The 114,170-nt window shown below is 60.7% G+C and carries 99 protein-coding genes and 1 riboswitch (2 of these 100 only partly in view); of the genes, 43 read left to right on the forward strand and 56 right to left on the reverse strand.

Annotation, left to right across the window (positions count from 1 at the left end; genetic code table 11):
* The 4 genes from JFT85_RS17975 to ahcY form a co-directional block, all read right to left on the reverse strand.
* Positions 1 to 6, reverse strand: partial view of a DEAD/DEAH box helicase gene (locus tag JFT85_RS17975; protein WP_053258437.1) — the 5' portion only. The gene continues 1,881 nt to the left of window position 1, outside the view; only the first 6 of its 1,887 coding nucleotides appear in the window; its start codon is at positions 4 to 6; its stop codon lies beyond the left edge, outside the window.
* 221 nt (positions 7 to 227) lie between these two features.
* On the reverse strand, positions 228 to 1,019 hold the full coding sequence (locus JFT85_RS17980; RefSeq protein ID WP_053258436.1) for a substrate-binding periplasmic protein: 792 nt from the start codon (positions 1,017 to 1,019) through the stop codon (positions 228 to 230).
* A 143-nt stretch (positions 1,020 to 1,162) separates the two neighbouring features.
* Complete coding sequence (metF, locus tag JFT85_RS17985; RefSeq protein WP_053258435.1) at positions 1,163 to 2,008, reverse strand: methylenetetrahydrofolate reductase [NAD(P)H]; 846 nt, start codon at positions 2,006 to 2,008, stop codon at positions 1,163 to 1,165.
* A 175-nt stretch (positions 2,009 to 2,183) separates the two neighbouring features.
* Positions 2,184 to 3,593: an adenosylhomocysteinase gene (gene ahcY / locus JFT85_RS17990; protein ID WP_053258434.1), complete on the reverse strand. Its 1,410-nt coding sequence runs from the start codon at positions 3,591 to 3,593 to the stop codon at positions 2,184 to 2,186.
* Positions 3,594 to 3,614: 21 nt separating this feature from the next.
* Positions 3,615 to 3,721: riboswitch (S-adenosyl-L-homocysteine riboswitch) on the reverse strand.
* A 197-nt stretch (positions 3,722 to 3,918) separates the two neighbouring features.
* On the opposite strand from ahcY, the gene JFT85_RS17995 reads away from it, so the two are divergent.
* From JFT85_RS17995 to JFT85_RS18005, 3 genes are all read left to right on the forward strand, one after another.
* Positions 3,919 to 4,323 (forward strand): acyl-CoA thioesterase, encoded by a 405-nt coding sequence (locus JFT85_RS17995; RefSeq protein ID WP_010167614.1) that lies wholly within the window; start codon positions 3,919 to 3,921, stop codon positions 4,321 to 4,323.
* A gap of 96 nt (positions 4,324 to 4,419) precedes the next feature.
* Positions 4,420 to 6,354, forward strand: a complete 1,935-nt coding sequence (locus tag JFT85_RS18000; RefSeq protein WP_201230234.1) for a patatin-like phospholipase family protein — start codon at positions 4,420 to 4,422, stop codon at positions 6,352 to 6,354.
* A 55-nt stretch (positions 6,355 to 6,409) separates the two neighbouring features.
* Positions 6,410 to 7,297, forward strand: coding sequence for a formate/nitrite transporter family protein (locus JFT85_RS18005; RefSeq protein ID WP_069552003.1), 888 nt, complete (start codon positions 6,410 to 6,412; stop codon positions 7,295 to 7,297).
* Here JFT85_RS18005 and JFT85_RS18010 read toward each other — a convergent pair.
* Positions 7,291 to 8,550 carry a cation:proton antiporter gene (locus JFT85_RS18010; protein ID WP_053258431.1) on the reverse strand — a complete coding sequence of 420 codons (1,260 nt, stop codon included), beginning with the start codon at positions 8,548 to 8,550 and terminating at the stop codon, positions 7,291 to 7,293. The genes JFT85_RS18005 and JFT85_RS18010 overlap by 7 nt on opposite strands.
* Before the next feature lie 192 nt (positions 8,551 to 8,742).
* Here JFT85_RS18010 and JFT85_RS18015 point away from each other — a divergent pair, with 192 nt between their 5' ends.
* Positions 8,743 to 9,129 (forward strand): MAPEG family protein, encoded by a 387-nt coding sequence (locus JFT85_RS18015; protein ID WP_053258430.1) that lies wholly within the window; start codon positions 8,743 to 8,745, stop codon positions 9,127 to 9,129.
* Positions 9,130 to 9,193: 64 nt separating this feature from the next.
* Here the strand turns inward: JFT85_RS18015 and mltA are convergent, their stop codons facing one another.
* Positions 9,194 to 10,381 carry a murein transglycosylase A gene (gene mltA / locus JFT85_RS18020; protein WP_053258429.1) on the reverse strand — a complete coding sequence of 396 codons (1,188 nt, stop codon included), beginning with the start codon at positions 10,379 to 10,381 and terminating at the stop codon, positions 9,194 to 9,196.
* 129 nt (positions 10,382 to 10,510) lie between these two features.
* Between mltA and JFT85_RS18025 the strand changes: the two genes are divergently transcribed.
* A complete protein-coding gene (locus tag JFT85_RS18025) occupies positions 10,511 to 10,960 on the forward strand; it encodes a c-type cytochrome (RefSeq protein ID WP_053258428.1) in 450 nt (149 codons plus the stop codon).
* A 6-nt stretch (positions 10,961 to 10,966) separates the two neighbouring features.
* Here JFT85_RS18025 and JFT85_RS18030 read toward each other — a convergent pair whose 3' ends face one another.
* The 4 genes from JFT85_RS18030 to JFT85_RS18045 all read right to left on the reverse strand — a co-directional run bounded on the left by JFT85_RS18030 (position 10,967) and on the right by JFT85_RS18045 (position 15,597).
* A complete protein-coding gene (locus JFT85_RS18030) occupies positions 10,967 to 11,362 on the reverse strand; it encodes a DUF1090 domain-containing protein (protein WP_053258427.1) in 396 nt (131 codons plus the stop codon).
* 69 nt (positions 11,363 to 11,431) lie between these two features.
* Positions 11,432 to 13,096 (reverse strand): NAD-dependent DNA ligase LigB, encoded by a 1,665-nt coding sequence (gene ligB / locus JFT85_RS18035; protein ID WP_187601233.1) that lies wholly within the window; start codon positions 13,094 to 13,096, stop codon positions 11,432 to 11,434.
* Between the two features lie 295 nt (positions 13,097 to 13,391).
* Positions 13,392 to 14,582 (reverse strand): methionine adenosyltransferase, encoded by a 1,191-nt coding sequence (metK, locus tag JFT85_RS18040; RefSeq protein ID WP_069552005.1) that lies wholly within the window; start codon positions 14,580 to 14,582, stop codon positions 13,392 to 13,394.
* A 19-nt stretch (positions 14,583 to 14,601) separates the two neighbouring features.
* The gene (locus tag JFT85_RS18045; protein ID WP_053258424.1) at positions 14,602 to 15,597 is read right to left on the reverse strand and encodes an ArsR/SmtB family transcription factor; all 996 of its coding nucleotides are present in this window, start codon (positions 15,595 to 15,597) and stop codon (positions 14,602 to 14,604) included.
* 258 nt (positions 15,598 to 15,855) lie between these two features.
* On the opposite strand from JFT85_RS18045, the gene tkt reads away from it, so the two are divergent.
* The 6 genes from tkt to fba all read left to right on the forward strand — a co-directional run bounded on the left by tkt (position 15,856) and on the right by fba (position 22,194).
* Positions 15,856 to 17,853, forward strand: a complete 1,998-nt coding sequence (tkt, locus tag JFT85_RS18050; protein ID WP_201230236.1) for a transketolase — start codon at positions 15,856 to 15,858, stop codon at positions 17,851 to 17,853.
* Positions 17,854 to 18,019: 166 nt separating this feature from the next.
* On the forward strand, positions 18,020 to 19,075 hold the full coding sequence (epd, locus tag JFT85_RS18055; RefSeq protein WP_053258422.1) for an erythrose-4-phosphate dehydrogenase: 1,056 nt from the start codon (positions 18,020 to 18,022) through the stop codon (positions 19,073 to 19,075).
* 17 nt (positions 19,076 to 19,092) lie between these two features.
* Positions 19,093 to 20,256 (forward strand): phosphoglycerate kinase, encoded by a 1,164-nt coding sequence (locus tag JFT85_RS18060; protein ID WP_053258421.1) that lies wholly within the window; start codon positions 19,093 to 19,095, stop codon positions 20,254 to 20,256.
* A 29-nt stretch (positions 20,257 to 20,285) separates the two neighbouring features.
* Positions 20,286 to 20,513 carry a hypothetical protein gene (locus JFT85_RS18065; RefSeq protein ID WP_053258420.1) on the forward strand — a complete coding sequence of 76 codons (228 nt, stop codon included), beginning with the start codon at positions 20,286 to 20,288 and terminating at the stop codon, positions 20,511 to 20,513.
* 61 nt (positions 20,514 to 20,574) lie between these two features.
* A complete protein-coding gene (locus JFT85_RS18070; RefSeq protein WP_053258419.1) occupies positions 20,575 to 20,907 on the forward strand; it encodes an MliC family protein in 333 nt (110 codons plus the stop codon).
* A 222-nt stretch (positions 20,908 to 21,129) separates the two neighbouring features.
* Positions 21,130 to 22,194, forward strand: a complete 1,065-nt coding sequence (gene fba, locus JFT85_RS18075; protein ID WP_003177554.1) for a class II fructose-bisphosphate aldolase — start codon at positions 21,130 to 21,132, stop codon at positions 22,192 to 22,194.
* 60 nt (positions 22,195 to 22,254) lie between these two features.
* Here fba and JFT85_RS18080 read toward each other — a convergent pair whose 3' ends face one another.
* Complete coding sequence (locus JFT85_RS18080; protein WP_017139393.1) at positions 22,255 to 22,542, reverse strand: hypothetical protein; 288 nt, start codon at positions 22,540 to 22,542, stop codon at positions 22,255 to 22,257.
* A gap of 626 nt (positions 22,543 to 23,168) precedes the next feature.
* On the opposite strand from JFT85_RS18080, the gene JFT85_RS18090 reads away from it, so the two are divergent.
* Positions 23,169 to 23,591, forward strand: coding sequence for a hypothetical protein (locus tag JFT85_RS18090; protein ID WP_232005433.1), 423 nt, complete (start codon positions 23,169 to 23,171; stop codon positions 23,589 to 23,591).
* Positions 23,592 to 23,634: 43 nt separating this feature from the next.
* Here the strand turns inward: JFT85_RS18090 and JFT85_RS18095 are convergent, their stop codons facing one another.
* Complete coding sequence (locus JFT85_RS18095) at positions 23,635 to 24,300, reverse strand: polysaccharide lyase family 7 protein (protein WP_053258417.1); 666 nt, start codon at positions 24,298 to 24,300, stop codon at positions 23,635 to 23,637.
* A gap of 310 nt (positions 24,301 to 24,610) precedes the next feature.
* Between JFT85_RS18095 and JFT85_RS18100 the strand changes: the two genes are divergently transcribed.
* From JFT85_RS18100 to JFT85_RS18110, 3 genes are read left to right on the forward strand one after another with little or no spacing between them, the layout of a single operon-like run.
* Complete coding sequence (locus JFT85_RS18100) at positions 24,611 to 26,716, forward strand: putative bifunctional diguanylate cyclase/phosphodiesterase (RefSeq protein ID WP_201230238.1); 2,106 nt, start codon at positions 24,611 to 24,613, stop codon at positions 26,714 to 26,716.
* A gap of 42 nt (positions 26,717 to 26,758) precedes the next feature.
* A complete protein-coding gene (locus tag JFT85_RS18105) occupies positions 26,759 to 27,259 on the forward strand; it encodes a M48 metallopeptidase family protein (protein ID WP_053258415.1) in 501 nt (166 codons plus the stop codon).
* Between the two features lie 19 nt (positions 27,260 to 27,278).
* Positions 27,279 to 27,575 (forward strand): winged helix-turn-helix domain-containing protein, encoded by a 297-nt coding sequence (locus JFT85_RS18110; RefSeq protein WP_053258414.1) that lies wholly within the window; start codon positions 27,279 to 27,281, stop codon positions 27,573 to 27,575.
* Positions 27,576 to 27,689: 114 nt separating this feature from the next.
* Here JFT85_RS18110 and JFT85_RS18115 read toward each other — a convergent pair whose 3' ends face one another.
* A complete protein-coding gene (locus JFT85_RS18115; RefSeq protein ID WP_053258413.1) occupies positions 27,690 to 28,142 on the reverse strand; it encodes a GNAT family N-acetyltransferase in 453 nt (150 codons plus the stop codon).
* A gap of 198 nt (positions 28,143 to 28,340) precedes the next feature.
* Between JFT85_RS18115 and JFT85_RS18120 the strand changes: the two genes are divergently transcribed.
* Positions 28,341 to 29,078: a substrate-binding periplasmic protein gene (locus tag JFT85_RS18120; protein ID WP_201230239.1), complete on the forward strand. Its 738-nt coding sequence runs from the start codon at positions 28,341 to 28,343 to the stop codon at positions 29,076 to 29,078.
* A 44-nt stretch (positions 29,079 to 29,122) separates the two neighbouring features.
* On the opposite strand, the gene yccS is transcribed toward JFT85_RS18120, so the two are convergent.
* The 10 genes from yccS to betI form a co-directional block, all read right to left on the reverse strand.
* The gene (gene yccS / locus JFT85_RS18125; RefSeq protein WP_078827459.1) at positions 29,123 to 31,306 is read right to left on the reverse strand and encodes a YccS family putative transporter; all 2,184 of its coding nucleotides are present in this window, start codon (positions 31,304 to 31,306) and stop codon (positions 29,123 to 29,125) included.
* Positions 31,307 to 31,540: 234 nt separating this feature from the next.
* Positions 31,541 to 32,719 carry an NAD(P)/FAD-dependent oxidoreductase gene (locus tag JFT85_RS18130; protein ID WP_053258807.1) on the reverse strand — a complete coding sequence of 393 codons (1,179 nt, stop codon included), beginning with the start codon at positions 32,717 to 32,719 and terminating at the stop codon, positions 31,541 to 31,543.
* A gap of 157 nt (positions 32,720 to 32,876) precedes the next feature.
* Positions 32,877 to 34,214 (reverse strand): ATP-dependent RNA helicase DbpA, encoded by a 1,338-nt coding sequence (dbpA, locus tag JFT85_RS18135; protein WP_232005461.1) that lies wholly within the window; start codon positions 34,212 to 34,214, stop codon positions 32,877 to 32,879.
* Between the two features lie 130 nt (positions 34,215 to 34,344).
* Entirely contained in the window at positions 34,345 to 35,772 is a 1,428-nt protein-coding gene (gene mdtD, locus JFT85_RS18140; protein WP_053258409.1) for a multidrug transporter subunit MdtD, read from the reverse strand.
* 36 nt (positions 35,773 to 35,808) lie between these two features.
* Positions 35,809 to 36,699: an alpha/beta fold hydrolase gene (locus tag JFT85_RS18145; RefSeq protein WP_053258408.1), complete on the reverse strand. Its 891-nt coding sequence runs from the start codon at positions 36,697 to 36,699 to the stop codon at positions 35,809 to 35,811.
* 311 nt (positions 36,700 to 37,010) lie between these two features.
* Positions 37,011 to 38,327, reverse strand: a complete 1,317-nt coding sequence (locus JFT85_RS18150; protein ID WP_201230240.1) for a TldD/PmbA family protein — start codon at positions 38,325 to 38,327, stop codon at positions 37,011 to 37,013.
* Positions 38,327 to 39,769, reverse strand: coding sequence for a TldD/PmbA family protein (locus JFT85_RS18155; protein WP_073638405.1), 1,443 nt, complete (start codon positions 39,767 to 39,769; stop codon positions 38,327 to 38,329). The genes JFT85_RS18150 and JFT85_RS18155 overlap by 1 nt, the downstream gene beginning before the upstream one ends.
* 204 nt (positions 39,770 to 39,973) lie before the next feature.
* Positions 39,974 to 41,677 carry a choline dehydrogenase gene (betA, locus tag JFT85_RS18160; protein WP_053258405.1) on the reverse strand — a complete coding sequence of 568 codons (1,704 nt, stop codon included), beginning with the start codon at positions 41,675 to 41,677 and terminating at the stop codon, positions 39,974 to 39,976.
* 137 nt (positions 41,678 to 41,814) lie between these two features.
* Positions 41,815 to 43,287 carry a betaine-aldehyde dehydrogenase gene (betB, locus tag JFT85_RS18165; protein WP_053258404.1) on the reverse strand — a complete coding sequence of 491 codons (1,473 nt, stop codon included), beginning with the start codon at positions 43,285 to 43,287 and terminating at the stop codon, positions 41,815 to 41,817.
* Positions 43,288 to 43,396: 109 nt separating this feature from the next.
* Positions 43,397 to 43,990, reverse strand: coding sequence for a transcriptional regulator BetI (gene betI, locus JFT85_RS18170; protein ID WP_010207128.1), 594 nt, complete (start codon positions 43,988 to 43,990; stop codon positions 43,397 to 43,399).
* A 390-nt stretch (positions 43,991 to 44,380) separates the two neighbouring features.
* Between betI and JFT85_RS18175 the strand changes: the two genes are divergently transcribed.
* Entirely contained in the window at positions 44,381 to 46,315 is a 1,935-nt protein-coding gene (locus JFT85_RS18175; protein ID WP_232005460.1) for a BCCT family transporter, read from the forward strand.
* Positions 46,316 to 46,498: 183 nt separating this feature from the next.
* Here JFT85_RS18175 and choV read toward each other — a convergent pair whose 3' ends face one another.
* The 3 genes from choV to JFT85_RS18190 form a co-directional block, all read right to left on the reverse strand.
* Positions 46,499 to 47,677: a choline ABC transporter ATP-binding protein gene (gene choV / locus JFT85_RS18180; protein ID WP_073638404.1), complete on the reverse strand. Its 1,179-nt coding sequence runs from the start codon at positions 47,675 to 47,677 to the stop codon at positions 46,499 to 46,501.
* Complete coding sequence (gene choW, locus JFT85_RS18185) at positions 47,674 to 48,519, reverse strand: choline ABC transporter permease subunit (RefSeq protein WP_053258401.1); 846 nt, start codon at positions 48,517 to 48,519, stop codon at positions 47,674 to 47,676. Before choW ends, choV begins: the two co-directional genes overlap by 4 nt.
* Positions 48,520 to 48,586: 67 nt before the next feature.
* Positions 48,587 to 49,534 (reverse strand): choline ABC transporter substrate-binding protein, encoded by a 948-nt coding sequence (locus JFT85_RS18190; protein WP_201230241.1) that lies wholly within the window; start codon positions 49,532 to 49,534, stop codon positions 48,587 to 48,589.
* A 416-nt stretch (positions 49,535 to 49,950) separates the two neighbouring features.
* On the opposite strand from JFT85_RS18190, the gene JFT85_RS18195 reads away from it, so the two are divergent.
* Both JFT85_RS18195 and gbdR read left to right on the forward strand, forming a co-directional pair.
* The gene (locus JFT85_RS18195) at positions 49,951 to 51,327 is read left to right on the forward strand and encodes an L-serine ammonia-lyase (protein ID WP_053258399.1); all 1,377 of its coding nucleotides are present in this window, start codon (positions 49,951 to 49,953) and stop codon (positions 51,325 to 51,327) included.
* A gap of 508 nt (positions 51,328 to 51,835) precedes the next feature.
* Positions 51,836 to 52,939 (forward strand): choline metabolism transcriptional regulator GbdR, encoded by a 1,104-nt coding sequence (gbdR, locus tag JFT85_RS18200; RefSeq protein WP_053258397.1) that lies wholly within the window; start codon positions 51,836 to 51,838, stop codon positions 52,937 to 52,939.
* Between the two features lie 113 nt (positions 52,940 to 53,052).
* Here the strand turns inward: gbdR and JFT85_RS18205 are convergent, their stop codons facing one another.
* The 6 genes from JFT85_RS18205 to JFT85_RS18230 all read right to left on the reverse strand — a co-directional run bounded on the left by JFT85_RS18205 (position 53,053) and on the right by JFT85_RS18230 (position 58,526).
* Complete coding sequence (locus JFT85_RS18205; protein ID WP_053258396.1) at positions 53,053 to 53,316, reverse strand: hypothetical protein; 264 nt, start codon at positions 53,314 to 53,316, stop codon at positions 53,053 to 53,055.
* 380 nt (positions 53,317 to 53,696) lie between these two features.
* Positions 53,697 to 54,857 carry a gamma-butyrobetaine dioxygenase gene (locus JFT85_RS18210; protein WP_169875566.1) on the reverse strand — a complete coding sequence of 387 codons (1,161 nt, stop codon included), beginning with the start codon at positions 54,855 to 54,857 and terminating at the stop codon, positions 53,697 to 53,699.
* A gap of 9 nt (positions 54,858 to 54,866) precedes the next feature.
* Entirely contained in the window at positions 54,867 to 55,346 is a 480-nt protein-coding gene (locus tag JFT85_RS18215) for a thioesterase family protein (RefSeq protein WP_187601237.1), read from the reverse strand.
* Positions 55,347 to 55,472: 126 nt separating this feature from the next.
* Positions 55,473 to 56,438, reverse strand: coding sequence for an L-carnitine dehydrogenase (locus JFT85_RS18220; RefSeq protein ID WP_069552014.1), 966 nt, complete (start codon positions 56,436 to 56,438; stop codon positions 55,473 to 55,475).
* A gap of 177 nt (positions 56,439 to 56,615) precedes the next feature.
* On the reverse strand, positions 56,616 to 57,503 hold the full coding sequence (locus tag JFT85_RS18225) for a 3-keto-5-aminohexanoate cleavage protein (protein WP_053258392.1): 888 nt from the start codon (positions 57,501 to 57,503) through the stop codon (positions 56,616 to 56,618).
* Between the two features lie 78 nt (positions 57,504 to 57,581).
* Complete coding sequence (locus tag JFT85_RS18230; protein ID WP_069552016.1) at positions 57,582 to 58,526, reverse strand: choline ABC transporter substrate-binding protein; 945 nt, start codon at positions 58,524 to 58,526, stop codon at positions 57,582 to 57,584.
* A 193-nt stretch (positions 58,527 to 58,719) separates the two neighbouring features.
* Here JFT85_RS18230 and JFT85_RS18235 point away from each other — a divergent pair, with 193 nt between their 5' ends.
* Both JFT85_RS18235 and JFT85_RS18240 read left to right on the forward strand, forming a co-directional pair.
* Positions 58,720 to 59,664 (forward strand): GlxA family transcriptional regulator, encoded by a 945-nt coding sequence (locus JFT85_RS18235; RefSeq protein ID WP_053258390.1) that lies wholly within the window; start codon positions 58,720 to 58,722, stop codon positions 59,662 to 59,664.
* Between the two features lie 68 nt (positions 59,665 to 59,732).
* Positions 59,733 to 60,911 (forward strand): AAA family ATPase, encoded by a 1,179-nt coding sequence (locus tag JFT85_RS18240; RefSeq protein ID WP_053258389.1) that lies wholly within the window; start codon positions 59,733 to 59,735, stop codon positions 60,909 to 60,911.
* A 123-nt stretch (positions 60,912 to 61,034) separates the two neighbouring features.
* Here JFT85_RS18240 and JFT85_RS18245 read toward each other — a convergent pair whose 3' ends face one another.
* From JFT85_RS18245 to JFT85_RS18255, 3 genes are read right to left on the reverse strand one after another with little or no spacing between them, the layout of a single operon-like run.
* Entirely contained in the window at positions 61,035 to 61,451 is a 417-nt protein-coding gene (locus JFT85_RS18245; RefSeq protein ID WP_053258388.1) for a DUF3010 family protein, read from the reverse strand.
* Between the two features lie 41 nt (positions 61,452 to 61,492).
* A complete protein-coding gene (locus JFT85_RS18250; protein WP_078827452.1) occupies positions 61,493 to 61,975 on the reverse strand; it encodes a hypothetical protein in 483 nt (160 codons plus the stop codon).
* A 41-nt stretch (positions 61,976 to 62,016) separates the two neighbouring features.
* Positions 62,017 to 62,418: a lysozyme inhibitor LprI family protein gene (locus JFT85_RS18255; RefSeq protein ID WP_053258386.1), complete on the reverse strand. Its 402-nt coding sequence runs from the start codon at positions 62,416 to 62,418 to the stop codon at positions 62,017 to 62,019.
* A 218-nt stretch (positions 62,419 to 62,636) separates the two neighbouring features.
* Here JFT85_RS18255 and JFT85_RS18260 point away from each other — a divergent pair, with 218 nt between their 5' ends.
* The 6 genes from JFT85_RS18260 (at position 62,637) to etfB (ending at position 70,412) form a co-directional block, all read left to right on the forward strand.
* Positions 62,637 to 63,614, forward strand: a complete 978-nt coding sequence (locus JFT85_RS18260; protein WP_053258385.1) for a dipeptidase — start codon at positions 62,637 to 62,639, stop codon at positions 63,612 to 63,614.
* 77 nt (positions 63,615 to 63,691) lie between these two features.
* Positions 63,692 to 64,222: a DUF5943 domain-containing protein gene (locus tag JFT85_RS18265; RefSeq protein ID WP_016972865.1), complete on the forward strand. Its 531-nt coding sequence runs from the start codon at positions 63,692 to 63,694 to the stop codon at positions 64,220 to 64,222.
* 15 nt (positions 64,223 to 64,237) lie between these two features.
* Positions 64,238 to 66,298 carry a dimethylglycine demethylation protein DgcA gene (dgcA, locus tag JFT85_RS18270; protein WP_069552019.1) on the forward strand — a complete coding sequence of 687 codons (2,061 nt, stop codon included), beginning with the start codon at positions 64,238 to 64,240 and terminating at the stop codon, positions 66,296 to 66,298.
* Between the two features lie 169 nt (positions 66,299 to 66,467).
* A complete protein-coding gene (dgcB, locus tag JFT85_RS18275) occupies positions 66,468 to 68,411 on the forward strand; it encodes a dimethylglycine demethylation protein DgcB (protein WP_053258383.1) in 1,944 nt (647 codons plus the stop codon).
* Positions 68,411 to 69,631: an electron transfer flavoprotein subunit alpha gene (gene etfA / locus JFT85_RS18280; protein ID WP_053258382.1), complete on the forward strand. Its 1,221-nt coding sequence runs from the start codon at positions 68,411 to 68,413 to the stop codon at positions 69,629 to 69,631. The genes dgcB and etfA overlap by 1 nt, the downstream gene beginning before the upstream one ends.
* Positions 69,632 to 69,641: 10 nt before the next feature.
* Positions 69,642 to 70,412 (forward strand): electron transfer flavoprotein subunit beta, encoded by a 771-nt coding sequence (gene etfB, locus JFT85_RS18285; protein ID WP_069552028.1) that lies wholly within the window; start codon positions 69,642 to 69,644, stop codon positions 70,410 to 70,412.
* 803 nt (positions 70,413 to 71,215) lie between these two features.
* Here etfB and gbcA read toward each other — a convergent pair.
* Positions 71,216 to 72,511: a glycine-betaine demethylase subunit GbcA gene (gene gbcA, locus JFT85_RS18290; protein WP_053258380.1), complete on the reverse strand. Its 1,296-nt coding sequence runs from the start codon at positions 72,509 to 72,511 to the stop codon at positions 71,216 to 71,218.
* A 283-nt stretch (positions 72,512 to 72,794) separates the two neighbouring features.
* Here gbcA and gbcB point away from each other — a divergent pair, with 283 nt between their 5' ends.
* Entirely contained in the window at positions 72,795 to 73,895 is a 1,101-nt protein-coding gene (gene gbcB, locus JFT85_RS18295; protein WP_053258379.1) for a glycine-betaine demethylase subunit GbcB, read from the forward strand.
* Positions 73,896 to 74,877: 982 nt separating this feature from the next.
* On the opposite strand, the gene JFT85_RS18300 is transcribed toward gbcB, so the two are convergent.
* From JFT85_RS18300 to JFT85_RS18310, 3 genes are all read right to left on the reverse strand, one after another.
* Positions 74,878 to 75,411, reverse strand: a complete 534-nt coding sequence (locus JFT85_RS18300; protein ID WP_201230242.1) for an REP-associated tyrosine transposase — start codon at positions 75,409 to 75,411, stop codon at positions 74,878 to 74,880.
* A 121-nt stretch (positions 75,412 to 75,532) separates the two neighbouring features.
* A complete protein-coding gene (locus JFT85_RS18305; RefSeq protein ID WP_053258377.1) occupies positions 75,533 to 75,733 on the reverse strand; it encodes a hypothetical protein in 201 nt (66 codons plus the stop codon).
* A 194-nt stretch (positions 75,734 to 75,927) separates the two neighbouring features.
* Positions 75,928 to 76,968 carry a threonine aldolase family protein gene (locus JFT85_RS18310; protein WP_053258376.1) on the reverse strand — a complete coding sequence of 347 codons (1,041 nt, stop codon included), beginning with the start codon at positions 76,966 to 76,968 and terminating at the stop codon, positions 75,928 to 75,930.
* Between the two features lie 90 nt (positions 76,969 to 77,058).
* Between JFT85_RS18310 and JFT85_RS18315 the strand changes: the two genes are divergently transcribed.
* From JFT85_RS18315 to fdhA, 8 genes are all read left to right on the forward strand, one after another.
* The gene (locus JFT85_RS18315; RefSeq protein ID WP_201230243.1) at positions 77,059 to 77,787 is read left to right on the forward strand and encodes a TraX family protein; all 729 of its coding nucleotides are present in this window, start codon (positions 77,059 to 77,061) and stop codon (positions 77,785 to 77,787) included.
* A gap of 236 nt (positions 77,788 to 78,023) precedes the next feature.
* The gene (glyA, locus tag JFT85_RS18320) at positions 78,024 to 79,277 is read left to right on the forward strand and encodes a serine hydroxymethyltransferase (protein WP_053258374.1); all 1,254 of its coding nucleotides are present in this window, start codon (positions 78,024 to 78,026) and stop codon (positions 79,275 to 79,277) included.
* 22 nt (positions 79,278 to 79,299) lie between these two features.
* Positions 79,300 to 80,550, forward strand: a complete 1,251-nt coding sequence (locus JFT85_RS18325; RefSeq protein ID WP_010207084.1) for a sarcosine oxidase subunit beta — start codon at positions 79,300 to 79,302, stop codon at positions 80,548 to 80,550.
* Positions 80,551 to 80,565: 15 nt separating this feature from the next.
* Positions 80,566 to 80,868 (forward strand): sarcosine oxidase subunit delta, encoded by a 303-nt coding sequence (locus tag JFT85_RS18330; protein ID WP_027605979.1) that lies wholly within the window; start codon positions 80,566 to 80,568, stop codon positions 80,866 to 80,868.
* Positions 80,865 to 83,882: a sarcosine oxidase subunit alpha gene (locus JFT85_RS18335; protein WP_069552025.1), complete on the forward strand. Its 3,018-nt coding sequence runs from the start codon at positions 80,865 to 80,867 to the stop codon at positions 83,880 to 83,882. Before JFT85_RS18330 ends, JFT85_RS18335 begins: the two co-directional genes overlap by 4 nt.
* Positions 83,883 to 84,004: 122 nt before the next feature.
* The gene (locus JFT85_RS18340; RefSeq protein ID WP_053258372.1) at positions 84,005 to 84,637 is read left to right on the forward strand and encodes a sarcosine oxidase subunit gamma; all 633 of its coding nucleotides are present in this window, start codon (positions 84,005 to 84,007) and stop codon (positions 84,635 to 84,637) included.
* A gap of 123 nt (positions 84,638 to 84,760) precedes the next feature.
* Entirely contained in the window at positions 84,761 to 85,618 is an 858-nt protein-coding gene (gene purU / locus JFT85_RS18345) for a formyltetrahydrofolate deformylase (protein WP_032883972.1), read from the forward strand.
* Between the two features lie 195 nt (positions 85,619 to 85,813).
* Positions 85,814 to 87,013 (forward strand): formaldehyde dehydrogenase, glutathione-independent, encoded by a 1,200-nt coding sequence (gene fdhA, locus JFT85_RS18350; RefSeq protein ID WP_048722231.1) that lies wholly within the window; start codon positions 85,814 to 85,816, stop codon positions 87,011 to 87,013.
* Between the two features lie 53 nt (positions 87,014 to 87,066).
* Here the strand turns inward: fdhA and JFT85_RS18355 are convergent, their stop codons facing one another.
* The 3 genes from JFT85_RS18355 to JFT85_RS18365 form a co-directional block, all read right to left on the reverse strand.
* A complete protein-coding gene (locus JFT85_RS18355) occupies positions 87,067 to 87,327 on the reverse strand; it encodes a hypothetical protein (RefSeq protein WP_242486543.1) in 261 nt (86 codons plus the stop codon).
* Positions 87,328 to 88,653: 1,326 nt separating this feature from the next.
* Positions 88,654 to 89,331 carry an anti-sigma factor gene (locus JFT85_RS18360; protein WP_053258370.1) on the reverse strand — a complete coding sequence of 226 codons (678 nt, stop codon included), beginning with the start codon at positions 89,329 to 89,331 and terminating at the stop codon, positions 88,654 to 88,656.
* Positions 89,328 to 89,954 (reverse strand): sigma-70 family RNA polymerase sigma factor, encoded by a 627-nt coding sequence (locus JFT85_RS18365; RefSeq protein ID WP_053258369.1) that lies wholly within the window; start codon positions 89,952 to 89,954, stop codon positions 89,328 to 89,330. The genes JFT85_RS18360 and JFT85_RS18365 overlap by 4 nt, the downstream gene beginning before the upstream one ends.
* Before the next feature lie 151 nt (positions 89,955 to 90,105).
* On the opposite strand from JFT85_RS18365, the gene JFT85_RS18370 reads away from it, so the two are divergent.
* Positions 90,106 to 90,675, forward strand: coding sequence for a DUF2780 domain-containing protein (locus JFT85_RS18370; protein ID WP_053258368.1), 570 nt, complete (start codon positions 90,106 to 90,108; stop codon positions 90,673 to 90,675).
* Positions 90,676 to 91,130: 455 nt separating this feature from the next.
* On the opposite strand, the gene JFT85_RS18375 is transcribed toward JFT85_RS18370, so the two are convergent.
* A complete protein-coding gene (locus JFT85_RS18375) occupies positions 91,131 to 92,009 on the reverse strand; it encodes an acyltransferase (RefSeq protein ID WP_053258367.1) in 879 nt (292 codons plus the stop codon).
* Between the two features lie 171 nt (positions 92,010 to 92,180).
* Here JFT85_RS18375 and rloA2 point away from each other — a divergent pair, with 171 nt between their 5' ends.
* Genes rloA2 through creD form a run of 4 tightly spaced genes read left to right on the forward strand, consistent with a single transcriptional unit; the run spans position 92,181 to position 96,237 of the window.
* Positions 92,181 to 92,696, forward strand: a complete 516-nt coding sequence (gene rloA2 / locus JFT85_RS18380; protein WP_053258366.1) for a retropepsin-like aspartic peptidase RloA2 — start codon at positions 92,181 to 92,183, stop codon at positions 92,694 to 92,696.
* Positions 92,697 to 92,704: 8 nt separating this feature from the next.
* Complete coding sequence (creB, locus tag JFT85_RS18385) at positions 92,705 to 93,373, forward strand: two-component system response regulator CreB (protein WP_201230245.1); 669 nt, start codon at positions 92,705 to 92,707, stop codon at positions 93,371 to 93,373.
* The gene (creC, locus tag JFT85_RS18390; RefSeq protein WP_069551991.1) at positions 93,373 to 94,812 is read left to right on the forward strand and encodes a two-component system sensor histidine kinase CreC; all 1,440 of its coding nucleotides are present in this window, start codon (positions 93,373 to 93,375) and stop codon (positions 94,810 to 94,812) included. Before creB ends, creC begins: the two co-directional genes overlap by 1 nt.
* 51 nt (positions 94,813 to 94,863) lie before the next feature.
* Positions 94,864 to 96,237: a cell envelope integrity protein CreD gene (gene creD, locus JFT85_RS18395; protein ID WP_053258363.1), complete on the forward strand. Its 1,374-nt coding sequence runs from the start codon at positions 94,864 to 94,866 to the stop codon at positions 96,235 to 96,237.
* A 186-nt stretch (positions 96,238 to 96,423) separates the two neighbouring features.
* Here creD and JFT85_RS18400 read toward each other — a convergent pair whose 3' ends face one another.
* The 8 genes from JFT85_RS18400 to JFT85_RS18435 form a co-directional block, all read right to left on the reverse strand.
* Positions 96,424 to 97,053, reverse strand: coding sequence for a glutathione S-transferase (locus JFT85_RS18400; protein WP_201230247.1), 630 nt, complete (start codon positions 97,051 to 97,053; stop codon positions 96,424 to 96,426).
* Between the two features lie 164 nt (positions 97,054 to 97,217).
* The gene (locus tag JFT85_RS18405) at positions 97,218 to 97,400 is read right to left on the reverse strand and encodes a hypothetical protein (RefSeq protein ID WP_053258361.1); all 183 of its coding nucleotides are present in this window, start codon (positions 97,398 to 97,400) and stop codon (positions 97,218 to 97,220) included.
* The gene (locus tag JFT85_RS18410; protein WP_053258360.1) at positions 97,397 to 98,500 is read right to left on the reverse strand and encodes a PepSY-associated TM helix domain-containing protein; all 1,104 of its coding nucleotides are present in this window, start codon (positions 98,498 to 98,500) and stop codon (positions 97,397 to 97,399) included. Before JFT85_RS18410 ends, JFT85_RS18405 begins: the two co-directional genes overlap by 4 nt.
* Before the next feature lie 62 nt (positions 98,501 to 98,562).
* Positions 98,563 to 100,992: a TonB-dependent siderophore receptor gene (locus tag JFT85_RS18415; RefSeq protein WP_201230249.1), complete on the reverse strand. Its 2,430-nt coding sequence runs from the start codon at positions 100,990 to 100,992 to the stop codon at positions 98,563 to 98,565.
* Positions 100,993 to 101,141: 149 nt separating this feature from the next.
* Positions 101,142 to 102,110, reverse strand: coding sequence for a FecR domain-containing protein (locus JFT85_RS18420; RefSeq protein WP_201230251.1), 969 nt, complete (start codon positions 102,108 to 102,110; stop codon positions 101,142 to 101,144).
* Positions 102,101 to 102,625 carry an RNA polymerase sigma factor gene (locus JFT85_RS18425; protein ID WP_069551986.1) on the reverse strand — a complete coding sequence of 175 codons (525 nt, stop codon included), beginning with the start codon at positions 102,623 to 102,625 and terminating at the stop codon, positions 102,101 to 102,103. Before JFT85_RS18425 ends, JFT85_RS18420 begins: the two co-directional genes overlap by 10 nt.
* A 100-nt stretch (positions 102,626 to 102,725) precedes the next feature.
* Positions 102,726 to 103,433, reverse strand: a complete 708-nt coding sequence (locus tag JFT85_RS18430; RefSeq protein WP_187601250.1) for a 3'-5' exonuclease — start codon at positions 103,431 to 103,433, stop codon at positions 102,726 to 102,728.
* The gene (locus JFT85_RS18435; RefSeq protein WP_053258355.1) at positions 103,430 to 105,364 is read right to left on the reverse strand and encodes a putative nucleotidyltransferase substrate binding domain-containing protein; all 1,935 of its coding nucleotides are present in this window, start codon (positions 105,362 to 105,364) and stop codon (positions 103,430 to 103,432) included. The genes JFT85_RS18430 and JFT85_RS18435 overlap by 4 nt, the downstream gene beginning before the upstream one ends.
* A 246-nt stretch (positions 105,365 to 105,610) precedes the next feature.
* Between JFT85_RS18435 and JFT85_RS18440 the strand changes: the two genes are divergently transcribed.
* On the forward strand, positions 105,611 to 106,057 hold the full coding sequence (locus JFT85_RS18440; protein ID WP_053258354.1) for a response regulator: 447 nt from the start codon (positions 105,611 to 105,613) through the stop codon (positions 106,055 to 106,057).
* A 170-nt stretch (positions 106,058 to 106,227) separates the two neighbouring features.
* On the opposite strand, the gene JFT85_RS18445 is transcribed toward JFT85_RS18440, so the two are convergent.
* Positions 106,228 to 108,405, reverse strand: coding sequence for a malate synthase G (locus JFT85_RS18445; protein ID WP_053258353.1), 2,178 nt, complete (start codon positions 108,403 to 108,405; stop codon positions 106,228 to 106,230).
* Positions 108,406 to 108,791: 386 nt separating this feature from the next.
* On the opposite strand from JFT85_RS18445, the gene JFT85_RS18450 reads away from it, so the two are divergent.
* Positions 108,792 to 109,304 carry a glycine cleavage system protein R gene (locus JFT85_RS18450; protein ID WP_201230252.1) on the forward strand — a complete coding sequence of 171 codons (513 nt, stop codon included), beginning with the start codon at positions 108,792 to 108,794 and terminating at the stop codon, positions 109,302 to 109,304.
* A 222-nt stretch (positions 109,305 to 109,526) separates the two neighbouring features.
* Here JFT85_RS18450 and rarD read toward each other — a convergent pair whose 3' ends face one another.
* From rarD to JFT85_RS18470, 4 genes are all read right to left on the reverse strand, one after another.
* A complete protein-coding gene (gene rarD / locus JFT85_RS18455) occupies positions 109,527 to 110,411 on the reverse strand; it encodes an EamA family transporter RarD (RefSeq protein WP_053258351.1) in 885 nt (294 codons plus the stop codon).
* Positions 110,412 to 110,588: 177 nt separating this feature from the next.
* On the reverse strand, positions 110,589 to 111,563 hold the full coding sequence (locus JFT85_RS18460; protein WP_015886213.1) for a serine/threonine protein kinase: 975 nt from the start codon (positions 111,561 to 111,563) through the stop codon (positions 110,589 to 110,591).
* Between the two features lie 178 nt (positions 111,564 to 111,741).
* Positions 111,742 to 113,640 (reverse strand): PhoX family protein, encoded by a 1,899-nt coding sequence (locus JFT85_RS18465; protein WP_053258350.1) that lies wholly within the window; start codon positions 113,638 to 113,640, stop codon positions 111,742 to 111,744.
* Positions 113,641 to 113,730: 90 nt separating this feature from the next.
* Positions 113,731 to 114,170: the 3' portion of a TOBE domain-containing protein gene (locus JFT85_RS18470; RefSeq protein WP_187601251.1), read on the reverse strand. It continues 325 nt past the right edge of the window; the window shows 440 of its 765 coding nt (coding positions 326–765); its start codon lies off the right edge, out of view; it ends in the stop codon at positions 113,731 to 113,733.

Genomic DNA, 114,170 nt, shown 5'->3' on the forward strand with positions numbered 1-114,170 from the left:
GGACATGAGTAATCCTGTTTTAGTTAGGGCTTGGCCCAAAGGGATAATCTTGCCGGGCGTGAATGGCGCTTAGGGGAGCGCAACCCCGTCCGGTCCTGCTGCGTCTGGCGGGCACTCCACCGGCTCGCGCGGGCTGAAAGCTGCGCAGTAGCGGGGTTAGGTGCCTTTTTCAAGACCTCAGCGGCCGGGCGTGAGCCTGGCGGAAAGGCCGGAGTATAACAGAGCAATCACGGCGCGCTGCTTTCCTGCTGCTCAACGGTGTGTTCAGAGGCCGTATTGGCTTGGATTTCGCCATATTTGGCGCTCAAGGCCGCGTAGGCGGGTTCTTGCTTGAACCGCTTGAGCTCGGCGGCAAAGCGTTGCACCAGCAGGTCCATGCCCGCGCCACGGCGTACGGCGAGAAATTGTTGCTGGCGGCTGACCACGAAGGGCGCCTGGCTGACGTTGCCTTCCAGGCCCATGGCCTTGATCACATGCTGGCCCACGCGGCGATCGGTGATCACCAGGTCGATACGGCCCAATGACAGCTTGCCGAAGTTGGCCTCGTGGCTGGGGGCCGGCTCACGGTTGAACAGGGTGGATTCGCTGAATGCGTTGCCATAGAGGTAGCCCGGCGAAATACCAACGGTCAGCCCCTGCAGGTCATCGACGCGTTCGGCGGGGTGGGGGCGCGCATTGGCGTAGAACAGCACGAACTCGACTTCCGACAGCGGCTCACTGGGATAAAGCAGCTGGGCGTCGCGGTCATGGCTGTGGAAAATATCCAGCGCACCGTCGGCGTGGCCCTGGTCGAGCATGGCCAGGCAGCGTTTCCACGGCAGGAATTGCCACTCCACATCGACGCCCAGGCGCTGGAACACAATCACCGTGGTTTCATAGTCCAGGCCGCGCATGCTGCCGTTTTCTTCGTAGACATAAGGCGCCCAGGGCTCAGTGACAATGCGTAGTTTCTCGCCGTAGGCGGTGAGGCTCAGGCAAGTCAAAAACGCAGCGGTCAACAACTTGAGAATGACGGGCATGCCCTGAGGTTACGATGCTCCTTGGTTAAAGAGAAGCTCTGGCACAAGCATTCGCGGGCAAGTTGATGTAGCGCAGTTAAAACAAAAAGGCCCTCGTCAATGCGAGGGCCTTTCGTTTTACCTGCACCGCAAGCGGGCACGCCTCAGCGTGGCAGCTTGAGGTTGTTCCAGATGGCCAGGCTAGGCTCAGCCTGGTTCAGGGTGTAGAAGTGCAGCCCTGGTGCGCCACCTTGCAGCAATTGTTCACACATCTCGCTGATCACCTGCTCGCCGAATGCCTGAATGCTTTTGACGTCGTCGCCATAGGCTTCCAGTTGCTTGCGCACCCAGCGTGGGATCTCCGCGCCGCAAGCGTCAGAGAAGCGCGCCAGCTTGCTGTAGTTGGTGATCGGCATGATGCCCGGCACGATCGGGATGTTGACACCCATGGCCCGTACACGCTCGACAAAGTAGAAGTAGCTGTCGGCGTTGAAGAAGTACTGGGTGATCGCACTGTCGGCGCCGGCGTTGGCCTTGCGCACGAAGTTCTGCAGATCGTCTTCGAAATTGCGCGCCTGGGGGTGCATCTCCGGGTAAGCCGCCACTTCGATGTGGAAGTGATCGCCGCTTTCTTCACGGATGAAGCTCACCAGGTCATTGGCGTAGCGCAGCTCGCCGCTGGCCATGCCCATGCCGGACGGCAGGTCGCCACGCAGGGCGACGATGCGCTGGATGCCGGCTTGTTGGTACTTCGTCAGCAGGCCGCGCAGGTCGGCCTTGCTGTCGCCCACGCACGACAAGTGCGGAGCGGCGGGAACTTTGACTTCGCTTTCGAGCTGCAACACGGTGTTGATCGTGCGGTCACGGGTCGAACCGCCCGCGCCGTAGGTGCAGGAGAAGAAGTCGGGGTTGTAGCTGGCCAACTGTTTGGCAGTCGCCATCAGTTTTTCATGCCCAGCATCGGTCTTGGTCGGAAAGAACTCGAAGCTGTAGCGACGGTCTTGGGACATGGTCGTACCTATGGAAACTCATCAAGCCAGAAGATGTACACCGTCAATGTGGGAGCGGGCTTGCTCGCGAATGCGCTGGGTCAGTCAATCTATTTTGTGACTGGCCCACCGCTTTCGCGAGCAAGCCCGCTCCTACAAAAGCCCGCTCTCGCAGAGAGAGCAGGCAGCAGGCATATCAGTAGCGGTAAGCGTGCGGCTTGAACGGGCCTTCGACCGTCACGCCGATGTAGTCGGCCTGGGTCTTGGTCAGTTGAGTCACAACGCCGCCGAAGCCACGGACCATTTCCAGGGCCACTTCTTCGTCGAGTTTCTTCGGCAGCACTTCCACAGTCAGGCGCTCGGCTTTCTGGGCTGGCGACAGGTCGGCGTACTTCTGGCCGAACAGGAAGATCTGCGCCAGTACCTGGTTGGCGAACGAGCCGTCCATGATGCGGCTTGGGTGGCCGGTGGCGTTGCCCAGGTTAACCAAGCGGCCTTCGGCCAGCAGGATCAGGTAGTCGTCGTTCTGTGGGTCGAAATCGCCAGCACCGGTGCGGTGAACCTTGTGCACCTGTGGCTTCACTTCTTCCCATGCCCAGTTCTTGCGCATGAAAGCGGTGTCGATTTCGTTGTCGAAGTGACCGATGTTGCAGACAACGGCACGCTTTTTCAGGGCTTTGAGCATGTTCGCGTCGCAAACATTCACGTTACCGGTGGTGGTCACGATCAGGTCGATCTTGCCCAACAGTGCCTTGTCGATGCTCGCTTCGGTGCCGTCATTGACGCCATCGATGAACGGCGAAACCACTTCAAAGCCGTCCATGCAGGCTTGCATGGCGCAGATCGGGTCAACTTCGGAGACTTTAACGATCATGCCTTCCTGACGCAGGGACTGGGACGAACCCTTGCCCACGTCACCGTAGCCGATCACCAGGGCTTGCTTGCCCGACAGCAGGTGGTCGGTACCACGCTTGATGGCATCGTTCAGGCTGTGACGGCAGCCGTACTTGTTGTCGTTCTTGCTCTTGGTCACCGAGTCGTTGACGTTGATGGCCGGGATTTTCAGCTCGCCCTTGGCCAGCATGTCCAGCAGACGGTGCACGCCGGTGGTGGTTTCTTCGGTCACGCCGTGGACGCGGTCGAGGATCTGCGGGTATTTCTTGTGCAGCAGCTCGGTCAGGTCGCCGCCGTCGTCGAGGATCATGTTGGCGTCCCATGGCTTGCCATCCTTGAGGATGGTTTGCTCCAGGCACCACTCGTACTCTTCTTCGGTCTCGCCTTTCCAGGCATACACCGCGATGCCGGCAGCAGCGATAGCAGCAGCGGCCTGGTCTTGAGTCGAGAAAATGTTGCAGGACGACCAACGTACTTCGGCACCCAGGGCAACCAGGGTTTCGATCAGCACGGCAGTCTGGATGGTCATGTGGATGCAGCCGAGGATCTTCGCGCCTTTGAGCGGCTGCTCAGCGGCGTACTTGCGGCGCAGACCCATCAGGGCAGGCATTTCGGATTCGGCGATAAAGGTTTCGCGACGGCCCCAGGCAGCGAGGGACATATCGGCGACTTTGTAGTCGGTAAAACCTGCAGGCGAGATTACAGCGCTCATGAAGAGCCTCCATTCGTAGTGTGCGAATGGGCGCCGTTGTGCGTTTAGTATCAGGCCAGGTGAACCAGGCCCGACAACGCCCCATCCGAGCCTGACAGGTCTAGCCTGCTGCAGCGCCCCTCGGACAGGTGGCGGGAGAACGGTATCAATTGAAGATGACCGTTTTGAAGCGCTGCGATTATAGCTGTGTGCGCCAGACTTCCCAAGCCTTTCTGTCGGCCATATGAAGATCGCGCATGGGGTTGATAGGCAATGGCTCATAGAGGTTGGGCCTGGGCTCTGCCATGATGTTGCCCATCATTCGGCAAGACGCTTTGGAGTGACCATGAACTTCCACACCCGCAAATGGGTAAAACCCGAAGACCTCAACCCCAACGGCACCCTGTTCGGTGGCAGCCTGCTGCGCTGGATCGACGAAGAGGCGGCCATCTACGCCATTGTCCAGTTGGGCAACCAGCGCGTGGTAACCAAGTACATCTCCGAAATCAACTTCGTCAGCGCCTCACGCCAGGGCGACATCATCGAACTGGGCATCACCGCCACCGAGTTCGGCCGCACCTCCATCACCCTGACCTGTGAAGTGCGTAACAAGATCACCCGCAAAAGCATCCTGACCGTGGAAAAAATGGTCTTCGTCAACCTCGGTGAAGACGGTTTACCGGCGCCGCACGGGCGTACCGAGATCAAGTACGTGAAGGATCAGTTCCAGGAAGACGGCATTAGCGAATAACCCCGCGCCGGTTTGATTCTTTACGGGATTATTCCAGACGGATCTTTTTGGGGCTCTCTCGTCACTCAGGACTACAATCTGTAGAGATAGCCCTGTATGAAAGTTTCCGGTTCGGCTGCACCGATTCAACCCCCATTGCCTCAAAACATCGGTCAGGAGGTGAAAACGCCGCTGGTAAAAGGTGTGGGCGAGCGCAATCTGAGCGTGTATCGCCATAGCGATGGACGGGTGGAGGTGATGCTGTCGCCGCCTCCGCCCACCCATCTGGTGCTCAGCGGCGGTGGCGCCAAGGGCATCGCCTTTCCAGGGCTGGTGCAGGCGCTTGAAGAAGCCAAACAGCTGCAAGGCATTAAGGTAATTTCCGGCTCTTCGGCGGGTGCTATTTCCGCAACGTTGCTTGCCAGTGGTATGGACGCCAACGCATTCGGCGCGCTGTCGAACAGTATTGACTTGCCTGGCTTGCTCAATAGCAAAGACCCATTGATCGCCAAGCTGCAAACGCTCAGCTCAGAGCTTGGCACGCTCGCCGGACGACTGCCCGGCCCCGCCGGCAATATTTCCCAGCTGCTGCTGACTATGCTGCCGCGCCTGCAAACCAAGGCGCAGCCCTTGGAAGAGATGATGCGCAACGCGTCGCGCAAGTCGATTCTTGCCCATATCGCGGGCATGCCCCGGGCCACCCGACCCGCCGACGTCATGAAAATCGCCGACCGGCTCAGCGCGGGAGGGGCGCCGACGTTTCGCGACCTTGAGGTGCTCAGCCGTCACGTCCCGGCGATCAAGCAACTCAACATCACCGGTACGGGCATGTTCGATGGGCGACCGCAGTTGGTGGTGTTCAACGCCAGCCTGACCCCGGATATGGACATCGCCCACGCAGCCCATATCTCCGGTTCGCTGCCGGGGCTGTTCAAGAGCCCGGCCGAGCAAGGCCATGGGTTCCAGGCGGCGGCCGAAGTCACGGCCTTTCAGGACGGTGGTCTGCTCGTCAACACCCCGGCTCCCGGCGTCATTGAGCGATCGTTCCAAGAGAGCCCGTTGGGCAAGGACGAATCGCTGGTCGTCAAATTCGAGCCCGAAAAGGCGACAGCGGCGCAAACAAGCGGCGGCTTTTCCAGTCATCTTGGCGACGTCTTTACCGGTACGCCACACGCGGCGGCCGATGCCTTCCAAGAGGAGCGGCTTAAAGGGTATGCCGATCAGACCGTTACCTTGCCGCTGAACACGGACAAAGGCGACTTTCGCGGCCTGCTCAATGGCACCGTCAACTTCACCATGACCCCCGAGCAGAAACAGCGCCTTCAGGCCCTGGCTCGTCAAACGGTGGCGGGGCACCTGGAAAAACGTGCACTAGTGCGTGAGCCGCATTCGTTTGCCTCTTTGGAAGATGCCGTGTTGGCGATGGACGATAAAATGCTGGCCAGCGTGCAGGATCAACTGCAGAAGGACCCGGCCGGCGCTGCGGCAGTGTTGTTTCGAAAGAGCGCGCAGCAGGCGCTGCAAGCGTTGGACAGTGCGATCACGCAAGCCAATCAAGCCCGTACGTCTCTGGTGTTCACGCCAGCGGTGACTTCGGCGCTGCGTAATCTGGATGCGCTAGCGCGTCGGCCCGAGCATATCGAGTGGTTGGGGCGGCGCCTTAACGCTGCGGGCCAGCGCAATTTTCAGCAACTGCTGCAAGTGGCGGCTAAACAGAAATCGGGAAGTGCCTCACCGTTGTCCAAGGTCATGGCCAGTGGCGTAGCCCACATGCACCGGCGCGATATTGCGGTGAAGGCTGAAAACTTTACCCGAGAGGTCATTTACCCATCGCTGTACCGTCCCGGCCAGCCGGCCGCCAATGTCGAACTGTTGAACCGTGCGGTGCGTGACCTGGCTGACGCAACGACGTCGGCGCAGTTCAATAGTGTGCTCAACGGCATAATCAAGTACTACAAAGCCCGCAATAAGCCTTGGAGTACACCGCACAGTTCAACCACGGTAGAGATGGCCAAAGCCTGGCGCATACCGGTTTTGTTGCCTGGCCACTGAACAGCCACTGCCGCGGCGTGTCGTAGCTAAAAGCACTCCTCGGACTCGGTACATCATGGCCACTCAAGCAGACGGTAAAACCCCCAACCTGTCGCAAGAAGAACAGCACGACGTCGACAAGAACCAGCCGCCCCGCGCGGCGGTTCTGCATGAAATCATCCGTACCCAGGGCGATCAGGAGCTGGAGCGCACTGTCGCCGCGTTGTGGTGGTCGGCACTGGCTGCCGGGCTGACCATGGGCCTGTCGTTGATGGGCATGGGCCTGCTCAACTCACGGCTGCCGGACGGTGAAGGGTTCAAGGTCATTGCCAGCTTCGGTTACTGCGCGGGTTTCCTGGCGGTGATCCTGGCGCGCCAGCAACTGTTCACCGAAAACACCCTGACCGCCGTGCTACCCGTGATGAGCAAACCGACGCTGGCCAATACCGGGCGCCTGTTGCGGCTGTGGACCGTGGTGCTGGTGGGCAACCTGTGCGGCACCTTGCTGGTGGCGTATGTGATGCTGCACCTGCCGATTTTCGACACCAAGACCGACATGGCCTTCCTTGAGATAGGCCGCAAAGTCATGGAAAACGACCCTGGCCAGATGTTTGCCAAAGGCATTATTTCCGGCTGGATGATCGCCACCATGGTCTGGATGATCCCGTCCATGGAAAGCGCGAAGATGTTCATCATCATCCTGATCACCTACCTGATGGCGCTGGGGGATTTCACCCACATCGTCGTCGGCTCGGCAGAAGTGTCGTACCTGGTGTTTGCCGGTGAACTGCCGTGGAAAGACTTCTGGCTGGTGTTTGCCGGGCCGACGCTGGCGGGCAACATCATCGGCGGCAGTTTTATCTTTGCGCTGATCAGCCATGCGCAGATTCGCAGCGAAAGCAGTTTGCCGGGCAAAGCGGCTGCGGACCCGAGGCATCCGCAGCAGATCAACAAGGGTCAGTGAGGCTCAGGCGTGGCCTGGGGTTCGTCCCGGGTCACACGTTTGACCAGCTTGCCGATGCTCAACCCCTGCAACAGGATCGACGACAGCACCACGATGTAGGTGATGCTCAGCAACAGGTCGCGTTCCGGGCCCAGCGGCAGGGCCAGGGCCAGTGCCACCGAAACCCCGCCACGCAAGCCACCCCACGTCAGAATACGGATGGTGCCGCGTGGGACTGTGCGCCAGCGGCGCAGCAACAGAATCGCCGGGGCCACGGTCAGCAGGCGTGACAGCAGGATCGCTACGGCGAGCAAGCTGGCCGCGAACACGTGCAGCCAGTTGAACGGCAACAGCAGCAGCTCCATGCCGATCAGCGCAAACAGCAGGGCATTGAGCATGTCATCGAGCAGTTCCCAGAAACCATCCAGGTAGCGCCGGGTCATGTCGTTCATCGCCAGTTTGCGGCCCAGGTTGCCGATGATCAGCCCGGCCACCACCATCGCGATCGGCGCGGAAACGTGCAGCTCGCTCGCCATCGCCGAGCCGCCAATCACCAGGGCCAGCGTCAGCATCACTTCGATCTGGTGCTGCTCGATGCTCTTGATCATCAGGTACACCAGGTAACCGATGAGCCCGCCAAATACCACGCCGCCAATGGCTTCATGGGCAAACAGCATGGCGGTGGCGCCGACGGTTGGCGTTTCGCCCAACTGTGCGATGCCCAGCAGCACGGTAAAGACCACGACGGCCGTACCGTCGTTGAACAGCGACTCGCCGACGATGGTGGTTTTCAGGGGTTTCGATGCGTTCGCGGTTCGCAGCACACCCAACACTGCAATCGGGTCGGTAGGGGAGATCAATGCGCCGAACAACAGGCAGTAAAGGAAGCTCACGTGCCAGCCAAACAAGGCAAAGATGTAGTACGCCAGGCTGCCAATCACCCCGGTGGCGATGAGTACGCCGAAGGTTGCGAGTAAGCCGATGGGCCAGCGATAACTGCGCAGGTCATTCAGGTTGACGTGCAATGCGCCGGCGAACAGCAGGAATGACAGCATCCAGTTCATCAATAGATCGCCGAAGTCGATCTGGCCGATCAATTGCTGGATCCGCGTTTCCAGGCCGGGGTAGCCGATAACGCTCAGGCCTTGCAGGATCAGGGAAAACAACAGGGCCGTGACCATCACGCCGATGGTGGGCGGCAGGCCGATAAAACGGAAGTTCACATAGGTGAGCAGGGTGGTGAGGCAGATGAAGGCGGCGACAAGTTCAAGCATCCGGAGTCCTTGGAAGAGGGTGAGCGATTATTAATGGGGGGATGGACCGCAGTCGTGGCGGGATGTTGCAAATCACGCAGCAAAAGACGATAGAACCTTTCGGTGCGGCACGGCTCATAGCGGTTAAGTGCGGCTGCGCATTTTTAGTGCTAAAACTCTAACCGCTGACTAAAACGACAAAAGGAATCTGTGATGACAGTGGCATTCTGGTGTGTGTTGGTTGCAATTTTTCTGCCTTACCTGTGCACGGGTCTGGCCAAGTTCAGCGGTGGCAAGTTCGGGCCGCGCCAGAACCATGACCCGCGGGCTTTTCTGGACACGCTCGAAGGGTTCGCCAAACGCGCCCACAGCGCGCAGCTCAACAGCTTTGAAGTGACGCCTGCGTTTGCGGCGGCGGTGATCATTGCGCACCTGGCCGGTACGGCGTCGCTGGTGACCATTAATGTGCTGGCAGTGTTGTTTATCACCAGCCGCCTGCTGTACATCATTTGCTACCTGGCGGACTGGGCGATGCTGCGCTCGTTGGTGTGGTTCGTGGGCATGGCGCTGATTGCGAGTTTCTTTTTTGTCTCGATCTAAAGGCTGACGCGATTTCAATGTGGGAGCGGGCTTGCCCGCTCCCACATTCGATCTTCAGTGGTCTTCAGGTCCCGGCGGGTGCGTCCGGCACCTGCGGCAACGCTGCACCCTTGGGCCACAACATCCAGATCTGCCCCTGCTGCTTCATGTTGCCGGCCAATTCACCCGCTGCATCACCTGTGCCCCAGAACAAGTCCGCGCGCACTTCGCCGGTGATGGCGCCGCCCGTGTCCTGTGCGGCGACGGGGCGGGCGATGGGTGAACCATCGGGTTGGGTGGTCGACAGCCACAGCAGGCTGCCCAGCGGAATCACCTTGCGATCCACGGCCACGCTGTAGCCCGCCGTCAGCGGCACATTCAGCGAACCACGCGGGCCTTCATTGCTGTCCGGGCGGGCGCTGAAAAACACGTAGCTGGGGTTGCTCGCCAACAGTTCCGGGATTCGTTGCGGGTGCGCCTTGGCCCAGGCGCTGATGGCACCCATGGTCACGTCTTCTTTTTTCAGCTCGCCTTGCTCCACCAGCCAGCGGCCGATCGGTCGGTAAGGGTAGCCGTTCTGGTCGCCATAACCGACGCGCAGTTGACGCCCGCCCGCCAGTTGAATGCGCCCCGATCCCTGGATCTGTAGAAATTGCAGGTCCATCGGGTTCGTCAGCCAGGCAATCGGCTTGGCCGTGGAGCCCTGGCCGTTGATGGTACTGGCATCGTCATAGGGCTTGAGTACACGGCCTTCGAGACGGCCGCGCAGGCGCTTGCCTTTGAGTTCCGGGTAGATGCTTTCCAGGTTGACGATGATCAGGTCATCCGGCACGCCGTAAACCGGCACATGCGCCGTGGCGGTTTCGGTCAGGCTGCCGGGGTAGACCGGCTCGTAGTAGCCGGTGATCAGACCGTTCGGCGTGTTGTCGGCCGAGCGCAAGCCGAATACATCCAGGCGTTCCTTGAGAAAACTGCGAACCGCCACGGCGTCACCCGGCACGGTGGCTGCCGCTGCGCAGGTGGCGCCCCATACCGGGTCGGCCTTGAGGCGTTGGCAAGCGCTGCGCCAGGATTCAAACCCGGCGAGCAGATCGCTGTCGGAGACGGCTGGCAGGGCTTCCCACGGTGCGCTCACATAGGTGGCGACCGCATGGGGTTTGGCTGCTTCCTCTTTTTTGTGGGCTTCTTTACCGCCATCGCATCCGGCCAACAACGCCATCATCGGCAGAGCCAACGCCAGGCGGCGGCTCCAGGGTTTCAACGTGATAGTCATACAAGCAATTCCTGAAGCGGTTGCCCGCGCCGTGGCGCATTCAGGCAACCCTTATTATTAATAGGGCTATTGGTCTTTGCGGGCGGGGCGAGGATACTGGCCGCCGTTTCCCGTGACCTTGAAGCCAACATGACTTTTAAAAAACTGACCGTGGTATTGCTGGCCTGCCTGACCTTGTCCGCTTGCGGCGGTGTCGATCCGAATTCGCCCCTGGGCCAACGCAAGGCGATCTTCAAGCAGATGCTCAAAACCGGCGAAGACCTGGGCGGCATGTTGCGCGGGCGTATCCCGTTCGACGGCGCCAAGTTCGCCGAAGGCGCCGTCAAGCTCGATGCGTTGTCCCACGAACCGTGGAAGCATTTCCCGAGCGTGCGTGAAGAAGATCACACCAGCGCCAAGGACAACGTGTGGCAACAGCAGGCACGCTTCCAGGAGTTGGCCCGCAGCCTTGAAGCGGCCACCGGTGAATTGGTGATCGCAAGCCAACTGCAACCTTACAAAGCCAGTAACCTGGGGCCGGCGGTGCAGAAGGTCGAAGATGCCTGCACAGCCTGCCATAAACAGTTTCGGGACCACTGATCGGTTTTACTTGTCGAGTTCTTCGACGGCGTCCTGCAGTTCCTTGCGGGACTGGGCGAGCTTGTCTTTGCGTTTGTTGATCTTGTCCGCGTCACCCTTTTTCATTGCCTTGTCGAGGTCAGCCTGACGGCGGCTGACTTCGTGTTTGGCGTCGAGCACCTTGTTCTCGCGCTCTTTCCTCAAGGACGCGTCGGTGCAGTGGGCGGTGACTTCGCTCAAGGCTTTTTCCAGGCCGGCTTGCTGTTCACTGTTGCCATGGGCCTTGGCCTGTTCGATTTGGGCGCTGATGGCTTGGCGTTTGGCGGCGCAGCCGGTAAGTTCCGGGACTTCTTCGGCAGCCAGCAGCGGCGCGGTCATGAAGCTTGCGACGGTCAACAAGGCTAGTGGGGCTAGAAATTTCATGTAAGGCTCCAAGGTCGCAATCGGTTGGCAGGGTGAATTCTGCCGGGGTTAAAGGTGGCCGGGCTGGGCTTAAAACCCGTCAATCCCGGCCACACGTAATGTTTCAGCTAATGCTTGTACTTGCGGGTCGCGAAAAAAAGCGCTCAATTGCGCCGCGCGGCCCGGGCCAATACCGTCGGTGGCCAGCCAGGCCTGGACGTCTCTGGCGGCAAGGGTCTGCCAGCCGCCCTCCAGGTCGTTACGTGCCGAAGGCGGTACGCCCAGCGCTTTGAGCCATTGCGCAAAGGGCCGTTGCCGAGCGCTTTGAAGGCTGTCGAGCACCCGGGCACGGCTGCGCTCACCGAAGCCGTCAATGTTAGCAAGCTCTGCCGCATCCAGGGTCAGCCAATCGAGAAAGCCTGCGATTAGACCGGCCTGGATCAAAGCGTTCCAGGTTTCGCGCCCTATATGCGGCAAGGACAGGCCTTGATTGCTGCTCAGCCAGGTCAGACGGGCGAGCAACTGCTCCTCGCACCCCGGGTCCAGTTGCCAACAGCTCAACGCGTGGAAGTCCCGCGCATCCGGCACCTGCACCGCCACCCTTGTCTTGTTGCGCAGGATCACTTGGTCCAACCGCGGAATCACTTGGCCGGCAAGGCTGATGGAGACCTGATCGCCAGGACGGATATCCAGCGCATGCCACTGTTTCAGGGAGCCGACGTTGACGCGGCGAATTTGCCGATCGTCCAGCCGCACGGGGTCCAGTTCCAGAATGGGGGTGATGCGCCCGGTGCGGCCGATCTTGAAGTGCACCTTGCGCACCATGGCCAGCGCTTTGGTCACCGGGTACTTCCAGGCGACCGCCCAGTAAGGCGTTCCGGTCTGCCAGCGTTTGGCCGGCGGGTATGACGCTTGGTGCAACACCACGCCATCGCTGGCGAATGGCAGTGGATGGGTGTACCAGTAGCTGCGCCAGTGCGCGGCATCCGTCATGTTCTGGATGGGCTGGCTGTAGCGACGGCTGTCGGCAAACCCCCAGCGAGCCAAGGTGGCCAGGCGCGTGGTGAAGTCTGCCGGGCCGTCGGGCCAGGCCCACACGAACAAGCCGATTCCAGCGGCGTCAGCGTCACTCAGCTGGCGACGATTCATCAGCCCGGCCACCTTGCTGCGGGCACTTACCCCGCCGTGTTCTGACTGCACATGATCGTCAAGGCGCCAATAGAGTTCGCCTTGCAGCACCAGGTTGATGGGTTCCGGCAGTCGCTGGACGATGCCGGGGAGCTTGCGCGCGACGGCTGACCAATCCTGGCCGAGCCGGCCGTCACCTCGGCTGATGAGTTGGCTCAGCCGACCCTGGTGATACACCAGCGTCACTGCAACCCCGTCGACCTTGGGTTGAATCCATACGTCTTGTCGGGTTCCGAGCCACTCATCGACAGCCTTTTCATCGACCAGCTTTTCCAGGCCGGTGTGCGCGACCGGGTGAGCCCGCGTGCCCCGTGAACTGGCCAATGGGTTGTCGGTGGCTTTTGTTAACCGAGTAAAACACGATCGCCACTGAGCCAGGCGATGGCGAGCCTGGTCATAGAGTTCATCGTTGACCGGTGATTGGCCAAGCCGGTGGTAGCTGTCATCCCAAAGTTTGATTTGTTCGGCCAGGGTGTCGACCTGTGATCGGGCGTCCTCGGGGCAATTGTCTGCCCAGGCCCACAAAGGCAGGCCGCTGAAGAAAAGAGCAATCAGTAAACGCATCATGAGCATCCTTGCTCGGAAGGGGCGCCCAGCCTAAGTGATCCAGGCGGCCACAAAAAAGCCCCGACGCTGCGGGGCTTTTTACCGGGTGTTTCGAGTGACTTGAACAGGCCGCCCACGGCCTTCACCGCCTCGTTCTTATCCCGCTTGGCTTCCTGTGTTTGCTGCTTGGCGTCGACCTTGGCCTGGGAGCCAGCCAGTTTGTTACAGCCTTTGTTGACCTGCTCTCCCGTTAATCATCCGGCCAATAAAAAGCCCCGCAGGGTTTACCCTGCGGGGCTTGGTGTGCCGCGAGTGATTACAGGCCTGCAGCGGTGCGCAGGTCGTTGGCGCGGTCGGTTTTTTCCCAGGTGAACGTGGTGAAGGTGTCGTCGCCGACCGTCTTCTGCGCAGGGGTACGACCGAAGTGGCCGTAGGCTGCGGTTTCCTGGTACATCGGGTGCAGCAGGTCGAGCATGGTGGTGATCGCGTAAGGGCGCAGGTCGAAGATCTCACGCACCAGCTTGACGATCTTGTCGTCGCTGATCTTGCCGGTGCCGAAGGTATTCAGCGAGATCGACGTAGGCTGAGCCACACCGATAGCGTAGGAAACCTGAATTTCGCAACGCTCGGCCAGGCCGGCCGCCACGATGTTCTTGGCCACGTAACGACCGGCGTAGGCGGCGGAACGGTCAACCTTGGAGGGGTCTTTACCCGAGAACGCGCCACCGCCGTGACGGGCCATGCCGCCGTAGCTGTCGACGATGATCTTGCGGCCGGTCAGGCCGCAGTCGCCCACCGGGCCACCGATGATGAACTGGCCGGTCGGGTTGATGTGGAACTGGGTGTCCTTGGTCAGCAGCTCGGCAGGCAGCACGTGCTTGACGATCAGCTCCATCACGCCTTCGCGCAGGTCGGCGTAGGACACGTCCGGGTTGTGTTGGGTCGACAGTACAACGGCGTCGATGCCCACCACTTTGCCGCCTTCGTAACGGCAGGTCACCTGGGACTTGGCGTCCGGGCGCAGCCACGGCAGCACGCCGGATTTACGCGCTTCGGCCTGACGCTGCACCAGTTGGTGCGAGAAGGTGATCGGCGCTGGCATCAGCACGTCGGTTTCGTTGCTGGCGTAGCCGAACATCAGGCCCTGGTCGCCAGCGCCCTGATCTTCAGGCTTGGCGCGGTCCACACCCTGGTTGATGTCGGGGGACTGCTTGCCGATGATGTTCATCACGCCACAGGTCGCGCCGTCGAAGCCGACGTCGGAGCTGTTGTAGCCAATCTTGGTGATGACGTCACGGACGATCTGTTCCAGGTCGACCCAGGCCGTGGTGGTGACTTCACCGGCGATGATCGCCACGCCGGTTTTCACCAGAGTCTCGCACGCCACACGGGCGAACTTGTCTTCAGCAATGATGGCGTCCAGCACCGCGTCAGAAATCTGGTCGGCGATTTTGTCCGGATGCCCTTCAGACACGGACTCGGAGGTGAAAAGGGAGTATTCGCTCATCTCGATGATTTCCTGATATTTACCGATGGTGAGTGTCGCCAGCCGGCCGCTGAAAATGGCGGACCTGGATCTGGAAACCATTACGTAAACCTACATAGAGGCTTTCCCCGGGAACGAGTCCCGCAGCGGTGGCCCAACGGGCCAGATCGTCCTGTTCAAAACCCAACCAGAGATCACCGCAGGCCTCCTTGGCCCAACTCTGGTTGTGGCTGCATAAATCTGTAACCAGCAGGCTGCCGCCGGGTTGTAGCAAGTTTGCCATCTGCTTGAGGGCGTCGGCGGGGGCGGCGAAATGGTGCAGGACCATGTTCAGCACCACGCAATCGGCCCGCAGGCTGGTGTCATTCAACGCGTCTGCCAACTGCAGGCTGACATTGCCCAGGGCTTCGCGCTCACACAGCTGGCGCGCCAGTTCGAGCATCGCCGGGCTGTTGTCCAGCGCCGTCACCTGCTGAAAGCGGCGCGCCAGTTCCGGCAGGAAACCGCCGTCGCCAGGGCCGACTTCCAGCGCCGTCGCCTCATTACTGAAGCTCAGCTTGTCCAACAGCGCCAGTACGCTCTCGCGGTATTGCGGTAAACCGGCGATGAGGTCCTGCTGGGCGCGAAACTTCTCGGCAACCCGAGAGAAAAAGTCCTGGCTGGCGGCGGCCCGTTGCCCGTGGACCTGGGCGATGCGCGACTGCACATCCGCCGGCAGGCTCAAATTGTCGACTTCTTCGAGCAAAGCGCTGTGCAGCTTGCCGCCGAGCAGCTCGGTGTGGGGCAGGGCGCGGCGGTAAAAAATCGCATTGCCTTCACGGCGGGTGGCTACCAGCTCGGCCTGGGCCAGTACCTTGAGGTGGTGGCTCATGCCGGACTGGCCAATCGCAAAGATTTGCGCCAGTTCCAGTACCCCGAAGGAGTCGTTGGCCAGTGCGCGCAGTACGTTCAGGCGTAACGGATCACCAGCGGCCTTGCATAAGGCAGCCAGCTCATCGCCATCGTCAGGACGCAGGGAGGGCACGGGTAGGTTCATAAGGCCAGCAGTCTAGTGATGGGTGTAAATCCCTGCAAGGCCAATATCAAAAAGTTTTGATATTGGTCGATAAGTGGCGGTTATAAGCCACCGCTATAACCTTTAGACGAAGCCGTGGGGCGTTTCTGCAAGCGATTGCCGGGCAATGCGCAGGAAAAACACCGTCAAGTGACTATCTGTCATTGCCCGCAGGCGGTGGCTGAGGGAAAATGCCGGTCCTTTTTTCGGTTTCTATATTCAAACCCCAGGAGATCAGCGATGCCCAGCCGTCGTGAGCGTGCCAACGCCATTCGTGCCCTCAGCATGGATGCCGTGCAAAAAGCCAACAGCGGCCATCCCGGTGCCCCGATGGGCATGGCGGATATCGCCGAGGTACTTTGGCGTGACTACCTGAAACACAACCCGAGCAACCCGTCGTTCGCCGACCGTGACCGCTTCGTGCTGTCCAACGGCCACGGCTCGATGCTGATTTATTCGCTGCTGCACCTGACCGGCTACGACGTCACTATTGATGACCTCAAGAGCTTCCGCCAGCTGCACAGCCGCACCCCGGGCCACCCGGAATTCGGCTACACCCCAGGCGTCGAGACCACCACCGGTCCCCTGGGCCAAGGCCTGGCCAACGCGGTTGGTTTCGCGCTGGCTGAAAAAGTACTGGGCGCGCAGTTCAACCGCCCTGGCCACAACATCGTCGACCACCACACCTATGTGTTCCTCGGTGATGGCTGCATGATGGAAGGCATTTCCCACGAAGTCGCTTCCCTGGCCGGTACCCTGGGCCTGGGCAAGCTGATTGCCTTCTACGATGACAACGGCATCTCCATCGACGGCGAAGTCGAAGGCTGGTTCACCGATGACACCCCGAAGCGTTTCGAAGCCTACAACTGGCAAGTGATCCGCAACGTGGACGGCCACGATCCGGAAGAGATCAAGACCGCCATCGACACCGCGCGCAAAAGCGAGCAGCCGACCCTGATCTGCTGCAAGACCACCATCGGTTTCGGCTCGCCGAACAAGCAAGGTAAAGAAGACTGCCACGGCGCCCCGCTGGGTGACGCGGAAATCGCCCTGACCCGCGAAGCGCTGAAGTGGAACCACGGCCCGTTCGAAATCCCGGCCGACATCTACGCCGAGTGGAGCGCCAAGGAAAAAGGCCTGGCGACCGAAGCCGAGTGGGACCAGCGTTTCGCTGCCTACTCCGCCGAATTCCCGGCATTGGCCAACGAACTGGTGCGTCGCCTGGCCGGTGACCTGCCTGCCGACTTCTCGGAAAAAGCCTCGGCCTACATCGCCGAAGTCGCGGCCAAGGGCGAGACCATCGCCAGCCGTAAAGCCAGCCAGAACACCCTGAATGCCTTCGGCCCGCTGCTGCCTGAGATCCTCGGCGGTTCGGCTGACCTGGCCGGTTCCAACCTGACCCTGTGGAAAGGTTGCAAAGGTGTTTCGGCGGAAGACGCCAGCGGTAACTACATGTACTACGGCGTGCGCGAGTTCGGCATGAGCGCCATCATGAACGGCGTGTCCCTGCACGGCGGCCTGGTGCCTTACGGCGCGACCTTCCTGATGTTCATGGAATACGCGCGCAACGCCGTGCGTATGGCCGCGCTGATGAAGAAGCGGGTGATCCATGTGTACACCCACGACTCCATCGGCCTGGGCGAAGACGGCCCGACGCACCAGCCGGTCGAGCAATTGACCAGCCTGCGTACCACGCCGAACCTGGATTGCTGGCGCCCAGCCGACGCGGTCGAATCCGCCGTGTCCTGGAAGCACGCCATCGAGCGCAAGGACGGCCCTTCGGCGCTGATCTTCTCGCGTCAGAACCTGCAACACCAAGTGCGTACCGACGCGCAGATCGCCGACATCAGCCGTGGCGGCTACGTGCTCAAGGACTGCGCTGGCGAGCCGGAGCTGATCCTGATCTCCACCGGTTCCGAAGTGGGCCTGACCGTTCAGGCGTACGACAAGCTCACCGAACAAGGCCGCAAGGTGCGTGTTGTATCGATGCCGTGCACCAGCGTGTTCGAAGCCCAGGACGCCGGCTACAAGCAATCGGTATTGCCGCTGCAGGTCAGCGCGCGTATTGCCATCGAAGCGGCTCACGCCGACTACTGGTACAAGTACGTGGGCCTGGAAGGCCGCGTGATCGGCATGACCACCTACGGTGAGTCGGCGCCGGCGCCAGCGTTGTTCGAAGAGTTTGGTTTCACCCTGGAAAACATCCTGGGTCAGGCTGAAGAACTGCTGGAAGACTAAGGCTGTAGATTGAGGTGGCTGTACTGACGCCTTCGCGAGCAAGCCCGCTCCCACATTTGATCGGGTTCACACAGTTGCAATTGTGAACCCATTCAAGTGTGGGAGCGGGCTTGCTCGCGAAAGCGATCTAACAGCCACCCTATTACCCAAGGTAATCGAGAACCCCATGCCTCAACCGCGTCGCTACAAAGTTGCACTCAACGGCTACGGCCGCATTGGTCGTTGCGTCTTGCGTGCTCTGTTCGAACGAGGGGCGGCTGCCGGGTTTGAAATTGTCGCGATCAACGATTTGGCCGACATGGCCAGTATCGAATACCTGACACGCTTTGACTCCACCCACGGCCGGTTCCCCGGCGAAGTGCGGGTCGACGGCGATTGTCTGCATATCAATGGCGACTGCGTAAAAGTACTACGCAGTGCCACCCCCGAGGGCATCGACTGGGCGGCGCTGGGCGTCGACCTGGTGTTGGAATGCTCCGGTGCTTACAACACCCGTGCCGATGGCCAGCGTTTTCTCGACGCCGGTGCGCCGCGTGTGCTGTTTTCCCAGCCGATGGCCAGCGAGGCGGATGTCGACGCCACCATCGTCTACGGCATCAACCAGGACTGCCTGACCGGCAATGAACTGCTGGTGTCCAACGCCTCCTGCACCACCAACTGCAGCGTACCGCTGTTGCGCCTGCTGGATCAGGCGATTGGCCTGGATTACGTGTCTATCACCACCATCCACTCGGCCATGAATGACCAGCCGGTGATCGACGCTTATCACCACGAGGACCTGCGGCGTACACGTTCGGCCTTCCAGTCGGTGATTCCGGTGTCCACCGGCCTGGCGCGTGGTATCGAACGGTTATTGCCGGAACTTGCCGGGCGAATCCAGGCCAAAGCCGTACGGGTGCCGACGGTGAACGTGTCCTGCCTGGACATCACCATGCAAACCGTCAGCGATACCGATGCCACTGAGGTCAACCGGATTTTGCGCGACGCCGCCACCAGCGGCCCGCTCAAGGGCCTTTTGGCCTACACCGAGTTGCCGCACGCCAGTTGTGATTTCAACCATGACCCGCATTCGGCGATTGTCGATGCCAGCCAAACCCGTGTTTCCGGCCCCAGGCTGGTGAACATCCTGGCCTGGTTCGACAACGAATGGGGGTTTGCCAACCGAATGCTGGATGTTGCGGACCATTATCTGCACATCGCCTCTAAACAACCTCAACAGTAATTCAGGAACTGCGACCCATGACCGTGTTGAAGATGACCGACCTCGATCTGCAAGGTAAGCGCGTACTGATTCGCGAAGACCTCAACGTCCCCGTCAAGGACGGTGTTGTCACCAGCGATGCGCGAATCCTGGCCTCGCTGCCGACCATCAAGCTGGCCCTGGAAAAAGGCGCGGCCGTGATGGTCTGCTCCCACCTGGGTCGCCCGACCGAAGGTGAGTTCTCCGCCGAAAACAGCCTCAAGCCGGTGGCCGACTACCTGAGCAAGGCGCTGGGCCGTGACGTGCCGTTGGTGGCTGATTACCTGGGTGGCGTCGACGTCAAGCCAGGCGACATTGTGCTGTTCGAAAACGTGCGCTTTAACAAAGGCGAGAAAAAGAACAGCGACGAACTGGCCCAGCAATACGCAGCCCTGTGCGACGTGTTCGTAATGGACGCCTTCGGCACCGCTCACCGCGCTGAGGGTTCGACCCACGGCGTGGCCAAGTTCGCCAAAGTCGCCGCCGCCGGCCCGCTGCTGGCCGCTGAGCTGGATGCACTGGGCAAGGCCTTGGGCGCTCCGGCGCAACCGATGGCTGCCATCGTGGCCGGTTCCAAAGTTTCCACCAAACTCGACGTACTCAACAGCCTGAGCCAGATCTGCAACCAGTTGATCGTCGGCGGCGGCATTGCCAATACCTTCCTGGCGGCAGCCGGTCACCCGGTGGGCAAGTCCCTGTATGAGCCGGACCTGCTCGACACCGCCCGCGCCATCGCGGCAAAAGTGAGTGTGCCGTTGCCGGTGGATGTGGTGGTCGCCAAGGAGTTTGCCGAAAGCGCCGCAGCCACCGTCAAGCTCATCGCGGACGTGGCTGCCGACGACATGATCCTGGATATCGGCCCGCAAACAGCGGCCAACTTCGCTGAACTGCTGAAGTCGTCCAAGACCATTTTGTGGAACGGCCCGGTTGGCGTGTTCGAGTTCGATCAATTCGGCAACGGCACCAAAGTCCTGGCCCAGGCTATTGCTCAAAGCGCTGCCTTCTCCATCGCCGGCGGTGGCGACACCTTGGCAGCCATCGATAAATATGGCGTTGCTGACCAGATCTCCTACATTTCTACCGGTGGCGGCGCATTCCTGGAATTCGTCGAAGGCAAAGTCCTGCCGGCCGTTGAAGTGCTGGAAACCCGAGCCAAAGGCTAAGGCTCGTGATCCGGAAAAGGAGTCTTCCCATGATCAAGTCGTTGGCACTGGTAATCGCAGCAGGCCTGTTGGCCGGCTGCGGTAGCACGCAACGCGCAGCGCCGGACTCTGAAAAGCCGGCGCCGGGGCAGAAAAAGAGCTGCTACCAGGCTGACTGGCAAGCCGAGACCATGCCGGTGATCAACAAGCGCATCGGCAATGAACGGCTGGAGAAATACGACGCTGCGCCCAACGGTCAGGAACAGGGTTGCCCATGACCGGTCTGATCAATTAACCGACAGCAGTGGCGGCCTTCGGGTCGCCGTTCGAGGATTGGCAATGAAAGGCGTATTCGCCCTGGTTGCAGTGGCCTTATTGGCCGGTTGCAGCAGCATGAACATGTTCAACAAGGCAGAGCCGGCGGACAAGTGGACGACCTGGACTTGCGACAGCAAGGCCGAGATCAACTGGCGCTTTGCCAATCAGGCTCGTTCCGAGGTGGATGTTCGCCTCGGTGGTTCGGACCAGGTTTACCGTCTTAAGCAAGACGTTGCCGCCTCGGGCGTGCTGTACAGCAACGATCAATTGGCGTTTCACACAAAAGGTGAGGAAGGCCTGATTTACTGGGTCGCCACCGATGATTTGATCGGGCGTGGCTGCAAGGCCCAATAAGACAGAACATGATCTCGAATGTGATGAGACCAAAATGTGGGAGCGAGCAAGCCTGCTCCCGCAGTAGATCCGGTTCCAAAGTGACATGGATTTTGAACCGGACACTGCAATAACGATTCAGCAGGCCAGGCCTTAACCCCTTGATCTGCAATAACTTGAATAGCAGCCGCCGCTACGGCAGGCTTGCACGATTAACGACCCTCGATCGGGAGAGACAACACAATGGCACTTATCAGCATGCGTCAAATGCTGGACCACGCAGCCGAGTTCGGCTACGGCGTCCCAGCCTTTAACGTCAACAACCTTGAGCAGATGCGCGCCATCATGGAAGCCGCTGACAAGACCGACTCCCCAGTGATCGTCCAGGCTTCGGCCGGTGCCCGCAAATACGCCGGCGCCCCGTTCCTGCGTCACCTGATCCTCGCGGCGATCGAAGAATTCCCACACATCCCGGTGTGCATGCACCAGGACCACGGCACCAGCCCTGACGTGTGCCAGCGCTCCATCCAACTGGGCTTCAGCTCGGTGATGATGGACGGCTCCCTGGGCGAAGACGGCAAGACCCCAACCGACTACGAGTACAACGTGCGCGTCACCCAACAGACCGTGGCCATGGCTCACGCCTGCGGCGTATCGGTTGAAGGCGAGCTGGGTTGCCTGGGTTCCCTGGAAACCGGGATGGCCGGCGAAGAAGACGGCATCGGCGCCGAAGGCGTGTTGGACCACAGCCAAATGCTGACCGACCCGGAAGAAGCGGCCGACTTCGTGAAGAAGACCCAAGTGGACGCCCTGGCCATCGCCATCGGCACCAGCCACGGCGCTTACAAGTTCACCAAGCCACCTACCGGCGACGTGTTGGCCATCGACCGCATCAAGGAAATCCACAAACGCATCCCTAACACCCACCTGGTGATGCACGGTTCTTCCTCGGTACCGCAAGAGTGGCTGGCGATCATCAACCAGTACGGCGGCGACATCAAAGAAACCTACGGCGTGCCGGTTGAAGAAATCGTCGAAGGCATCAAGTACGGCGTGCGCAAAGTCAACATCGACACCGACCTGCGCCTGGCGTCCACCGGCGCGATGCGTCGCCTGATGGCCACCAACCCGAGCGAATTTGACCCACGTAAATTCTTCGGCGCCACCGTGACCGCGATGCGTGACGTGTGTATCGCTCGCTACGAAGCGTTTGGTACTGCCGGTAATGCTTCGAAGATCAAACCGATCTCGTTGGAAGCGATGTACCAGCGGTATTTGAAAGGTGAGTTGAACGCTAAGGTGAACTAAGCCTTAAGCGTTTAAAAAGAAGCCCGCAGCGATGCGGGCTTTTTTGTGGGTGGGATTTGATCAGGCGGCGGTATCGAAGCCTCGGTGCTCGATGACGCGGAACACATCACTCACGTCCTGCACCAGAATACGTGCGGTATTGGCCACGTTATTCAGGTCGCGCTCGGCGAAGTCCGGCAGGCTGGAGCAGGCCATCAGGTTGAGGTGTTCGAGGGCGGCGTTGAGGCGTTCGCGCAGGCAGGCGTGGAGGTCGGGCAATGGGGCGGCGCTGTCGATCAAGAGCACGGGTGAATCGGTGGCGGACTCGGTGCAGGGGTAGAAGCGGCGGGGTGGTAATGGGTCGGTCATGGCAAATATTCCTCGTATCTAGAAGGACTACCGCCGATCGCTGCGAAACGAATGGGTGGTAGCTGTGTGCGGGTTCGCAGACCGAGGATACGAGGAACCCGGCAGACCCGAAGGTCTCCCACACACAGCCACCATAAAGTAAACGTCGGGCGCAGAAGCGCTCCACGTTGCATTCATGATGCTCGGTTACACACGTATCGTTAGGGCTGCGAAACCCTATCGCTGTTCTCAGCGACCGGCGAACTATAAGCGGCGATCTGTCTGCCCGCAACGGTCGTGTAAGACCAACCTCGATCTCTAAATCGATGGAGATCCAATGTGGGAGTCGGGCTTGCCCGCGATGGCGGTGTGTCAGGCACGCAAATATTGGCTCATTCACTGCCATTGCGGGCAAGCCCGGCTTCCACACGGACAAGCGGTGTGTTTAAGCGGTTGGATTGCCCATGAAGTGTCCTTGGGTTTATCAGACATTGCCTACAAATCGAAACGCCCCGGTGTTTTTACAATCGGAAGTTTCCGGGAACGAGTGAATTGAGTTCGCTGTGTTTTCACAGTTTTTCTGTTTTGTTCGTGCGTCATTGAAAGCGCGCTTTTTTCGGCCTCGGATCATTTAAGGTTTGGCCTTGATGATATTCAATGATGGAGAATTGATGATGGGTTTTATTAAAACAGTTGGCGTCATTCTGGCGCTGGCAGCAACAGGCTCTTTTGCATACGCGGATAGCCGGATTTTTACCGCGTCTGTTGATGATAAAGGCCAGATTACTGCGCAATCACCCCAGTGGCTGAAAGAGATAAAGTTGACGGCGCAGCCTGATTATTTCTCGGAATACAAAGTCCGCTTCGTGCCCGGTGTCTTTAAGCAGCCGCCACGATTCTGTACAGTTTCCGTCACGGATGTCAGTTCCAATGAACATATCTTTTATGGCCATGCCAAGTTGGGCAGTGTCCCGGCCATCAACTACGTCAACGTATTAACACTCAAAGTAGGCAATAACAAACCCTCCGGCGATTCTTCGATGGGCTTTATGCTGATGTGCGTTGAATAAACCCTCCAAGCAGCCCCGCTGTTAACGGGGCTTCTTTCTCGCGCTACTCGTGGTCAATGTCCAACTTGGCAAACGTCACGCGTGCGCCTTCCTTACTGTTCCCACTGTTGTCCTGCACATACACCCCTGCCTTGAAGTACAGCGGTTTCGCAGCCCACGCGGCGCCAATGCGCTCGTTCCATTGGCCGTCTGCGGCAGATACGCTGAGCAAGCCGGCCTTATTGAGGTTGATCACATAGGTGAAGCTCTTATCCAATGGCACGTTACTGGCGACGGTGACCACGCGCCCCTCACCATCATCCGGGCGCATGCGCACCTTGGCGACGATGTTGCCGGTCTGGGTCTTTTCCTTGAATTGGTATTCCAGCTTGATCAGCGGTTTCTGGCTGTCGTACGCGTGAATCTGGCCGATGACCACTTTGCCGCTGGAAGGCACTTGGTTGACGGTCACGGTGGCGCGCAGGAAGTTGTTGGCCTCGTTGTAAGTCCAGTTGCGCAGGCGCCCGTCGGCGTAGGTTTCGCGCAGTTCGCTGCGCGGGTAGATGGCGTTTTCGGTGCGGGTGCCGGTCACGGGTGTCCAGAATTGCACGTTGCTGCCTTCGGCCTGGAAATATTGGTCCTTGAAGCCGCTCAACAGTTTTGGGGTGTCGATGGTCGCAGGCGGGGAGCCGACAGGAATGCTCAGGTTCCAGGTGGAAAGGTCGATCATGGTGTTGGCCTTTTACAGAGGGTGACGGCTTTGGCCCGGGGGCCTTACAGGTTCTTTATAAGCGCTGATCGTCCTGTTGTTAAACAATTGCTGGCAATTTATTGGCGTCAGAGGAATGCCAAAAAGCCATGTTTCCCATGGCCCGTGGGCTGTGGGTCCTTACCGTTAGTCGGCTTCCTAAGCTTTGGCGCAATGATGGCACCCACGTCACTTCTGATTTTTTAGAACCGGGGCTAGAGTGAGGCCTCAGTGTTTGTCCGGTTTTTGGATGAGAAGTGACCGGTGCAGCTCCTCAAGGAAGATACGTAGCATGGATTGCGCTCCATACCTCGGCGATGGCAGTTCGGTTCTTCTGGTGGTCGACGACTACCCGGAAAACCTCATCAGCATGCGTGCGCTTTTGCAGCGTGAAGATTGGCAAGTGATGACCGCGGCTTCAGGGCTGGAGGCGTTGGAATTATTGTTGGCGCACGAAGTGGACCTGGTGCTGCTGGACGTGCGCATGCCGGGCATGGATGGCTTTGAGGTGGCGCGGCTGATGCGTGGCAGCCAGCGTACGCGCATGACGCCGATTATTTTTCTGACGGCACATGCACAGTCTTCTGCGGCGGTACTCGAAGGCTACGCCAGTGGCGCCATCGACTACCTGTTCAAGCCCTTTGACCCCCATATTCTAAAACCCAAGGTGCAAGCCCTGCTCGAGCAGCAGCGCAACCGCCGAGCCTTGCAGCGCCTGAGCCGTGACCTGGAATCCGCGCGGGCCTTTAATGCCTCTGTGCTGGACAACGCCGCCGAGGGCATCCTGGTGGTGGGTGAGGCCAGTGTGATCCAGTATGCCAACCCGGCCATTTCGCGGTTGCTGAATGCCACGATGGCCGAGTTGCAGGGCGAGAGCTTTCTGAGTTTCCTGCAAAAACCCCATGTGCCCACGTGGTTGGGGTTCCCGATGTACGAGGCGTATCGCAAGGGCGAGACCTGGCGCCAGCACGACGCTATTTTGCGCACCGGCCGTGGCCAGCAGGTGCCGGTGGCGTTGTCCTGCGCGCCGTTGCCCGCCGAGCAGAAGGCTATGGTGGTGACGGTGCTGGACATGTCCGAGGTGCGCCACCTGCATCAGAAACTGGAGTTCCAGGCGGTGACCGACCCGTTGACCGGGCTGCTGAATCGACGTGGCTTCCACCAGGCGGTGGAGAACACCTTGCTGCGCAGCGAACGTAATGGGCTGTCGCTGGTGTTGTTGTACCTGGACCTCGACGGCTTCAAGCGTGTCAACGACTCGCTGGGCCACGACGCCGGGGATCGGGTGCTGCGCTGGGTCTCGGAACAAATGCAGGCGTGCCTGCGCTCCTACGACATTCTCGGGCGCATGGGCGGGGATGAGTTCACCGCCTTGCTGGAGTTGGAGTTTCCCGAGCAGGCGGCGAAGATTTCGGAAAAACTGATCGAGCGCGTGTCTGTCTGTCAGCAAGTCGATGGGTTGGATGTCATGCTCGGCGTCAGCATTGGTATTGCGACCTTTCCGGACTGCGGCGCTGACTTGAATGGCCTGCTGCGCGCGGCGGATATCGCCATGTACGAAGCCAAGCGTGCAGGGCGTCAGCAATATCGCTATTACGATCAGGAAATGAACGGCCGTGCCCGTTCGCGCCTGATGCTCGAAGACAGTGTCCGTACCGCGATTCAAAACAAGGATTTCGCCCTGGTCTACCAGCCTCAGGTGTCGCTGGAGGATGGGCGTTTGCGCGGCGTCGAGGCGCTATTGCGCTGGCAGCACCCGAGCGTCGGTGATGTGCCGCCGGGCTTGTTTTTGCCGTTGCTGGAAGAGGCGCGGCTGATCAGCCAGTTGAGCGCCTGGATCTACCAGCAAGTCGCTGCCCAGCGCCGCGCCTGGCAAGCCACCTTCGATGACGAGTTGGTGCTGAGCGTGAGCCTGAGCAGCAGCCAGTTCAACATGCCAAACCTGGCCAGCCAACTGCAGCAGGTCCTTGAGCGGTATGGGTTGCAGGGGCGCCAGTTGGAAGTGGAGATCAGCGAAGACAGCTTGATGAGCAACCTTGAGGAAACCCACAAGCAGCTCAAACTGTTGCGTCAGATCGGGGTGCGTATTGCCCTGGATGACTTCGGTCTGGGCCGCTGTTCGCTGGCCCATTTGCGTGATCTGGAGTTCGACACGCTCAAGCTGGACCCGCAACTGGTGGCACGCCTGCCAGGCTCGGTGCGCGATGCGGCGATGGCCCGCAGTATTATCCAGTTGTGCGGGCACTTTGATGTGTTGGTGATCGCCGAGGGTGTGGAAACCCTGGAGCAGTCCCAGTGGCTCAAGGCGAATGGTTGCTCGTGTATTCAAGGGCCGTGGGCGGCACAGCCGCTGGTGGCCGAGGAAATGGCGATCTGGCCCCACCCCCGCGCGCTGTGAATTCGCTACACTGGCGCCCATTCGAACCCTGTTGCAGACCCCATGACCGCGCTGAAATACCTCCAGGCCTACCCCGCAGCGCTCCAGGAGCAAGTGCGCCAATTGATCGCCAAGGACCAATTGGGCGCCTACCTGGAGCAGCGTTACCCCGAACGTCATGCGGTGCAGAGCGACAAGGCGCTGTACAGCTATGCCCTGGCCTTGAAGCAGGAACACCTGCGTAACGCGCCGGCCATCGACAAAGTGCTGTTCGACAACCGACTGGACCTGACCCACCGCGCCCTGGGCCTGCACACCACGATTTCACGGGTGCAGGGCGGGAATCTCAAATCCAAGAAAGAGATTCGCATCGCCGCGTTGTTCAAGGAAGCCGCGCCGGAGTTTCTGCGCATGATCGTGGTACACGAGCTGGCGCACTTCAAGGAGTCGGACCACAACAAAGCGTTCTACAAACTCTGCGAATACATGATGCCGGGCTACCATCAGGTGGAATTCGACCTGCGGGTTTACCTCACGTATCGCGACTTGCAGGGCAAGTCCTAACCACATAAGGCTTTTGACCATGGACGTGAGCAAGACCAAAAGCAGTTTTTACCGCCGCCTGTACGTGGCGTACCTGATCGACAGTGGGCAGGCCAGCAGTGTCCCGGCGTTGACCGATGCCACCGGCATGCCGCGTCGCACAGCGCAGGACACGATTGCGGCATTGGCCGACCTGGATATCGTGTGTGAGTTCGAGCAGGCAGACGGCGCGCGCAATCATGCCGGGCACTATCGGGTTCGTAACTGGGGGGCGATTGATCGGGTGTGGATCGAGGCCAATCTGGCGTCGATCAAGCAGGTGTTGGGGTATCCCTGAATGTGGCGGTGATTGGGCTGAGGCTTTCGCGAGCAAGCCCGCTCCCACATTCGACCGCGTTTCAACGCTCGGACGCGGTCAACTGTGGGAGCGGGCTTGCTCGCGAAAGGGCCATCAGGCGCGTCGCATGCCTATATGGGGAATATCGTCTTCCAGGTATTCCTCACCCGCCACCACAAAACCGTACCGCCCGTAATACCCCTGCAAATGCGCCTGGGCTGACAGAAAGATCGGCGTCTCAGGCCAGATGTCTTCAATGCGCTTGAGGGTCTCTTCCATCATTTGATGGCCAAGCCCGGTGCCGCGTGCCGCCGGCGCAACGATCACTCGGCCGATCACCACATCGCCACCCTGTGATTCCGGGTCGAGCAAGCGCAGGTACGCCAGCAACTCGTCATCCTTCCAGGCCATCAAGTGGTGGGTATCACCCGAAAGATCCTGCCCATCGAGGTCCGGGTAAGCGCATTTCTGTTCAACGACAAACACCTCGCTGCGTAGGCGCAAAACCGCGTAAAGCTGCTCCTTGCCCAAGTCATCGTGATGTTTGCAAACCCATTCAACGGTCATGGCGTGCTCTCTTATTAATGTCTGTGGTCGATAGTAAGCGCCACCGGCTCCCCTGTCTAAATCGAGCTTTTTTGTGAATGGCGTCAATTTGCCACCATTCAGTGCAATCGCTGCGGGCTTCTTTGTGTAATCTGCAATGCAGGCTCATTGATGAGCTACTGTTATCAGGCCACTGCCTGCCCGCCAAGGACTTTGAGCATGCCGCGATTTTCTCGTGCCGTTGCTTTGATAGGAGTGTTGTTGCTGGCCCAGCCTGCGGTCGCACAACGCCTGCGCCTGGTAGCGGATGCCTGGCCGCCTTTTACGGATTCGACCTTGGTCAACGGTGGCTTGGCCACTGACATCGTCAGCACCGCCCTTGCTCGCGCAGGCTACGCCAGTGACTTTGAACAAGTGCCTTGGGCCCGGGCGCTGATGGGCGTGGGCGACGGCCGCTATGACGTACTGATCAATGCCTGGTACGACGATGCTCGTACGAAACTGGGGCAGTTTTCCGCTGAGTATCTGCTTAACCGTGTGCGCTTTATCAAGCGCCGCGATGATCCCATCGATTATCAGAACCTGGAGCAACTGCACGACGAAGCCATCGCCGTGGTGCGCGGGTATGCCTATTCGGCGGCGTTCGATCAGGATGAACGCCTGCAGAAGGTGCCTGTGCATAGCTTCGCCATGGCCGTGCGCATGCTCGCGGCGCAGCGCGTGAGGCTGACGCTGGAAGATGAATATGTTGCCCGCTATTACCTGGCCCGCGAGTCGGCGCGGGTGCGTAATGCGGTGGAGTTTTTACCCAAGCCGCTGAGTGAAAACAGCCTGCATATTCTGGTGAGCCTGAAGAACCCCGAGCATGAGCAGATCGTCGCCAGCTTTGACCGGGAGATTGCGAAGATGAAGGTCGACGGCAGTTACGAGCGGTTGATGAAAGCGCATGGGATGTGACGCGGTCGCTGGAGCACTCGCCGCAACAGCCCGTTAGCCACAGATTAAGTCGCGCTGGTATCTTTGATCAGGTGCGCCGCCAGCGTTCGCAACGGCCCCAACTGCCGACAGATCAACGCTAATTGTGTTTGCACCAAGCGCTGTCCTTCATCGATCTCATCCGGCATCTGTTCCAGTTCCGCCGCCAGGGCCTCCTCGGCATCGCTCTGAATCGCGACCGGCTGCTTATTCGCCAGCCCGGTGGCGATCTCATCGATGCTCGCCGCCAGGCTGTTGCCAGCGCCCTCGATCAGGTGCTCACGCACTTCGGCCGGCAGTTGGGTCTCGCGGTGTGCGCCCAGCCCCGACAGGTAGCTGAGCAAGGTGTGCGACAGCACCAGGAAGCGGAAGCCGACGTCGGCTTCCTTACGGAAATGCCCCGGCTCCATCAACATATTGGCCAGTGTGGTGGACAGCGCCGCATCCGCGTTGTGGGCGTTGCGCCGCGCCAGCCGATAAGCCAGGTCGTCGCTCTTGCCCGCCGCGTATTGCTGCATGATCTGGCGCAGGTAGATGCTGTTGCAGGTCAGGGTGTTGGCCAGCACCTTGTTCAGGCGGCGACCTTGCCAGTCCGGCAGGAACAGGAAGACCGCCAGGCCGGCGATCAGGCTGCCGAGCAAGGTATCCAACAGCCGTGGCAGGAACAGCCCGTAGCCATCGCCGACCTGGTTGAAGCAGAACAACACCATCAGCGTGATTGCCGCCGTGGCCAGGGTGTAGCGGGTGGTGCGGTTGATAAAGAACACCAGGCCTGCGGCAATAGCGAACAGCGACTGCACCAACGGGCTTGGGAACAGATCGAACAGCGCCCACGCCACGGTCAAACCAATGGCAGTGCCGATGATCCGTTGGCCAAGCTTGCGCCGGGTTGCGCCGTAGTTGGGCTGGCAGACGAACAGGGTGGTGAGGATGATCCAGTAACCCTGAGAAGCGTGAATGGCATGCAAGGTGCCATAACCGATGGTCAGCGCCAGGGCGAGGCGCAAGGCATGGCGGAACAGCAGTGACGTCGGCGTCAGCTGCGTGCGCAGGCGCGTCCACATTTCTTTCAGGTTGCGCGGGGCGCGGTCCAGCAGGTTGCTGTCGGTCGCATCGGCGAGTGAGTCGGGGTTGCTGGCGTCGCCAAGCAGACGGTCGAGCGTGGACAAGTTGGCGGCCAAGGCCCGCAACGAGCGCAACAGGCCGCGCCACGCGGGGTTGCTCTGGATGCGCAGGTGTTCCAACGAGGCATTCAGGTCGCCCAGGGCTTCGGCGAAGCTGTCGTCATAAACGAAGGGCTGGCGCAGCTGGATCGACTCGCCCAGGCTCTGGCAGGCCTTGCCTTGCTGGCGTAGCAGGCGCTGGCAGCGGAACAGCACATCGCTGTGGAAGAAGGCGTCGGCCAGGGCGTTGTAAGGGTAGTGGGACGAACTGGCGCGCTCGTGGATGTCCTGGGCCAGGAAGTACAGCTTCAGGTAGCGGCTGACCTTCGAGCCCGGTCGACCATTGCCCACCCGGTGCAGGATGATTTCTTTCGCTGCATTCAACGCCGCAACAACGCGACCATTTTGCTGGGCCAGTTCCAGCCGCCGCGCTTCCACATCCAATTGGCGGATCGGTTCGAACAGCGACGATTTGAGTTTGAGGTAGCGCCCCAATTCGCGAAACAGCCGCGCCAGGCTCTGTTGCACCGGCTGGTTGGAAAACAGTGCCTGCCACAGCACCGACAACACGCCATACCAGGCGGCACCAGCCACCAGCAGCAGCGGCTCATGCCAGAAGTCGCTGACAGCCCCCCCGCGCTGGTCCACGCCGATCATGGTGTATACCGACAGGATCAAGGTGGCCGACGCAATCGCGCCATAGCGTTCGCCGAGGGCGCCGAGCATGGTCAGGCAGAAACTGGCCAGGGCCAGGGCGATGGCGAAAATCCAGGGATAAGGGAACAGCAGCTCCACCGACAGCGCAGCGATGCTGAAACACACCAGCGTTACCGCCAGGGCATTGAGGCGGCCTTGCCAGCTGTCATCGGTCTCGGCCAGGGCGCTGGCGATAATCCCCAGGAACAGCGGGATCAGCAGGGTCATTTCATCCTGATACCAGCACAGCGCCATGCTGCCGGTGAGGGCGATGAACACCCGTACGCTGTAACTGAATTTATCCAGCGCCCACAGGCGCCGCATGGACTGCTTGAACGAGGTCGATGACATGAAGTCTGGAGTCTTCCTGGACGATGCCGCTAAATTGAGCCAGTAATGACGCCACGGCAAGCGTGGCGATCACATCCAACAGCAAAATATATTCCCGCCATTGCATTCCAAATAGGGAATGCAATCAATGTGGGAGGGGGCTTGCTCCCGATAGCGGTGCAACAGTCACTCATGAATTGACTGCTACACCGCCATCGGGAGCAAGCCCCCTCCCACATTTTTTACCGCGTAGTGTCAGGCGTATTGCGCCGCGGCGTAGCCCGACGCCCACGCCCACTGGAAGTTGAACCCGCCCAGGTGGCCGGTCACATCCAGCACTTCGCCGATGAAGTACAACCCCGGGCTTTTCAGCGATTCCATGGTCTTGGACGACACTTCGCGCGTATCCACACCGCCCAGTGTCACCTCGGCGGTGCGGTAGCCCTCGGTGCCGGCCGGCACCAGTTGCCAGCTCGCCAGTTTTTGCGCGATGTCGGCCACTTCGGCGTGGGTGTACTGCTTCATCGGCTTGGACACGAACCAGGTTTCCGCCAGCAGGTTGGCCATTTTCTTGGTGAAGATCTCACCCAGCAGGGTTTTCAACTCGCTGTTGGGGCGTTCGACCTGTTGCTGTTGCAACCAGGCGTGGGCGTCGTGGTCGGGCAGCAGGTTGATTTCCACCGTGTCGCCGGATTCCCAGTACGAGGAAATCTGCAAAATCGCCGGGCCGCTCAGGCCACGGTGAGTGAACAGAATGTTCTCGCGAAAGCTCTGGTCATTGCAGCTGACCAGGCAATCCACGGAGGTGCCCGACAACTCGCCACACAAATCCTTGAGCTGGTCGGTGATGGTGAACGGCACCAGCCCGGCGCGGGTCGGCAGCAGTTCATGGCCGAACTGCTTGGCCACTTGGTAACCAAAGCCGGTCGCGCCCAAGGTCGGAATCGACAGGCCGCCCGTCGCGATCACCAGGGATTCGCAGCGCAGCTCACCCAAGGTGGTTTGCAGCTGGTAACCGCTCTCGAGCTTGGCGATTTCCTCGATCGAGGTGTCCAGGTGCAGGCTCACGCCGGTCTGGATGCATTCATCGAGCAGCATGCCGAGGATGTCGCTGGACTTGTTATCGCAGAACAACTGGCCGAGCTTTTTCTCGTGGTACGGCACGCCATGCTTGGCAACCAGAGCGATAAAATCCCACTGGGTGTAGCGGGCCAGGGCCGACTTGCAAAAGTGCGCGTTGTGCGAGAGGAAGTTGGCGGGCTCGGTGTACATATTGGTGAAATTGCAGCGGCCACCGCCGGACATCAGAATCTTCTTGCCGGCCTTGTTCGCGTGGTCGATCAACATCACTTTGCGCCCACGCCCGGCAGCGGTCAGCGCACACATCAAGCCTGCGGCGCCGGCGCCAATGATCACAACTTCGGTCGAGCGCACAGCCATGTCCTCATACAAATTCTGAATTGAAATACAGTCAAATGTGGGAGGGGGCTTGCTCCCGATAGCGGTGTGTCAGCCAGAATTCTATCAGCTGATACACCGCCATCGGGAGCAAGCCCCCTCCCACATTAGATCTCCATTGGAGGGGAGCTCTTTACAGGATGCGCACGCGCAACGAACGGCCTTTGATCTTGCCGTCGTTCAAACGCTGCAGCGCCTGCTTGGCGATCCCGCGCTCCACGGCCACGAAGGCCTGGAAGTCAAAGATCGCGATCTTGCCGACCTGTGCGCCCGGGATGCCGGCTTCACCGGTCAGTGCACCGAGGATGTCGCCCGGGCGGACTTTGTCTTTGCGGCCGGCGGCGATGCAAAGGGTGCTCATCTGTGGCAGCAGCGGGCCACCGCTTTGTGGCTTGAGGTTGTCCAGTTGGTCCCAGTTCAACGGCGATTTCTGCAATTGCTCGATGGCCTGGGCGCGGTGCGCTTCCGACGGCGCCACGAGGCTGATCGCAATCCCTGTCTCACCGGCACGCCCAGTACGACCTACGCGGTGGATGTGGATTTCCGAATCGCGGGCCAGCTCGACGTTGATCACCATGTCCAGCGAGTCAATGTCCAGACCACGGGCGGCTACGTCGGTCGCCACCAGCACCGAGGTGCTACGGTTGGCGAACATCGCCAGCACCTGGTCACGGTCACGCTGTTCCAGGTCGCCATGCAGGCCGACGGCGGAAATGCCCTTGGCCGTCAGGTGATCCACGGTTTCCTGCACTTGCTGCTTGGTGAAGCAGAACGCTACGCACGACGCCGGGCGGAAATGCGCGAGCACCTTGGTCACGGCGTCCATGCGCTCTTCCGGCGAGATCTCGTAGAAACGCTGCTCGATCTGGTCATCGGAGTGGAAGGCTTCAGCTTTCACTTGCTGCGGCGCGCGCATGAATTTCGACGCCAACTGCTTGATGCTCACCGGGTAGGTGGCCGAGAACAGCAGGGTCTGGCGGCGTGCCGGGGTCTTGCTGATGATGTCTTCGATGGCGTCGTAGAAGCCCATGTCGAGCATACGGTCGGCTTCATCGAGGATCAGCGTGTTCAAGCCGTCCAGTACCAGCGAACCTTTGCGCAGGTGCTGCTGGATGCGGCCCGGGGTGCCGACGATGACGTGGGCGCCGTGTTCCAGGGAAGCGATCTGCGGGCCGAGGGACACGCCGCCACACAGGGTAAGCACCTTGATGTTGTCTTCGGCGCGGGCCAGACGACGGATTTCCTTGGCGACCTGGTCGGCCAGCTCACGCGTCGGGCACATCACCAGGGCCTGGCAGCCGAAGTAGCGCGGGTTGATCGGGTTCAACAGACCGATACCGAAGGCGGCGGTCTTGCCGCTGCCGGTCTTGGCCTGGGCAATCAGGTCCAGCCCTTTGAGGATCACCGGCAAGCTTTGCGCCTGGATCTGCGTCATCTCGACATAACCCAGCGAGTCGAGGTTAGCCAGCATGGCGGCGGAGAGCGGCAAAGTATTAAAAGCGGTGGCGATGGTAGTCACGGGACTGGCTCTGCAAAACAAAATGTTGCGCAGTGTACCAGTCCCACAGGATTTTCCCCGCAAGTTCTAGACGGGAAGCCTGTTAATGCTCGATGTCGTGCTCGCGGCTGATCACGCGCTTGCCGTCGGTGGGCGACAGTTGCAGGAAGATCGCCGCCGCCAGCATGGCCATGATGCCCACGGTGAGGAAGGTCAGTTGGAAGGCGCCGAGCACGGTGCTGACACCATCGTTGCCCGACTCGGCGGTAAAACCGCCGAGCAAGGCACCGGCACACGCGACGCCCAGGCTCAGGGACAATTGCGCCACCACCGAGAGCAAACTGTTGCCGCTGCTGGCCTGAGCATCGTCCAGGTCGATCAGGGTGACGGTGTTCATCGCAGTAAATTGCAGGGAGTTGATCGCCCCGAGGATCGCCAGCATGCCCAGCAGCAACCAGTAAGGCGTCTGTTCACTGACCAGGCCCATGCTCGCCAGCATGATGCCAAGCGCCAAGGTATTGCCGGTCAGCACCACGCGGTAGCCGAGGCGTTCGATCAAGGTGCGGGCAATCGACTTGGCAAACATCGCCGCCGCCGCCAGCGGCAGCATGCTCATCCCGGCTTCCGATGGCGAGTAACCCAGCGCCACCTGCAACAGCAGCGGCACCAGGAATGGCAAGGCGCCGCTGCCCAGGCGCGCAAACAGGTTGCCGAGAATGCCCACTGCGAAAGTCCGGGTCTTGAACAGCACCGGCGAAAACAGCGGGTTATCGATATGGCCGGCGCGCAGCCAGTAGGCCGCGAGGCACGCCAGCCCGCCAAACAGCAGCAACATTACCCGCAGATGCGGCAGGTGCAGTTCGCCCAGGCCTTCCATGGCGATGGTGATCAACACCATCGCCGCGCCAAACAGCACAAACCCCATGCTGTCAAAGCGCGTGCGCTCACTGCCGCGCAGGTCGGGGATCAGTTTCCACACGGCGTAACAGCCGATCATGCCCACCGGCAGGTTGATCAGAAAAATCCAGTGCCAGGTCAGGTATTGCACCATCCAGCCGCCCATGGTCGGGCCAAGCAACGGGCCGAGCAGGCCGGGGATGGTAATGAAGCCCATGATCCGCACCAGCTCGGAGCGCGGGTAAGCGCGCAGCACAACGAGGCGCCCGACCGGCAACATCAGCGCCCCGCCCAAACCCTGGATGACCCGCGCGCCGACCAGCATGGTCAAGCTGCTGGACAGGGCGCACAACAGCGAACCAATGCTGAACAGCATGATCGCGCCGAAGAAGATTTTCTTGGTGCCAAAGCGGTCGGCGATCCAGCCCGAGGCCGGAATGAGCAAGGCGACGGTGAGCATGTAGGCGATCACCACCCCTTGCATGCGCAGCGGGTTTTCGGCGAGGTCCCGGGCCATGGCCGGCAGGGCTGTGTTGAGAATCGTCCCATCCAGCGACTGCATGAAGAAGGCAATCGCGACCACCCAGGGGAGCCAGCGGGCGGTTTTGGCATCAAGAGGGGCGCGATTCGGCATGGGCGACCTTTTGGTTAGCAGGCTATGTGTCGGCGATTATGCGCCATCCGTTGCGCCTTTTCCCACTGGCGGTTCGTCTAAATCTGGCAATGGCGCGTGCTCCCCGACCAGGAAATCCAGCAGGGCGCGGTGCACCGCCAACGCCGCCTCGCGAGACTCAAGGTCGAGCAAGTGACCGGTGTGCTCGGCGACGGCGAACGTGCTGCGCCCCACATATTTATTGAACAGCCGGGCCTCGGTTGCCGGGGTGTATTCATCCAGCGCGCCGTTGATGAAATGCACCGGGGTTTCGATTTGAGTGAGTGCCGGCAGGTAGTTGCCGTCGCCCAGGCCCAGCACCTGGTGGATATGAAAGCGTGCCTGGCGGTACTCGGTAGTCGCCATGCCCGACAGGTGCCGATGGTTATTGCGCTTGAGCCGGGGGCACAGGTATTTGCCGACGGTTTCGTTTAGCAGGTGGCCGACGGCGGACTTGTCATCCGCCTCGATCAGCACCCGCACGCGTTCCACGTAATCGAGCATCGCCTGGTTGAGGTTGGGCGCCAGGGCCATCACCACCGAGCTTTGAATGGAGGGCGGGTTGTGGGCCAGGGTCAGCAACGTGGAGATGCCGCCCCAGGAGGCCGACACCAGATGGTTGACCTGAAACCGGTCAACCAGCGCGCGCAGGATTTGTACCTCGTCGTCCTTGGTCACAAGGTCCAGGTTCGTGTTGTGCTCGCGCGAATGGCCGGAGAACGGCAGGTCGAACAGCAACACATTGAAGTGTTCCGCCAGGCATTTGCTGGTGCGCGCAAACGAGCGGGTGGTGGACAGGGCCCCATTGACCATCAGGACGGTTTTTCTTTGCGGGTGGTGACCTAGCTGCTCTACGTGAACGTTGTAGTGTTTGAACAGCTTTTCTATGACAAAACTTCCATGGTCCATGTCAACGCTCCAGCTTGCCCTATCCCGGGCAAGGTCGTGCATCACGTGCGAACACGTGGGGTGGTGGCGGGGTGCCACTAACCGTTATAACGAGGTTTTTTGCGGGCGACAACAGGCCGCACAGGGAGAAGTGTGAGATGGGATTTTGCGGTAGGAAGGGGTGAAACGGGGGTGTCAGAAACGAACACAGAATATTGTGGGAGCTGGCTTGCCTGCGATGGCATCACTGCGGTCCTGCTGACACACCGAGTTGTTTGCATCGCAGGCAAGCCAGCTCCCTAATAAGCCAGTTGCCACATTGGGTTTTGTATTTACAGGGTTAAGGTCAGGCGCTTGACCAACGCCCCCGGCAGCAAGTTGGACGCGGTATTACGCTGGCTGTACGTACTGGCCGACAACAGCAGTTCCCGCTCGGCGGTCAGCGCTTCGAGTTGTGAGCCGAGCAGGCTATAGACGCTGTCATCAAAGCGCATGGTGCTGACCGGCGCCTTGATTTCGCCGTCCTCCACCCAGAAGGTGGCGAAGCGCGTCATGCCGGTCAGGCGTGCGGCCGGCAGGTCGGAGTAGTTCAGGTACCACAGGTTACTGATATACAGCCCGGTGCCCAACTGCTTGAGGATATCGGCCTGGGCCAGGCTGCCCGCCGCCATCTGCAAGGCGCTGGGCGACTCGTCGCTGCTCGCCCCGTTGGTGCTCAGGCCGTATTCGGCGGCACTGCGCGAGTTGATCAACTGGCCTTGCGCTTTGCCCGCATTGATCAGCGTGACATCCCCGCGCGGGTAGCCTTCGGTGGAAAACGCCTGGCTCAGTGAGCCGCTGATCTGCTCATCGACTTTTACCAAGGGGCTCAACGACTGTTCACCCGCATACAGCTTTTGCAATGAGCTGCCTTTGCTGGCGATGGCCTGGGCGGAAAACCCGCCCCAGGTAATGATGCTGAGGATTTCTTCCAGCGCCGCCGGGGCGAGGTAAGCGCGGTATTGGCCGGGGGCCAGGCTGTGTAACGGCCGACCCAGGAATGCCAACTGCTCGCGTGCTTGCAGGAACCGCGCGGCGAACTCGGCGCTGTCCCAGGTGTGCCCGGCGTAGGTGGCTTTTACCGCTTCGCCATTGGCGTGAAACAGGCTGAAATCGAAGTTGAAGCTATTGGCCTGATGCCAGCCGAACGCGCCGTCCGAACTGGCGAAACCACGGCTGATGGGGCCTGCGGCATAGAAGCCGACCAGGTCTACGCCTTCTGCCGCCTGGCTGATGTCGTGCAGTACCTGGGCCAGTTCCGGTAGCGGGCGCAGCTGTTCGTTGTGGCTTTGCCAGGCGTTGTGATTGAGCAGCAGGTACGGGTCCTGCGGCAATAAGGGCAAGGTCTCGCGCAGTTGTTGCAGGCCATTGGCGAGGCGTTGGCGGTCCAGCGCCGGCTCACCGGCCAGGGTGATAGTGAGGTCGGCATGACGGCCGTCGTGGATCAGCTTGAGGTTCAGGCTGGCCTGTTGCACCTGCCCGGCCTGGCGTACTTGCGCGTGGTTAAACCGCACGAACTCGGAGGATTCGCCAGCAAAGCCAAGGTGGAATTGTTCCTTGTCGGTAGTGGCCTGCTTGAGCCAGTCCACCAGTGCCTTGAAGTTGTTCATCAGGCCTCTCCCCCAAAAACGTCGACAGCACTGAACACGCACGCAGGTGACGCATGGCCCACGCGGATCACTTGGTTGGGTTCGCCTTTGCCGCAGTTCGGCGTGCCCAGGACCTTGAAGGTGCTGGCGTCGCCGACGGCGCTGAGCTTGCGCCAGAACTGCGCGGAAATGGCGCGGTAGTTGGGGTTTTTGACCACGCCCTTGAGCTCGCCGTTTTCGATCAATTGGCCCCACTCGCAGCCGAACTGGAATTTATTGCGCGCATCGTCGATGGACCAGGAGCGGTTGGTGCTCATCAGGATGCCGTGCTCGATACCGCTGATCAGCTCGGCCTGGGTCTTGTCGCCCGCTTCGATATTCAGGTTGGCCATGCGGTCGATCGGCGCGCGGTTCCAGCTGCAGGCGCGGCTGTTGGCGACGCCACCCAGCCCTGAGCGAAATTGCGACAACGCGCCGCCCAATGGCTTGAGCAGCAGGCCGTCACGGATCAGGAACTGCTTGGTGGCGCGGGTACCGTCGTCGTCATGGCTGTAGCTGGCGAGTTGTTCAGGGATGTCCGGGTCGAACGTCACGTTGAGCAAGGGCGAACCGTATTGCAGGTGGCCGAAGTCGTCGGCCTTCACAAAGCTGGTGCCGGCGTAATTGCGCTCATCGCCCAGGATGCGGTCCAGTTCCAGCGGGTGGCCGATGGACTCGTGGATCTGCAGGATCATTTGGTCGGGCATCAGCAGCAGGTCGCGCGGGCCGTGAGGCGTGTTCGGTGCGAGCAGCAGTTGCAGGGCTTCGTCGGCGACCGTGCGGGCGGCGCCGACCAGGCCGAAGCGGCGAATCACGTTCGCACTGCCTTGCTGGCCGAAGTTGGTACCGCCCAAGGTGCGGGTCTGGCTGTCGTTGCCATCGAAGGCGGTGACGCTCAGGCCCGGGTAGACGAAACGCTGGGCCTGGCGCAGTTCGGCACCGGCACTGTTGAGGTAGATCTGTTCCACATGGGTGGTGCCCAGGCTGACTTCCCAACTGACCAGGCGCTCATCCTTGGGCACGGCGGCAGACTCGTCACCGAGCAGTTGGTAGCAGTCGCTTAAAGAAGGGAAGGGCTGGTCGAGATCCGGCGACAGGTAGTCGGCGACGTCGCTGGAGACCGGCTGCGTGTGCAGGTCGAGCAGGGCGTGGGGCAAGATCCGCCGGGCTTGCTGTTCGGCGCGCTCAAGGGCGGCTTGCAGGCCGGCAAGGGAAAGGTCGTTGGTGGCGGCATAGGCTTCGACACCGTTGAGACGCACGGTGAGCATGGCGCCCTCGTCGTGGTTCAGGTGTGGCGGCTCGGCGACGTTCTTGCGTACCGACAGGTATTGGCCGGATTCACGCACATAACGCAGCGAGAAAAATTCAGCGGTGGTGCGCAGGGCACTGAAGTGCTTTTTGAGTGTGGCGTGGTGGTCGAACATGGGGCCTTCCTTGTGGGCGGCTCATCGCGGGCAGGCAACAGAGTAGGCCTGGGGCGGGGAGCTGATCAAGGAAAGTGTAGGCGGGGGATTTACAGCGCTTGTTCGGGCCTCTTCGGGAGCAAGCCCCCTCCCACACTTGATCGGGTTAACACGGTCAAGATGTGGGAGCGGGCTTGCTCGCGAATGGGCACCGCGGTGTATCAGTTACTGCGCAGTCGGGCCGACTTCACGCAGCGGCTTGCCACGCACCGGCGCATCGCCTGCCACGTAGTAGTCGGCGGTGCTGCGCGGCAGTGGTTTGCGGCCACGGATCTTGTCGGCGATTTTCTCGGCGATCATGATCGTCGGCGCATTGAGGTTGCCGGTGGTGATGATCGGCATGATCGACGCATCGACCACACGCAGACCCTGCATGCCATGCACGCGGCCTTCGCCGTCCACTACCGCCATCTCGTCGGTGCCCATCTTGCACGAGCAGGACGGGTGGAACGCAGTCTCGGCGTGCTCGCGGATGAACTTGTCCAACTGCTCATCGGTTTGCACGTCAATACCCGGGCTGATTTCACGGCCACGGTATGGGTCCAGCGCCGGCTGTTGCATGATTTCACGGGTCAGGCGGATGCCGTCACGGAACTCCTGCCAGTCCTGTTCGGTGGCCATGTAGTTGAAGAGGATGCTCGGGTAGTCCCGTGGGTTCTTCGACTTCAATTGCACGCGGCCACGGCTTGGCGAACGCATGGAGCCCATGTGCGCTTGGAAACCGTGCTCTTTCACACCATTGCTGCCGTTGTAGTTAATCGCCACCGGCAGGAAGTGGTACTGAATGTTCGGCCAATCGAATTCTTCACGGGTACGGATGAAACCGCCCGCTTCGAACTGGTTGCTGGCGCCGATGCCGGTGCCGTTGAACAGCCACTCGGCCCCAATGGCCGGCTGGTTGTACCAGAGCAGCGATGGGTACAGCGACACTGGCTGGGTACAGGCGTATTGCAGGTACAGCTCAAGGTGGTCCTGCAGGTTTTCGCCGACGCCTGGCAGGTCGTGGACCACCGGGATGTCGAGGCTTTCCAGCAGTTTGGCCGGGCCTACACCGGAGCGTTGCAGCAGTTGCGGCGAAGCGATCGCGCCGCTGCACACCAGCACTTCTTTGCGTGCACGGGCTTCAACGCGTTCTTCAGCGGCGCCGATCAGGTAACGCACGCCCACGGCACGCTTGCCTTCGAACAAGACTTTGTCGGTCAGGGCGTGGGTGACGATGGTCAGGGTCGAACGCTTTTTAGCCGTGTCCAGGTAACCGCGAGCGGTACTGGCGCGACGGCCGTTAGGCGTGACGGTACGGTCCATCGGGCCGAAGCCTTCTTGCTGGTAGCCGTTCAAGTCGTCGGTACGCGGGTAACCGGCCTGTACGCCGGCTTCAACCATGGCGTGGAACAGCGGGTTGTTGCCGGCTTTTGGCGTGGTCACGCTGACCGGGCCATCGCCACCGTGGTAATCGTTCGGGCCGATGTCACGGGTTTCGGCTTTGCGGAAGTACGGCAGGCAGTCGAGGTAGCTCCAGTTTTCCAGACCTGGGAGCTTCGACCAGTTGTCGTAGTCCATGGCGTTGCCACGGATGTAGCACATGCCGTTGATCAGCGAGGAACCGCCGAGGCCTTTGCCGCGACCGCATTCCATCCGGCGACCGTCCATGTGTGGCTCTGGGTCGGTTTCGTAGGCCCAGTTGTAACGGCGGCCTTGCAGCGGGAACGCCAACGCGGCCGGCATTTGGGTACGGAAATCAAGACGGTAGTCCGGGCCGCCGGCTTCCAGCAGCAGGACGGTGACGCCTTCGTCTTCGGTCAGACGGGTCGCCAGGGTATTACCGGCGGAGCCGGCACCCACAATGATGTAGTCGTATTCTTGGGACATTGGATGCACCCTCTTTGAAGTGTGGTCAGGTCGGGCCTCATCGGGGGCAAGCCCCCTCCCACAGGGGAATACATTCCAGATGTGGGAAGGGGGCTTGCCCCCCGATGCCGGCCTCGCAGGCAATGCAAGCCTCGGGTTTAGAACACCGAGGCGTAGTCGCCCAGCTCAACCTGTACCGATTTGATGCGGGTGAAGTTGTTCAGCGAGCTGATGCCGTTCTCACGGCCAACGCCCGACTGCTTGTAGCCGCCCACCGGCATCTTGGCGTCGGACTCGCCCCAGGCGTTGATCCAGCAGATACCCGCTTCCAGCTGATGAATCACGCGGTGAGCGCGGTTCAGGTCTTTGGTGACCAGGCCGGCAGCCAGGCCGAAGTCGGTGTCGTTGGCGCGGCGGATCACTTCTTCTTCGGTCTCGTAGGTGAGGATGCTCATCACTGGGCCGAAGATTTCTTCACGGACGATGGTCATCTCGTCGGTGCAGTCGGTGAACACGGTTGGGGCAACAAAGGCGCCTTTGGCGAAGTCGCCGTCGGTCAGACGGTCGCCGCCGCACAGCACGCGAGCGCCTTCTTCCTTACCTTTGGCGATGTAGCCGAGCACGCTTTCCATGTGGGCGAAGCTGACCAGCGGGCCGAAGTTGGTGTTGTCGTCCTGCGGGCTGCCGACGCGAATGCGCGCCACACGCTCAACGATCTTGGCTTCGAAGGCCGCTTGCAGGTGCTTGGGCACGAACACGCGAGTGCCGTTGGTGCAGACCTGGCCGGAGCTGTAGAAGTTGGCCATCATCGCGATGTCGGCGGCGCGGTCCAGGTCGGCGTCTTCGAAGACGATCAGCGGGGACTTGCCGCCCAGCTCCATGGTCACTTCTTTGAGCGAGGAGCTGGAAGCGCTGGCCATGACTTTTTTGCCGGTGTCGGTGCCGCCGGTGAACGAGACTTTCTCGATGCGCGGGTGCTCGGTCAGCCAGGTGCCGACTTCACGGCCGCTGCCGGTCAACACGTTGAACACGCCTGCCGGAACGCCGGCTTCGGTGTAGATCTCGGCCAGTTTCAGGGTGGTCAGCGAGGTGACTTCGCTTGGCTTGAAGATCATCGCGTTACCCGCGGCCAGGGCCGGTGCGGATTTCCACAGGGCGATCTGGATCGGGTAGTTCCACGCGCCGATACCGGCGACCACGCCCAGCGGCTCGCGACGGGTGTAGACGAACGAAGTGTCGCGCAGCGGGATCTGCTCGCCTTCGATGGCCGGCACCAGGCCTGCGTAGTATTCCAGCACGTCAGCGCCGGTAACGATGTCGACGTACTTGGTTTCGGAGAAGGCTTTACCAGTGTCCAGGGTTTCCAGCGCGGCCAGTTCGTCGTTGCGCTCGCGCAGGATGTCGACGGCGCGACGCAGGATGCGCGAACGCTCCATGGCGGTCATGGCGGCCCAGATTTTCTGGCCTTTTTCAGCGCTGACCACGGCACGCTCAACGTCTTCTTTGGTAGCACGTTGCACGTTGGCGAGAACTTCACCGTTAGCCGGGTTGATGGCTTCGAAGGTGGCATCGCTGCCAGCGTCGCTGTAGCCGCCGTCAATGTAGAGTTTTTGCAGTTCGAAACGGGCCATAAAGTCCTCGCAAGTGCATAAGTGGTTGGCGTTACCCGCCGAAAGTGGGCCATGAGGTTCTGGCAACACTGAGCGGCGGACGTTCAGGGGTTGAGCGGTTATGTGTGCTCTAACTCACCTGCTTGGCCAATTGGAAATCCATGTATTCGTAAGCGATCCGTTGCGCCTGTTCCGTGTCGAAAGCGTCTCCCGACAGGGCGCCGCGCAGCCACAAACCGTCGATCAGGGCCGCCAGGCCTCGGGCTGCTTTGCGTGCGTGCGGCAGCGGTAGCACTCGGCGGAACTGGCAGCACAGGTTGGAATACAGACGTTGATCGTTGATCCGCTGCAACCTGTGCAATGACGGGTGATGCATGCTGGTGGCCCAGAAGGCCAGCCAGGTTTTCATTGCCGGTCCGTTGACCTGGCTGGCGTCGAAGTTGCCCTCGATGATCACCCGAAGGTGCGCCCGTGGGCTGTCGTCCTTCAGCGCAAGCCTGCGTTCGTGGACGTTCTCGATCAGCACATTCATTAAGTACCGCATCGTTGCGGCGATCAGGCCGTTCTTGTCCTGAAAGTAGTGACTGATGATGCCGTTCGAGACACCGGCCAAACGGGCGATCAGCGCAATGCTGGCATCTCCCATTCCAACCTGATCGATGGCCGTCAACGTGGCTTCGATCAACTGCTGGCGGCGTATGGGTTGCATACCGACCTTGGGCATGTAGCACCTCTCCTTAGGCCTGCCGATGGGCGATAAACGTCCGTCGGGTTGAAGGCCAGTCTATTTTGTTTTGATTGAACGTTCAATCAACAAAGAATAAGATCTGCGACAAATGGTCGCTCCCTACAGATATTTCCTACCTGTGAGCAGCAGCCTCTGACACCTGCAAAAATCCTTGAAACCGGCCATATCAGGGCCTGCCACCGCTTCGGCGGGGCTCAAGAATTTTCGGGGTGTCTTTATAACACCCGTCCGTCGACTGCCGAAAAATCGATGTCCCGGGATAACCGTTGCCTTGTGTTTCTCTCTCGCACTGCCCGGAGCATCTGCGCCATGAGTTCTGCCTCTCTTATAAAGACCCCGCCGGAAAAGGTACGGGTCAACGGTTGGGTGTTTTACACCTCCACCGCGCTGATTCTATTGTTGACCGCCATCCTGATCATCGCCCCGCAGGAGGCCGGGCGCATGCTTGGCGTAGCACAAGCCTGGCTTTCCAAAAGCTTCGGCTGGTATTACATGGTGGTCATCGCCGCTTACCTGGTGTTTGTGGTCGGCCTGGCGTTTTCGTCCTACGGCAAGTTGAAACTGGGCAGCAAGGACGACACCCCGGACTTCAGCTACGGCGCCTGGGCCGGCATGCTGTTCTCGTCGGGTATCGGCATCTCGCTGCTGTATTTCGGCGCCTCGGAGCCGTTGGACCACTACTTCAACCCGCCCGAAGGCGCGGCCGCCAGCAATGGCGCGGCACGCCAGGCGCTGCAACTGACCTTCCTGCACTGGGGCCTGCACGGCTGGGCGATCTATGCCTTGGTCGGCCTGGCCGTGGCGTATTTCGCCTACCGTCATAACCAGCCGCTGGCCTTGCGTTCGGCGCTGTACCCGCTGGTGGGCGAGCGCTGGGTGAAGGGCGCGGCCGGCCACGCGGTAGACGGTTTCGGCATGTTCGTGACCCTGTTGGGCCTGGTGACGAACCTGGGGATTGGTTCGATGCAAGTGTCGTCGGGGCTTGAAAACCTGTTCGGCATGCAGCACAGCAACACCAACCTGCTGATCGTGATTATCGTGATGAGCACCGTGGCGACCATCGCTGCTGTGTCGGGTGTGGAGAATGGTATTCGCCGCTTGTCCAACCTCAACATCGTATTGTTCAGCGGTTTGCTGATTTTTGTGCTGCTGTTCGGCCCGACCCTGCACTTGCTCAATGGCTTGGTGCAGAACACCGGTGACTACCTGAACGGTATCGTGCTGAAAACCTTCGACCTCTATGTCTACGAAGGCGATGCCGACAAAACCGAACGCTGGATGGGCCTGTGGACGCTGTTCTACTGGGCCTGGTGGATTTCCTGGGCGCCATTTGTAGGCATGTTCATCGCGCGTATTTCCCGTGGTCGCACGGTGCGTGAACTGGTGGCCGGCGTGCTGCTGATCCCGCTGGGCTTCACCTTGGCGTGGTTGTCGATCTTCGGTAACTCGGCTCTGGACCTGGTGCTGAACCACGGTGCGGTGGAGTTGGGCAAGACGGCGCTGGAACAACCGTCGATGGCCATCTACCAATTGCTGGAGCATTACCCGGCGTCGAAAATCGTTATCGGTGTGTCGATCTTTGTCGGCTTTGTGCTGTTCCTGACCCCGGCGGATTCCGGCGCGGTGATGATGGCCAACCTTTCTTGCAAAGGCGGCAATGTGGATGAAGATGCGCCGCACTGGCTGCGGATCTTCTGGTCGGCGGTGATCACGCTGGTGACCATCGGCCTGCTGTTTGCCGGCAACTTCGAAGCCATGCAAACCATGGTCGTGCTGGCCGGGCTGCCGTTCTCGGTGGTGCTGATTTTCTTCATGTTCGGTTTGCACAAGGCGATGCGCCAGGACGTGGCCATGGAGCAGGAGCAGGCACAATTGGCTGAACGTGGTCGCCGTGGTTTCAGCGAGCGCCTGACCGCGCTGGACCTGCAACCGAGCCAGGGCACCGTGCAACGCTTTATGGACAAACATGTGACGCCGGCGTTGGAACAAGCGGCGACTGCGTTGCGTGATCAAGGGCTGGAAGTGCAGACCCTGCTGGGCAAATCCAAGCGCTGCATTGGTGTGCGCATCGAGATGGAAGAGGGCAACCCGTTTGTTTACGAAGTAAGCCTGGATGCTTATTCGTCGGCACCGAGCGACGTGCCCGAAGAAGAGCGTACGCGTTACTACCGGGCCGAGGTCTACCTGCACAACGGGCCTCAGGAATACGACCTGATGGGCTTTGCCCAGGAACAAATCACCCGGGACGTGCTCGATCAGTTTGAAAGCCATCGGCAGCTCCTTGGCCGTGTCTATAGCTGATGCTTGAGCCGAGCGGTGCCCTCACGGGTGCCGCTTTTTTTATGTGTAAACAGAGCAAAATGTGGGAGCGGGCTTGCTCGCGAATGCGGTGTATCAGTGACAGATGTGCTGACTGACACACCGCATTCGCGAGCAAGCCCGCTCCCACATTGAACCCGTTCCTTCAGTTGTCTTCGCGCTGCCTTAGCCCAGGTTCTTGCCCAGCAGGGCATGGTAAAGCTCGCTGTCCCCCAAGATCCCGACCACCTGGTTGTTGGTGTGCAACACCAGCTTGTTCCCGGTGTGGTAACGAATCTGCAACGCATCGCGCATGCCGATATTGGAGTCCACCAGCGTCGGCACACGGCCCAAACCTTCTACCGCTTGCCCTGGCGCCCAGTTCTGCAGGTTCAGCACTTCGCCATTCTGGCGGGCACCTTTAATGGTGTTGCCTTCGGCCAGGTCCAGCCACGAGTCGCCACCCGGGTCCAGGCACACCGAACCGTTGATGCGTTTGCAGTTGTCCAGGGTGCGCATCAAGCTGCGACCACACAGCACGTTCAACGGGTTGGTATGGGCGACGAAGGTGCGCACATAGTCGTCCGCCGGGTTCAGCACGATCTCTTCCGGCACGCTGTACTGGATGATCTTGCCGTCTTTCATGATCGCGATGCGGCTGCCCAGCTTAAGTGCTTCATCCAGGTCATGACTGACGAACACGATGGTCTTGCTCAGCTTGCGTTGCAGCTCCAGCAGTTCGTCTTGCAGGCCTTGGCGAATCAGCGGGTCGAGGGCGGAGAAGGGTTCATCCATCAGCAGGATATCGGCGTCCATCGCCAACGCGCGGGCCAGGCCGACACGTTGCTGCATGCCGCCGGACAACTCGTCAGGCTTCTTGTTGCGCCATTGGGCCAGGCCCACCAACTCCAGCTTGTCATCCACCAGCTTGCGCCGTTCCTTCTCGGGGCGGCCCTGCATTTCCAGGCCGAAGCTGATGTTCTCGCGCACCGTCAGCCACGGCATCAGGGCGAACTTCTGGAACACCATGGCGATGCGCTTGGTGCGCATCATTTTCAGCTCGGCAGGTGTGCACGAGGCGATGTCGATCTGGCGGCCTTCATGTTCGACAAACAGCTTGCCGCGGCTCACGGTGTTGAGGCCGTTGATGCAGCGCAGCAAGCTTGACTTGCCCGAGCCCGAGAGGCCCATCAGTACGCAGATCTCGCCTTTCTCGATGTCCAGGCTGGCTTTTTCAACGCCGACAATCTGGCCGGTTTTTTTCAGGATCTCGTTGCGACTCATCCCTTGGTCGAGCAGCTTGAGGGCTTCGCGCGGGTCCTTGGAGAAGATCACATCGACATTGTCGAATCGGATAATGCTCATGCATCACCCCCTACTTTGGCGTCGGGTTGTTTGCAGATGCGGTCGAGCATGATGGCCAGCAATACGATTGCCAGGCCGGCTTCAAAGCCCAGGGCAATGTCGGCGGTGTTCAGTGCGTTGACCACCGGCTTGCCGAGGCCGTCGGCGCCCACCAGGGCCGCGATCACCACCATCGACAACGACAGCATGATGCATTGGGTAATGCCGGCGGCAATGCTCGGCATGGCGTGGGGCAGTTCAATGCGTGAGAGCAACTGACGGCGTGAGCAGCCAAAGGCTTTACCGGCGTCCATCAACTCTTGTGGCACATCGCGGATACCCAGGTAAGTCAGGCGAATAGGCGCGGCAATCGCGAACACCACCGTGGAAATCAGACCGGGCACCACACCCAGCCCGAAGAGGGTCAGGGTTGGGATGAGGTAGACGAAAGTCGGCACGGTCTGCATCAGATCGAGTACCGGCCGCATCATCGTGTAGAACAGCGGTTTGTGCGCGGCAAGAATGCCCAGCGGCACACCGATGACCACGCAGACCAGGGTGGCGAACAGCACCTGCGCGAGGGTTTCCATGGTTTCCTGCCAGTACCCCAGGTTCAGGATCAGCAGGAAGGAGGCGATGACAAACACCGTCAGGCCCCATTTGCGTTGAATGAAGTGAGCGAGTAGCGCAATCAGACCGATCAATGCCAGCGGATTGAACCAGGTCAGCGCAAACGTCACGCCGTGGATCATCGTTTCCAGTGTCGATGCGATTGCGTCGAAGTAGTTGGCGCCATGTTTGGTCAACCATTCGACGAAGGCAGCGATGTACTGGCCTAGTGGGATTTTCTGTTCAGTCAGCATGGTAGTGAATGTCCACATGCGAAGGGGAAAAACATCCCGGGCCAGCGTACCGGCCCGGGGTCAGCACTTACTTGGCGAGATACGCTTTTACGGCCTCCAGACCTGGTTTGCCATCGACGGTGGTCACACCGGCGAGCCAGGTGTCGAGTACGGCGGGGTTCTTCTTCAGCCAGGCCTTGGCGGCGGCGTCAGGCTTCATTTTGTCGTCCAGGACGTTACCCATCAGCGAGCTTTCCATGTCCAGGGTGAACGACAGGTTTTTCAGCAATTGACCAACGTTGCTGCATTCCTGGGTGTAGCCCTTGCGAACGTTGGTGTAGATGGTGGCCTGGCCGTAGTTGGGGCCGAACGAATCGTCACCCCCGGTCAGGTACTTGAGCTTGAAGCGGGTGTTCATCGGGTGCGGTTCCCAGCCGAGGAACACAATGGCCTGGGCACGTTTGGTGGCGCGTTCCACCTGGGAGAGCATCCCGGCTTCGCTGGATTCCACAACCTTGAAGCCTGCGTCTTTCAAGCCGAACTGGTTTTTATCGATGAGGGTCTGGATGGTGCGGTTGCCGTCGTTACCCGGTTCGATACCGTAGATCTTGCCGCCCAGCTCGTCCTTGAATTTGGCAATATCGGCGAAGTCTTTCAGGCCTTTGTTGTACAGATCTTCGGGGACCGCCAGGGTGTATTTGGCGTTTTCCAGGTTAGCGCGCACGGTTTCCACGGTGCCGGCATCACGGTACTGCTTGATGTCGTTTTCCATGGTCGGCATCCAGTTGCCGAGGAAGATGTCCATGTTCTTGCCGTCGGCCAGGGACTTGTAGGTCACCGGCACCGAAATCATCGTGGTGCGTGGCTTGTAGCCGAGGCCCTTGAGGATTTCGCTGGTGGTCGCGGTAGTGACGGTGATGTCGGTCCAGCCGACATCAGAGAAGTTGACGGTCTGACATTGTGCCGGTTCTGCAGCGTTCGCCAGGACTGGCAGACTCAACATGGCGGCCAACAACAACGAGGGTGAACCTTTCATCGGGGTAGACTCCTGTGTCTTTTTTCTGGCGGCATTCGCCGCGCTTTATACGTGTTGCGGTTGGGGCGTGCGATGAAGCGCAGGCACGGTGCCTTGCAAACGAGTCGAGACTGATCATGTACCAGTGAAAATCTGACGCCTACAGGGGGCGTCGTATCCAGTACAGGGATGGTCGTATCCAGTGTCGGTGACGTCGCTTACAGATTTTTCCAAAGGCAAAACTGCAGTTTTTACCGATCTGCACCGCAAAAAACGGCCAAAACGCCTGATCGCACGGACGCGACGCTAGTGAGCATGGGTGCGTCGGTGTGAGACGCCGTGAGGACCGCCAAAAGCTTGATGATGCGGCCATCTGGGCGATCTGAGCGTAGCACCTCGTTCAAGCCTGGCCGTGCTTATCGAGGAGTTCTACCGCAATGGCTATCAGCGTTTTCGACCTGTTCAAGATCGGCATCGGGCCTTCTAGTTCTCACACCGTCGGCCCCATGCGCGCCGCGGCGTTGTTCGTCCAAGCATTACGTGAACGTGAATGGTTGGAACAAGTCAGGCGCGTCGAAGTTCAGCTATATGGCTCGTTGTCGGCCACCGGCATCGGCCACGGCAGCGACACCGCCACCATCATGGGCCTGATGGGCGAGTGGCCGGACGCAATCGACCCGTCGCAAATCGGCCTGCGCATTCACACCCTGCGCGAGACCGACACCCTCTTGCTCGACGGTCACTTGCCGGTGCCTTTCATATGGGCGCGCGACATGCGCCTGCTCGACGAAAACCTACCGTTCCATCCCAATGGCATGACGCTGGTGGTGTTCGGTGATGACGGCGAACTGCACCGCGATACTTACTATTCGGTGGGTGGCGGTTTTGTGGTGGATGAAGCCCAGGCGCAAAGCGGTGTGGCCGACCTGGACCGCACCGAGCTGCCCTATGATTTCTCCAGTGCGGTGGAGCTGTTGCAGCTGTGCAAAACCCACGACCTGCGTGTGGCCGAGTTGATGCTGGCTAACGAAAAGGTCTGGCGCTCTGAAGAAGAAATCCGCAGTGGCCTGATGAAGCTCTGGCGGGCCATGCAGGATTGCGTGGAGCAGGGCCTCAAGCACGAAGGCATCTTGCCCGGTGGCCTGAATGTGCGGCGTCGCGCGGCCAAATTGCACCGCAGCCTGCAGGAACTGGGCAAACCGAATGTGATTGGCTCGACCTTGAGTGCCATGGAGTGGGTCAACCTGTTCGCCCTGGCGGTGAATGAAGAAAACGCCGCGGGTGGGCGCATGGTCACCGCGCCGACGAATGGGGCGGCGGGGATTATTCCGGCGGTGCTGCACTACTTTATGAAGTTCAGCGAAGAGGTCACTGAAGCCAACGTCGTCGACTACCTGTTGGGTGCGGCGGCGGTGGGGATTCTTTGCAAGAAAAACGCCTCGATCTCGGGGGCTGAAGTCGGCTGCCAGGGCGAAGTCGGTTCGGCGTGCGCCATGGCTGCCGCCGGGCTGGCCGAGATCCTCGGCGCCACGCCTGAGCAGGTGTGCAACGCCGCCGAAATCGGCCTGGAACACAACCTCGGCCTCACGTGCGACCCGGTGGGCGGGCTGGTGCAAGTGCCGTGCATCGAACGCAATGCGATTGCGGCGGTGAAAGCCATCAACGCGGCGCAGATGGCGCTGCGCGGTGATGGCCAACACTTTATCTCCCTGGACCGCGTGATCCGCACCATGCGCGATACGGGGGCGGATATGCATGACAAGTACAAGGAGACCTCGCGCGGCGGGTTGGCGGTGAGTGCGGTGGAGTGTTGACACCGAGTCGCCTGCATCGCAGGCAAGCCAGCTCCCACCTTTGAATGTATTCACAGATCAAAATGTGGGAGCGGGCTTGCCCGCGATGGCGGTAGCTCAGGCAACACTGCTCAAAAAGTGAACACCCAAATTCAAAAGCGCCACCTTTTAGCGCGTCGCAAACAGATAAGTAGCTCCCAAACGATTTCCTCCCCCACCGCCCGTCAGCCGTGCGTGCGGTGACAGACTTTTCCCACACCCTCAAAGCGCCTTCCCACAAGTGCTACCGAACTGCTCACACCCCTTGAACGAGGCTGTTCCTACGTCCTTTTCGGGTATATCCCGCACTTCCTGCGCGGGCTTATATAGACGCATCATCAGGTCGTTTTCAGGATTTATTGAATACCCATTCAATTTTAGGCATGGCATTTGCTCTATCAAATTAAAGCCTCTCTCTGCCCAAGAGCAGAGCGCAATAACAAGAGCCTCGCCTGAGGCCATCACCCGCTTTGTGTGAGGAGATACCGCGATGACGTCGTTCAACTCAGGGGCTCAACCCCAGAACCGTGCGCCTCAATCCATCGGCTTTTTGCTGCTGGACAATTTCACGCTGATTTCCCTGGCGTCGGCTGTGGAACCACTACGCATGGCCAATCAGCTGTCCGGTCGCGAGCTGTATCGCTGGACAACCCTGAGTGTTGACGGCAACCAGGTGTGGGCCAGCGACGGTCTGCAAATCACCCCCGATGCCGCCATGCACAAAGCCCCGGCCCTGGACACTGTCATTGTGTGCGGCGGCGTGGGTATCCAGCGCACCGTCACCCGTGAGCACGTGTCGTGGCTGCAAAGCCAGGCCCGCCAGTCGCGTCGCCTCGGCGCCGTGTGTACCGGCAGTTGGGCCCTGGCCTGCGCCGGTTTGCTCGACGGTTTTGACTGCAGCGTGCACTGGGAATGCCTGGCGTCGATGCAGGAAGCTTTTCCTCGCGTGGTCATGAGCACTCGCCTGTTTACCCTCGACCGTAACCGGTTCACCAGCTCGGGCGGCACCGCACCGCTGGACATGATGCTGCACCTGATCAGCCGCGACCACGGCCGTGAGTTGTCGGCCGCCATCTCCGAGATGTTTGTGTACGAACGCATCCGCAACGAGCAGGATCACCAACGTGTGCCGCTCAAGCATATGCTCGGCACCAACCAGCCGAAGCTGCAGGAAATCGTCGCGCTGATGGAGGCCAACCTGGAAGAGCCGATCGACCTGGATGAACTGGCGGTGTACGTCGCCGTGTCCCGTCGGCAGTTGGAGCGGCTGTTCCAGAAATACCTGCATTGCTCGCCGTCTCGCTACTACCTCAAATTGCGTCTGATCCGTGCGCGGCAATTGCTCAAGCAAACGCCGATGTCGATCATCGAAGTGGCCTCGGTGTGCGGGTTTGTGTCCACGCCGCACTTCTCCAAGTGCTACCGCGAGTACTTCGGCATTCCGCCACGGGATGAGCGCGTAGGTTCCAACACCGCCCAGCAAGTGGCGATGATGCCGATTCCGCAGGCGCTGGTGTTGTCACCGTTGTCGGGGCCGATGTCGGCGTTGAGTCAGGCGCGTAATGAGTCGACGTTTGCCAGTGTAAGGCTCTAAACCAACCGTGTGGCGAGCGGGCTTGCCCCGCGTTGGGCTGCGCAATGTGGTGTGTCAGGCAGACCTCAAACTGCGGGGTTTGGGGCCGCTTCGCAGCCCCACGCGGGGCTCTATCAGGCGCCGGAGTTTTGCTTGAACTGCACCAGCGCCGGCAACAACTGCTTGTCGATCGCCTGCCTCACCGCCGGCAAAATCGTCGCGCTGCCGGTGTACATCTGTTCCACCATGCCCTTGAGTGCCTTGGCCCGTGCGGCACTCAAACCGCGTACCGCACACTCGCAGGCCTGCTCGGCGGTGGCCCCGCTGGACACTTCAAAACCCAGCGAGCGCAGCTGGCTCAGCAGGTCGTGCTGGTCAATCAAATCCGCGTGCATCATGACGTTTATCCTGGTGTAGGGAACGGGGATTGAACTGGATTCTGGTAGGCCCTCGGCCGGTCGGCAAGGGCAGAATCAACGAATGGCTCAGATGGCTATGAACAGGTCGTTTTCGGGCCATTTACCGCCATGAGGAATGGGCACACTGACTGCCAGGCAAGCAGCTTGAAGGTTTGGTCACCCTCGGGATGTCACGCTCACACACCCAGCACTCTGCCCCGATCCAGTCACGGCTGGTTCGGGGCTTTTTTTTGCTTGGGATGTGCGGTGGCTGTGCTGGCCTCTTCGCGAGCAAGCCCGCTCCCACACTTGACCGAGTTTTATCTTGGAAACGCGGTCAAGTGTGGGAGCGGGCTTGCTCGCGAAGGGTGCGCCTTGGGCTACCGCTGCAACACCAGAATTCTAGAGAGCAGCTCATCCCGGTCGACATAGCAACCCTGGAAATGCCGCGCGCCGGAAGCCGGGTCAAACGCATTGCGCGCATGCAGCGTACGGCGGTTGTCGAAGCACCACAGCTCGCCCGGGTTCAGCCGCTGGACCACCCGAAAGCGTGCCTCGCGGGTCATGGCAATGAACCGCCGATACGCGCGATACAGCAACGGCATCTGCTCCACCGGCGCCTCAAACGGCCCGCGCAAAAAATTAGCCATGCGAATCTCGGCAACATCTCCCAAGGCATCCAGCGCAATGATCGGCGCGAGGCGGCGATAGTCGCTGTGGCGGTCTTTATTGCGAAACTCCACCGGGATCTCACACAGGGCACGAAACGCCTCGGGGTCTTCCGTGCGCAGTGCTGCGGCGATGGCAAACCCATCGACGAAAATACTCTCGCCACCCGTGGCATCGTTCACCAGGCAATGCAGAAATTGCAGGCCCGGTTGCAGCTCCCGCGTCGGTAAGTCGCTGTGCAGCGGCAGGTTGAAAGCGGTGTAGGCATTGCTGTCGGCATCGGCCTTGGATTGCACGTTGAACAGCACGCCGAAGTTGCTCTCGCGGATAAAGGCAATGCGCTGGGCGACCCGCGCCAGAGAGCCGGGTTCGGTCGGTACACCGCGGATTTGTGTAAGGCCTGAATCACGCAGAGCCAGCAACCATTGCAGCAAGACCTTGGGGTCTTCCATCACCGCGGCGTAGTCGAACACCGGCAGCGTAAACCGCTGATCCCACAGTTCGGATCGAGGTTTCGCCGCACGGCGTTCAGCGCGCGATTGATCATCATAGGCGTGCGCCCGCAGCCAGCCGGGAGCGTACCGGCTGAGATGGCCGCCGCTCCATTCCACCTGCAGAAAACCATCGTCGATGCAGGCACTGACAGCGCTGAGGTGTGCATCCACATCGACAATTTCCAGCACCTGTTCGCGGGTCACGCTGTACACGCATTCCGCGCAGGGGCAGTTGTCCCGCAGCCACTGATGATGAAACGGGCTCAGCCGCCCGTCGGCCCATTGCACGCGAATCTGATCGTCCAGCACCCGCGCATCGGCGAGCTCACTGATCAGCGGGTAAGTACGAAAATCGGCAACAGCGGCGGCGGTTGGCATGGCGATTCCTTATGGTTTTTTGGGTGGCAGTCCAATCACCCGGCCGAGGAGGGCGGGCCGTGGCAGGTCGGCCTGCTCAGCGCTGATGGCGATGAGTTTTTCCAGGGTCGCTTCGGTGAACGGCGCCGCATGCGGGCCGGCGAGATCGACGTGCAGCAACATCTGTTCGTTGCCTGCCAGTTCCTTCTCACCGCCCACCAGGTGCAGGCTGTGATAGAGGTGCAGGCGCTTGGCATCGTGGGCGATGAGCTGAGTGTGCACCTCCACTTCGGCACCGAGTTTTACCTCGTGCAGATAGTTGAGGTGCAGCTCCAGGGTGAACAGCGAGTGGCCGCTGGCTTCGCGGTTTTCGCTGTCCAGCCCCAAGGTGTCCATCAGTGCGTCGGTGGCGTAACTGAAAATCAGCAGGTAGAACGCATCGCGCAGGTGGCCGTTGTAATCCACCCAGTCGGGTTGGATTTTTGTGGTGTAAGCAGTCAGTGCAGGCATGGCGTGTAATCCGAAAATGTAATCGGTCAAAAATGTGGGAGCGGGCTTGCTCGCGAATGCGGTGTGTCAGTTGATGCATTCGGTACTGATCCACCGCATTCGCGAGCAAGCCCGCTCCCACATTAGTTACTCAGCGAAGCTCATACCGTGTTTGGCTTTGGTGGTTTTTACCGCTTCAAGCACCGCCAACAGGCAATCATCACGATAGCGCTCCAGCGCCGAAATGCTGTGCGTGCCCAACTGCTCGCGGGTGCCATCCACCACATCGTCAATCAACTTGTCGGTCAATTCCGGCGCCGGCAAGTACGTCCACGGCAACTGCAACGCCGGGCCGAACTGCGCCATGAAATGCCGCATGCCGGCATCGCCACCTGCGAGGGTGTAAGTCAGGAAGGTGCCCATGAACGACCAGCGCAAACCGGCGCCAAACCGGATCGCGTCGTCGATCTCGCCCGTCGTCGCCACGCCGTCATTCACCAGGTGCAACGCTTCACGCCACAGCGCTTCGAGTAGGCGGTCAGCGATAAAGCCCGGTACTTCCTTGCGCACATGTAACGGGCGCATGCCGAGGGATTCGTACACCTTGATCGCCGCTTGAACAGCCTCCGGTGCGGTGTGCTTGCCGCCCACCACTTCCACCAGCGGCAGCAGGTAAACCGGGTTGAACGGGTGACCGACCACGCAGCGCTCCGGGTGGGTCGAGCCTTCGTAGAATTCACTCGGTAGCAGGCCCGAGGTGCTCGAGCCAATCAACGCATTCGGCTTGGCCGCTGCGCTGATCTTGCTGTGCAGTTCCAGCTTCAACTCCAGGCGCTCCGGGGCACTTTCCTGGATGAAGTCTGCGTCTTTCACGCACTCTTCGATGGTCGCGACGAAGCGCAAGCGGTCCTGGGATGCACCGGCTGCCAGGCCGTGTTTCTCCAGCGCGCCCCAGGCATTGGCGACACGCTTGCGCAGGGCGGCTTCAGCGCCGGGCGCCGGGTCCCAGGCGACCACGTCCAGGCCGTGGGCCAGGGCGCGGGACACCCAACCGCTGCCGATAACGCCGCTGCCGAGGGCGGCGAAGGTTTTGATCTCAGTGATAAAACGCATGGCAAATTCCTAAAAATATTCGCAAATTCTGTTTTGGCAACCGGTTCAAAATGTGGGCGCGGGCTTGCTCGCGAATGCGCTGTGTCAGTTGATGCATTCGGTGGCTGATTCGCCGCCTTCGCGAGCAAGCCCGCTGCCACCTTTGATTCGGTTTCGGCAGTGAGTCCTGTTGCGTGTCTAGCCGCGTTTGGTCAGGCCCATCTTCACGCGGCCTTCAGCCGGGGTCATGACCCGCGCACCGAGGCGGCTGAGGATTTCACTGGCGCGTTCCACCAGTTGGCCATTGGTGGCGAGCACGCCTTTGTCCAGCCACAGGTTGTCTTCCAGGCCGACCCGCACGTTGCCGCCCAGCAGCACGGCTTGCGCCGCCATCGGCATTTGCATGCGGCCGATCCCGAAGCCGGCCCACACCGCATCGGCCGGCAAGTTGTCGACCATGGCTTTCATGGTGGTGGTGTCAGCCGGTGCGCCCCATGGGATACCCAGGCACAGCTGGAACAACGGGTTGTCGAGCAGGCCTTCCTTGATCATCTGCTTGGCGAACCACAGGTGGCCGGTGTCGAAAATTTCCAGCTCGGCTTTTACGCCCAGCGCTTGAATACGCTTGGCGCCGGCACGCAGTTGCGCCGGGGTAGACACGTAAATGGTGTCGCCATCGCCGAAGTTCAGGGTGCCGCAGTCCAGGGTGCAGATTTCCGGCAGCAACGCCTCGACGTGCGCCAGGCGAGTCAGCGGGCCGACCAGGTCGGTGTTGGGGCCGAACTCCATCGGGTGCTCGCCGCCGCCGATTTCGAGGTCGCCGCCCATGCCGGCGGTGAGGTTGACGATGATGTCGATGTCGGCCTCGCGGATGCGCTCCATCACTTCGCGGTACAGGGCGACGTCGCGGCTGAATTTGCCGGTCTGCGGGTCACGCACGTGGCAATGCACGACGGTCGCGCCGGCCTTGGCGGCTTCCACGGCGGCCGCAGCGATTTGTTTGGGGGTGACCGGCACGTGCGGGCTTCTGGCGGTCGTGTCGCCAGCACCGGTGAGTGCGCAGGTGATGATGACGTCGTGGTTCATGAGGCAGGTTCCTTACAGGCGGGCGTAGTGATGCCGTTCGCAGCCAGGCGCGGCTGCGATACGGTGATTCGAATCAGGTTATTGGCTGCTCAATTGCAGGTTGGCGGCGGCCGGTTTGCCGTCGAAGGTCGTCACCCCTTCGAGCCAGCGTTGCTGGTCTTGCGGGTGATCCTTGAGCCACTGCTTGGCGGACTCGAACGCGTCCTTGTGATCCAGCAACGGCTGCATCATTCGGCTCTCGTCGGCGGCAGTGAAGGTCAGGTTGGTCAGCAGCTTGTGGATGTTGGGGCACTGTTCGGCGTAGGTCGGCGAAGTGACGCTCCATACGGTGGCCATGCCTTCGTTCGGGCCCAGGGCGTCGTCGCTGCCGGTGAGGTACGTCATCGCGACGTTGACGTTCATCGGGTGTGGCGCCCAGCCGAAGAACACCACGGCTTCCTTGCGGCGCACGGCGCGGTCTACGGCGGCGAGCATGCCGGCCTCACTGGACTCCACCAGTTGGAACTTGCCCAGGCCGAACTGGTTCTTGGCAATCATCGCCTTGATCTGGGTGTTGGCACCCGAGCCCGGCTCGATGCCGTAGATCTTGCCGCCCAGTTCTTTTTCGAACTTGGCGATGTCAGCGAAAGTTTTCAGGCCCTTGTCCGCCAGGTAGGTCGGCACCGCCAGGGTCGCGCGGGCGTCTTCCAGGCTGGGTTTTTCAAGGACCTTGACCTGCTTGGCGTCGACGAACGGGGTGATGGTCTGGGTCATCAGCGGGTTCCAGTAACCCAGGAACAGGTCCAGGCGCTGGTCGCGGATACCGGCGAAGATGATTTGCTGGGAGGCGCTGGTTTGTTTGGTCTTGTAGCCGAGGCCGTCGAGCAACACTTGGGTCATGGCGCTGGTGGCGATTACGTCGGTCCAGTTCACCACGCCCATGCGCACGTTCTGGCAAGAAGCCGCATCGGCGGCCATGACGTTGGTGCTCAAAATGGCGCTGGCGCTGAATGCGAGCACGCAGCGGCTGATCAGTCGGTTCATGGTGGTTCCCTCGGCAGGTTGTTATTGTGGGTTCCGGCGTCTTTGTGCGCCGTGGGATCACGTTACGCAGCTTGCGGGGCGACAAAACGCACGGCGGCGACTCGCTCTTGCACTGCAGCGACCTGCCCCCTTGAATGACCGATTGAACTGGCGTATCACAGTGAGCACGCTGTCCGTCCTACGAGAGCGCACCATGTCCCAGGATTTCTACTTTCTGCTGATGCCGGGCTTCTCTGCCATCGGCTTTATTTCTGCGCTCGAACCGCTGCGGGTCGCCAATCGTTTTCGCGGCGAGCTGTATCGCTGGCACGTATTGAGTGCCGACGGCGGCGCGGTGCTGGCGAGCAATGGCATGTCGGTCAACGCCGACGCTGCGCTGGAGCCGCTGAAAAAGGGCGCGACCCTGCTGGTGGTGGCCGGTTTCGAGCCGCTGCAGTTCGCCACGCCGGCACTGGAACACTGGCTGCGCCGCCTCGACCACGAAGGCGTCACCCTTGGCGCCATCGACACCGGTGCCTGCGTGCTCGCCGAAGCCGGTTTGCTCGACGGCCACCGCCTGACGCTGCACTGGGAAGCCATTGATGCGTTCAAGGAATCTTATCCCCAGCTCACCGTGACCCAGGAGCTGTTCGAGATCGACCGTCGCCGCATCACCTGCGCCGGCGGCACTGCGTCCATCGACCTGATGCTCGACCTGATCGCCCAGGCTCACGGGCCCGACCTGGCGATCCAGGTGTCCGAACAATTCGTGCTCGGCCGCATCCGCCCACGCAAAGACCACCAACGCATGCAGATCGCCACGCGCTACGGCATCAACAACAAGAAGTTGGTGCAGGTGATTGGCGAGATGGAGCAACACACCGAACCGCCGCTGAGCACCTTGGCGCTGGCGGAAGCAATCAAAGTGACGCGGCGGCAGTTGGAGCGGCTGTTTCGCCTGCATTTGAATGACACACCGAGCAACTTCTATTTGGGCTTACGCCTGGAAAAAGCCCGGCAACTGCTGCGCCAGAGCGATATGAGCGTGCTGGAGGTGAGTATTGCGTGCGGGTTTGAGTCGCCGTCGTACTTCACGCGCAGCTATCGGGCGCGGTTTGCCAAGTGCCCGCGGGAAGATCGGCGACGGGAGGTGGTTTGATCGGCAATTATAGTCAATTATACTCATGGCTATAATTTATAGTTGCTTAAATAATTGAGTATAAAACCATGTCCAAGCACAGCGGCTTCGTGTTCCGCCGCCCCACACTGGCAAGTAGCATTGCCGACGGTTTGGTGGGGGCCGGGATCCAGGATTTCACCTCGGGCCTGTTCCTGGCGGCGCCTCGGCGCACCGGCAAAAGCACCTTTTTGCGCGAAGACCTGATCCCGGAGTGCCAGCTCCGGGGTTGGCTGGCGGTGTATGTCGACCTCTGGGCCGACAAAGACAAAGATCCGGCAGAGCTGATCGCCGGCGCAATTGCCGCTGCTCTGGTGCCCTATGAGAAGGGCATTCGCAAACTGGCCAAGAACCTTGGAATCGAAAAACTAAGTTTTCTGCGTACCCTGTCCTGGGACTTTACCAAGCCACAGCTGCCAGTCGGTGCGACGCTGACCCAAGCGTTGGAATTGCTCCACAGTGCTGCCGAAAAACCCGTGGTCCTGGTGATTGACGAAGCGCAGCACGCATTGACCAGCGAGTCAGGGATCAACGCGATGTTTGCGTTGAAGGCTGCCCGGGATCAGCTCAACCAGGGCCGTGACGAGGAGGGGAGCGGCTTGCACCTGGTGTTCACCGGTTCCAATCGCGACAAGCTTGCGCATTTGGTGTTGGGCAAAAGTCAGCCGTTTTTCGGCTCCAGCATCACGCCGTTCCCCTTGCTCGGCAAAGCGTTCACCCAGGCTTACACCGCACACCTCAATGCGCACCTGGCCGACAGCAATCAATTCAGCGCTGTCGACATTGATGAGGCGTTTGAGTTGGTCGGTCATCGTCCCGAGATGCTGCGCACCATCATCGGTGAAGTGGCGCTGGAATTGGGCGAGGCCAGCAATTTGGGCCAGCTGCTGCACAGCCGTGCCGAACTATTGCGCGCGGGGGTATGGACTGAATTCGAAAGCGCCTGGAACAACCTCACCATCCCCCAGCGTGCCGTGCTGGAAGTGATGGTGGCGCGATCGCGCGCCAACGAGCCCTTCGCGCCCTTCACGGACAGCACCCTCACGGCCGTCAGCAAAGCCCTGGAGGGCATGGGCAGCGACGTGGTGCCGGGCACCCAGACGATTCAGGCCTGTATCGATGCCCTGCGCGACAAAGAGCTGGTGTGGAAGTCGAGCCGGGGCGGGTATGCCCTGGAAGACAAATCCTTTGGTGATTGGCTGCTGTACAAAAACCGTACACCGAACTGAAGACACCCTAAATCAAAGGTGGGAGCGGGCTTGCTCGCGAATGCGGTGTATCAGTAGGCACATCTGTTACTGACACACCGCATTCGCGAGCAAGCCCGCTCCCACACTGATGTGTGGTGTGGCTTATTTCTTTACCAGTGCCGAACACGCTGCCTTGTAGGCCTCATGCTGATACTTGTTCAGCGACGCCGGTAGCTCAAAATCGTGCTTCTTGTTCTGCGCATTAATGGTCTGCGGCGATAGCAACGTCACCTCAACCCCGTCCAGCAATTGAAACACCCCTTCAATCTTGAAGGTGGTCGGGCCACCGGCGAATTCGCCTTTCTTGCTGCGCTTCTTGATCGCGATGCGGGTGATGGCATTTGCCTGCACGAATGCCTTCAGCTGGGCGGCGAAGGCTTTGACGTTGGCGGCCTCGTCGTCGTCTTCCAGGGCGATTTTCTTGGTGGCCAGGGCGACGTGGGTCAGCGCCTGATTCTCCAGGGAGGCGACGGCGATGATGGCTTCGCTGCCCTTGATTTCGATGCCGCAAATAGTCATGCAATGGCCTATTAAATAAAGTGGAGGCTGAGTGGCGAGTATCAGTAATGCCGGTCTTCTTCTTGATGTTGATAGATCTGATGTGCCGTCCAGAACATCAGTATCGCGAACACCATCACCAAGCCGACGCTTACGCTCATGATGTAGAAGTTAGGCGAACTCGATTTAAGGTTCGCCTTGATGTTATGCACCGTTGGAAACCATTTTGAGTACACCACGGGGACCGGGCTGCCCACTTCGTAGCCAGGGTCGTCGATGTAGCTGCTGTTGTTCACCATGCCTTCGATGCGTTGGCCTTCATGGTCGAAGGCGTAATACACGTTGGTGCTTGAGGCCCAGGCGCTGAGGCTTTCCAGTTGGGTGATGTGCCCGATGGTTTCGATGGGCGCCGCCTTTATCAGTGCAAAAGGAGCACCCCGGCTCACTGACAAGCTCAGCATCAGCGACAGTATCAGCATGGCCAAAAACAGCAGGGCGGCGCGCGTGTAGAGGAAATCCCTCTGCGCTTCGCGTGGGTAATACATGTGAATTCCTTTTCAATAATCCTGGAAGCTTTGAATCTGGCTTATTCCTGGCCAATCGACTCCAAAAACTCCGACCGCTCATCACTCATCCGCGCCAGGCAATCATTCTGCTGAATCGCATAGTCCTTGCTGCCGTTCACCGCTGGGAAGGTGTCCACGGCGCAATCGGCATCACGCAGTTTTTCCCACTTCTGCTGGGCATCCTTCAGACGAGCGGTAATGTCGGCCAGTTGTGACTTGTTGCTGCCATAGGTCGAACCCATGCGTTCCAGCAGGCCTTGGTAGTTATCCTTGAGCAATTGCTCGGCGGTGGTTTTGTTGAAAGTCGCGCATTCCAGGGTTTGCTTGTCGTTCTCGATGCCATCGCACGGCGTGCTGTCGGTGTCTTCGGCCGCATGGACGCCGGTTGCGATGAGTGCCAAAGCCAGGAAAATCGATTTCATTGCGCCGTCTCATATCAGGTGATGCGGAATTCTGGCTCAAGCGTAAGACAAAGAACAGTCGTCAGTCAGACGTGTCATGTAGGCCTTTGTCGTGGATTGACGCTTTCGGCAATTCCCCTGTCGTTTTTGCACCCGGCTCGGGTTGCCCCTGGGCATATGCTGGCCCCAAAGCGCCGGCAGACGATTCGGCGCATGAATCGCCAATAAGGGGACGCCTGATGAGCCCAGCCGAATTGCACGCCGACAGCATCGTTATCGACGGGCTGATTATCGCCAAGTGGAATCGCGACCTGTTCGAGGACATGCGCAAAGGTGGCCTGACCGCCGCCAACTGCACCGTGTCGGTGTGGGAAGGGTTCCAGGCCACGATCAATAACATTGTGGCCAGCCAGACCCTGATTCGTGAGAACAGCGATTTGGTGATCCCGGTGAAAACCACCGCCGACATCCGCAAAGCCAAGGAACAGGGCAAGACCGGCATCATCTTCGGCTTCCAGAACGCCCATGCGTTTGAAGACCAACTGGGCTACGTCGAGATCTTCAAGCAGCTCGGCGTCGGTGTGGTGCAGATGTGCTACAACACCCAGAACCTCGTCGGCACTGGCTGCTACGAACGCGACGGCGGCCTGTCGGGTTTCGGCCGTGAGATCGTTGCCGAGATGAACCGCGTCGGCATCATGTGCGACCTGTCCCACGTCGGCTCCAAGACTTCCGAAGAAGTCATCCTCGAATCGAAAAAACCAGTGTGCTACTCCCACTGTCTGCCGTCGGGCCTCAAAGAGCACCCGCGCAACAAGTCCGATGAAGAGCTGAAGTTCATTGCCGACCATGGCGGTTTTGTCGGCGTGACCATGTTTGCGCCGTTCCTGGCCAAGGGCATTGATTCGACCATCGACGACTACGCCGAAGCCATCGAATACACCATGAACATCGTCGGTGAAGACGCCATCGGTATCGGCACCGACTTCACCCAGGGCCATGGCCAGGATTTCTTCGAAATGCTGACCCACGACAAGGGTTACGCCCGCCGCCTGACCAGCTTCGGCAAGATCATCAACCCGCTGGGCATCCGCACCGTGGGCGAGTTCCCTAACCTCACCGAGACCCTGCTCAAGCGCGGCCACAGCGAGCGCGTGGTGCGCAAGATCATGGGCGAAAACTGGGTCAATGTCCTCAAAGACGTCTGGGGCGAATAAGCCACCGCTCTCCTAATCCCAGCCCGTTGCCAGTCGCGCAGCGGGCATCAAAACGAATTGTTTGGAGTCAAGTTTCCATGGCCAAGATCGCCCCGCAATTGCCAATCGAAGTCGACAGCGAAACCGGTGTCTGGACCTCCGATGCTCTGCCGATGCTGTACGTGCCGCGCCATTTCTTCGTCAATAACCACATCGGTATCGAAGAAGTACTGGGCGCTGACGCCTACGCCGAAATCCTCTACAAGGCCGGCTACAAATCCGCCTGGCACTGGTGTGAAAAAGAAGCTGAATGCCACGGCCTGGAAGGCGTTGCAGTGTTCGAGCACTACATGAAACGCCTGTCGCAACGCGGCTGGGGCCTGTTCAAGATCCAGGACATCGACCTCGACAAAGGCACTGCCAGCGTCAAGCTCGAACACTCGGCATTCGTCTACGTGTACGGCAAGGTCGGGCGCAAGGTCGACTACATGTTCACGGGTTGGTTCGCCGGCGCCATGGACCAGATTCTGCAAGCGCGCGGCAGCAAAATCCGCACGGTAGCCGAACAAGTCTACGGTGGCTCCGAAGAAGGCCACGACGACGGGCTGTTCACCGTCAAGCCGTTGTAAGTCGAGGACCCTGCCATGGCTTTCGAAGCAATGTTTGCGCCGATCCAGATCGGCAAACTGACCATCCGCAACCGCGTGCTCAGTACCGCCCACGCCGAGGTGTATGCCACCGACGGCGGCATGACCACCGACCGCTATGTGAAGTATTACGAAGAGAAAGCCAAGGGCGGTATCGGCCTGGCGATCTGTGGCGGCTCCTCGGTGGTGGCCATCGACAGCCCGCAGGAATGGTGGAGTTCGGTGAACCTGTCCACCGACCGCATCATCCCGCATTTCCAGAACCTGGCCGATGCCATGCACAAGCATGGCGCCAAGATCATGATCCAGATTACCCACATGGGCCGTCGCTCACGCTGGGACGGCTTCAACTGGCCGACCCTGATGTCGCCGTCCGGCGTGCGTGAGCCGGTGCACCGTGCTACCTGCAAGACCATCGAACCGGAAGAAATCTGGCGCGTGATCGGCAACTACGCCAGCGCCGCCAAACGCGCCAAGGCCGGTGGCCTGGACGGTGTGGAACTGTCCGCCGTGCACCAGCACATGATCGACCAGTTCTGGAGCCCACGGGTCAACAAGCGTACCGACGAATGGGGCGGCACTTTCGAGGGCCGCATGAAGTTCGGCCTGGAAGTGCTCAAAGCCGTGCGCGCCGAGGTCGGTGACGACTTCTGTGTGGGCATGCGCCTGTGTGGCGACGAGTTCCACCCGGACGGCCTGTCCCACGAGGACATGAAGCAGATCGCCAAGTATTACGACGACACCGGCATGCTCGACTTTATTGGCGTGGTGGGTTCGGGTTGCGATACCCACAATACCCTGGCCAACGTGATCCCCAACATGAGTTACCCGCCGGAGCCGTTCCTGCACCTGGCGGCCGGTATCAAGGAAGTGGTCAAGGTTCCCGTGCTGCACGCGCAGAACATCAAGGACCCGAACCAGGCTACGCGCATTCTGGAAGGTGGTTATGTGGACATGGTCGGCATGACCCGTGCGCACATCGCCGACCCGCACCTGATCGCCAAGATCAAAATGGGCCAGATCGACCAGATCAAACAGTGCGTCGGCGCCAACTACTGCATCGACCGCCAATATCAGGGCCTGGATGTGTTGTGCATCCAGAATGCCGCGACCTCCCGTGAATACATGGGCGTGCCGCACATCATCGAGAAATCCACCGGGGCCAAACGCAAAGTCGTGGTGGTCGGTGCCGGCCCGGCCGGGATGGAAGCCGCGCGGGTAGCGGCCGAGCGTGGCCACGACGTAACCCTGTTCGAGAAGAAAGAGTTTATCGGCGGGCAAATCACCACGGCCTCCAAAGCCCCGCAGCGCGACCAGATCGCCGGCATCACCCGTTGGTTCCAGCTGGAATTGGCGCGCTTGAAAGTCGACCTGCGCCTCGGCGTGGCGGCGGATGCCGAGACCATCCTCGATCTGCGGCCTGACATCGTGGTGCTGGCCGTCGGCGGGCATCCGTTTATCGAGCAGAACGAACACTGGGGCGCCGCTGAGGGCCTGGTGGTGAGCAGCTGGGACGTGCTCGACGGCAAAGTCGCGCCGGGCAAGAACGTGCTGGTGTACGACACCATTTGCGAATTCACCGGCATGTCGGTGGCCGACTTCCTCGCCGACAAGGGCAGCCAGGTGGAAATCGTCACCGACGACATCAAGCCTGGCGTGGCGATTGGCGGTACGTCATTCCCGACTTATTACCGCAGCATGTACCCCAAAGAAGTGATCATGACCGGCGACATGATGCTGGAAAAGGTTTACCGCGAGGGCGACAAGCTGGTGGCGGTGCTGGAGAACGAATACACCGGCGCCAAGGAAGAACGCGTGGTTGACCAAGTGGTGGTCGAGAACGGTGTGCGCCCGGACGAAGCCATCTACTACGGGCTCAAGGAAGGTTCGCGCAACAAGGGCCAGATTGACGTCGAAGCCTTGTTCGCGATCAAGCCGCAGCCGTGCTTGAGCGAGGCGGGTGACGGCTACTTGCTGTTCCGCATCGGTGACTGTGTGGCCCAGCGTAATACCCACGCCGCCATCTATGACGCCCTGCGCTTGTGCAAGGATTTCTGACCCGACACTGAGCCACTGTGTACTCGGTCAAGTGTGGGAGGGGGCTTGCTCCCGATAGCGGTGGGTCAGCTACCGATAGAGGAACTGACAGTCCGCCATCGGGAGCAAGCCCCCTCCCACATTAAGGTCGGTCTCACAGTAGACCGGTGTGGTCTTTGGGAGCTTCACCATGTTGAACACCTTGCTGCCTATTCTCTTGTTTGCCGCCCTGGGCCTTGCCGTCCTCGGCGCATTGCGCCGGGTGAACATGTGGCGCCGTGGCCGCGCCTCCAGGGTCGACTTGCTCGGCGGCCTTTTGGCCATGCCCAAGCGCTACATGGTCGACCTGCACCACGTGGTCGCCCGCGACAAATACATCGCCAACACCCACGTCGCCACAGCCCTGGGCTTCGTACTGTCGGCGCTGTTGGCGATTCTGGTTCACGGCTTCGGCCTGCATAACCGCATCCTCGGCTACGCGTTGTTGCTCGCCTCGGTGCTGATGTTTGTCGGCGCCACGTTCGTCTACCTGCGTCGGCGCAATCCGCCGTCACGCCTGTCGAAAGGCCCGTGGATGCGCCTGCCGAAAAGCCTGATGGCATTCTCGGTGAGCTTCTTCCTGGTGACCTTGCCGGTGGCCGGGGTTCTGCCGGCTGACTTCGGCGGCTGGCTGCTCGCGGCACTGCTCGGCGTCGGCGTGTTGTGGGGCGTGTCCGAGATGTTCTTCGGCATGACGTGGGGCGGCCCGATGAAGCACGCCTTCGCCGGCGCGCTGCACCTGGCCTGGCACCGCCGCGCCGAACGCTTTGGTGGCGGCCGCTCCACCGGTTTGAAGCCGCTGGACTTGAGCGATAAAACCGCGCCACTGGGCGTGGAAAAACCCAAGGATTTCACCTGGAACCAGCTGCTCGGCTTCGACGCCTGCGTGCAATGCGGCAAGTGCGAGGCCGCGTGCCCGGCCTTTGCGGCCGGCCAGCCGTTGAACCCGAAGAAGCTGATCCAGGACATGGTGGTTGGCCTGGCCGGCGGCACCGATGCCAATTTTGCCGGCAGCCCGTATCCAGGCAAGCCGATTGGCGCACACAGCGGCAACCCGCATCAGCCAATCGTCAACGGCCTGGTGGACGCCGAGACCCTGTGGTCGTGCACCACCTGCCGGGCCTGTGTGGAAGAGTGCCCGATGATGATCGAGCACGTGGATGCGATCGTCGACATGCGCCGCCATCTCACTCTGGAAAAAGGCGCCACGCCGAACAAGGGCGCCGAAGTCCTCGAAAACCTGATCGCCACTGATAACCCCGGCGGCTTCGCACCGGGTGGTCGCCTGAACTGGGCGGCGGATTTGAACCTGCCGCTGCTCAGCGACACAGGCAGCACCGAGGTGTTGTTCTGGGTGGGCGACGGTGCCTTCGACATGCGTAATCAGCGCACCCTGCGGGCCTTCGTCAAGGTGCTGAAAGCGGCCAACGTCGACTTTGCGGTGTTGGGCCTGGAGGAGCGCGACAGCGGTGATGTGGCGCGGCGTCTGGGGGACGAGGCGACTTTCCAGCTGCTGGCGGCGCGCAATATCCAGACCCTGGCCAAGTACAGCTTCAAACGCATCGTCACCTGCGACCCGCACAGTTTCCATGTGCTGAAAAACGAATACGGCGCCTTCAACGGCAACTACCTGGTGCAGCACCACAGCACGTTCATGGCCGAGCTGATCGGCGAAGGTGCGTTGAACCTGGGGCAGCACAAGGGCAATAGCGTGACTTATCACGACCCGTGCTACCTCGGCCGCTACAACGGCGAATACGAGGCGCCGCGCCAAGTGCTGCGCGCGCTGGGTATCGAGGTCAAGGAGATGCAACGCTCCGGTTTCCGCTCGCGCTGCTGTGGCGGCGGGGGCGGTGCGCCCATCACCGATATCCCCGGCAAGCAACGTATCCCGGATATGCGCATGGAAGACATCCGCGAAACCGGCGCCGAGCTGGTGGCCGTAGGCTGCCCGCAATGCACGGCGATGCTCGAAGGCGTCGTCGAACCGCGCCCATTGATCAAGGATATTGCCGAACTGGTCGCTGACGCCTTGCTCGAAGACACCGCCCCGGTGAAAGCCCCTATCAAGCGTGAACCTGCGGAGGTGCATTGATGAGCGACATTATCCGCCGCGATCCACGGGCCGAATGGATCGCCCGTAACCGCCTGCATCCGCTGCATGCGGCGATGCAGCCACAGCAACACAGTTGGATGGGGCCTAACGGCGTCATCCGCAAAAACGTACATGGTGTCGGTTTTATCGGCCCCAACGGCCTCAAGCGTATTGACCGCAGCGGTGCCCAGCAGGGCGGGACGGCCAAGCGTACGGCGGCGGCGGAAGTACAATTGCCGCTGCACCAGGTGCCGGCGCCGGCGTTCTACATCAACGTGGTGCCCGACATGGTCGGCGGCCGCCTGAGCAGCCACGACCGCGACCTGCTCGGCCTGGCCCGACAACTTGCCGGCAGCGACGGCGCCGTGCTGGCGGTGGTGTTCGGCGAACACAAGGAAAACGCTTTTGCGACGGCGGGCGTTGATCGCCTGCTGGTGCTCGAAGGCCACGCGTTCGACGGTTATTCACCGGAGCAACGCGTCCAGGGCCTGCGGGCTGTGGATAACCAGTTCAACCCGCGTCATTGGTTGCTGCCGGACAGTCGCAGTGGCGGCGGCGAGTTGGGCCGGCGTTTTGCGGCGAGCCTCAAGGAGCGCCCCGCCACGCGGGTCTGGCAAATCAAAGGTGAGGAGTGCATCGGGCGTGCCGGTGCGGGCCAGGAGGACTTGGCTCGACCGTTGCCACGCCTGATTCTCGCCGCAGCCGAATGTGCCGATCCGGTCAGCGACACGCGCCACGAAGTGTTGCCCGTGGAGTTATCCACAGCCTTGGCGCGCAGCTTGTCGCGGATCGAAGACCTCGGCGCCGTGGCAGTCGACCCGGCGGCGATTCCCATGGCCGAAGCGGAGTTTATTTTCTCCGGCGGTAACGGCGTGAAGGACTGGGCCTTGTTCCACCAGACTGCAGCCGCCCTCGGTGCTACCGAAGGCGCCTCGCGGGTGGCGGTGGACGACGGCTTTATGGCGCGTGATCGCCAGGTCGGCGCCAGTGGTACCTGGGTCACCGCGCGGGTGTATGTGGCTGTGGGGATTTCCGGGGCGATCCAGCACCTGCAAGGCATCGGTGCCTGCGACAAGGTGGTGGCCATCAACCTCGACCCGGGCTGCGACATGATCAAGCGTGCCGACCTGTCGGTGATCGGCGAAAGCGCCGCGATTCTGCAAGCCTTGATCGATGCGGTGCAGGTTTACCGCAACGGCGCCAAGCGCGATGCAGCTTAGGGACATGACCATGACGACGAATGTAATCAGCCTGGTTTCCATCGGTGCCCACCCCACCTCCGGTCGCCCGCGCCGTGCCGAGCAGGATGCGCGTGCCGTCGAGCTGGGCCTGCAAATGGCTGGGGATAAGTTGCAGGTGTTGCACGCCGGCAATCTCCACGAACCGACCTTGCGCAGCTACCTGGGCATGGGCTTGGCGCAATTGCACGTGTTGGAACAGCCGGCTGGCGCTGATGCGTTGCCGGTGCTCAGTGAATATTTGCGCGACGCCGGCGCCCAGGTGGTGCTCACCGGCACCCAGGCGGAAACCGGCGAGGGCTCGGGCATGTTGCCGTTCCTGCTGGCCGAGCAATTGGGCTGGCCGCTGATTGTCGGGCTGGCGCAGGTGGAGTCCATCGACGGCGGCGTGGCCCATGTGCTGCAAGCCTTGCCGCGCGGTCAGCGGCGGCGTTTGAAAGTGCGCCTGCCGTTTCTGGCGACTGTGGATAACGCCGCGCCCAAACCCCGGCAAAGCGCTTATGGCCCTGCGCAACGCGGGGAGCTGGCGGCCCATGAGGTCGAGATTGAGCACGACGAGTTATTCACCGCCGCTGTACTGCAACCCGCCAAGCCACGGCCCAAGCGCCTCAAGGTGATCAAGGCGAAAAGTGGCGCGGACCGCATGAAGGCGGCCACGGCCAAAGCCAGCGGCGGCGGTGGGCAGGTGCTCAAGGGGCTTAGCCCTGAAGCGGGGGCAGACGCCATTCTCAAGTTACTGATAGAAGAAGGCGTCGTGCGCTGATTGCCCTGTGGGAGTGGGCTTGCGTGGGAGCTGGCAAGCCCGACTCCCCCAGAAAGCAGGATTACCCACAATCCCTGTTGACCCACCTGTGGATAACCTGTTCGCGGCTGTCCACACCCCCTGTATATCAAGCCCTGCAGCCCTCTGTACGAAAAACAACCAAGCTAACCAGCGGTTTTTCCTGGGGTTTTCCCATGAATAAGTTTTTTCGCCGGTACCGACTTGCCCCCAAAGTCTGTTGGCGCTTCTGTGGATAAGATGTTCGCTATCGGCTGCAGGCCACGTCAATAAAGGCTTTCACTTGGGGGGTCAATAATTGATCAATTCAGGCTGTTTGCTGACTCAAAACCCTGAAACCCCCGATTTATGAAGGTTTCACGCGGTTTTCCACAGCGCTGGCAAAGTTGCCCCCAAAGTCTGTTGGTGCTTCTGTGGATAAGGTGTTCGCGTACTGCTACAGGCCATGCCATTCGTGGCTTTCACAGGGTTGATCAATAAATGATCAGGTGGGGTTGAAACCGGACTGATTGAATAAGTCACGGATTTTCTTCAGCTATTTTCAGCCGGCAGACGCACTTGCCCACAATTGCTGTGGGTGGCTTTGTGGATAAGTTGTTGGGCAAAGGCTGGAGGGCTTGGCGGTAAAGGGCTGCGAGGGAGTTGATCGTTTCTTGAACAGTGTGAAGACCTGATGTAGGCGCGGGCTTGCTCGCGAAGGCGGTGTGTCAGTCGCCAGACAGGCTGGCTGATCCACTGCATTCGCGAGCAAGCCCGCTTCCACATTTTGATCTGTGGTGTAGCGGTTATTCGTGTACGGCCACGCCCTTGAGGTAAGGCGCTGGCGCAGCCCCCAGGTTGCTCAGCATCCGTTCGCTGTACCAATCCACAAAGTTCACCACGCCGAACTCATACGTTTTGGAATACGGCCCGGGTTGGTAAGCCGTGGAGTTGATCCCGCGCTGGTTTTCTTCGGCCAGGCGACGGTCCTGATCGTTGGTGGCGTCCCAGACCTGGCGCATGCGCTCGACGTCGTAGTCCACACCTTCCACGGCGTCCTTGTGCACGATCCACTTGGTGGTGACCATGGTTTCCTGGGCACTGATCGGCCACACGGTGAACACGATGATGTGGTCGCCCATGCAGTGGTTCCAGGAGTGCGGCAGGTGCAGGATGCGCATCGAGCCCAGGTCCGGGTTCTTGATGCGGCCCATCAGCTTGTTGCAGCCTTGCTTGCCGTCCAGGGTCATCGACACCGTGCCTTTGAGCAGCGGCATGCGCACGATACGGTTACGCAGGCCGAAACTGGCGTGGGCGTAAGGGATTTTCTCGGCGTCCCAGGCCGCGGCCGAAGCGGCGACGTGGTCCTTGAAGGCCTGGTCGGCGCGCGGGTCGGTAACGTCGTCCCATTCCAGCAGGGTTTTCAGCAGTTCCGGGTGCGACGCGTTGCAGTGGTAGCACTCGCGGTTGTTTTCCAGCACCAGCTTCCAGTTGGCTTTTTCAAACAAGGTGGTGGTAATCGCCACCTTGGTGTTCTCCATGTCGTACGGTTCCATGTAGTGGTTCAGCGTCGACAGGAAGTCATCAATAGCCGGCGGATTCTCTGCCAGGCTGATGAAGATATAGCCGCCGGCGGTCTTCACGTTCACCGGTTTGAGGCCGTATTGCTTCATGTCGAAGTCGGCACCCATCTCGGTACCGGCGAACAGCAGGCGGCCGTCCAGCTCGTAGGTCCATTGGTGGTAGTGGCAGACCAGTTTGGCGACTTTGCCTTTGTCGCTGGTGCACAAGCGCGAACCACGGTGGCGGCACACGTTGTGGAACGCATGCACCACGCCCTCGGCGCCACGGATCACGATGATCGGGTTCTTGCCCACTTGCAGGGTCAAGTAGTTGCCCTTGGTGGGGATCTCGCAGGTCATGCCGGCGATCAACCACTCTTTCTGGAAGATCTCCTGCATGTCGATATCAAACAGCCGCTCATCAGAGTAAAACGGCTGCGGCAGCGAAAAGGTGCGCTCACGCTCTTGCAGCATTTGCGCGGTGGCCTTGCGTGCGGGTTCCAGCGGATCGCCCAAGCTTAAGGTTGCGGTGACGTCCATCGTGTGTGTCCTCAGGGCCATTCTGTGTGGCCGGCGAATAGTGGCTACGGTTGGTGCTATGCAAGGCGTAAAGAAAGCGTAGTTGTTGGGAGCGAGTGTGGGGCCGGCGAACACCAGAACCTTATCCATGAGCGACATGGCCCACTCTGATCCCGACGCGCAACCCCCGTGGTATGGGGGCTGGTCGCGATAAGTATGTGAATGTCGCAGATAGGTAAATGGGTGATTCGCGCGTTACGCAGAATCGCCACCATAAGGCCGAATATCGGCGGTGGAGAACAGCATGTCCAACAGCTTCCTGAATCCGGTAACGACCCAGACCTGGGCCAATGGTCGGCACATCGTCCGTTGCGTCAAAGTCATCCAGGAAACCTGGGACGTGCGCACCTTCTGCTTTATGGCCGACCAGCCGATCCTGTTCTTCTTCAAGCCGGGGCAGTTCGTCACGCTGGAGCTGGAAATCGATGGCCAGCCGATCATGCGTTCCTACACCATTTCCAGTTCACCGTCGGTGCCCTACAGCTTTTCGGTAACGATCAAGCGCGTACCCGGCGGTAAAGTCTCCAACTGGTTGCACGACACCCTGCATGAAGGCCAGGAGTTGGCGGTGCACGGGCCGGTCGGGCTGTTCAATGCCATCGACTTCAGTAACCCCAAAGTCCTGTACCTCAGCGGCGGCGTCGGGATTACGCCGGTGATGTCCATGGCGCGCTGGTATTACGACACCAACGCCAACGTCGATATGACGTTTATCCACAGTGCCCGCTCGCCCAAAGACATCATTTACCACCGCGAGCTGGAACACATGGCGTCGCGGATCGACAACTTCAGCCTGCACCTGATCTGCGAGAAACACGGCCTGGGCGAGCCTTGGGCGGGTTATCGCGGCTACCTGAATCACAAGATGCTCGAACTGATGGCGCCCGACTTCCTGGAGCGTGAGGTGTTCTGCTGCGGCCCTACGCCGTACATGAACGCAGTGAAGCGCCTGTTGGAAGCGTCTGGTTTTGACATGACGCGTTACCACGAGGAGTCCTTCGGCGCCACGCCACCGGAAGCCCGTGCCGATGCGGTAGAGCAAGCCGAACAAGCCGCCGATGCGCCGGAAATCGACCTGGCAGACCTGCATCAAGTGGAATTCATCGCTTCCGGCAAAAGCATCCGTGTGGCGCCGGGCGAAACGGTGCACGCGGCGGCGGCCAAGCTGGGCCTGTTGATTCCGAAAGCCTGCGGCATGGGTATTTGCGGCACGTGCAAGGTGATGAAACTGGGCGGGGAGGTCGAGATGGACCACAACGGCGGGATCACCGAAGAAGACGAAGCCGAGGGTTACATCCTGTCGTGCTGCAGCGTACCGAAGGGCGATGTGCGCATCGAGTTCTAACCCCGCACCAGATCGTTCCCACGCGCCGCGTGGTAACGCCTCCTGGGACGCTCCGCGTCCCGACCTGTGCACGTTGTGACGCAGAGCGTCACGGGCAGCATACCCACGCAGAGCGTGGGCACGATCCCCCGCACCAGATCGTTCCCACGCTCCGCGTGGTAACGCCTCCTGGGACGCTCCGCGTCCCGACCTGTGCACGTTGTGACGCAGAGCGTCACGGGCCGCATACCCACGCAGAGCGTGGGGACGATCCTCCGCACCAGATCGTTCCCACGCTCCGCGTGGTAACGCCTCCTGGGGCGCTCCGCGTCCCGACCTGTGCACGTTGTGACGCAGAGCGTCACGGGCAGCATACCCACGCAGAGCGTGGGCACGATCCCCCGCACCAGATCGTTCCCACGCTCCGCGTGGTAACGCCTCCTGGGACGCTCCGCGTCCCGACCTGTGCACGTTGTGACGCAGAGCGTCACGGGCAGCATACCCACGCAGAGCGTGGGCACGATCTCCCGCATCAGATCGTTCCCACGCTCCGCGTGGTAACGCCTCCTGGGGCGCTCCGCGTCACGACCTGTGCACGTTGTGACGCAGAGCGTCACGGGCCGCATACCCACGCAGAGCGTGGGGACGATCCTCCGCACCAGATCGTTCCCACGCTCCGCGTGGTAACGCCTCCTGGGACGCTCCGCGTCCCGACCTGTGCACGTTGTGACGCGGAGCGTCACGGGCAGCATACCCACGCAGAGCGTGGGGACGATCCTCCGCACCAGATCGTTCCCACGCTCCGCGTGGTAACGCCTCCTGGGGCGCTCCGCGTCCCGACCTGTGCACGTTGTGACGCAGAGCGTCACGGGCCGCATACCCACGCAGAGCGTGGGCACGATCTCCCGCATCAGATCGTTCCCACGCTCCGCGTGGTAACGCCTCCTGGGACGCTCCGCGTCCCGACCTGTGCACGTTGTGACGCGGAGCGTGGGAACGATCATCAGTACCAGCGTTGTATGTCTATTAAACCCTCACTGCCCGCGTAATTGCGGGCGCTGGAGTATCGCCAGTGCTCGGGCAAATCTACATACCCTCGCTTTACCGGGTTGCAGTGGATGTAATCCAGTTTTTGGCGCATCACTGTTTCGCTGTACACCAATTCGGCATGTGAGCCTTCCTGCCAAAGCTGATAAATCCGATCCGCCTTGTGGGCTCGTTTGCTGAAACGCAGGCGTTGCAATGCACGCTCGGCACCTTTGCTTTGCAGGTCATCAATGATGGTGCGAGCAGTGAAGGATTTGAATTGACTGACGCACTTGCATAGGTCCGGCGCTTGGGCGACGAAGTGCAGGTGGTTTTCGAGAATGACGTAGCCAAACAGGCTTAGCGCATGGTGCTTTTGCTGATATCGCCAACAATCCAGGAGATGGCTCACGAGGTAGTCGCGAGTAAACAGCGGTAGCCACTCCATGACCGTGCATGTTAGGAAATGCGGTTTTTCGGGTTCGGTTATGACGTAGCGGCTTCTGCCCATCTGTTTATTCGTCCTCGAAACGAGGTGTGGCGTGGACGCAGAGAGCGTCCCAGCAGGTGTTCCCACGCGCAGCGTGGGAACGAGCAGTGGCTGAGTGGCTAGGGAATAGTCAACTTAACCGTTACTGGGCGTAGATATGGATGACAAAGTGCTGGCCTGAGGCTGTCAGTTCATAGGTTTTGTCGTAGATCCTCAGTGTCCTCGACGGCTCGCGGATGGTGTCCCCGACTTTGGCGTATTTGCGGAACTCATCCCAGTCAATGACCGTGGTGCTGGCAGTGCCGTCGCTTTGCAGGGTGTTGCCATTGTTTTGATATTCCATGGTTTTAGCTCTCTTCTGGAGGTCCGTTTCCAGCCGATTATTCGGCAGGGGGTTATCCCGAAAGGTGGCCGCTGCAGCGGCCTTTTCCTTCCGGGTTCCAAGAGGCTAGTCAACGAAAGCGGGGTTCGCTGCTGTCAGAAATATCAAAAAACAGTCTCGGCAATCGGCCAGTACGCGCTGGTTTTGCTCCTACGTTAAGCGTTCATCACTTCCCGTATATCCGCGGCTAATTCTCTTACGCGTTCTTCCTCGGTATCCCACGCACACATGAACCGTGCGCCACCTTTGCCGATGAAGGTGTAGAAGCGCCAGCCCTTGGCCGTCAACGCTTCGATGGCCGCCTCCGAGAGTTGCAGGAACACGCCGTTGGCCTGCACCGGGAACATCAATTCCACGCCGGGAATATCCGCTACCAGGCTGCTCAGTAACTGCGCGCAGTGGTTGGCGTGGCGTGCGTGTTTGAGCCAGGCGTCGTTTTCCAGCAAGCCCACCCACGGTGCGGAGAGGAAGCGCATTTTCGACGCCAGCTGGCCGGCCTGTTTGCAGCGGTAATCGAAGTCTTCCGCCAGCGTGTGGTTGAAGAACAGGATCGCTTCACCCACCGCCATGCCGTTTTTCGTCCCGCCAAAGCACAGCACGTCCACACCGGCTTTCCAGGTCAGGTCGGCCGGGGAGCAGCCGAGGAACGCGCAGGCATTGGCGAAGCGCGCGCCGTCCATGTGCAGGTTCAGGCCCAGTTCCTTGCAGGTGACGCTGATCGCGCGGATTTCTTCCGGGGTGTACACGCTGCCGACTTCAGTGGCTTGGGTGAGGGTCACCACGCGGGGTTTGGGGTAGTGAATGTCCTGGCGCTTGAGGGCGATTTCGCGGATTGATTCCGGGGTCAGCTTGCCGTTTTCGGTGCGAGCGGTGAGGAGCTTGGAACCGTTGGAGAAAAACTCCGGCGCGCCGCATTCGTCGGTTTCGACGTGGGCCGTTTCCGAGCAAATCACGCTATGGTAGCTCTGGCACAGCGAGGACAGTGCCAGGGAGTTGGCGGCTGTACCGTTGAAGGCGAAGAACACCTCGCAATCGGTTTCGAACAAATCACGGAATCCGTCGGCGGCGCGGTGGGTCCATTCATCATCGCCGTAGGCGCGTTGATGGCCCTGGTTGGCTTGTTCCATGGCGGCCCAGGCTTCCGGGCAGATGCCCGAATAGTTGTCGCTGGCGAATTGTTGGCTCTTGTCGGTCATGGCCCATTCCTGTGGTCGATGTTGGTGCGCACTGTAACCAAGATTGTCCAGGGTGCGCACGCACTGTAAATGCAAAGTCACTGGGGAATTATGCACGGTACTGAAACGATTCCTGTCGGACGCGTCCGGGATGGCGCGCTGGATTTGCTCAAGTGGCTGGCGCTGCTGAGCATGGTGCTGGATCACCTGCGCTATGTCGGTTTGAGCCTCGATGGCCTGTATGTGCCAGGCCGGCTGGCGTTTCCGTGGTTTTGCCTGGCGATTGCGGCCAATGTGCACCGGGTCCGGCATGCACCGGTGAGCGGCCAGTGGCGCTACCTGGGGTGGCTGTTGCTGTTCAGTGCGGTCAGTGAAGTGCCGTACCGAATGTTTATCGACGATGCCGATACATTAAACGTCTTGCCGACCTTGGCGCTGGGCCTGCTCGTTGCCCGAGGATGGCAGCAAAAGACGTTTTTTGATCGAGGTTTGGCGCTGATCGCCGTTGCAGTCGGGGCTGTGTTTACCACGCATCTGATGTTCGGCTTTTTCGGTGTGCTGCTGCCGTTGGCCATGCTGTTGGTGTTCAGTCGGCCATGGTATTTCAGCTTGTTACCGGGTTTGGTCTGCGTGGCTGCCAACCAATGGCAGGTTTTGCTCAATAACGGCAGCCTCGTTGCGCTGCTCGGGCTGGGCGCTTGCCTGATTGCGCCATTGGCCGGTTTGGTCTTGTTGCGACAGGCCAAAAACGTCTCGCCTCCGGCCATGCGCCGTTGGGCGTATGCCCTGTACCCACTGCATTTCCTGATGTTGCTACTCGTGCGCAAGATCATCGCCTAACCCTTGTGGGAGCGGGCTTGCCCGCGAAGGCGGTGTGTCAGCAGGCAAGTGTGCAAGCTGATCCACCGCCTTCGCGAGCAAGCCCGCTCCCACATTTGTTTCGTGTCGCTCATGTAATGTCGTAAACGCACCTTTGCGTGGCGTCCGTAGGCATTTGACCTGTCTGCGCCAGCCCTACCATCGCATCAAAGGGCCCTGCACGGGCCTTAACAATACGAAAGGCTGGGAGAGACGCGATGTTCAGCAAAAAAGACCAGATCCAGGGATATGACGACGCACTGCTGGCGGCAATGAATGCCGAGGAGCAGCGTCAGGAAGATCATATCGAGCTGATCGCGTCAGAGAACTACACCAGCAAACGTGTGATGGAAGCGCAAGGCAGCGGCCTCACCAACAAATACGCCGAAGGTTACCCGGGCAAGCGCTACTACGGTGGCTGCGAGCACGTGGACAAGGTTGAAGCCCTGGCCATTGAGCGCGCCAAGCAGTTGTTCGGCGCCGATTACGCCAACGTGCAGCCGCACTCCGGCTCGTCCGCCAACAGCGCGGTGTACCTGGCCCTGTTGAACGCCGGCGACACCATCCTCGGCATGAGCCTGGCCCACGGCGGTCACCTGACCCACGGCGCCAAAGTGTCGTCCTCGGGCAAGCTGTACAACGCGGTGCAATACGGCATCAACACCGACACCGGCCTGATCGACTACGACGAAGTTGAGCGCCTGGCGGTCGAGCACAAGCCGAAGATGGTGGTGGCCGGTTTCTCCGCCTACTCCAAAACCCTGGATTTCCCACGCTTTCGCGCGATTGCCGACAAGGTCGGCGCGCTGCTGTTCGTCGACATGGCCCACGTCGCCGGCCTGGTAGCCGCTGGTTTGTACCCGAACCCGCTGCCTTACGCCGACGTGGTCACCACCACCACCCACAAGACCCTGCGCGGTCCACGTGGCGGTTTGATCCTGGCCAAGGCCAACGAAGAAATTGAAAAGAAACTCAACGCCGCGGTGTTCCCGGGTGCCCAGGGCGGCCCGCTGATGCATGTCATCGCCGGCAAGGCTGTGTGCTTCAAGGAAGCGGCGGAGCCAGGTTTCAAGGCGTACCAGCAACAAGTGATCGACAACGCCCAGGCCATGGCCAGCGTGTTTATCAAACGCGGCTACGATGTAGTGTCCGGCGGTACCGATAACCACCTGTTCCTGGTCAGCCTGATTCGTCAGGGCCTCACCGGCAAAGAGGCGGACGCCGCCCTCGGTCGCGCCCACATCACCGTCAACAAGAACGCTGTGCCGAATGACCCGCAGTCGCCGTTCGTGACCTCGGGCCTGCGCATCGGTACGCCGGCGGTGACCACGCGTGGTTTCAAAGTGCCGCAGTGCATCGAACTGGCCGGCTGGATCTGCGACATCCTCGACAACCTCGGCGACGCCGACGTCGAGGCCAACGTGGCCAAGCACGTGTCTGCCCTGTGCGCTGATTTCCCGGTTTATCGCTGAGCGCGGTTTTGGAGTAATGACTATGCAACGCTACTCGGGCTTCGGCCTCTTCAAGCACTCACTCAGCCACCACGAAAACTGGCAGAAGATGTGGCGCACGCCGACCCCTAAAAAGGTCTACGACGTGGTCATCGTCGGCGGTGGCGGGCATGGTCTGGCGACCGCCTATTACCTGGCCAAAGAGCACGGCATCACCAACGTGGCCGTGGTCGAAAAAGGCTGGTTGGGCGGCGGCAACACGGCGCGCAACACCACCATCGTGCGTTCCAACTACCTGTGGGACGAGTCGGCGCACCTGTACGAACACGCAATGAAACTGTGGGAAGGCCTGTCCCAGGACCTGAACTACAACGTGATGTTCTCCCAGCGTGGCGTCTACAACCTGTGCCATACCCTGCAAGACATTCGTGATTCCGAGCGCCGCGTCAGCGCCAACCGCCTCAACGGCGTGGACGGCGAACTGCTCAACGCCAAACAAGTGGCCGACGAAATCCCGTACCTCGACTGCTCGAAAAACACGCGCTACCCGGTGCTTGGCGCCACCGTGCAACGTCGCGGCGGCGTGGCCCGTCACGATGCCGTGGCCTGGGGCTTTGCCCGCGCCGCTGACGCCCTCGGCGTGGACTTGATCCAGCAGACCGAAGTGATCGGCTTCCGCAAGGAAAACGGTGTGTGCATCGGCGTGGAAACCAACAAAGGCTTTATCGGCGCCAAGCGCGTCGGTGTGGTCACGGCCGGTAACTCCGGGCACATGGCGTCGCTCGCCGGTTTCCGCCTGCCGATCGAATCCCACCCGCTGCAAGCGTTGGTGTCGGAGCCGATCAAGCCGATTATCGACAGCGTGATCATGTCCAACGCCGTGCACGGCTACATCAGCCAATCCGACAAGGGCGACCTGGTGATCGGTGCCGGTATCGACGGCTACAACGGCTACGGCCAGCGCGGCTCGTACCCGGTGATCGAACACACCATCCAGGCCATCGTCGAGATGTTCCCGGTGCTGTCGCGCGTGCGCATGAACCGTCAGTGGGGCGGCATCGTCGACACCACGCCGGACGCCTGCCCGATCATCTCCAAGACCCCGGTGCCGAACATGTTCTTCAACTGCGGTTGGGGCACCGGTGGCTTCAAGGCCACGCCGGGCTCAGGCAACGTGTTTGCCGCCAGCCTGGCCAAGGGTGAAATGCACCCATTGGCAGCGCCTTTTTCCATCGACCGTTTCCACAACGGTGCGTTGATCGATGAACACGGCGCTGCGGCCGTCGCCCACTAACAGGAGAAATTCCCTATGTTGCATATCTTCTGTCCTCACTGTGGCGAACTGCGCTCCGAAGAGGAATTCCACGCGTCCGGCCAAGCGCACATCCCGCGCCCGCTGGACCCGAACGCCTGCACCGATGAAGAGTGGGGCGACTACATGTTCTTTCGCGACAACCCCCGTGGCCTGCACCACGAACTGTGGATTCACGCTGCCGGTTGCCGCCAGTATTTCAACGCCACGCGCGACACCGTGACCTACGAAATACTTGAAACCTACAAGATCGGCGAGAAGCCGCAATTTACCGCCAAGGCCTCTGGAGAGAAGGTATGAGCCAGATCAATCGCCTGTCCAACGGTGGCCGCATCGACCGTAATAAAGTCCTGACGTTCACCTTCAACGGCCAGAGCTACAAAGGCTTTGAAGGTGACACCCTGGCCGCAGCCCTGCTGGCCAACGGCGTCGACATCATCGGTCGCAGCTTCAAATACTCGCGCCCACGCGGCATTTTTGCCGCCGGTGCCGAGGAGCCGAACGCGGTGCTGCAAATCGGCGCCACCGAAGCCACCCAGATTCCCAACGTGCGCGCCACGCAACAGGCGCTCTACCAAGGGTTGGTCGCCACCAGCACCAATGGCTGGCCGAGCGTGAACAACGACATGATGGGCATTCTCGGCAAGGTCGGCGGCAAGCTGATGCCGCCGGGCTTCTACTACAAAACCTTCATGTACCCGCAATCGTTCTGGATGACCTACGAGAAGTACATCCGCAAGGCCGCAGGCCTTGGTCGCTCGCCGACCGAGAACGACCCGGACACCTACGACAACATGAACCGTCACTGCGACGTGTTGATTGTTGGCGCCGGCCCTGCCGGTCTGGCGGCAGCTTTGGCGGCTGCGCGCAGCGGTGCGCGAGTGATCATCGCGGACGAGCAGGAAGAATTCGGCGGCTCTTTGCTGGACTCCCGCGAAAGCCTCGACGGCAAGCCGGCCACCGAGTGGGTCGCCAGTGTGATCGCTGAACTCAAGGCGCTGCCGGACGTGCTGCTATTGCCTCGCGCCACCGTCAACGGTTACCACGACCATAACTTCCTGACCATTCACGAACGCCTCACCGACCACCTCGGTGACCGCGCGCCGATTGGTGTGGTGCGCCAGCGCATCCACCGTGTGCGCGCCAAGCGTGTGGTGCTGGCGACCGGTGCGTGCGAGCGCCCGCTGGTGTACGGCAACAACGACGTGCCGGGCAACATGCTCGCCGGCGCAGTCTCCACTTACGTGCGTCGCTACGGCGTGGCACCGGGCAAAAAATTGGTGCTGTCGACCAACAACGACCACGCCTACCGCGTTGCATTGGACTGGTTTGATGCAGGCCTTGCGGTTGTCGCGGTGGCCGATGCTCGCCATAACCCACGCGGTGCATTGGTTGAAGAGGCGCGTGCCAAAGGCATTCGCATCCTCACCGGCAGCGCTGTGATCGAGGCCCGTGGCAGCAAGCACGTGACCGGCGCCCGCGTGGCGGCGATCGACGTCAAAGCGCATAAAGTCACCAGCCCCGGCGAGTGGCTGGACTGCGACCTGGTGGCCAGCTCCGGCGGCTACAGCCCGGTTGTTCACTTGGCCTCGCACTTGGGCGGCAAGCCGACCTGGCGTGAAGACATCCTCGGTTTTGTACCGGGCGAAGCCCCACAAAAACGCGTGTGCGTCGGTGGCATCAACGGCGTCTACGGCCTAGGTGATTCCCTGGCGGATGGTTTTGAAGGCGGCGTGCGCGCAGCCAGCGAAGCCGGTTTCGCGCCCGTGCAAGGCACGCTGCCAAAAGCCTTGAGCCGCCTGGAAGAGCCGACGCTGGCGCTGTTCCAGGTGCCTCACGAAAAAGCTACTGCCCGGGCGCCGAAGCAATTTGTCGACCTGCAAAACGACGTGACCGCCGCCGCCATCGAACTGGCTACCCGCGAAGGTTTCGAGTCGGTCGAGCACGTCAAACGCTACACCGCGCTGGGTTTCGGCACCGACCAGGGCAAGCTGGGTAACGTCAACGGCCTGGCGATTGCCGCGCGCTCGTTGAACGTGACCATCCCGCAGATGGGCACCACCATGTTCCGCCCGAACTACACGCCGGTCACCTTCGGCGCCGTCGCGGGCCGCCACTGTGGGCACATCTTTGAACCGGTGCGCTATACCGCGCTGCAAGCCTGGCACGTGAAAAACGGCGCCGAGTTTGAAGACGTCGGCCAGTGGAAACGCCCCTGGTACTTCCCGCGCAACGGTGAAGACCTGCACGCGGCGGTGAAACGCGAATGCCTGGCCGTGCGCGACAGCGTCGGCCTGCTGGATGCGTCGACCCTCGGCAAGATCGATATTCAAGGCCCGGATGCCCGTGAGTTCCTCAACCGCATCTACAGCAACGCCTGGACCAAGCTCGATGTGGGCAAGGCGCGCTACGGCCTGATGTGCAAGGAAGACGGCATGGTCTTCGACGACGGCGTCACCGCCTGCCTCGCCGACAACCATTTCTTGATGACCACCACCACCGGCGGCGCAGCGCGCGTATTGCAGTGGCTGGAAATCTACCAGCAGACCGAATGGCCAGACCTCAAGGTGTACTTCACCTCGGTCACCGACCATTGGGCGACCATGACCCTGTCCGGCCCCAACAGCCGCAAGCTGCTGAGCGAAGTGACCGACATCGACCTGGACAAGGACGGCTTCCCGTTCATGACCTGGAAAGAAGGCTTGGTCGGCGGCGTACCGGCGCGGGTGTTCCGTATCTCGTTTACCGGCGAGCTGTCGTACGAAGTCAACGTGCAGGCCGACTACGCCATGGGCGTGCTGGAACAGATCGTCGAGGCGGGCAAGAAGTACAACCTGACCCCGTACGGCACCGAAACCATGCACGTACTGCGCGCCGAGAAGGGCTTCATCATCGTTGGTCAGGACACCGACGGCTCGATGACCCCGGACGACCTGAACATGGGCTGGTGCGTAGGCCGTACCAAACCGTTCTCGTGGATCGGCTGGCGCGGGATGAACCGTGAAGACTGCGTGCGCGAAGAGCGTAAGCAGTTAGTGGGCCTGAAGCCGATTGACCCGACTGTATGGCTGCCGGAAGGCGCACAGTTGGTGTTCGACCCCAAGCAGTCGATCCCGATGAAGATGGTCGGCCACGTGACCTCAAGCTACGCGCACAACTCGCTGGGTTATTCGTTTGCGATGGCGGTGGTCAAGGGCGGCTTGAAGCGCATGGGTGAGCGAGTGTTCTCACCGCAGGCGGATGGCAGCGTGATCGAGGCAGAGATTGTGTCCTCGGTGTTCTTTGACCCGAAAGGCGATCGCCAGAACATCTGATAGACCGAGGCGCGGCCTTCGCGAGCAAGCCCGCTCCCACATTTGGAATGCATTCCCCTGTGGGAGCGGGCTTGCTCGCGAAGACGCCAGTAGCCGCACAACAGAATCAGGAAAGGTGCTTTATGACAGCAGCCAACGTATACCAACAACGCCCCACCACCGGCGCCAAGGCCGAGTCGTCGCTGCACCATGCCGACCTCGCCAGCCTGGTCGGCAAGGGTCGCAAGAACGCCGGTGTGACCGTGCGTGAAAAGAAACTCCTCGGCCACCTGACGATTCGTGGCGATGGCCATGACGCAGCTTTCGCGGCCGGCGTGCACAAAGCCGTGGGCATCGAACTGCCCGGCGCTTTGCAGGTGATCGTCAACGGCGAAACCAGCCTGCAATGGCTCGGCCCGGATGAATGGCTGCTGGTTGTGCCAAGCGGTGAAGAATTCGCTGCCGAGCAAAACCTGCGTGCCGCCCTGGGCGACCTGCATATCCAGATCGTCAACGTCAGTGGCGGCCAGCAGATTCTCGAACTCAGCGGCCCGAATGTGCGCGACGTGCTGATGAAGTCCACCAGCTACGACGTGCACCCCAACAATTTCCCGGTGGGCAAGGCGGTGGGCACGGTGTTCGCCAAGTCGCAACTGGTGATCCGTCACACCGCCGAGGACACCTGGGAACTGCTGATTCGTCGCAGCTTCTCGGATTACTGGTGGTTGTGGCTGCAGGACGCGTCAGCCGAATTTGGCCTGAATGTCGTTGCATAACGCTCGTTCCCACGCTCTGCGTGGGAATGCATCCCGGGACGCTCCGCGGCCCAAGAGCGGACGCAGAGCGTCCATGGCGGCATTCCCACGCAGAGCGTGGGAACGATCAAGGAGTCACGCACAATGAGCCGCGCACCCGATACATGGATTTTGACTGCCGACTGCCCCAGCGTGCTCGGCACGGTGGACGCGGTCACTCGCTACCTGTTCGAGCAGGGCTGCTACGTCACCGAGCACCATTCGTTCGATGACCGCCTCTCGGGCCGGTTTTTTATTCGAGTGGAGTTTCGCCAACCCGACGGTTTCGACGAGCAGGCTTTCCGCGATGGCCTGGCCACCCGTGGCGAAGCCTTTGGGATGATCTTCGAGCTGACGGCGCCGAACTATCGGCCAAAAGTGGTGATCATGGTCTCCAAGGCCGATCACTGCCTGAACGACCTGTTGTACCGCCAGCGTATCGGTCAACTGTCGATGGACGTGGTCGCGGTGGTGTCCAACCATCCCGATTTGAAGCCGTTGGCCGACTGGCACCAGATTCCCTACTACCATTTCCCCCTCGACCCTAACGACAAACCGTCCCAGGAACGTCAGGTGTGGCAAGTGATTGAAGAGACCGGTGCGGAGCTGGTGATTCTTGCGCGCTACATGCAAGTGCTGTCGCCGGAACTGTGCCGCAAGCTCGATGGTAAGGCGATCAACATCCACCACTCGTTGTTGCCGGGGTTCAAGGGCGCCAAGCCGTACCACCAGGCCTACAACAAGGGCGTGAAACTGGTCGGCGCCACGGCGCATTACATCAACAACGACCTGGATGAAGGCCCGATCATCGCCCAGGGCGTGGAAGTGGTGGACCACAGCCACTATCCCGAGGACTTGATTGCCAAGGGGCGCGATATTGAAGGGCTGACACTGGCCCGGGCCGTTGGGTACCACATTGAGCGGCGGGTTTTTCTCAATGCCAATAGGACTGTGGTGCTTTGACTGACGCCTTCGCGAGCAAGCCCGCTCCCACATTTGACCGGGTTCCACATTTGAAATGCTGTCGAATGTGGGAGCGGGCTTGCTCGCGAAGGGGCCATCAGCAACAACGCAAAAACAGCATCTGTAACCCGAGCACTTAAACGCGCTGCCTGCCTGGGCGACGCGGTTCCATAAAAACAACAGCGAGGTGAAAGCATGTCTGGTAATCGTGGTGTCGTGTATCTCGGCAACGGCAAGGTCGAAGTACAGAAAATCGACTATCCCAAAATGCAGGACCCCCGTGGCAGGAAGATTGAGCACGGCGTCATCCTGCGCGTGGTCTCCACCAACATCTGCGGCTCCGACCAACACATGGTGCGCGGCCGCACCACTGCCCAGACCGGCCTGGTACTGGGGCATGAAATCACCGGCGAAGTGATCGAGAAGGGCAGCGACGTCGAGAACCTGAAAATCGGCGACCTGGTGTCGGTGCCATTCAACGTGGCGTGCGGCCGTTGCCGCTCGTGCAAAGAACAACACACCGGCGTGTGCCTCACCGTCAACCCGGCCCGTGCCGGTGGCGCCTATGGCTACGTCGACATGGGCGATTGGACCGGTGGCCAGGCCGAATACGTGCTGGTGCCGTATGCCGACTTCAACCTGCTGAAACTGCCGGACCGCGACAAGGCCATGGAGAAAATCCGCGACCTGACTTGCCTTTCCGACATTCTCCCGACGGGTTACCACGGCGCCGTCACTGCCGGCGTAGGCCCTGGCAGTACCGTGTACATCGCAGGTGCCGGCCCGGTCGGCCTGGCCGCTGCGGCATCCGCCCGCCTGCTCGGCGCGGCGGTGGTGATCATCGGCGACGTCAACTCCATCCGCCTGGCTCACGCCAAGGCGCAAGGGTTTGAAGTGGTCGACCTGTCCACCGACACCCCGCTGCACGAACAGATCGCCGCCCTGCTGGGCGAGCCGGAAGTGGACTGCGCCGTTGACTGCGTGGGCTTCGAAGCACGTGGCCACGGGCATGACGGCGCCAAGGCCGAAGCCCCGGCCACCGTGCTCAACTCGCTGATGGGCGTGGTGCGTGTGGCAGGCAAAATCGGTATTCCAGGCTTGTACGTGACCGAAGACCCGGGCGCCGTCGACGCCGCCGCAAAAATGGGCAGCCTGAGCATCCGCTTCGGTCTGGGCTGGGCTAAATCCCACAGCTTCCACACCGGCCAAACCCCGGTGATGAAGTACAACCGCCAACTGATGCAGGCGATCATGTGGGACCGCATTCATATTGCCGATATCGTCGGCGTCGAAGTCATCAGCCTGGATGACGCCCCGCGTGGGTACGGCGAGTTTGATGCGGGCGTGCCGAAGAAGTTTGTGATTGATCCGCATAAGTTGTTCAGTGCGGCATAAGCGTTGGCGAAATAAAAGGGCGACCCTAGGGTCGCCCTTTTTGCGTCGGGTGCTTAAGCCTGTAAGCGTCGACTGATCACATCCAGCAAATCACAGCCATCTCGCAGCGGAATGGCGCAGAGCAGGGCGAAGTCCTGGAGGACAAGGGTGTCGGTTTGCATGCCTTCGCGAAACGCCAGGTTTTCCATGACTTGAGTGACCGCGCGGATGCGGTAGACGGCGGCGTCGTGGAGCACGTCCAGCGGGACTTGGGTGTCGATGAGCAGGGAGGGGGTGGTGCTGTCGTGGCCGGTGAGCGGCATGTATCGGTTCATGTTTTAAAACCCATTCAAGTAGAGGTGGGCTACACACTTATTCGTCGCCAAACGAATTGGGTGGCAGCTGTACGCAGGTTGGCGAACCGGGAATGGAACCGGCAGACCCGAAGGTCTCCCGCGCACAGCCACCATGAAAGCAGCTATTGCGGACGCAAAAGAACCTGCAAAAAAGCAGAAGCTTTTGCACCATTCACCCGAGTCGCCAAACCCGTGTCGCCATATGGACGACCGCCGAACTATAAGCGCCATCCATCGCCATGAGCAAGTCGCCCAGCCGATGAAAATCAAATGTGGGAGCGGGCTTGCTCGCGAAAGCGGTGGGTCAGTCAACACATTCATCAACTGATACACCGCCTTCGCGAGCAAGCCCGCTCCCACAGGGTAGTGGTGTGAGCAAGTCGCCCAGCCGATGAAGATCAAAATGTGGGAGCGGGCTTGCCTGCGATGGCGGCGTGCCAGCCAACCTTTTCTGAGCTGATACACCGCCATCGCGGGCAAGCCCGCTCCCACAGGGAAACGCCTGGAGCAAGTCGCCCAGCCGATGAAAATCAAATGTGGGAGCGGGCTTGCTCGCGAAAGCGGTGGGTCAGTCAACACATTCATCAACTGATACACCGCCTTCGCGAGCAAGCCCGCTCCCACAGGGTAGTGGTGTGAGCAAGTCGCCCGGCCGGTGAAGATCAAAATGTGGGAGCTGGCTTGCCTGCGATGGCGGCGTGTCAGTCAACACATTCATCAGCTGACCCACCGCCTTCGCGAGCAAGCCCGCTCCCACAGGGTAGTGGTGGGAGCAAGTCGCCCGGCCGATGAAGATCAAAATGTGGGAGCGGGCTTGCTCGCGAAAGCGGTGGGTCAGTCAACACATTCATCAACTGATACACCGCCTTCGCGAGCAAGCCCGCTCCCACAGGGTAGTGGTGTGAGCAAGTCGCCCGGCCGGTGAAGATCAAAATGTGGGAGCTGGCTTGCCTGCGATGGCGGCGTGTCAGTCAACACATTCATCAACTGATACACCGCCTTCGCGAGCAAGCCCGCTCCCACAGGGTAGTGGTGTGAGCAAGTCGCCCGGCCGATGAAGATCAAAATGTGGGAGGCTGGCTTGCCTGCGATGGCGGCGTGTCAGTCAACACATTCATCAACTGATACACCGCCTTCGCGAGCAAGCCCGCTCCCACAGGGTAGTGGTGTGAGCAAGTCGCCCGGCCGATGAAGATCAAAATGTGGGAGCTGGCTTGCCTGCGATGGCGGCGTGTCAGTCAACACATTCATCAGCTGACCCACCGCCTTCGCGGGCAAGCCCGCTCCCACAGGTGTTGAGAGGGGTCAGCGAGAGGCCAGGGCGCCTTGGTACAGCACGGGGCCGGTGGGTTGTCCGGTGGGTGAGCCGCCTTGTGGCTCCAGGCTGACGGCCAGGGTCGCGGGTGCAGTCAACAGCGCTTGCTGTTCCTTGCTCAGCTGGATTCGGCCTTTACCCGAAGTCGGCACCAAGCCCAGGGAGACAGGTTTGCCACCGGCCGCAATGACCCATAGTTCCAGGGCCCGTGTCGGCTCTACCGCCGCCAACGTTAGCGGCTCGACTTGCAGATGATCGCCAAACGCCTGGATCTGCAGCGCCGGTTGCTGGTTCGCCGCGACCAGCGTGGCGTTGTACTCGGCGCCGATATCACGCTGATAAAGCACGCCGACCAACACGGCGACGACAACCGCGCAGGCGGCCATCAGTACGCGCAGGTTCATCCAGAACGGTTTCTTCGCCGGCACGTGCAGCACTTGCGGCTCGATCCGCGCCTTTATGCCCGCCCACACGTGGTCCGGCACCGGCCGCTCGGGCAAAGAACCGGTGAGGCTGGCGAGTGCATCCTGCCAATGGCCCAGTTCGACGCGCAGTGCAGCGTCTTCCAATAACAGGGCGTCGAAACGCCGACGGGCGGTGGCGGGCATCAGCCCGATGGCGTAGTCGGCAGCCAGGGCGCGGCGCAGCGCGGTCGTTTGGTAGTTCATGATTCAAGGCACCTGCGCAGGCGTTCCATGCCGCGGCGAATCCAGGATTTGACCGAGCCCAGGGGCGCGGCCAAGTGGTCGGCCAATTCCGAGCACGACAGGCCCTGGAAGTAAGCCACAGTGATCGATTGACGCTGCATGCCGTCCAGCGTGTCGAGGCAGCGATTCAGCGCACGGGCTTCGCGTTCGTTATCCAGTTGCTCGTGGGCGCTGGGGCCGTCGTCGAGCAGGGCGTCCTGCTGGCCGTCGGCCAAGGGTTGTTCGCGGTGTTTGCGTAGTTGGTCGATGGCCAGGTTACGCGTGATATTCACCATCCAGGTCATCGGCGCCGCCAGGTGCGCTTCGTAGCGTGAGGCGTTGTACCAGATGCGCACAAACGCCTCCTGCAACACCTCTTCGGCCAGGTCGGAGCGCCCCATGAACCGCAACGCCACACCGTGCAGCCGTGGCGAAACGCTGCGGTAGAGGGTTTCGAACGCCTGGCGGTTGCCCAGGGCGCATTGGGCCAGCAAAGGCCGCAACGGGTCAGCATCATTGATCGAAATAGGGCTTCTCCAGGCTCTCGGACGAGGGCGACGGGACTGCGCACGGTAGGCAGAGGGTAGTCCAGCTTGAGCATTCATTCCATCCGACTCCGGGCGGTGCATGGGGGATATACGCGCGCGGGGAACATTTGGATGCAGCTTTTTCTGAACTAATCTTTAGGTGGGAACATTCCTTCGGGACTGTCAGTCAAACGCGTGCTTTTAGCTCCTACATTCAGAGGTTGTCTTGATGAAGATTTCACGCGGTTTTGCCCTGTCATGCCTGTTGACCGTGGCCGCCAGCCCGGTGTTTGCCGCAGGTTTCAGCCTCGGTGACGTGGCCAATGCCGTCTCCGGTGCCCAGGGCAACAATAAGGCGGCTGCCGCAGCGCCGAGCTCCCAGACCGCTGGCCTGTTGCAGGCCCTGACTTCGCAATTGAACATTACCCCGGAACAAGCCGTCGGCGGCACCGGCGCCATGCTCGGCCTGGCCAAAAACAAGCTGAGCGGCACTGACTATTCGCAACTGGGCAAGAGCGTGCCGGGCCTGGATCAACTGTCCGGGAGCAACTCGCTGGGTAGCCTCGGCGCCTTGAGCGGGATGCTCGGTCAGAGCGGCGGCAGCAAAACCAGCGGCCTGGACGGCCTGCTGGGTAACGTGAAGGACACCAGCGACCTCAACACCGCGTTCAGCGCGCTGGGCATGGATAACAGCATGATCGGCAAGTTTGCGCCGGTGATCCTGCAATACCTGGGTGGCCAGGGCGCCAACCAGTCAGTGCTGGGCAAATTGGCTTCGGCCTGGGGCACCGGCAGCTAAATACCGGTGAGTGTGTATGTCGCATACGGTGCGAGGCCTTCATTGATGCAAACAATCAAAAAGCACACGTAATGAGGCGTATCAAATCGTAGGGAACCGCTGAACAGGGCACGCCACAGAGGGAGACCTTTCAAGCTTCGCGCATACCGGGCTTGGAAGGTTTCATTCATTGGACTTTAAGTGGTGGCACGATGAAAACATTGCATTTGCCTGTCAGCGTCTCATATTGGGTCAATCCTCCTGCCATCCCGTATGAGCCACAAGGGACCGGTTTGATCGGTCGCCCGCGGCACACTAATGCCCGGAACGAAGTGGCCGATGCCTCGAAGGCACAAGAACCCCAAGCGCCTTATGAGCCGGTACTCAACATTTGGGGAGAATGTGTTCCCCGTTAGTTCGCACTCAATGTGCTTCATTTGCGGTGTGTGAACAGGCTGTGCACATCGTTGGCAGGCCTATTTGAGTAGCGTCTCAATTCTCTGGTCTTTTTCCTGCCAGAGCTGGTTCACCCAGTTCTGGACGGTCTGGCGAAAGGCCGGATCGTTCTCGTAGTCCCCTTGCCACAATGCCGGGTCCAGCTCATGGGTGCGGATATCAATGATCACTTTCGGCACCGCGCCGCTGATCAAGTCCCAGAACCCTGGAATCGTGTGCTGCGGATAAACCACGGTCACGTCGAGTACCGCGTCCAGCTGTTCACCCATCGCCGCCAGCACAAACGCCACGCCGCCCGCCTTGGGCTTGAGCAGCCGCGAAAACGGCGAATCCTGTTGGGTGCGCTTGGCCTCGCTGAACCGCGTGCCTTCCAGGTAATTGACCACCGTCACCGGCTGGCGCTTGAACAGCTCGCAGGCCTGTTTGGTGATTTTCAGGTCCTGGCCCGCCAGTTCCGGGTGCTTGGCCAGGAACGCCTTGGTGTAGCGCTTCATGAACGGGTAATCCAGCGCCCACCAGGCCAGGCCAAGGAAGGGCACCCAGATCAGCTCTTTTTTCAGGAAGAATTTGAAGAACGGCGTACGGCGGTTAAGCGCCTGGATCAAGGCCGGAATGTCGACCCAGGACTGATGGTTGCTGATCACCAGGTAGGAGGTATCGCTTCGCAGGTCGTCGCCGCCGCGAATGTCCCATTGAGTGGGCGTGCACCGCGAGAATATAAGCTTGTCGATTTCCGCCCAGGTTTCGGCGATCCACATCACCGCCCAGGACGCATAGTCGCGAAAGCGCCCGGGGGCCACCAGCTTGATCAGGGCAAACACCATCAAGGGGCCGAACAGCACCAGGGTGTTGAGCAATAGCAGGAGTGTGACGAAACAGCCGGTGAGCAGGCGGCGCATAAGTAACTCTTGGAATCGACGTGGGCGGGCCATGATAAGCAAGCTGAGTCGAGAGGCCAAATCGCAAATCACCGCACGAATGTTTCACACTGCGCCCGGTATGGTTGAGAACTAACTTAGTCCGGCTTTTGCGGTCTAGAATCCGCCTACTTCTTTCGAGGAAATCACTTCGTGAAATTGCTCCTTGCTGCGTTCGCCCTGGTTCTTCCCGTTATGGCCGCTGTGCCTGTCATGGCCGCCGAACCGACCCTCTACGGTCGCTACGAATACATCCAGTTGCCCGAGATCGGGGAAACCTTCAAGGCCAAGATGGACACCGGCGCGCTGACCGCCTCGCTGTCGGCCCGTAACATCGAAACCTTCACCCGCGACGGTGACGACTGGGTGCGCTTCCGTCTCGGCGGCAAGGATGCGAGCGACAAGGTCTACGAACATAAAGTCTCGCGTATCAGCAAGATCAAGAGCCGCGCCGACGAAGACGAGGACAAGGACGAAGCCACGGTGGCCAAGCGTCCGGTGATTGACCTGGAAATGTGCCTGGGTAACGTCAAGCGCACCGTCGAGGTCAACCTCACCGACCGCAGCAGCTTCAACTACCCGCTGCTGATCGGCGCCAAGGCCTTGCGTGAATTCGGCGCGGCGGTAAACCCGGCCCGTCGGTATACCGCTGACAAACCGGACTGCTGATTGAACCCATGCCGCATATCCTGATTGTCGAAGACGAAGCGGCGATAGCCGACACGTTGGTTTTCGCCCTCCACGGCGAGGGCTTCACCACCACCTGGTTGAGCCTCGGCCAGGAGGCGTTGGCCCATCAGCGCCAGACGCCAGCCGACCTGATCATCCTCGACATTGGCTTGCCGGATATCACCGGCTTTGAAACCTGCAAGCAATTGCGCCGTTTCAGCGAAGTGCCGGTGATGTTCCTCAGTGCTCGCGATGCCGAGATTGACCGCGTGGTGGGCCTGGAGATCGGTGCCGACGATTATGTGGTCAAGCCGTTCAGCCCACGGGAAGTGGCGGCGCGCGTGCGGGCGATTCTCAAGCGCGTCGGCCCAGGTGTGGCGCCCGCCGTGTTCCAGGTGGACCTGGAACGCATGCACATCAGTTATCGCGGGCAGCCATTGAGCCTGACCCGGCATGAATTCCGTTTGCTGCAAAGCCTGCTTGAGCAACCCGAACGCGTGTTCAGTCGCGAGCAATTACTCGACGCGGTGGGCGTGGCGGCGGATGCCGGCTACGAGCGCAATATCGACAGCCACATCAAGAGCCTGCGCAGCAAACTGCGGGCTATTGCGGCCGATGCCGAGCCGATCCAGACCCATCGTGGCCTGGGCTACAGTTACAGCCCGAGCCACAGCTGATGCGCCTGGGGCTGCGGATTTTCCTGGTGTATGCGCTGTTTATCGGCCTGACCGGTTACTTTGTGCTCAACACGGTGATGAAGGAAATCCGCCCGGGCGTGCGCCAGTCCACTGAAGAAACCCTGGTGGACACCGCCAATCTACTGGCCGAGATTCTGCGCGATGATGTGAAAAACCATACTCTCGGCCAAAGCCATTGGGCCGAACTGCTCAAGGCCTACGGCAATCGCCAGCCCGGCGCGACCATCTGGGGCCTGCCGAAAAACCAGGTTAACCACCGCATTTACGTGACCGACGCCAAGGGCATCGTGCTGCTCGACTCCAGGGGCGAAGCGGTGGGCCAGGACTATTCCAAATGGAACGACGTGTACCTGACCCTGCGCGGCGAGTACGGCGCGCGCTCCACGCGCAGCGCAGCGGATGATCCGGCCTCGTCGGTGATGCATGTCGGTGCGCCGATCCGCGATAACGGGCAAATCATCGGCGTGGTCACCGTGGCCAAGCCCAACAGTTCGTTGCAGCCTTATGTCGACCGCACCGAGCGCCGCCTGCTGTGGTACGGCGCGGGGCTGGTGGTGATGGGCCTGCTGCTGGGCGCGCTGTTGTCGTGGTGGTTGAGTGTTGCGCTGCACCGGCTGACGGCTTATGCACAGGCCGTCAGCGAAGGGCGGCGTGCCGAGCTGCCGCATTACCGTGGCGGCGAACTCAAGCAACTGTCCACCGCCGTGGAGCACATGCGCACGCAGTTGGAGGGCAAGGCCTACGTCGAGCATTACGTGCACACCCTGACCCACGAACTGAAGAGCCCGCTGGCCGCCATTCGCGGCGCGGCGGAACTGTTGCAGGGCGACATGACCCGCGAGCAGCAGCAGCGTTTTGTGAGCAATATCGACAGTGAAAGCGCGCGCCTGCAACAGTTGATCGAACGCCTGCTGAACCTGGCGCAAGTGGAGCAGCGTCAGGGCCTTGAAGCGCAAACCAGTGTGCCGCTGGCCGCCCTGGTTGATGAGGTACTCAAGGCCCAATGCGCACGAATCGAAGGCGCCGGTTTGCAGGTCGAGCAAGCCATTGCCGCAGACGTGAAGGTGTTCGGCGAGCCTTTCCTGTTGCGCCAGGCCTTGGGCAATCTGCTGGAAAACGCCCTGGACTTCACGCCACCTTGCGGCGCGTTGAAATTCAGCGCGCAAACCCAGCATAACGACGTGTACGTCAGCCTGTTCAACCAGGCGGCGCCGATTCCCGACTACGCACTGCCGCGCCTGAGCGAGCGCTTCTACTCGTTGCCACGCCCGGCCAGCGGGCGCAAAAGCACCGGCCTGGGCCTGAACTTCGTTGAAGAAGTGATGAAGCTGCATGGCGGCGCTTTGCAGATCGGCAATGTGCAAGGCGGTGTGCAAGTGGTGCTGCATCTCCACACAGTCTCCACATTGCCCACATAAATCGCCCATACGCGCGGCTCACGCTCTGCCTATCAAAACAGGGAGAGCCCCATGAACCGCAGCCTGCTTTTCAAACTTGGCGCCATTGCGCTGCTGATTCTGTTGTTACTGATTCCGTTGCTGATGATCAACGGCATCATCAGCGACCGCCAGCAACTGCGCGATGGCGTGTTGATGGACATCGCCCGCAGCTCCAGCTACAGCCAGCGCCTCACCGGGCCGGTGATGGTGGTGCCGTACCGCAAGACCGTGCGCGAGTGGAAACTCAATGAAAAGCTCAACAAACGCTACGAGCAAACCCGTGAAGAGCGCGGTCGTCTGTATTTCCTGCCGGACCGCTTTGAGCTCGACGGCAAGGTGCAAACCGAACTGCGCGCACGGGGCATCTACCAGGCGCGACTGTTCCATGCCGATAACCGTATCAGCGGGCATTTTGAGCTGCCTGCGCAGTTGGGCATCACCGAGGACTTTGCCGATTACCGCTTTGAACCGGCGTTTCTGGCGGTGGGTATCAGCGATATTCGCGGGATCGAAAACGCGCTGAAGCTGGAGCTGGGCAGCCAGCGTCTGGCGTTCTCGCCGGGCACTCAAGTGGATTGGCTGGGGGAGGGCGTGCACGTAATGCTGCCCGAGCAGGACAGCAAAAAACCGGCCGTGGTGGACTTCGCGTTCGACCTGCGCCTGCAGGGCACCGAACAGCTGCAAGTCGTCCCGGTGGGCAAGACCAGCCAGGTCACACTCGCCTCTAACTGGCCGCACCCGAGCTTTATCGGCAACTTCCTCCCGGCCCAACGAGACGTCACCGATAAAGGCTTCACCGCCAACTGGCAGACCTCGTTTTTTTCCACCAACCTCGAGCAAGCCCTGCAAACCTGCCTGGACCGGCAGGGCTGTGAAGACTTCACCAACCGCAGCTTCGGCGTAAACTTCATCGACCCGGTCGACCAATACCTCAAGAGCGACCGCGCGATCAAATACGCGCTGCTGTTTATCGCCCTGACGTTTGCCGGCTTCTTCCTCTTCGAAGTGCTCAAGAACCTGGCTGTGCACCCGATTCAATACGCATTGGTGGGTGTTGCCCTGGCGTTCTTCTACCTGCTGCTGTTGTCGTTGTCCGAGCACCTGGGGTTTGCGCTGGCGTATGTGATATCCGCCAGTGCCTGTGTGCTGTTGATTGGTTTCTACGTGTGCCATGTGCTGCGCAGCGTCACCCACGGCCTGGGGTTTTCGGCGGGGCTGGCGGCGTTGTATGGCTTGTTGTACGGGTTGCTGAGTGCCGAGGATTACGCGCTGCTGATGGGCTCGCTGTTGCTGTTCGGCCTGCTCGGCACGGTGATGGTGCTGACGCGCAAACTCGACTGGTATGGCGTGGGCAAGCGCAAAGCGAGCGAGCCTCTGCAGTTTGATCTGGAGGCCGTGCAATGATCGGGTTGCGTGAGGATCAGCGGGTGGGCGCGCAGCTGGCGGCAAGAATCGTCATATTCCTCAACGCCACCACCTTCCAATGTGGGAGCGGGTTTGCCTGCGAAAGCGCTGGGTCACCAACAGGTGCACTGAATGACACGCCGCAATCGCAGGCCAGCCTGCTCCTACAATGGAGGGGCATGAATGTCACACCGGTGGCTGGGTCTGCAGCATCGAAGGCCGCTGGCTGACCTCGGCGCACCAGGCGGCAAGCTTGGGGTTAGCGTCGCGCCATTGCAGGTCGGGGTGGCGGAAGTCGAGGTAACCCAGGGCGCACGCCACACTGATGGACGCGATGTCGAAGTGGCTGGCCAGCTCGGCAATTGCATCGGACTCAAGCTCGACGAGGGTGCGGCGGATCTTGTTGCGCTGTTCTTCCAGCCACTGGTCCCAGTGTTTTTCCGGCGGGCGCAAGGCCGTCTCGTAACGCACCAGCACGGCGGCATCCATCATGCCGTCGGCCATCGAGGCCAGGGTCAGGCGCCGCCAGCGTGCCGAACCGTCGCGGGGTATCAGCGGGTTGCCGACATGCTGATAGTCAAGGTAGTCGAGGATCACCCGGCTGTCGTGCAACACCGTGCCGTCGGCGAGTCGCAGGGCCGGGATTTTGCCCACGGGGTTGTCGTGCACCAATTGCGCATCCGGCTGGACCGGTGTCGGCATGCAACCTTGCAGGGCCACACGGTCCTGCTGACCGGTCTCGGCCAGCAGCACGCGGACTTTGCGAACGAACGGTGACGCGGGGTTGTGGAACAAGGTCATGCTGGGCACGGACATGGGCATTCCTCTGAATGGGCAGTGGCTAGCCTAGAGGGTTGCGCCGTGGCTGGCGAGGGGGTTTTGGGGTGTTTTTGAGGGCCTCATCGCCGGCAAGCCCGCTTCCACATTTTGAATTGTGAACGCAGCCCAAGGTGGGCGCTGGCTTGCCGGCGATGGCGCCCTCAGCCGCGCCGCTTACACAAGGCCCAAACACCCATGACAGCGGGAATCCCCAAGCCGACCCAACTGAGCGAATCCCACAGCCCATCGCCCAGCAACGCGGCAAACAACCCGGCTGCGCTGAGCACGCCAATCCCCAGCGGAATAGCAAACACCTTCCAGAAATTCGACTGACGCGGCTTCATGCCCTGGCCGCCTTGCGCCGCACGATCCACAGGTAAACGCCGCTGCCCAGCACGATGATGGTCAACACATCCAGCACCGCCCACAGGATCTTCATCGGCAGGCCGCCATAGTCACCAAAGTGCAAGGGCTGGGACATGCCCATGGCGTCCATGTACCACGGCCGTTCGGCAATGGCGGTGACGGCCAGGGTGCTCGCGTCGATCAACACCGGCGTGAGCAAGTGCGAGGTCAGATGGGTGCTGCCTTTCATGAACACGGCGTAATGATGCTCACTGGAAAAGCGCGTACCGGGGAAGGCGATAAAGTCCGGCTGCATGCCGGGCGCGGCCTTGGCCGCAATGCTCAGCAGCTCGGTGGCCGGTGCGCGTTGTGTCAGCGGCGGCGCGTTTTTGTAGGGCTCGATCATCGCGCTGAGGCTGTCCTGGCGCCAGGCGGCGATGATCAGGTCGGCGCAGGCGCTGATCACGCCGGTCACGCCCACCACCAGCGCCCAGGTCAGCGTGACCACGCCAATCAGGTTATGCAGGTCGAGCCAGCGCAGGCGGGTGGATTTGTCCTGGCGAACGGTGGCGAACTTCAAGCGGCGCATAAACGGCAGGTACAGCACCGTGCCCGAGACAATCGCCAGCACAAACAGAATACCCATGAACGCCAGCAGCAACTTGCCCGGCAGGCCGGCAAACATATCCACATGCAGGCGCAGCAGGAACAGCGTCAGCCCGCCGTTGGCCGCCGGGGTTTCCACGGCGTCGCCAGTGCGCGCATCGAGCATGAAGGTGTGAGACGAGTTGGGTTCGGTGCCGGCCGTGGCGGCCATGATCGCAATCACGCCGTTCTGGTCGTCGGCGTCCCACGCCAGGTATTGCATGGCCTCACCCGGTCGATGAGCCTGGGCCTTGGCCACCAGTTGCTCAAGGTTCAGGTGTGGCGTGTCGGCGGGCATCTGCGCCAGTTCAGGCTCGTTGCCCAGCAGGTGGTCGATCTCGTGGTGAAACACCAGCGGCAGGCCGGTGAGGGCGAGCAGCAGCAGGAAGACGGTGCAGATCAGGCTCGTCCAGGTGTGGATGAAGGACCAGCGGCGGATGGTTTTGCTTTTCATTTTTTTGCCTTCAGACACACCCAAGCCGCCCCGGAGGACGGCCTGATTATTAACTCAGCTGATTACCACTGGTAGGTGGCGCTGGCGACTACGCTGCGCTGGTCGCCGAAGTAGCAGTAGTTGCCATCGCAGGTGGACAGGTAATCTTTGTTGAACAGGTTGGTGGCGTTCAATTTAACCGACGCGCCTTTGAGGCTGTTATCCAGACGGCCCAAGTCGTAGTGCACCGAACCATCGAACACGGTGTAGGCGTTGGCCTTACCCAACCAGGTGTTGGCCTGATCGCCATAGGTGTTGCCGGTGTAGCGGGCACCCAAGCCAATCCCGAAACCGTCAAGTACGCCGCTGTGCCAGGTGTAGTCAGTCCACAGCGAGGCTTGCTGGTTTGGCATCAATGTCAGGCGGTTACCTGTGTAAAGGCCTTTTTGTACTTCGGATTTTGCCAAGGTGTAGGCGGCGATGACCTTGAGGTTCTCGGTCACGTCAGACACTGCTTCCAGCTCCAGGCCCTTGACCTTCACTTCGCCGGTCTGGCTGTTGATTTGCTGGCCCCCTGCGCCGAGGGTGGTCACCTGCACATTTTTTTGGGTGAGGTCGTAAACCGCCGCACTCAGCAGCGTGTTGGAACCTGGCGGCTGATATTTGACCCCCATTTCCCATTGCTTGCCTTCGGTCGGTTTAAACGTCTTGAGCGCGGTTGTATCGGCGTTGCTCGCGGGTTGGAAGGACTCGGCGTAGGACAGGTACGGTACGAAGCCCGAGTCGAACACATAGCTCAGCGCCGCATTGCCACTGAAGTGTTTGATGCGGTCGGTGTTGGTCGCATCGTTGTCGTTGAAATAGGTGGTGCCCTGGTGCACCCAGTCTTCACGCCCACCCAAGGTCAGGCGCCACTTGTCCAGGGCCATCTGGTCCTGCACGTAGAGACCGGTTTGTACGGTTTTCTGGTTGTAGTCGTAGAACGGTCGGACATCCGTCGGGCGTACAGTCGGCTGAGTGTTGATCGGGTTGAAGATGTTGATACTCGATGCCGTGCCGTATAGGGCGCGGTACGAGGTGTCGGTACGCTGGTGATCGAGGCCGAGCAGTACTGTATGGCGGATGTCGCCGCTGGCGAAGTCGGCTTGGAAATGGTTGTCCACCGCGAACTGGCCAATGCTTTCGTCAACGTTGGTGGTAGACCGGCTGATATTGCCCGCCGCATCAGCCGGGGAAAACGCATAGGAGCCTACGGTCAGTTGCTGGAAGTCCAGCTCCGATTTGGTGTAACGCAGGTTCTGTTTGAACTGCCAGGTATCGTTGAAACGGTGTTCGAACGCATAGCCCAACGCGTAGTAAGTACGGTCGTAGAACTCGTAATCCGGATCGCCGAGGTTCTTGTGGTGGGAAACCTTGCCCAGTGGTGATTTGATCTTGGTGCCCTGAATGGGCATGAACTGGCTGGTAGTGCCGGTATCGTCACGGGTGAACTGCGAGAGCAGTGTCAGCTTGGTATCCGGGTCGATGTTCCAGGTCAGGCTGGGCGCGATGTTGTAGCGCTTGTTGTCGATATGGTCGACCTGAGTGCCGGCATCGCGTACCACGCCACTGATGCCATACAGGAACTGCCCTTCATCATCGACCTTGCCGGTACTGGCGAAGTTGATCTGGCGGTAGTTGTCACTGCCGTACTGCACTTGGATGGCGTTGCTCGATTCAGCGCTGGGACGGCGGCTGACCATGTCCAGCAGGCCGCCCGGTGGTGTCTGGCCGTAGATCGACGAGGCAGGGCCGCGCAGCAGGGCGAGGCGGTCCAGGTTCCAGGTTTCGGCTTTCGGGTTGGCGTACACACCGCGTGGCAGTGGCAGGCCGTCGAGGAATTGCGTGGGCTCGAAGCCGCGCACGCGCATCCAGTCGTAGCGGGTGTCGCTGCCGTAACTGGACGATACGATGCCGGGCATGTATTTGACGGCGTCATCGAGGTTCTGGACGTTGCGATCCTGCATCTGTTCGCGGGTGGCAATGGAGATCGAGCGCGGTGCTTCGACCAGTGCCGTGTCGGTCTTGGTGCCGGCAGCGGTGCGCGTTGCCAGATAGCCTGTCACCGGGCCCCAGGCACTTTCAGTGTCGCCTTGCCCAATGATGCTGGTCTCCGGCAACGCCACAACGCCTTCCGGAATTACCACCAGCGTAAACGTCCCGGCGCTGCTCTGTTCCAACTGCAGCCCTGTCCCACGCAAGGCCTCACGCAGCGCGCCTTGCGCATCGTACTGGCCCTTCACCGGTGCCGAGGTTTTGCCCGACGCCAGCGCCGGGTTAAGGGTCAGCGCCAGGCCCGCCTGGCTGGCGATCTGGTTCAGGGTGCTGGCCAGCGGCGCGGCGGGCAGGTTGTAGGCGCGCACGTTCGAGGCCTGTTCAGCGGCGATCAGCGAGGTGCTAGTCAGCGGCGTGCTGAGGGCAATGGCCACGGCTAACAGGCTGGGGCGCAACAGGGTGTCTAGCGTGCGGGACATGGGGCGGCTCCTGAATGGAAATATTTCTCAATTGCCTATGTGCCGAGCGAGATTCGAAAAGTGATAGGGCTGAGCGAAGATATTTTTTGAGTCGGGTATTTGAAGCGTTTTTCAGGGCCGCGCAAGCTACAGCCCATGCACCGCATAACCTAAGGCTTGGCGGTAACGGTCACCCACCACGGCGTGCGCTGCTCGATCTGCACCGGCAAGGTCGGCAGCAGGGCGTTCAGCGCCAGGGTGGTGTCATGCAGCGGGAAGCTGCCGGTGATGCGCAGGTCGGCCACGGTGTTATCCACGCCCAGGTAGCCGGTGCGATAGCGGCTGAGCTCCTCGACCACGTCGCCCAGACGGGCGTTGTCGACCACCAGCATGCCGCGTGTCCAGGCGTCGGTGGCGGGCGTGACGGCCAGCACGGGGCCGAGACTGTCGCTGCGCATCAGCACTTGCTGGCCTTCGCTGAAAATCTGTTCGTGATGCAGCGCCTGTGGCTGGGCGGCCACCGCTGACTGCAGCACGCTCAGGCGCGTGGCGTCGTCTTCGCGCTTGACGATAAACCGTGTGCCCAGCGCCCGCAGGCTGCCGTCGCGGGTTTGTACATAGAAGGGGCGCGCATCGTTGTGGCCGGTTTCGACCAGCATCTCGCCTTCCTGCAACACGATCAGCCGGCGTTTTTCATCGAAGCGCACGTCGATGGCGCTGTGGGTGTTGAGGTTGATCAGCGTGCCATCCGCGAGTTTCAGCGTGCGCTGCTCGCCGGTGGCCGTGCGCTGGTCGGCCAGCCAATAGTGGATCGGCACGTAGCGCTCACCGGCAAACACCACCAGGCCGCACACCAGCGCGATACTTGCCAGGCCGCGGCCAAGTTTGCGCACGCGCTGGCGCAGGCTCTCGCGAGACTGCACCAACGCCGCCCGCGCCGGGCCCGACGCCCTGCTGAAACGCTGGTCGAGCATGCCCAACTGGCGCCAGGCGCGCGCATGTTCTTCATCGCTGGCCAGCCATTTGGCGAACTCTTCCTGCGCCACCAGGCTGCCGTCGCCCGAGTCGAGGGACAGTTGCCAGGCAATTGCCGCGTCCAGCACGCGGGCCGAGACCGGTTTGGAGCTGATCACGGGCACGCCGGCTCGCCATACAGCGCGACGTAGCACTGGCGAATGCCCTGGGCCAGGTACTGACGCACGCGAGGCACCGACACACCGAGACGCCGGGCGATTTCGGCGTGGCCCAGGCCGTCGAGGCGGTTATAGAGGAAGGCGGCGCGGGCCTTGCTCGACAGTTTGGCGAGCAGGTGGTCGATGGCCTTGAGGTCTTCGAGGATCAATTGCTGTTCTTCGGGCGACGGCTGTTCGCTTTCCGGGAGCAGCATCAGCTCGCTGAGGTAAGCCTGTTCCAGGGCTGCGCGGCGAAAGTAGTCGAACAGCAGCCCTTTGGCGATCGACACCAGGAACGCCCGTGGCTCGCGCGGTTCGCGCAACTCTTCACGGCCCAGCAGGCGCATGAACGTGTCCTGGCTCAAGTCTTCGGCGCGGCTCGGGCAGGCCACGTTGCGGCGCAGCCACGCCAACAGCCAGCCACGATGGTCGCGGTATAACGCGCCAACAAGCTCACTGTGTGGGGTCTGGACCGACGACAAGGCATCACCGAATAAACAAGAGGTTTAAACTAACGAGAATTATTCGCGATTGTGTCAGAGGCAGGGAGTGGGCGCAATTGGCGTCTGTCGGGCGGTGCCACTAAAACGCTGGCGCTTGTTTGCGGCGTTTCCATTGGCTCAGGCGCTCTTGCAGCGCTTGAGGGCTGGCGATTGCTTGCTGCTGCGCGCGGTTAAACAGGATGAGCATCAGCTCAGCCGTGGCCAGTGCATCGGCGCTGGCGTGATGGCGTTCGCCCACTTGCAGTTTGAAGTGGTTGATCCAGTCGTCGAGGCCGGCTTCGCGGATATTCGCTTCGGGGCACAGCAGTGGGGCGATGTCTGCAACATCGAGAAACGGATGGCTCAGCCGATAGCCCAAGCTGTCCTTGAGTGCACGGCACAGCATGTGCTGATCGAACGGTGCATGAAACGCCAGCATCGGGCTGTCGCCGACAAACGCCATGAAATCCAGCAGGGCTTCGACCGGGTCGCTGCCGGCAGCGATGGCACTGGGGCCGAGGCCGTGGATCAGTACACTGGGGCTGAGTTTTGTTTCGGCACGTTGCAGGGTGCGCTCGAACATTTGCGAGAAGTCCACCGCGCCGTCTTCGATGACCACGGCACCGATGGACAGTACCTGGTCTCGGTTGAGGTTCAGGCCGCTGGTTTCCAGGTCGACCACTACCCAGCGCTGGCTGCGCAGAGAGCCAGTCCCCAGCCCCACAGGTGTGGGCAGTTGCGCCAGGCGCAGTTGCTGGGTTGCGTCCAGCCCGGGCTTTTTTGTCCGTAGCCAACTGAACAGGCTCACAGCTGGTACCGAAAGGTCAGGCTGCTTTGCAGGCGCTGGGCCTGACGCAGGGATTCACGCAAGATGCGCCGATCCAGGTGGTTGAGACTGTCAGGGTCGACACGGTTGGAATAGGCCTGGTTCTCGCGGCTTTGCAACTGGTGCTGCTGCATGCGGGTTTGCTGGATAAAGTGATAGGCCTCTTCGTATGCCGCGCCGTCGAGTGGCTCAATGACTTCCTTGTCCACCAACTGGCGCAGGCGCTCCAGGGTATTGATGGCGTGGACGCCGTTGGCCAGGGCGAGTAGGCGAGCACCGTCCACAAACGGCGTGAGGCCCTGCACCTTAAGATCGAGTGTGGCTTTTTCGCCACCTTTGCGCGTCAGCACAAAATCGCGGAAACGCCCTACCGGCGGGCGTTGGCGCAAGGCGTTCTCGGCCAGCATGCGTTGGAACAGCCGGTTATCCGCGACTTGATCCAGAATGCCCTGGCGCAATTGCTCACAGCCCTGTTCGTCGCCCCACACCACGCGCAAGTCAAAATAGATGCTTGAGCCCAGCAGGTTCTCCGGCGTCGCCTCGCGAATAAACGCACCGAAGCGCCGCGCCCACTCGGCCCGCGACAGGCACAGTTCGGGGTTACCGGCCATGATATTGCCCTTGCACAAACTGAAGCCGCACAACGCCAGGCTCTGGTTGATCTGCTGCGCCAGGGGCAACAAGCGGCCGCGAATCGCTGCGGCTTCGGCGGCGTCCTTGGCATCGAACAGAATGCCGTTGTCCTGATCGGTAAACAGTGTCTGCTCGCGACGGCCTTCGCTGCCGAAACACAGCCAACTGAACGGCACGCCGGGGTCGCCTTTGTCGGCCAGCGTCAGCTCGATCACCCGGCACACGGTGTGGTCGTTGAGCAAGGTAATGATGTGCGTGATCTGGGTGGACGACGCGCCGTGGGCGAGCATGCGTTCCACCAGTTGGCCGATTTCACCGCGTATCGCCACCAGGTTTTCGACCCGGGGCGCATTGCGGATGGTGCGGGCCAAGTGCACCAGGTCAACCCGTTGCAGGGAAAACAGGTCGCGTTCGGACACCACGCCACACAGGCGCTGGTCTTTCACCAGGCACACATGGGCGATATGCCGCTCGGTCATGGCGATGGCGGCGTCGAAGGCGCTGTGGTCCGGGCTGAGGAAGAACGGCGCCTGGGTCATATGGCCGTCAATCGCCTGATTGAAATCACTGGTGCCGTCGGCAACCACCTGGCGCAGGTCGCGCAGGGTGAATATCCCCAAGGGCGCCTTGTGCTCGTCGACGATCACGATGCTGCCCACTTGTTGCTCGTGCATCAGCGTCACCGCCTCGCGCAGCGGCGTGTCCGGGCTGCAGGTGACCGGATGGCGCATGGCCAATTCGCCAAGACGAGTGTTCAGCGAGTACTGGGTGCCGAGGGTCTCTACGGCTTTTTGCTGCACCTGCTGGTTGACCTGGTCCAGCAAGCTGCTGACACCGCGCAGGGCGAAATCGCGAAACGCACTGGAGAGGGCGAACAGCTTGATAAACGCCGGCTTGTTCAGTTGCAGGCAAAACGTATCTTCGGCGGCCTTGTGCTCGGTGCGCGTCGCCCGTTCGCCCAGCAGTGCGGCAAGAGGGAAGCACTCACCGGTGGTGATTTCGAAGGTGGTTTCGGCCGCTTCCTGATTTAACTGCGGGCGTTCGCCGACGACGCGGCCTTGCTTGACTATATAAAAATGCTCCACCGGCCCGCCCGATGGCTTGAGGATGCTCTCGCCAGGGCCATAGAAACGCAGTTGGCACTGTTCCACCAGAAACGCCAAGTGGGCGTTTTCCATCTGGTTGAACGGGGGAAAGCGTTGCAGGAATTGCAGGGTGCCGTGGATGTTCTGCAACACGGCGGTTTTTCCCGCCTGGGTGAAAGCATCAGCTTTACTCATAAGAGTGACCGCAGTTTCTTGTCGTTATCGTCCTTTATGGTCAGCCCCCGTGCTCCGGGTGCCCATTGGACGTAAGTCTAGTTCGCGGGAAAACGATTCACGACTAGGGAAAAACCTTAGATGGCTAGTGTTAAAACCCGGTAGAACGCCCACTAGGCAAACTTTCCGACGAAGTGCACATTGTTCGCCCTTCCGCAGATGTCTGACGAGTGTGCTGGGAGATTGAATAGAACTGCTGAGAAACGTATGTCCGACCACGATATTTTGAGTGATGCCGAGCGCGAGGCGCTGAGCGCCGTGATGCTGGAGCCTGATTTACCGCCACAACGGGTGTTGATTGTCGATGACGACAAAGACGCGCGTGAATTGCTGGCGGAGATCCTGGGGCTGGACGGCATTCGCTGCATGACCGCTGACAATGGTGAGACGGCATGGGATTTGTTGGAGTCCAGCAGCTCCATCGGTTTACTGATCACCGACCTGCGCATGGCACCGAGCAATGGCCTGGAACTGATCCAGCAAGTGCGCAGCTCTGCCCGAGCAGCGCTGCCGATCATCATCATGTCGGGGGACGCAGACGCGCGCGACGTCATCGACGCCATGCACATGAGTGTGGTGGACTTCATGCTCAAGCCGATCGACAGCGTCAAGCTGGCGAAGATGGTGAAGCGTGAGTTGGGGATGGCTTCTTGAGTATCTGTTGACCGTGCAGGCGTCTTCGCGAGCAAGCCCGCTCCCACATTTGAGCGCATGCCTCCTGTAGAAATGCCGTCGAGTGTGGGAGCGGGCTTGCTCGCCAAAGCGTCACAACCACCACACTACCCAATGAAAAGGCCCTGATCTCGCGATCAGGGCCTTTTCATTTACAAGCCGTTCTTGGCCTTGAACTCCCGACGCCGACGGTGCAACACCGGCTCGGTATAACCATTGGGTTGCTGGGCCCCTTCAATCACCAATTCCACCGCTGCCTGGAACGCGATGTTGCTGTCGAAGTCCGGGGCCAGTGGGCGATACAGCGCGTCACCGGCATTCTGACGGTCGACCACCGGCGCCATGCGCTTGAGGCTTTCCATCACTTGGGCTTCGTTGACAACGCCGTGGCGCAGCCAGTTGGCGATGTGCTGGCTGGAGATCCGCAGCGTAGCGCGGTCTTCCATCAGGCCGACGTCGTTGATGTCCGGCACTTTCGAACAGCCCACGCCCTGATCGATCCAACGCACCACATAGCCAAGGATGCCCTGGGCGTTGTTGTCCAGCTCATTCCGGATTTCTTCGTCGGACCAATCGGTATTGCTGGCCAGAGGAATGGTCAGGATATCGTCCAGCGACGCACGCTCGCGCTTGGCCAGTTCGGCCTGGCGCGCGAACACGTCGACCTTGTGATAGTGCAGCGCGTGCAGTGCAGCCGCCGTTGGCGATGGCACCCAGGCGGTGTTGGCGCCGGCCATAGGGTGAGCGATTTTCTGTTCGAGCATCGCCGCCATCAAGTCGGGCATTGCCCACATACCTTTACCGATCTGCGCACGCCCTTGCAGGCCGGTGCTCAGGCCGATATCGACGTTCCAGTTCTCGTAGGCGCCGATCCATTTTTCCGCCTTCATGGCGGCCTTGCGCACCATCGCGCCGGCTTCCATGGACGTATGGATCTCGTCGCCGGTGCGGTCGAGGAAGCCGGTGTTGATAAACACCACACGCTCGCTGGCCGCCTTGATGCAGGCCTTGAGGTTGACCGTGGTGCGGCGCTCCTCGTCCATGATTCCGACTTTGAGGGTGTTGCGCGGCAGGTTCAGCACGTCTTCGATGCGGCCGAACAGCTCGTTGGTGAACGCCGCTTCTTCGGGGCCATGCATCTTCGGTTTTACGATGTACACCGAACCGGTACGGCTGTTCTTGCGGCTGCTGTTGCCGTTGAGGCTGTGGATCGCTGCCAGGCTGGTGAGCAGGCCGTCGAGGATGCCTTCCGGTACTTCGTTGCCGTCTTTGTCGAGGATCGCGTCGATGGTCATCAAGTGGCCAACGTTGCGCACGAACAGCAGCGAGCGGCCGTGCAGGGTCACGTCCTGGCCATCGACGCCGGTGTAGACACGGTCGGCGTTCATGGTGCGGGTGAAGGTCTTGCCGCCCTTGGCCACTTCTTCGGCGAGGTCGCCTTTCATCAGGCCGAGCCAGTTGCGGTAGATCACCACTTTGTCATCGGCATCGACAGCGGCAACCGAGTCTTCGCAGTCCATGATGGTGGTCAGCGCGGCTTCCATCAGCACGTCTTTGACGCCGGCGGCGTCGGTCTGGCCGACCGGGGTGCTGGCGTCGATCTGGATTTCGAAGTGCAGGCCGTTGTGCTTCAGCAGGATCGCAATCGGCTGGGCCGCCGGGCCCTGGAAACCGATCAACTGGGCATCGTCGCGCAGGCCGCTGTTGCTGCCGCCCTTGAGGCCGACGACCAGCTTGCCATCAACGATCTTGTAAGCGGTGGAGTCGACGTGGCTGCCGGCAGTCAGCGGCGCGGCTTCGTCGAGGAAGGCACGGGCGAAGGCAATCACCTTGTCGCCACGCACTTTGTTGTAACCCTTGCCCTTTTCGGCGCCGTCGGCTTCGCTGATGGCGTCGGTGCCATACAGCGCGTCATACAGCGAGCCCCAGCGCGCGTTTGAGGCGTTGAGGGCGAAACGGGCGTTCATCACCGGAACCACCAGCTGTGGGCCGGCCATGCGGGCGATTTCGTCATCGACGTTTTGGGTCGAGGCCTGGAAGTCTGCGGCTTCTGGCAGCAGGTATCCGATGTCTTGCAGGAAGGCTTTGTAGGCCACTGGGTCGTGGGCCTGGCCGGCATGGGTTTGGTGCCAGGTGTCGATCCGCGCTTGGAAATCGTCGCGTTTGGCGAGTAGGGCTTTGTTCTTCGGTGCCAGGTCGTGGATGACCTTGTCGGCGCCGGCCCAGAACTGGTCGGCAGTGATGCCGGTACCGGGAATGGCTTCGTTATTCACGAAGTCGAACAGGACTTTGGCGACCTGCAGGCCACCGACTTGAACGTGTTCAGTCATTGCTTGCCTCACTCTGCGGAGCTAATGCGCTTTTCAGCTTTTCAATTTACCAATGAAGCCTCTGGCCATTTAAACCACGAACCCATTCCCAGTACATGCCGTGCAGGCGGCTGGGCGAGAGGGTTGACGCAGTACTTGGGTGCCTTGGCAGACATCGACCTAACGTTATGTAGTGCGCGATTGGGCATACTACATGATGACTTGCGGTTGTGAAAATTAGACTAAATACGTCGTTTAGCGACCCATTTTGGTCATGCGGTCACAGCGGATAACGGGATGTTCTCAAAAAACTATTGGATTGTTCCAGATAAATATAAAAATGGTACACGATTTGTTTTCGAGGGCGCCTGCGTCCACCTTGTAGATTGAATTCAGAGGGCTTCGCCATGGACCATCTTGTACTCACTATTATCGCCGCCGACAAACCCGGCTTGGTTGAACGCATCGCGCAGAACATCGCCGCTCACGGCGGCAACTGGCTGGAAAGCCGAATGGCCCACATGGCTGGGCAATTTGCCGGGATCCTGCGGGTCAGCGTTCCCACGCAGAGCCGTCAGGACCTGGTGAATGCGCTGGAGGATTTATCCACCCATGGCATTCGTGTGCTGGTGGGCGAGGGCAGTACCGGGCAGGCGTTGGACGCCAAGCCAATCTTGATGACGCTGGTGGGCAATGACCGTTCGGGGATTGTGCGCGAGATTACCGCGCTGTTGAGCAAGCAGGGCGTCAACCTGGAGCGCTTGAGCACTGATGTGCGTCCGGCCCCGATGAGCGGTGATCCGCTATTCAATGCCGAGGCCCTGTTGCGGGTGCCGTCAACCCTGTCCCTGGAGACGCTGCAGGCATCTTTGGAAACCTTGGCGGATGACTTGATGGTGGAACTGCGCAGCGAGGAATAACGGCCCACAGGGTTATGCATGGAAATCTTGCATGGGCCTGTGGATAACCTGTAGAGACCCGGCGCCAGGCCACGTGCGCCGTGGTTCTCCGTCGGCTGAGCAAAAAACGAGCAGTTTCAACGGCTTGTGCACAAATGGCGGGGATCAGGTTGTGGATAACCTTGGGGTGGATGTCTGCAAGCCATGCACGCTGTGGCTTGCAGAGGTTTGTACGTTATTTGATCAGCGTTTGCGCACGGTCAGCCAGGCATCCAGGCTGTAGACCACCAGGCCGGCCCAGATAAAAGCGAAGGCAATCAGCGTGCTCGGTGCCAGGTGCTCACCGAACAGCAGCACCGCTTCGAGCAGTACCAGCGTCGGCGCGACGTACTGCAAAAAGCCCAGCGCGGTGTAGGGCAAATGCCGCGCAGCGGCGTTGAAACACACCAGCGGGATCAGCGTCACCGGGCCTGCAGCCACCAGCCACCAGGCTTCGGAGGTGCTCCAGAATTCAAGCTGGGCACTGTGGGCCGACGGGTTGAACAGCAACCAGGCCACGGCAATCGGCACCAGCATCCAGGTTTCCACCACCAGCCCCGGCAACGCCTTGACCGGTGCCTGCTTGCGGATCAACCCATAAAAGCCAAAGGTCAGCGCCAGCACCAGCGACACCCACGGCAAACTGCCGACTTGCCACACCTGTTGCGCCACACCCACCGCCGCCAGCCCGACGGCTATCCACTGCAAGCGCCGCAAGCGTTCGCCGAGAATCAGCATGCCCAGCAGCACATTCACCAACGGGTTTATGTAATAACCCAGGCTCGCTTCCAGCATGCGTCCGCTGTTCACCGACCACACATAGGTCAGCCAGTTAGCCGCAATCAACGAGCCACTGAGTGCCAGAATAGCCAGGCGCTTGGGGTTGTCGCGCAGCTCACGGAACCAGCCCGGGTGTTTCCACACCATTAACAGCAGACCGCCGAACAGCGCCGACCACAACACGCGGTGCACGATGATTTCGGCGGCGGGAACACTGGCGATGGCTTTGAAGTAGAGCGGGAACAGGCCCCAGATGACATAGGCACTCAGGCCCAGGATGTAACCCTTGCGGGGGTTGGCGGCGTGCATTGCGGAATCCTTGCTTAGGCAGCTATCAAAGCGCGATTGTAAGGATTTTTGTCCGCAGGTGGGATTGGCTTTTCTGTGGGAGCTGGCGTGCCTGTGATGACTTCACCTTGGTGCGACGGATGCACCGAGTTGTTTGCATCGCCGGCAAGCCGGCTCCCACAAGAAGCAGAGCCAGGGTCAGAACAGTTTCAGCGGTTCTTCGTTGAGGGCCGACAGTTGCTCACGCAACGCCAGCACCTGATCACCCCAATACCGCTCGCTGCCGAACCACGGGAAGCTGTGCGGGAACGCCGGGTCATCCCAGCGTCGTGCCAGCCAGGCGCTGTAGTGCATCAGGCGCAAGGCGCGCAGTGGTTCGATGAGTGCCAGTTCGCGGGGGTCGAAGTCGTGGAATTCCTGATAGCCGTCCATCAATTCCGACAGCTGGCCCAGGCATTCCTGACGGTCCCCGGCGAGCATCATCCACAGGTCCTGGACGGCCGGGCCCATGCGGCAGTCATCGAGGTCGACGATATGGAACATTTCATCGCGGCACATCATGTTGCCGGGGTGGCAATCGCCGTGCATGCGGATGTTCTTGTGCGGCGTGGCCTTGTACACCTCTTCCACACGCTTGAGCAGGTCGCGCGCCACGGACTCGTATGCCGGCAGCAGGCTCTTGGGAATGAAATTGCCTTCCAGCAAGGTGTTGAGGGAATCGTGACCGAAGTTCTTCACGCCCAGCGCTTCGCGGTGTTCGAACGGGCGGGTGGAGCCGACCGCATGCAAACGGCCGAGCAACTGCCCCAGGCGATACAGCTGATCGAGATTACCCGGCTCCGGCGCACGGCCACCCCGGCGTGGAAACAGGGTGAAGCGAAAACCGGCGTGTTCGAACAGGCTTTCTCCGTTATGGATCATGGGCGCGACCACCGGCACATCGCATTCGGCCAGTTCGAAGGTGAAGCGGTGTTCTTCGAGGATCGCTTCATTGGTCCAGCGCTGGGGCCGGTAAAACTTGGCGATCAGCGGTTCGGAGTCTTCGATGCCCACCTGATACACACGGTTTTCGTAGCTGTTGAGCGCCAGAACGCGAGCATCGCTGAGAAAACCGATACTTTCGACAGCGTCGAGTACCAGGTCGGGGGTGAGTGTTTCAAACGGATGGGCCATGCAAACTCCTGCGCGCAGCAGGGCGCCGCGTCCGGCTCGGTATGGTAACGCACCCGCGCATAGATAGGTGGTGGCTGTGCGGACGCCTGCACAGGCAAGCCCGTTCCCACAATTGCCCGAGTGCCACCTTTGGAATGCGGTCAATTGTGCGAGCGGGCTTGCCCGCGATGAGGCCCTGTCAGGCGCCGACGACCCCACCGTCATCCCGCCGAATCGCCATCACTGACGAGCGCGGTTTACCGTTGGGCAGATGCTCCGGCCAGGTCGAACCACCGGTTTCCCCCGGGTGCTGAATTCCCACGAACAGGGTCTTCTGATCCGGCGAAAAGCTGATCCCCGTGACCTCACACGCCACCGGCCCGACCATGAAGCGACGAATTTCGCCGGTCGTCGGGTCGGCACACAGCATCTGGTTATTGCCCATGCCGGCGAAGTCGCCCGCGTTGCTGTAGTCGCCGTCGGTCAGGATCCACAAGCGCCCGGCCTTGTCGAAACCCAAGCCATCAGGGCTGTTGAACATGTTTTGTGGGTTGATGTTGGCAGAGCCGCCTTTGGGCGTACCGGCATGCACACCCGGGTTGCCGGCCACTACAAACAGGTCCCAGGTGAAGGTCGAGGCGCCGTGGTTATCCGCATCGGCCTTCCAGCGCAGGATCTGGCCGTAGACGTTTTTCGCGCGCGGGTTAGGCCCGCCAACGGGTTGGCCTTCCTCGCCGCGCTTGGCGTTGTTGGTGAGGGTGCAATAGACCTGGCCATCGGTGGGGCTGACCACGATCCATTCCGGGCGGTCCATGCGGGTGGCTTTCACCACGCTGGCGGCCAGGCGCGCATGGATCAGCACTTCGGCCTGGCTGGCGAAACCGCTGCTGGCGTCAATGCCGTTTTTGCCGTGGGTCAGCTCGACCCATTCGCCTTTGCCTTTGGGATGATCGGCATTGCCGTCGCCTGCGTCGAAAATGGCCACGTAGAGCGTGCCGTGGTCGAGCAGGTCCTTGTTGGCTTTCGGGTTGTGATGATTGATCGGGTCGCGGCTGACAAATTTGTAGATGAACTCACCGCGCTCGTCGTCGCCCATGTACACCACGGCACGCCCGTCGCGGGTTTCTGCCAGCGCGGCGTTTTCATGCTTGAAGCGGCCAAGGGCAGTGCGTTTGACCGGCGTGGACTTCGGGTCGAACGGGTCGATTTCCACCACCCAGCCATGTCGGTTGAGCTCATTGGGGTTCTTGGCCATGTCGAAGCGCGGGTCGTGCGGGTGCCAGTTGATCTCTTTGCTGGCGGCCACCACGCCGTAGCGCTTTTGCCCGGCGTCGAAGGCTTGTTGGGGGTTGCTGCTGCCGAAGCAGTCGGTGAAGTTCTCTTCGCACGTCAGATAAGTGCCCCACGGCGTCTTGCCGTTGGCGCAGTTCTGGAAGGTGCCGAGGACTTTTTTGCCGGTTTTGTCGGCGCTGGTTTTCAGCCATTCATGCCCTGCGGCCGGGCCGCTCAGGCGAATCGGCGAGTTGCCGTGGATGCGCCGGTTGTAGCGCGAGTCCTGGACGAACTGCCAAGTGTCGCCCTTGCGCCGCACTTCGATGACCGACACACCTTCGCTGGCCTGGGCCTTGCGCACGTCTTCGGCAGACTGCGGTGCGCCGCCGTGGGCGTAGAGGTAGCGGTAGTTGGTGTATTCGTTGTTGATCGCCATCAGTGCGCGGTTGTCGTCGCCGGGGAAGGCGAACAGGCTCATGCCGTCGTTGTTGTCACCGAATTGCTGCTCCTGGGCCTGGGCGCTGCCGTTGCCGGACGGGTCAAAGGCCGGGCCATGGGTGTGCAGCGGCTGGCCCCAACTGATCAATACCGAGGCGCTGTAGCCGGGCGGCAAGGTGATGGCGTCGCTAGTGGCAGCGGCGATGCTGGTAAAGCCCAGCAATGGGCTGGCGGTCGCGGCATTCACGGCCATTGCGCTGCGCGTCAGCAGGTTGCCGCCCAGGAACATCGCTGCACCACACAGGGCGCCGGCGCCGATAAAACGCCGGCGGGTGAGGCCGACCATCTGTTCAAGGTCAGTGGCTTGGTTTTCTTCTAATAAGCTCATGTCAGGCTCCCTGCGGTTTTTGCAGACACCTTAAGGAGCAGTCATGACGAAATTGTTGCAGTTTGAAGGCCGGCGCTGTGCGCCTTCCCGCTACACTGGCGTGCCGAGCAACACGTTGCTGGGCGAGAACTGCACCTGGATCGGTTGGCCGTCGGCGGCGTTCAATCCCTTGAGCGCGGCCGGCTGCGCCAGGGCGCACAAAACCTGGCCATTGGGCAGGGCGATACGCACTTCGCTGGGGCCGTCATCGGCGTCGAAAACCGTGTCGATGACACCGCTCAGGCAATTGTGTCCAGGTGTTGCAGCTTGCTCGATGGCGAGTAACTCCAGCCAACCGGCCTTGATCAGGGCCACCACTTCTGTGCCGATCTCAAGTTCCAGCCGCTGCGTGCTGTCATGGGTGATCTGCGCCTTCAGGCTCAGGCCACCGGACAGTTGCAGACGGATCAAGTCATTGCGGCCGTGGCTCTCAATGCTGCTGACCTGACCATGCAGCTGGTTGCGCGCGCTGGTGCGCAGCATCAAGCGGC

It is taken from the genome of Pseudomonas sp. TH04 (assembly GCF_016651355.1).
Classification (GTDB): domain Bacteria; phylum Pseudomonadota; class Gammaproteobacteria; order Pseudomonadales; family Pseudomonadaceae; genus Aquipseudomonas; species Aquipseudomonas fluorescens.

What these genes read in the sequence shown, in the direction of transcription:
- JFT85_RS17980 (WP_053258436.1), bottom strand. Translation starts at nt 1,019, where the DNA reads ATGCCCGTCATTCTCAAGTTGTTGACCGCTGCGTTTTTGACTTGCCTG.
- metF (WP_053258435.1), bottom strand. Translation starts at nt 2,008, where the DNA reads ATGTCCCAAGACCGTCGCTACAGCTTCGAGTTCTTTCCGACCAAGACC.
- ahcY (WP_053258434.1), bottom strand. Translation starts at nt 3,593, where the DNA reads ATGAGCGCTGTAATCTCGCCTGCAGGTTTTACCGACTACAAAGTCGCC.
- JFT85_RS17995 (WP_010167614.1), top strand. Translation starts at nt 3,919, where the DNA reads ATGAACTTCCACACCCGCAAATGGGTAAAACCCGAAGACCTCAACCCC.
- JFT85_RS18000 (WP_201230234.1), top strand. Translation starts at nt 4,420, where the DNA reads ATGAAAGTTTCCGGTTCGGCTGCACCGATTCAACCCCCATTGCCTCAA.
- JFT85_RS18005 (WP_069552003.1), top strand. Translation starts at nt 6,410, where the DNA reads ATGGCCACTCAAGCAGACGGTAAAACCCCCAACCTGTCGCAAGAAGAA.
- JFT85_RS18010 (WP_053258431.1), bottom strand. Translation starts at nt 8,550, where the DNA reads ATGCTTGAACTTGTCGCCGCCTTCATCTGCCTCACCACCCTGCTCACC.
- JFT85_RS18015 (WP_053258430.1), top strand. Translation starts at nt 8,743, where the DNA reads ATGACAGTGGCATTCTGGTGTGTGTTGGTTGCAATTTTTCTGCCTTAC.
- mltA (WP_053258429.1), bottom strand. Translation starts at nt 10,381, where the DNA reads ATGACTATCACGTTGAAACCCTGGAGCCGCCGCCTGGCGTTGGCTCTG.
- JFT85_RS18025 (WP_053258428.1), top strand. Translation starts at nt 10,511, where the DNA reads ATGACTTTTAAAAAACTGACCGTGGTATTGCTGGCCTGCCTGACCTTG.
- JFT85_RS18030 (WP_053258427.1), bottom strand. Translation starts at nt 11,362, where the DNA reads ATGAAATTTCTAGCCCCACTAGCCTTGTTGACCGTCGCAAGCTTCATG.
- ligB (WP_187601233.1), bottom strand. Translation starts at nt 13,096, where the DNA reads ATGATGCGTTTACTGATTGCTCTTTTCTTCAGCGGCCTGCCTTTGTGG.
- metK (WP_069552005.1), bottom strand. Translation starts at nt 14,582, where the DNA reads ATGAGCGAATACTCCCTTTTCACCTCCGAGTCCGTGTCTGAAGGGCAT.
- JFT85_RS18045 (WP_053258424.1), bottom strand. Translation starts at nt 15,597, where the DNA reads ATGAACCTACCCGTGCCCTCCCTGCGTCCTGACGATGGCGATGAGCTG.
- tkt (WP_201230236.1), top strand. Translation starts at nt 15,856, where the DNA reads ATGCCCAGCCGTCGTGAGCGTGCCAACGCCATTCGTGCCCTCAGCATG.
- epd (WP_053258422.1), top strand. Translation starts at nt 18,020, where the DNA reads ATGCCTCAACCGCGTCGCTACAAAGTTGCACTCAACGGCTACGGCCGC.
- JFT85_RS18060 (WP_053258421.1), top strand. Translation starts at nt 19,093, where the DNA reads ATGACCGTGTTGAAGATGACCGACCTCGATCTGCAAGGTAAGCGCGTA.
- JFT85_RS18065 (WP_053258420.1), top strand. Translation starts at nt 20,286, where the DNA reads ATGATCAAGTCGTTGGCACTGGTAATCGCAGCAGGCCTGTTGGCCGGC.
- JFT85_RS18070 (WP_053258419.1), top strand. Translation starts at nt 20,575, where the DNA reads ATGAAAGGCGTATTCGCCCTGGTTGCAGTGGCCTTATTGGCCGGTTGC.
- fba (WP_003177554.1), top strand. Translation starts at nt 21,130, where the DNA reads ATGGCACTTATCAGCATGCGTCAAATGCTGGACCACGCAGCCGAGTTC.
- JFT85_RS18080 (WP_017139393.1), bottom strand. Translation starts at nt 22,542, where the DNA reads ATGACCGACCCATTACCACCCCGCCGCTTCTACCCCTGCACCGAGTCC.
- JFT85_RS18090 (WP_232005433.1), top strand. Translation starts at nt 23,169, where the DNA reads ATGATATTCAATGATGGAGAATTGATGATGGGTTTTATTAAAACAGTT.
- JFT85_RS18095 (WP_053258417.1), bottom strand. Translation starts at nt 24,300, where the DNA reads ATGATCGACCTTTCCACCTGGAACCTGAGCATTCCTGTCGGCTCCCCG.
- JFT85_RS18100 (WP_201230238.1), top strand. Translation starts at nt 24,611, where the DNA reads ATGGATTGCGCTCCATACCTCGGCGATGGCAGTTCGGTTCTTCTGGTG.
- JFT85_RS18105 (WP_053258415.1), top strand. Translation starts at nt 26,759, where the DNA reads ATGACCGCGCTGAAATACCTCCAGGCCTACCCCGCAGCGCTCCAGGAG.
- JFT85_RS18110 (WP_053258414.1), top strand. Translation starts at nt 27,279, where the DNA reads ATGGACGTGAGCAAGACCAAAAGCAGTTTTTACCGCCGCCTGTACGTG.
- JFT85_RS18115 (WP_053258413.1), bottom strand. Translation starts at nt 28,142, where the DNA reads ATGACCGTTGAATGGGTTTGCAAACATCACGATGACTTGGGCAAGGAG.
- JFT85_RS18120 (WP_201230239.1), top strand. Translation starts at nt 28,341, where the DNA reads ATGCCGCGATTTTCTCGTGCCGTTGCTTTGATAGGAGTGTTGTTGCTG.
- yccS (WP_078827459.1), bottom strand. Translation starts at nt 31,306, where the DNA reads ATGTCATCGACCTCGTTCAAGCAGTCCATGCGGCGCCTGTGGGCGCTG.
- dbpA (WP_232005461.1), bottom strand. Translation starts at nt 34,214, where the DNA reads ATGCTGGCTAACCTCGACTCGCTGGGTTATGTCGAGATGACGCAGATC.
- mdtD (WP_053258409.1), bottom strand. Translation starts at nt 35,772, where the DNA reads ATGCCGAATCGCGCCCCTCTTGATGCCAAAACCGCCCGCTGGCTCCCC.
- JFT85_RS18145 (WP_053258408.1), bottom strand. Translation starts at nt 36,699, where the DNA reads ATGGACCATGGAAGTTTTGTCATAGAAAAGCTGTTCAAACACTACAAC.
- JFT85_RS18150 (WP_201230240.1), bottom strand. Translation starts at nt 38,327, where the DNA reads ATGAACAACTTCAAGGCACTGGTGGACTGGCTCAAGCAGGCCACTACC.
- JFT85_RS18155 (WP_073638405.1), bottom strand. Translation starts at nt 39,769, where the DNA reads ATGTTCGACCACCACGCCACACTCAAAAAGCACTTCAGTGCCCTGCGC.
- betA (WP_053258405.1), bottom strand. Translation starts at nt 41,677, where the DNA reads ATGTCCCAAGAATACGACTACATCATTGTGGGTGCCGGCTCCGCCGGT.
- betB (WP_053258404.1), bottom strand. Translation starts at nt 43,287, where the DNA reads ATGGCCCGTTTCGAACTGCAAAAACTCTACATTGACGGCGGCTACAGC.
- betI (WP_010207128.1), bottom strand. Translation starts at nt 43,990, where the DNA reads ATGCCCAAGGTCGGTATGCAACCCATACGCCGCCAGCAGTTGATCGAA.
- choV (WP_073638404.1), bottom strand. Translation starts at nt 47,677, where the DNA reads ATGAGCATTATCCGATTCGACAATGTCGATGTGATCTTCTCCAAGGAC.
- choW (WP_053258401.1), bottom strand. Translation starts at nt 48,519, where the DNA reads ATGCTGACTGAACAGAAAATCCCACTAGGCCAGTACATCGCTGCCTTC.
- JFT85_RS18190 (WP_201230241.1), bottom strand. Translation starts at nt 49,534, where the DNA reads ATGAAAGGTTCACCCTCGTTGTTGTTGGCCGCCATGTTGAGTCTGCCA.
- JFT85_RS18195 (WP_053258399.1), top strand. Translation starts at nt 49,951, where the DNA reads ATGGCTATCAGCGTTTTCGACCTGTTCAAGATCGGCATCGGGCCTTCT.
- gbdR (WP_053258397.1), top strand. Translation starts at nt 51,836, where the DNA reads ATGACGTCGTTCAACTCAGGGGCTCAACCCCAGAACCGTGCGCCTCAA.
- JFT85_RS18205 (WP_053258396.1), bottom strand. Translation starts at nt 53,316, where the DNA reads ATGATGCACGCGGATTTGATTGACCAGCACGACCTGCTGAGCCAGCTG.
- JFT85_RS18210 (WP_169875566.1), bottom strand. Translation starts at nt 54,857, where the DNA reads ATGCCAACCGCCGCCGCTGTTGCCGATTTTCGTACTTACCCGCTGATC.
- JFT85_RS18215 (WP_187601237.1), bottom strand. Translation starts at nt 55,346, where the DNA reads ATGCCTGCACTGACTGCTTACACCACAAAAATCCAACCCGACTGGGTG.
- JFT85_RS18220 (WP_069552014.1), bottom strand. Translation starts at nt 56,438, where the DNA reads ATGCGTTTTATCACTGAGATCAAAACCTTCGCCGCCCTCGGCAGCGGC.
- JFT85_RS18225 (WP_053258392.1), bottom strand. Translation starts at nt 57,503, where the DNA reads ATGAACCACGACGTCATCATCACCTGCGCACTCACCGGTGCTGGCGAC.
- JFT85_RS18230 (WP_069552016.1), bottom strand. Translation starts at nt 58,526, where the DNA reads ATGAACCGACTGATCAGCCGCTGCGTGCTCGCATTCAGCGCCAGCGCC.
- JFT85_RS18235 (WP_053258390.1), top strand. Translation starts at nt 58,720, where the DNA reads ATGTCCCAGGATTTCTACTTTCTGCTGATGCCGGGCTTCTCTGCCATC.
- JFT85_RS18240 (WP_053258389.1), top strand. Translation starts at nt 59,733, where the DNA reads ATGTCCAAGCACAGCGGCTTCGTGTTCCGCCGCCCCACACTGGCAAGT.
- JFT85_RS18245 (WP_053258388.1), bottom strand. Translation starts at nt 61,451, where the DNA reads ATGACTATTTGCGGCATCGAAATCAAGGGCAGCGAAGCCATCATCGCC.
- JFT85_RS18250 (WP_078827452.1), bottom strand. Translation starts at nt 61,975, where the DNA reads ATGTATTACCCACGCGAAGCGCAGAGGGATTTCCTCTACACGCGCGCC.
- JFT85_RS18255 (WP_053258386.1), bottom strand. Translation starts at nt 62,418, where the DNA reads ATGAAATCGATTTTCCTGGCTTTGGCACTCATCGCAACCGGCGTCCAT.
- JFT85_RS18260 (WP_053258385.1), top strand. Translation starts at nt 62,637, where the DNA reads ATGAGCCCAGCCGAATTGCACGCCGACAGCATCGTTATCGACGGGCTG.
- JFT85_RS18265 (WP_016972865.1), top strand. Translation starts at nt 63,692, where the DNA reads ATGGCCAAGATCGCCCCGCAATTGCCAATCGAAGTCGACAGCGAAACC.
- dgcA (WP_069552019.1), top strand. Translation starts at nt 64,238, where the DNA reads ATGGCTTTCGAAGCAATGTTTGCGCCGATCCAGATCGGCAAACTGACC.
- dgcB (WP_053258383.1), top strand. Translation starts at nt 66,468, where the DNA reads ATGTTGAACACCTTGCTGCCTATTCTCTTGTTTGCCGCCCTGGGCCTT.
- etfA (WP_053258382.1), top strand. Translation starts at nt 68,411, where the DNA reads ATGAGCGACATTATCCGCCGCGATCCACGGGCCGAATGGATCGCCCGT.
- etfB (WP_069552028.1), top strand. Translation starts at nt 69,642, where the DNA reads ATGACGACGAATGTAATCAGCCTGGTTTCCATCGGTGCCCACCCCACC.
- gbcA (WP_053258380.1), bottom strand. Translation starts at nt 72,511, where the DNA reads ATGGACGTCACCGCAACCTTAAGCTTGGGCGATCCGCTGGAACCCGCA.
- gbcB (WP_053258379.1), top strand. Translation starts at nt 72,795, where the DNA reads ATGTCCAACAGCTTCCTGAATCCGGTAACGACCCAGACCTGGGCCAAT.
- JFT85_RS18300 (WP_201230242.1), bottom strand. Translation starts at nt 75,411, where the DNA reads ATGGGCAGAAGCCGCTACGTCATAACCGAACCCGAAAAACCGCATTTC.
- JFT85_RS18305 (WP_053258377.1), bottom strand. Translation starts at nt 75,733, where the DNA reads ATGGAATATCAAAACAATGGCAACACCCTGCAAAGCGACGGCACTGCC.
- JFT85_RS18310 (WP_053258376.1), bottom strand. Translation starts at nt 76,968, where the DNA reads ATGACCGACAAGAGCCAACAATTCGCCAGCGACAACTATTCGGGCATC.
- JFT85_RS18315 (WP_201230243.1), top strand. Translation starts at nt 77,059, where the DNA reads ATGCACGGTACTGAAACGATTCCTGTCGGACGCGTCCGGGATGGCGCG.
- glyA (WP_053258374.1), top strand. Translation starts at nt 78,024, where the DNA reads ATGTTCAGCAAAAAAGACCAGATCCAGGGATATGACGACGCACTGCTG.
- JFT85_RS18325 (WP_010207084.1), top strand. Translation starts at nt 79,300, where the DNA reads ATGCAACGCTACTCGGGCTTCGGCCTCTTCAAGCACTCACTCAGCCAC.
- JFT85_RS18330 (WP_027605979.1), top strand. Translation starts at nt 80,566, where the DNA reads ATGTTGCATATCTTCTGTCCTCACTGTGGCGAACTGCGCTCCGAAGAG.
- JFT85_RS18335 (WP_069552025.1), top strand. Translation starts at nt 80,865, where the DNA reads ATGAGCCAGATCAATCGCCTGTCCAACGGTGGCCGCATCGACCGTAAT.
- JFT85_RS18340 (WP_053258372.1), top strand. Translation starts at nt 84,005, where the DNA reads ATGACAGCAGCCAACGTATACCAACAACGCCCCACCACCGGCGCCAAG.
- purU (WP_032883972.1), top strand. Translation starts at nt 84,761, where the DNA reads ATGAGCCGCGCACCCGATACATGGATTTTGACTGCCGACTGCCCCAGC.
- fdhA (WP_048722231.1), top strand. Translation starts at nt 85,814, where the DNA reads ATGTCTGGTAATCGTGGTGTCGTGTATCTCGGCAACGGCAAGGTCGAA.
- JFT85_RS18355 (WP_242486543.1), bottom strand. Translation starts at nt 87,327, where the DNA reads ATGAACCGATACATGCCGCTCACCGGCCACGACAGCACCACCCCCTCC.
- JFT85_RS18360 (WP_053258370.1), bottom strand. Translation starts at nt 89,331, where the DNA reads ATGAACTACCAAACGACCGCGCTGCGCCGCGCCCTGGCTGCCGACTAC.
- JFT85_RS18365 (WP_053258369.1), bottom strand. Translation starts at nt 89,954, where the DNA reads ATGAATGCTCAAGCTGGACTACCCTCTGCCTACCGTGCGCAGTCCCGT.
- JFT85_RS18370 (WP_053258368.1), top strand. Translation starts at nt 90,106, where the DNA reads ATGAAGATTTCACGCGGTTTTGCCCTGTCATGCCTGTTGACCGTGGCC.
- JFT85_RS18375 (WP_053258367.1), bottom strand. Translation starts at nt 92,009, where the DNA reads ATGCGCCGCCTGCTCACCGGCTGTTTCGTCACACTCCTGCTATTGCTC.
- creB (WP_201230245.1), top strand. Translation starts at nt 92,705, where the DNA reads ATGCCGCATATCCTGATTGTCGAAGACGAAGCGGCGATAGCCGACACG.
- creC (WP_069551991.1), top strand. Translation starts at nt 93,373, where the DNA reads ATGCGCCTGGGGCTGCGGATTTTCCTGGTGTATGCGCTGTTTATCGGC.
- creD (WP_053258363.1), top strand. Translation starts at nt 94,864, where the DNA reads ATGAACCGCAGCCTGCTTTTCAAACTTGGCGCCATTGCGCTGCTGATT.
- JFT85_RS18400 (WP_201230247.1), bottom strand. Translation starts at nt 97,053, where the DNA reads ATGTCCGTGCCCAGCATGACCTTGTTCCACAACCCCGCGTCACCGTTC.
- JFT85_RS18405 (WP_053258361.1), bottom strand. Translation starts at nt 97,400, where the DNA reads ATGAAGCCGCGTCAGTCGAATTTCTGGAAGGTGTTTGCTATTCCGCTG.
- JFT85_RS18410 (WP_053258360.1), bottom strand. Translation starts at nt 98,500, where the DNA reads ATGAAAAGCAAAACCATCCGCCGCTGGTCCTTCATCCACACCTGGACG.
- JFT85_RS18415 (WP_201230249.1), bottom strand. Translation starts at nt 100,992, where the DNA reads ATGTCCCGCACGCTAGACACCCTGTTGCGCCCCAGCCTGTTAGCCGTG.
- JFT85_RS18435 (WP_053258355.1), bottom strand. Translation starts at nt 105,364, where the DNA reads ATGAGTAAAGCTGATGCTTTCACCCAGGCGGGAAAAACCGCCGTGTTG.
- JFT85_RS18440 (WP_053258354.1), top strand. Translation starts at nt 105,611, where the DNA reads ATGTCCGACCACGATATTTTGAGTGATGCCGAGCGCGAGGCGCTGAGC.
- JFT85_RS18445 (WP_053258353.1), bottom strand. Translation starts at nt 108,405, where the DNA reads ATGACTGAACACGTTCAAGTCGGTGGCCTGCAGGTCGCCAAAGTCCTG.
- JFT85_RS18450 (WP_201230252.1), top strand. Translation starts at nt 108,792, where the DNA reads ATGGACCATCTTGTACTCACTATTATCGCCGCCGACAAACCCGGCTTG.
- rarD (WP_053258351.1), bottom strand. Translation starts at nt 110,411, where the DNA reads ATGCACGCCGCCAACCCCCGCAAGGGTTACATCCTGGGCCTGAGTGCC.
- JFT85_RS18460 (WP_015886213.1), bottom strand. Translation starts at nt 111,563, where the DNA reads ATGGCCCATCCGTTTGAAACACTCACCCCCGACCTGGTACTCGACGCT.
- JFT85_RS18465 (WP_053258350.1), bottom strand. Translation starts at nt 113,640, where the DNA reads ATGAGCTTATTAGAAGAAAACCAAGCCACTGACCTTGAACAGATGGTC.